The 113819-nt window shown below is 69.4% G+C and carries 104 protein-coding genes (2 of these 104 only partly in view); 57 read left to right on the plus strand and 47 right to left on the minus strand.

Annotation, left to right across the window (positions count from 1 at the left end; all coding sequences use genetic code 11):
* Nucleotides 1–286, plus strand: partial view of an ATP-binding cassette domain-containing protein gene (locus ACIRVH_RS09645; protein WP_403950190.1) — the final stretch only. The gene continues 698 nt to the left of window position 1, outside the view; only the last 286 of its 984 coding nucleotides appear in the window; its start codon lies off the left edge, out of view; its stop codon occupies nucleotides 284–286.
* On the plus strand, nucleotides 283–1140 hold the full coding sequence (locus ACIRVH_RS09650; protein WP_403950192.1) for an ABC transporter permease: 858 nt from the start codon (nucleotides 283–285) through the stop codon (nucleotides 1138–1140). Before ACIRVH_RS09645 ends, ACIRVH_RS09650 begins: the two co-directional genes overlap by 4 nt.
* 69 nt (nucleotides 1141–1209) lie before the next feature.
* Here the strand turns inward: ACIRVH_RS09650 and greA are convergent, their stop codons facing one another.
* Complete coding sequence (greA, locus tag ACIRVH_RS09655) at nucleotides 1210–1710, minus strand: transcription elongation factor GreA (RefSeq protein WP_403950195.1); 501 nt, start codon at nucleotides 1708–1710, stop codon at nucleotides 1210–1212.
* 171 nt (nucleotides 1711–1881) lie between these two features.
* The gene (locus tag ACIRVH_RS09660) at nucleotides 1882–2280 is read right to left on the minus strand and encodes a DUF4307 domain-containing protein (protein WP_403950197.1); all 399 of its coding nucleotides are present in this window, start codon (nucleotides 2278–2280) and stop codon (nucleotides 1882–1884) included.
* A 153-nt stretch (nucleotides 2281–2433) separates the two neighbouring features.
* Here ACIRVH_RS09660 and mca point away from each other — a divergent pair, with 153 nt between their 5' ends.
* A complete protein-coding gene (gene mca / locus ACIRVH_RS09665) occupies nucleotides 2434–3315 on the plus strand; it encodes a mycothiol conjugate amidase Mca (RefSeq protein WP_403950199.1) in 882 nt (293 codons plus the stop codon).
* On the plus strand, nucleotides 3308–3541 hold the full coding sequence (locus tag ACIRVH_RS09670) for a hypothetical protein (protein ID WP_403950200.1): 234 nt from the start codon (nucleotides 3308–3310) through the stop codon (nucleotides 3539–3541). The genes mca and ACIRVH_RS09670 overlap by 8 nt, the downstream gene beginning before the upstream one ends.
* Before the next feature lie 4 nt (nucleotides 3542–3545).
* On the opposite strand, the gene ACIRVH_RS09675 is transcribed toward ACIRVH_RS09670, so the two are convergent.
* Together ACIRVH_RS09675 and ACIRVH_RS09680 are read right to left on the minus strand one after the other, a co-directional pair.
* On the minus strand, nucleotides 3546–6749 hold the full coding sequence (locus ACIRVH_RS09675; protein ID WP_403950203.1) for a tetratricopeptide repeat protein: 3204 nt from the start codon (nucleotides 6747–6749) through the stop codon (nucleotides 3546–3548).
* 76 nt (nucleotides 6750–6825) lie between these two features.
* Nucleotides 6826–7284 (minus strand): hypothetical protein, encoded by a 459-nt coding sequence (locus ACIRVH_RS09680; RefSeq protein ID WP_403950206.1) that lies wholly within the window; start codon nucleotides 7282–7284, stop codon nucleotides 6826–6828.
* 284 nt (nucleotides 7285–7568) lie between these two features.
* Here ACIRVH_RS09680 and ACIRVH_RS09685 point away from each other — a divergent pair, with 284 nt between their 5' ends.
* From ACIRVH_RS09685 to ACIRVH_RS09720, 8 genes are all read left to right on the plus strand, one after another.
* A complete protein-coding gene (locus ACIRVH_RS09685) occupies nucleotides 7569–9197 on the plus strand; it encodes an IS200/IS605 family accessory protein TnpB-related protein (RefSeq protein WP_403950207.1) in 1629 nt (542 codons plus the stop codon).
* A gap of 19 nt (nucleotides 9198–9216) precedes the next feature.
* A complete protein-coding gene (locus ACIRVH_RS09690) occupies nucleotides 9217–9867 on the plus strand; it encodes an ArsR/SmtB family transcription factor (protein WP_403950209.1) in 651 nt (216 codons plus the stop codon).
* Between the two features lie 63 nt (nucleotides 9868–9930).
* Nucleotides 9931–10596, plus strand: coding sequence for a hypothetical protein (locus ACIRVH_RS09695; RefSeq protein ID WP_403950212.1), 666 nt, complete (start codon nucleotides 9931–9933; stop codon nucleotides 10594–10596).
* 30 nt (nucleotides 10597–10626) lie between these two features.
* Complete coding sequence (locus ACIRVH_RS09700) at nucleotides 10627–12687, plus strand: thioredoxin domain-containing protein (protein ID WP_403950214.1); 2061 nt, start codon at nucleotides 10627–10629, stop codon at nucleotides 12685–12687.
* Between the two features lie 216 nt (nucleotides 12688–12903).
* Nucleotides 12904–14172, plus strand: coding sequence for a glycosyltransferase (locus ACIRVH_RS09705; protein WP_403950216.1), 1269 nt, complete (start codon nucleotides 12904–12906; stop codon nucleotides 14170–14172).
* A complete protein-coding gene (locus ACIRVH_RS09710) occupies nucleotides 14169–15821 on the plus strand; it encodes an ArnT family glycosyltransferase (protein ID WP_403950219.1) in 1653 nt (550 codons plus the stop codon). Before ACIRVH_RS09705 ends, ACIRVH_RS09710 begins: the two co-directional genes overlap by 4 nt.
* Nucleotides 15818–16999 carry a glycosyltransferase gene (locus tag ACIRVH_RS09715; RefSeq protein WP_403950222.1) on the plus strand — a complete coding sequence of 394 codons (1182 nt, stop codon included), beginning with the start codon at nucleotides 15818–15820 and terminating at the stop codon, nucleotides 16997–16999. Before ACIRVH_RS09710 ends, ACIRVH_RS09715 begins: the two co-directional genes overlap by 4 nt.
* Nucleotides 16996–19398, plus strand: a complete 2403-nt coding sequence (locus tag ACIRVH_RS09720; RefSeq protein ID WP_403950225.1) for a galactose oxidase-like domain-containing protein — start codon at nucleotides 16996–16998, stop codon at nucleotides 19396–19398. The genes ACIRVH_RS09715 and ACIRVH_RS09720 overlap by 4 nt, the downstream gene beginning before the upstream one ends.
* Here ACIRVH_RS09720 and ACIRVH_RS09725 read toward each other — a convergent pair.
* The 4 genes from ACIRVH_RS09725 to ACIRVH_RS09740 all read right to left on the minus strand — a co-directional run bounded on the left by ACIRVH_RS09725 (nucleotide 19395) and on the right by ACIRVH_RS09740 (nucleotide 23183).
* A complete protein-coding gene (locus tag ACIRVH_RS09725) occupies nucleotides 19395–20117 on the minus strand; it encodes a Mut7-C RNAse domain-containing protein (protein WP_403950226.1) in 723 nt (240 codons plus the stop codon). The genes ACIRVH_RS09720 and ACIRVH_RS09725 overlap by 4 nt on opposite strands.
* A 33-nt stretch (nucleotides 20118–20150) precedes the next feature.
* Nucleotides 20151–20792 carry a TetR/AcrR family transcriptional regulator gene (locus tag ACIRVH_RS09730; protein WP_403950228.1) on the minus strand — a complete coding sequence of 214 codons (642 nt, stop codon included), beginning with the start codon at nucleotides 20790–20792 and terminating at the stop codon, nucleotides 20151–20153.
* A complete protein-coding gene (locus tag ACIRVH_RS09735; protein ID WP_403950231.1) occupies nucleotides 20789–22357 on the minus strand; it encodes an MFS transporter in 1569 nt (522 codons plus the stop codon). Before ACIRVH_RS09735 ends, ACIRVH_RS09730 begins: the two co-directional genes overlap by 4 nt.
* Nucleotides 22358–22469: 112 nt before the next feature.
* Complete coding sequence (locus ACIRVH_RS09740; protein WP_403950234.1) at nucleotides 22470–23183, minus strand: hemolysin III family protein; 714 nt, start codon at nucleotides 23181–23183, stop codon at nucleotides 22470–22472.
* A 281-nt stretch (nucleotides 23184–23464) separates the two neighbouring features.
* Between ACIRVH_RS09740 and ACIRVH_RS09745 the strand changes: the two genes are divergently transcribed.
* On the plus strand, nucleotides 23465–25288 hold the full coding sequence (locus ACIRVH_RS09745) for a phosphoenolpyruvate carboxykinase (GTP) (RefSeq protein ID WP_403950236.1): 1824 nt from the start codon (nucleotides 23465–23467) through the stop codon (nucleotides 25286–25288).
* A gap of 135 nt (nucleotides 25289–25423) precedes the next feature.
* Here ACIRVH_RS09745 and ACIRVH_RS09750 read toward each other — a convergent pair whose 3' ends face one another.
* Complete coding sequence (locus tag ACIRVH_RS09750) at nucleotides 25424–26215, minus strand: DUF6445 family protein (RefSeq protein ID WP_403950238.1); 792 nt, start codon at nucleotides 26213–26215, stop codon at nucleotides 25424–25426.
* 100 nt (nucleotides 26216–26315) lie between these two features.
* Between ACIRVH_RS09750 and rfbA the strand changes: the two genes are divergently transcribed.
* Complete coding sequence (gene rfbA / locus ACIRVH_RS09755) at nucleotides 26316–27215, plus strand: glucose-1-phosphate thymidylyltransferase RfbA (protein ID WP_403950241.1); 900 nt, start codon at nucleotides 26316–26318, stop codon at nucleotides 27213–27215.
* Between the two features lie 302 nt (nucleotides 27216–27517).
* Complete coding sequence (locus ACIRVH_RS09760; RefSeq protein WP_403950244.1) at nucleotides 27518–28054, plus strand: hypothetical protein; 537 nt, start codon at nucleotides 27518–27520, stop codon at nucleotides 28052–28054.
* A 184-nt stretch (nucleotides 28055–28238) separates the two neighbouring features.
* Here the strand turns inward: ACIRVH_RS09760 and ACIRVH_RS09765 are convergent, their stop codons facing one another.
* On the minus strand, nucleotides 28239–29513 hold the full coding sequence (locus tag ACIRVH_RS09765; RefSeq protein WP_403950245.1) for a glycosyltransferase: 1275 nt from the start codon (nucleotides 29511–29513) through the stop codon (nucleotides 28239–28241).
* Between the two features lie 234 nt (nucleotides 29514–29747).
* On the opposite strand from ACIRVH_RS09765, the gene ACIRVH_RS09770 reads away from it, so the two are divergent.
* Both ACIRVH_RS09770 and ACIRVH_RS09775 read left to right on the plus strand, forming a co-directional pair.
* Nucleotides 29748–30866 (plus strand): glycosyltransferase, encoded by a 1119-nt coding sequence (locus ACIRVH_RS09770; protein ID WP_403950248.1) that lies wholly within the window; start codon nucleotides 29748–29750, stop codon nucleotides 30864–30866.
* A gap of 123 nt (nucleotides 30867–30989) precedes the next feature.
* Complete coding sequence (locus ACIRVH_RS09775) at nucleotides 30990–32720, plus strand: Ig-like domain repeat protein (protein WP_403950249.1); 1731 nt, start codon at nucleotides 30990–30992, stop codon at nucleotides 32718–32720.
* Nucleotide 32721: 1 nt separating this feature from the next.
* On the opposite strand, the gene ACIRVH_RS09780 is transcribed toward ACIRVH_RS09775, so the two are convergent.
* The 7 genes from ACIRVH_RS09780 to ACIRVH_RS09810 form a co-directional block, all read right to left on the minus strand.
* Nucleotides 32722–33336: a hypothetical protein gene (locus tag ACIRVH_RS09780; protein ID WP_403950252.1), complete on the minus strand. Its 615-nt coding sequence runs from the start codon at nucleotides 33334–33336 to the stop codon at nucleotides 32722–32724.
* Nucleotides 33323–34867, minus strand: a complete 1545-nt coding sequence (locus ACIRVH_RS09785; protein WP_403950254.1) for a substrate-binding domain-containing protein — start codon at nucleotides 34865–34867, stop codon at nucleotides 33323–33325. Before ACIRVH_RS09785 ends, ACIRVH_RS09780 begins: the two co-directional genes overlap by 14 nt.
* Nucleotides 34864–36033, minus strand: a complete 1170-nt coding sequence (locus ACIRVH_RS09790) for a toxic anion resistance protein (protein ID WP_403950257.1) — start codon at nucleotides 36031–36033, stop codon at nucleotides 34864–34866. Before ACIRVH_RS09790 ends, ACIRVH_RS09785 begins: the two co-directional genes overlap by 4 nt.
* 15 nt (nucleotides 36034–36048) lie before the next feature.
* Entirely contained in the window at nucleotides 36049–37125 is a 1077-nt protein-coding gene (locus tag ACIRVH_RS09795) for a hypothetical protein (RefSeq protein WP_403950259.1), read from the minus strand.
* A 287-nt stretch (nucleotides 37126–37412) separates the two neighbouring features.
* Entirely contained in the window at nucleotides 37413–37832 is a 420-nt protein-coding gene (locus ACIRVH_RS09800) for a hypothetical protein (protein WP_403950261.1), read from the minus strand.
* A 98-nt stretch (nucleotides 37833–37930) separates the two neighbouring features.
* Nucleotides 37931–39142, minus strand: a complete 1212-nt coding sequence (locus ACIRVH_RS09805; RefSeq protein ID WP_403950263.1) for a pyridoxal phosphate-dependent aminotransferase — start codon at nucleotides 39140–39142, stop codon at nucleotides 37931–37933.
* A 90-nt stretch (nucleotides 39143–39232) separates the two neighbouring features.
* Complete coding sequence (locus tag ACIRVH_RS09810) at nucleotides 39233–40435, minus strand: RNA-guided endonuclease InsQ/TnpB family protein (protein ID WP_403950266.1); 1203 nt, start codon at nucleotides 40433–40435, stop codon at nucleotides 39233–39235.
* A gap of 301 nt (nucleotides 40436–40736) precedes the next feature.
* On the opposite strand from ACIRVH_RS09810, the gene ACIRVH_RS09815 reads away from it, so the two are divergent.
* Nucleotides 40737–41408, plus strand: coding sequence for a hypothetical protein (locus ACIRVH_RS09815; protein WP_403950268.1), 672 nt, complete (start codon nucleotides 40737–40739; stop codon nucleotides 41406–41408).
* 130 nt (nucleotides 41409–41538) lie between these two features.
* On the plus strand, nucleotides 41539–42372 hold the full coding sequence (locus ACIRVH_RS09820; protein ID WP_403950270.1) for a serine protease: 834 nt from the start codon (nucleotides 41539–41541) through the stop codon (nucleotides 42370–42372).
* Between the two features lie 18 nt (nucleotides 42373–42390).
* Here the strand turns inward: ACIRVH_RS09820 and ACIRVH_RS09825 are convergent, their stop codons facing one another.
* Nucleotides 42391–44001, minus strand: a complete 1611-nt coding sequence (locus ACIRVH_RS09825) for an amidohydrolase family protein (RefSeq protein WP_403950273.1) — start codon at nucleotides 43999–44001, stop codon at nucleotides 42391–42393.
* 16 nt (nucleotides 44002–44017) lie between these two features.
* Nucleotides 44018–45295: an alanine racemase gene (locus ACIRVH_RS09830; protein ID WP_403950275.1), complete on the minus strand. Its 1278-nt coding sequence runs from the start codon at nucleotides 45293–45295 to the stop codon at nucleotides 44018–44020.
* A gap of 123 nt (nucleotides 45296–45418) precedes the next feature.
* Between ACIRVH_RS09830 and ACIRVH_RS09835 the strand changes: the two genes are divergently transcribed.
* The 4 genes from ACIRVH_RS09835 to ACIRVH_RS09850 all read left to right on the plus strand — a co-directional run bounded on the left by ACIRVH_RS09835 (nucleotide 45419) and on the right by ACIRVH_RS09850 (nucleotide 48863).
* Entirely contained in the window at nucleotides 45419–46567 is a 1149-nt protein-coding gene (locus ACIRVH_RS09835; RefSeq protein WP_403950277.1) for a sugar kinase, read from the plus strand.
* A complete protein-coding gene (locus ACIRVH_RS09840; RefSeq protein ID WP_094215252.1) occupies nucleotides 46564–47328 on the plus strand; it encodes an IclR family transcriptional regulator in 765 nt (254 codons plus the stop codon). The genes ACIRVH_RS09835 and ACIRVH_RS09840 overlap by 4 nt, the downstream gene beginning before the upstream one ends.
* Complete coding sequence (locus ACIRVH_RS09845) at nucleotides 47325–47735, plus strand: RidA family protein (RefSeq protein WP_403950280.1); 411 nt, start codon at nucleotides 47325–47327, stop codon at nucleotides 47733–47735. The genes ACIRVH_RS09840 and ACIRVH_RS09845 overlap by 4 nt, the downstream gene beginning before the upstream one ends.
* Before the next feature lie 630 nt (nucleotides 47736–48365).
* A complete protein-coding gene (locus tag ACIRVH_RS09850) occupies nucleotides 48366–48863 on the plus strand; it encodes a hypothetical protein (RefSeq protein WP_403950282.1) in 498 nt (165 codons plus the stop codon).
* Here the strand turns inward: ACIRVH_RS09850 and ACIRVH_RS09855 are convergent.
* Together ACIRVH_RS09855 and ACIRVH_RS09860 are read right to left on the minus strand one after the other, a co-directional pair.
* Nucleotides 48860–50203, minus strand: coding sequence for a M14 family metallopeptidase (locus ACIRVH_RS09855; RefSeq protein WP_403950284.1), 1344 nt, complete (start codon nucleotides 50201–50203; stop codon nucleotides 48860–48862). The two genes, ACIRVH_RS09850 and ACIRVH_RS09855, sit on opposite strands and share 4 nt — an antisense overlap.
* Before the next feature lie 210 nt (nucleotides 50204–50413).
* On the minus strand, nucleotides 50414–51694 hold the full coding sequence (locus tag ACIRVH_RS09860) for a DUF1266 domain-containing protein (RefSeq protein ID WP_403950286.1): 1281 nt from the start codon (nucleotides 51692–51694) through the stop codon (nucleotides 50414–50416).
* Nucleotides 51695–51933: 239 nt separating this feature from the next.
* Between ACIRVH_RS09860 and ACIRVH_RS09865 the strand changes: the two genes are divergently transcribed.
* A complete protein-coding gene (locus ACIRVH_RS09865) occupies nucleotides 51934–52353 on the plus strand; it encodes a hypothetical protein (RefSeq protein WP_403950288.1) in 420 nt (139 codons plus the stop codon).
* A gap of 49 nt (nucleotides 52354–52402) precedes the next feature.
* Here the strand turns inward: ACIRVH_RS09865 and ACIRVH_RS09870 are convergent, their stop codons facing one another.
* Both ACIRVH_RS09870 and ACIRVH_RS09875 read right to left on the minus strand, forming a co-directional pair.
* Nucleotides 52403–52600 carry a DUF397 domain-containing protein gene (locus ACIRVH_RS09870; protein WP_403950291.1) on the minus strand — a complete coding sequence of 66 codons (198 nt, stop codon included), beginning with the start codon at nucleotides 52598–52600 and terminating at the stop codon, nucleotides 52403–52405.
* 2 nt (nucleotides 52601–52602) lie between these two features.
* Nucleotides 52603–53454, minus strand: a complete 852-nt coding sequence (locus ACIRVH_RS09875; RefSeq protein ID WP_403950293.1) for a helix-turn-helix domain-containing protein — start codon at nucleotides 53452–53454, stop codon at nucleotides 52603–52605.
* Between the two features lie 203 nt (nucleotides 53455–53657).
* Here ACIRVH_RS09875 and ACIRVH_RS09880 point away from each other — a divergent pair, with 203 nt between their 5' ends.
* Both ACIRVH_RS09880 and ACIRVH_RS09885 read left to right on the plus strand, forming a co-directional pair.
* Nucleotides 53658–54065: an ATP-binding protein gene (locus tag ACIRVH_RS09880; RefSeq protein ID WP_403950295.1), complete on the plus strand. Its 408-nt coding sequence runs from the start codon at nucleotides 53658–53660 to the stop codon at nucleotides 54063–54065.
* Between the two features lie 33 nt (nucleotides 54066–54098).
* Entirely contained in the window at nucleotides 54099–54995 is an 897-nt protein-coding gene (locus tag ACIRVH_RS09885) for a hypothetical protein (protein WP_403950298.1), read from the plus strand.
* Between the two features lie 534 nt (nucleotides 54996–55529).
* Here ACIRVH_RS09885 and ACIRVH_RS09890 read toward each other — a convergent pair.
* The 6 genes from ACIRVH_RS09890 to ACIRVH_RS09915 all read right to left on the minus strand — a co-directional run bounded on the left by ACIRVH_RS09890 (nucleotide 55530) and on the right by ACIRVH_RS09915 (nucleotide 66796).
* Entirely contained in the window at nucleotides 55530–58397 is a 2868-nt protein-coding gene (locus tag ACIRVH_RS09890; protein WP_403950300.1) for an AfsR/SARP family transcriptional regulator, read from the minus strand.
* A 290-nt stretch (nucleotides 58398–58687) separates the two neighbouring features.
* Complete coding sequence (locus ACIRVH_RS09895) at nucleotides 58688–59065, minus strand: hypothetical protein (protein WP_403950303.1); 378 nt, start codon at nucleotides 59063–59065, stop codon at nucleotides 58688–58690.
* Entirely contained in the window at nucleotides 59065–63756 is a 4692-nt protein-coding gene (locus ACIRVH_RS09900; RefSeq protein WP_403950305.1) for a putative T7SS-secreted protein, read from the minus strand. Before ACIRVH_RS09900 ends, ACIRVH_RS09895 begins: the two co-directional genes overlap by 1 nt.
* Entirely contained in the window at nucleotides 63756–64433 is a 678-nt protein-coding gene (locus ACIRVH_RS09905; protein ID WP_403950307.1) for a hypothetical protein, read from the minus strand. The genes ACIRVH_RS09900 and ACIRVH_RS09905 overlap by 1 nt, the downstream gene beginning before the upstream one ends.
* Entirely contained in the window at nucleotides 64430–64801 is a 372-nt protein-coding gene (locus tag ACIRVH_RS09910) for an SseB family protein (RefSeq protein WP_403950310.1), read from the minus strand. Before ACIRVH_RS09910 ends, ACIRVH_RS09905 begins: the two co-directional genes overlap by 4 nt.
* 300 nt (nucleotides 64802–65101) lie before the next feature.
* On the minus strand, nucleotides 65102–66796 hold the full coding sequence (locus ACIRVH_RS09915; RefSeq protein ID WP_403950312.1) for a chitinase: 1695 nt from the start codon (nucleotides 66794–66796) through the stop codon (nucleotides 65102–65104).
* 352 nt (nucleotides 66797–67148) lie between these two features.
* Between ACIRVH_RS09915 and ACIRVH_RS09920 the strand changes: the two genes are divergently transcribed.
* The 14 genes from ACIRVH_RS09920 to ACIRVH_RS09985 all read left to right on the plus strand — a co-directional run bounded on the left by ACIRVH_RS09920 (nucleotide 67149) and on the right by ACIRVH_RS09985 (nucleotide 78267).
* A complete protein-coding gene (locus ACIRVH_RS09920) occupies nucleotides 67149–67991 on the plus strand; it encodes a hypothetical protein (protein WP_403950313.1) in 843 nt (280 codons plus the stop codon).
* A gap of 60 nt (nucleotides 67992–68051) precedes the next feature.
* Nucleotides 68052–68756: a Flp pilus assembly protein CpaB gene (gene cpaB / locus ACIRVH_RS09925; protein ID WP_403950316.1), complete on the plus strand. Its 705-nt coding sequence runs from the start codon at nucleotides 68052–68054 to the stop codon at nucleotides 68754–68756.
* Between the two features lie 12 nt (nucleotides 68757–68768).
* Nucleotides 68769–70001 (plus strand): CpaE family protein, encoded by a 1233-nt coding sequence (locus ACIRVH_RS09930; protein WP_403950320.1) that lies wholly within the window; start codon nucleotides 68769–68771, stop codon nucleotides 69999–70001.
* A 3-nt stretch (nucleotides 70002–70004) separates the two neighbouring features.
* Complete coding sequence (locus tag ACIRVH_RS09935) at nucleotides 70005–70388, plus strand: TadE family protein (protein WP_403950322.1); 384 nt, start codon at nucleotides 70005–70007, stop codon at nucleotides 70386–70388.
* Between the two features lies 1 nt (nucleotide 70389).
* Nucleotides 70390–70749 (plus strand): TadE/TadG family type IV pilus assembly protein, encoded by a 360-nt coding sequence (locus ACIRVH_RS09940; RefSeq protein WP_403950324.1) that lies wholly within the window; start codon nucleotides 70390–70392, stop codon nucleotides 70747–70749.
* A gap of 18 nt (nucleotides 70750–70767) precedes the next feature.
* Nucleotides 70768–72105 (plus strand): CpaF family protein, encoded by a 1338-nt coding sequence (locus tag ACIRVH_RS09945; protein ID WP_403950327.1) that lies wholly within the window; start codon nucleotides 70768–70770, stop codon nucleotides 72103–72105.
* Between the two features lie 4 nt (nucleotides 72106–72109).
* On the plus strand, nucleotides 72110–73054 hold the full coding sequence (locus ACIRVH_RS09950) for a type II secretion system F family protein (protein ID WP_403950330.1): 945 nt from the start codon (nucleotides 72110–72112) through the stop codon (nucleotides 73052–73054).
* A 13-nt stretch (nucleotides 73055–73067) separates the two neighbouring features.
* The gene (locus ACIRVH_RS09955; protein WP_403950332.1) at nucleotides 73068–73955 is read left to right on the plus strand and encodes a DUF5936 domain-containing protein; all 888 of its coding nucleotides are present in this window, start codon (nucleotides 73068–73070) and stop codon (nucleotides 73953–73955) included.
* A 7-nt stretch (nucleotides 73956–73962) separates the two neighbouring features.
* Nucleotides 73963–75390: a sensor histidine kinase gene (locus ACIRVH_RS09960; RefSeq protein WP_403950333.1), complete on the plus strand. Its 1428-nt coding sequence runs from the start codon at nucleotides 73963–73965 to the stop codon at nucleotides 75388–75390.
* A gap of 13 nt (nucleotides 75391–75403) precedes the next feature.
* Nucleotides 75404–76162: a response regulator gene (locus ACIRVH_RS09965; RefSeq protein ID WP_403950335.1), complete on the plus strand. Its 759-nt coding sequence runs from the start codon at nucleotides 75404–75406 to the stop codon at nucleotides 76160–76162.
* 98 nt (nucleotides 76163–76260) lie between these two features.
* Nucleotides 76261–76458: a hypothetical protein gene (locus ACIRVH_RS09970; protein WP_336111947.1), complete on the plus strand. Its 198-nt coding sequence runs from the start codon at nucleotides 76261–76263 to the stop codon at nucleotides 76456–76458.
* A complete protein-coding gene (locus tag ACIRVH_RS09975) occupies nucleotides 76458–77042 on the plus strand; it encodes a pilus assembly protein TadG-related protein (protein WP_403950973.1) in 585 nt (194 codons plus the stop codon). Before ACIRVH_RS09970 ends, ACIRVH_RS09975 begins: the two co-directional genes overlap by 1 nt.
* Before the next feature lie 21 nt (nucleotides 77043–77063).
* Nucleotides 77064–77648 carry a hypothetical protein gene (locus ACIRVH_RS09980; protein WP_403950338.1) on the plus strand — a complete coding sequence of 195 codons (585 nt, stop codon included), beginning with the start codon at nucleotides 77064–77066 and terminating at the stop codon, nucleotides 77646–77648.
* 7 nt (nucleotides 77649–77655) lie between these two features.
* Nucleotides 77656–78267: an OmpA family protein gene (locus ACIRVH_RS09985; RefSeq protein ID WP_403950340.1), complete on the plus strand. Its 612-nt coding sequence runs from the start codon at nucleotides 77656–77658 to the stop codon at nucleotides 78265–78267.
* Nucleotides 78268–78272: 5 nt separating this feature from the next.
* On the opposite strand, the gene ACIRVH_RS09990 is transcribed toward ACIRVH_RS09985, so the two are convergent.
* Together ACIRVH_RS09990 and ACIRVH_RS09995 are read right to left on the minus strand one after the other, a co-directional pair.
* Nucleotides 78273–78680 (minus strand): DUF3224 domain-containing protein, encoded by a 408-nt coding sequence (locus ACIRVH_RS09990; RefSeq protein WP_403950342.1) that lies wholly within the window; start codon nucleotides 78678–78680, stop codon nucleotides 78273–78275.
* Nucleotides 78681–78752: 72 nt separating this feature from the next.
* Entirely contained in the window at nucleotides 78753–79133 is a 381-nt protein-coding gene (locus ACIRVH_RS09995) for a DUF192 domain-containing protein (protein ID WP_403950344.1), read from the minus strand.
* A gap of 121 nt (nucleotides 79134–79254) precedes the next feature.
* Here ACIRVH_RS09995 and ACIRVH_RS10000 point away from each other — a divergent pair, with 121 nt between their 5' ends.
* Together ACIRVH_RS10000 and ACIRVH_RS10005 are read left to right on the plus strand one after the other, a co-directional pair.
* Nucleotides 79255–80127, plus strand: a complete 873-nt coding sequence (locus ACIRVH_RS10000; RefSeq protein WP_403950346.1) for an LLM class flavin-dependent oxidoreductase — start codon at nucleotides 79255–79257, stop codon at nucleotides 80125–80127.
* 55 nt (nucleotides 80128–80182) lie between these two features.
* Nucleotides 80183–80668 (plus strand): GNAT family N-acetyltransferase, encoded by a 486-nt coding sequence (locus ACIRVH_RS10005; RefSeq protein ID WP_403950347.1) that lies wholly within the window; start codon nucleotides 80183–80185, stop codon nucleotides 80666–80668.
* 43 nt (nucleotides 80669–80711) lie between these two features.
* Here ACIRVH_RS10005 and ACIRVH_RS10010 read toward each other — a convergent pair whose 3' ends face one another.
* Nucleotides 80712–81224: a DinB family protein gene (locus ACIRVH_RS10010; RefSeq protein WP_403950349.1), complete on the minus strand. Its 513-nt coding sequence runs from the start codon at nucleotides 81222–81224 to the stop codon at nucleotides 80712–80714.
* Nucleotides 81225–81276: 52 nt separating this feature from the next.
* Here ACIRVH_RS10010 and ACIRVH_RS10015 point away from each other — a divergent pair, with 52 nt between their 5' ends.
* The 5 genes from ACIRVH_RS10015 to ACIRVH_RS10035 all read left to right on the plus strand — a co-directional run bounded on the left by ACIRVH_RS10015 (nucleotide 81277) and on the right by ACIRVH_RS10035 (nucleotide 87841).
* Complete coding sequence (locus tag ACIRVH_RS10015; protein WP_403950352.1) at nucleotides 81277–82062, plus strand: class I SAM-dependent methyltransferase; 786 nt, start codon at nucleotides 81277–81279, stop codon at nucleotides 82060–82062.
* 723 nt (nucleotides 82063–82785) lie between these two features.
* On the plus strand, nucleotides 82786–83559 hold the full coding sequence (locus ACIRVH_RS10020) for an isoprenyl transferase (RefSeq protein WP_403950354.1): 774 nt from the start codon (nucleotides 82786–82788) through the stop codon (nucleotides 83557–83559).
* A gap of 373 nt (nucleotides 83560–83932) precedes the next feature.
* Nucleotides 83933–85258: a PhoH family protein gene (locus ACIRVH_RS10025; protein WP_403950356.1), complete on the plus strand. Its 1326-nt coding sequence runs from the start codon at nucleotides 83933–83935 to the stop codon at nucleotides 85256–85258.
* A gap of 406 nt (nucleotides 85259–85664) precedes the next feature.
* Nucleotides 85665–86357, plus strand: a complete 693-nt coding sequence (locus ACIRVH_RS10030; RefSeq protein ID WP_403950358.1) for a transglycosylase SLT domain-containing protein — start codon at nucleotides 85665–85667, stop codon at nucleotides 86355–86357.
* A 131-nt stretch (nucleotides 86358–86488) separates the two neighbouring features.
* Entirely contained in the window at nucleotides 86489–87841 is a 1353-nt protein-coding gene (locus ACIRVH_RS10035) for an AI-2E family transporter (RefSeq protein WP_403950974.1), read from the plus strand.
* A 27-nt stretch (nucleotides 87842–87868) separates the two neighbouring features.
* Here the strand turns inward: ACIRVH_RS10035 and ACIRVH_RS10040 are convergent, their stop codons facing one another.
* Nucleotides 87869–88402, minus strand: a complete 534-nt coding sequence (locus tag ACIRVH_RS10040; protein ID WP_403950360.1) for an alkyl hydroperoxide reductase — start codon at nucleotides 88400–88402, stop codon at nucleotides 87869–87871.
* A 3-nt stretch (nucleotides 88403–88405) separates the two neighbouring features.
* Entirely contained in the window at nucleotides 88406–88960 is a 555-nt protein-coding gene (locus tag ACIRVH_RS10045) for a peroxiredoxin (protein ID WP_403950362.1), read from the minus strand.
* A gap of 136 nt (nucleotides 88961–89096) precedes the next feature.
* Between ACIRVH_RS10045 and ACIRVH_RS10050 the strand changes: the two genes are divergently transcribed.
* The 4 genes from ACIRVH_RS10050 (at nucleotide 89097) to ACIRVH_RS10065 (ending at nucleotide 92014) form a co-directional block, all read left to right on the plus strand.
* Nucleotides 89097–90050 carry a LysR substrate-binding domain-containing protein gene (locus tag ACIRVH_RS10050; RefSeq protein WP_403950364.1) on the plus strand — a complete coding sequence of 318 codons (954 nt, stop codon included), beginning with the start codon at nucleotides 89097–89099 and terminating at the stop codon, nucleotides 90048–90050.
* Nucleotides 90051–90239: 189 nt separating this feature from the next.
* The gene (locus ACIRVH_RS10055; protein WP_403950367.1) at nucleotides 90240–91133 is read left to right on the plus strand and encodes a MarR family transcriptional regulator; all 894 of its coding nucleotides are present in this window, start codon (nucleotides 90240–90242) and stop codon (nucleotides 91131–91133) included.
* 61 nt (nucleotides 91134–91194) lie between these two features.
* Nucleotides 91195–91581 carry a roadblock/LC7 domain-containing protein gene (locus tag ACIRVH_RS10060; protein WP_403950369.1) on the plus strand — a complete coding sequence of 129 codons (387 nt, stop codon included), beginning with the start codon at nucleotides 91195–91197 and terminating at the stop codon, nucleotides 91579–91581.
* Between the two features lie 4 nt (nucleotides 91582–91585).
* A complete protein-coding gene (locus tag ACIRVH_RS10065) occupies nucleotides 91586–92014 on the plus strand; it encodes a hypothetical protein (RefSeq protein WP_403950372.1) in 429 nt (142 codons plus the stop codon).
* Between the two features lie 52 nt (nucleotides 92015–92066).
* Here the strand turns inward: ACIRVH_RS10065 and ACIRVH_RS10070 are convergent, their stop codons facing one another.
* Genes ACIRVH_RS10070 through ACIRVH_RS10080 form a run of 3 tightly spaced genes read right to left on the minus strand, consistent with a single transcriptional unit; the run spans nucleotide 92067 to nucleotide 95625 of the window.
* Nucleotides 92067–94418, minus strand: a complete 2352-nt coding sequence (locus ACIRVH_RS10070; protein WP_403950375.1) for an ABC transporter permease — start codon at nucleotides 94416–94418, stop codon at nucleotides 92067–92069.
* Nucleotides 94415–95104 carry an ABC transporter ATP-binding protein gene (locus ACIRVH_RS10075; protein ID WP_403950378.1) on the minus strand — a complete coding sequence of 230 codons (690 nt, stop codon included), beginning with the start codon at nucleotides 95102–95104 and terminating at the stop codon, nucleotides 94415–94417. The genes ACIRVH_RS10070 and ACIRVH_RS10075 overlap by 4 nt, the downstream gene beginning before the upstream one ends.
* Nucleotides 95101–95625: a PadR family transcriptional regulator gene (locus tag ACIRVH_RS10080; protein ID WP_403950381.1), complete on the minus strand. Its 525-nt coding sequence runs from the start codon at nucleotides 95623–95625 to the stop codon at nucleotides 95101–95103. Before ACIRVH_RS10080 ends, ACIRVH_RS10075 begins: the two co-directional genes overlap by 4 nt.
* Nucleotides 95626–95992: 367 nt before the next feature.
* On the opposite strand from ACIRVH_RS10080, the gene ACIRVH_RS10085 reads away from it, so the two are divergent.
* A complete protein-coding gene (locus ACIRVH_RS10085; RefSeq protein WP_403950383.1) occupies nucleotides 95993–98311 on the plus strand; it encodes a transglycosylase domain-containing protein in 2319 nt (772 codons plus the stop codon).
* Nucleotides 98312–98363: 52 nt separating this feature from the next.
* Here the strand turns inward: ACIRVH_RS10085 and ACIRVH_RS10090 are convergent, their stop codons facing one another.
* The 3 genes from ACIRVH_RS10090 to ACIRVH_RS10100 form a co-directional block, all read right to left on the minus strand.
* Nucleotides 98364–100502 (minus strand): SpoIIE family protein phosphatase, encoded by a 2139-nt coding sequence (locus ACIRVH_RS10090; RefSeq protein ID WP_403950387.1) that lies wholly within the window; start codon nucleotides 100500–100502, stop codon nucleotides 98364–98366.
* 289 nt (nucleotides 100503–100791) lie between these two features.
* The gene (locus ACIRVH_RS10095) at nucleotides 100792–101481 is read right to left on the minus strand and encodes a DUF402 domain-containing protein (RefSeq protein WP_403950388.1); all 690 of its coding nucleotides are present in this window, start codon (nucleotides 101479–101481) and stop codon (nucleotides 100792–100794) included.
* Nucleotides 101482–101553: 72 nt separating this feature from the next.
* Nucleotides 101554–102939: a class II fumarate hydratase gene (locus tag ACIRVH_RS10100; protein ID WP_403950390.1), complete on the minus strand. Its 1386-nt coding sequence runs from the start codon at nucleotides 102937–102939 to the stop codon at nucleotides 101554–101556.
* Nucleotides 102940–103157: 218 nt separating this feature from the next.
* Between ACIRVH_RS10100 and ACIRVH_RS10105 the strand changes: the two genes are divergently transcribed.
* From ACIRVH_RS10105 to ACIRVH_RS10115, 3 genes are all read left to right on the plus strand, one after another.
* Nucleotides 103158–103523: a hypothetical protein gene (locus ACIRVH_RS10105; protein ID WP_403950392.1), complete on the plus strand. Its 366-nt coding sequence runs from the start codon at nucleotides 103158–103160 to the stop codon at nucleotides 103521–103523.
* Nucleotides 103524–103701: 178 nt separating this feature from the next.
* Nucleotides 103702–105234: a recombinase family protein gene (locus ACIRVH_RS10110; protein ID WP_403950977.1), complete on the plus strand. Its 1533-nt coding sequence runs from the start codon at nucleotides 103702–103704 to the stop codon at nucleotides 105232–105234.
* Nucleotides 105235–105448: 214 nt separating this feature from the next.
* The gene (locus ACIRVH_RS10115) at nucleotides 105449–105886 is read left to right on the plus strand and encodes a hypothetical protein (protein ID WP_403950394.1); all 438 of its coding nucleotides are present in this window, start codon (nucleotides 105449–105451) and stop codon (nucleotides 105884–105886) included.
* Between the two features lie 255 nt (nucleotides 105887–106141).
* Here the strand turns inward: ACIRVH_RS10115 and ACIRVH_RS10120 are convergent, their stop codons facing one another.
* Together ACIRVH_RS10120 and ACIRVH_RS10125 are read right to left on the minus strand one after the other, a co-directional pair.
* Entirely contained in the window at nucleotides 106142–106726 is a 585-nt protein-coding gene (locus ACIRVH_RS10120; protein ID WP_403950397.1) for a hypothetical protein, read from the minus strand.
* A 295-nt stretch (nucleotides 106727–107021) separates the two neighbouring features.
* Nucleotides 107022–107666, minus strand: coding sequence for a class I SAM-dependent DNA methyltransferase (locus ACIRVH_RS10125; protein WP_403950399.1), 645 nt, complete (start codon nucleotides 107664–107666; stop codon nucleotides 107022–107024).
* A 334-nt stretch (nucleotides 107667–108000) separates the two neighbouring features.
* Here ACIRVH_RS10125 and ACIRVH_RS10130 point away from each other — a divergent pair, with 334 nt between their 5' ends.
* Complete coding sequence (locus ACIRVH_RS10130; RefSeq protein ID WP_393839646.1) at nucleotides 108001–108579, plus strand: recombinase family protein; 579 nt, start codon at nucleotides 108001–108003, stop codon at nucleotides 108577–108579.
* Nucleotides 108580–108904: 325 nt separating this feature from the next.
* On the opposite strand, the gene ACIRVH_RS10135 is transcribed toward ACIRVH_RS10130, so the two are convergent.
* The 5 genes from ACIRVH_RS10135 to ACIRVH_RS10155 form a co-directional block, all read right to left on the minus strand.
* On the minus strand, nucleotides 108905–109114 hold the full coding sequence (locus ACIRVH_RS10135; protein ID WP_403950402.1) for a DUF397 domain-containing protein: 210 nt from the start codon (nucleotides 109112–109114) through the stop codon (nucleotides 108905–108907).
* Nucleotides 109115–109864: 750 nt separating this feature from the next.
* The gene (locus tag ACIRVH_RS10140) at nucleotides 109865–110713 is read right to left on the minus strand and encodes a helix-turn-helix domain-containing protein (RefSeq protein WP_403950404.1); all 849 of its coding nucleotides are present in this window, start codon (nucleotides 110711–110713) and stop codon (nucleotides 109865–109867) included.
* Nucleotides 110714–110728: 15 nt separating this feature from the next.
* Nucleotides 110729–111253 carry a DUF6879 family protein gene (locus ACIRVH_RS10145; RefSeq protein ID WP_362437865.1) on the minus strand — a complete coding sequence of 175 codons (525 nt, stop codon included), beginning with the start codon at nucleotides 111251–111253 and terminating at the stop codon, nucleotides 110729–110731.
* Complete coding sequence (locus ACIRVH_RS10150) at nucleotides 111225–111467, minus strand: hypothetical protein (RefSeq protein WP_362437867.1); 243 nt, start codon at nucleotides 111465–111467, stop codon at nucleotides 111225–111227. Before ACIRVH_RS10150 ends, ACIRVH_RS10145 begins: the two co-directional genes overlap by 29 nt.
* A gap of 155 nt (nucleotides 111468–111622) precedes the next feature.
* Complete coding sequence (locus ACIRVH_RS10155) at nucleotides 111623–113296, minus strand: fumarate hydratase (protein ID WP_403950407.1); 1674 nt, start codon at nucleotides 113294–113296, stop codon at nucleotides 111623–111625.
* Between the two features lie 168 nt (nucleotides 113297–113464).
* On the opposite strand from ACIRVH_RS10155, the gene ACIRVH_RS10160 reads away from it, so the two are divergent.
* Nucleotides 113465–113819, plus strand: the 5' portion of a protein-coding gene (locus ACIRVH_RS10160; protein WP_403950410.1) for a DUF1707 domain-containing protein. Its footprint extends 347 nt past the window's final position; the window shows 355 of its 702 coding nt (coding positions 1–355); it begins with the start codon at nucleotides 113465–113467; its stop codon lies off the right edge, out of view.

Raw genomic sequence — 113819 nt, forward strand, 5'->3', positions numbered from 1 at the left:
CGTGGTGCACGAGCGCGAGCACATCCGCAGCGCCCTCGAGGTCCTGCGGGGCTTCGGCAAGGGCGAGACCACGGTCGAGGAGCACACCCGCAAGCTCACCGTCCCCGTCACCGGCGGCGCCAAGCTGCTCGCCGAGGTCATCCGGGAACTGGACACCCGCGGGATCGAGATGGACGACATAGGCCTGCGCCGCCCCACCCTCGACGACGTCTTCCTGTCCCTGACCGGACACGTGGCCGAGCACACCGACCAGGACGAGACGAACGGCAAGGAGGCCGTGAAGTGAGTGCCGTCACCGATGCCGTGCGTGTCGCGGCTCCCGGAAACCCCATCGGCCGGTCCCTGCGTGACTCGCTGATCGTCGCCAAGCGCAACCTGATCCGGATGTCCCGGATCCCCGAAATGGTGATCTTCGGGCTGATCCAGCCCATCATGTTCGTGGTGCTGTTCACCTACGTGTTCGGCGGCTCCATGAAGATCGACGGCAGCACCAGCGCGATCGACTACAAGAACTTCCTGATGGCCGGCATCTTCGCGCAGACCGTCACCTTCGCCACCGCCAGCTCCGGTGCCGGCATAGCCGACGACATGCACAAGGGCCTCATCGACCGCTTCCGCTCCCTGCCCATGGCACGCGGCGCGGTGCTCACCGGCCGCACCCTCGCCGACCTGGTCCAGACGGCCCTCACCCTGCTGGTCCTGGCCGTCGTCGCGCTGCTGGTGGGCTGGCGGGTCGGGACCTATCACGACACCGACGCCGGCCGGGTCCTCGCGGCCTTCGGCCTGCTGCTCCTGCTCGGGTACGCGTTCACCTGGATCGGTGCCCTGATCGGCCTCACCGTCCGCACCCCGGAGGCGGCCACCTCCGGCGGACTGATCTGGCTCTTCCCGGTGACCTTCATCTCGAACGCGTTCGTCGACACCAGCAACATGACCCCGTGGCTGCGCCACATCGCGGAGTGGAACCCGTTCAGCGCCACCGTCCAGGCGGCCCGGGTGCTGTTCGGCAGCCCCGGCCAGTCCGACTCGACGGCCTGGCCCATGCAGCACCCGGTCTGGGCCTCGCTGCTCTACTCGGTGCTGATCATCGTCATCTTCCGCACCCTGGCCGTCCGCAAGTACCGCTCGGCGACCGCCTGACGACATGGCTGCGCCCCCGGTGTCCCGCGGACGCCGGGGGCGCGAGGCGAAGCAGTGGGTGGTGGGGGATCAGCCCGAGTACGGGTCGGCCTTCAGGATCCGCACCGAGGCCTTCTTGCCGTTCGGCAGCTCGTACTCCGCGTCCTCGCCGACCTTGTGGCCGATCACGCCGGCACCCAGCGGGGACTGCGGCGAGTACGTCTCGATGTCGGCGCTCGCGTACTCGCGGGAGGCGAGCAGGAACGTCATCGTGTCGTCCTCGTCACCGTCGAAGGCGATCGTGACGACCATGCCGGGCGCGACGGCACCGTCCGCGGAGGCCGGAGCCTCGCCCACCTGGGCGTTCTCCAGAAGCTGGGTCAGCTGGCGCACACGCAGCTCCTGCTTGCCCTGCTCCTCCTTGGCGGCGTGGTACCCGCCGTTCTCGCGCAGGTCGCCCTCCTCGCGCGCGGCCGCGATCTTGGCGGCGATCTCCGTGCGCGCAGGACCAGTAAGGTACTCAAGCTCGACCGTGAGCTTGTTGTACGCCTCCTGGGTCAGCCAGGTGACGTTCTCGCTGGTCTGGGTCACAGGGTGCTCCTCGTCGGTACTGGGAATACAAAGCATCGCCCTACCCAGAAGAATGTTCCTTCTTGGATGGGCGAAACCACGAGCCTAACAATTCAATGGCGGAAGGGGGAGGACATAAGCCATCAGAATCTCATCAATGCAGCTCAGGGCGTATGCATTGCGAGTGAAGGATCAGCCGGCGTGGCAGCCGAGCAACTCGGCCGTCGTCCCCTTGGCCGTCGTACGGAGCGTGACGACCTTGTCGATGCGCGTGGCCGAACCCGTGAAGCGGAAGTCCGCCCGGCCCACCTCGGCACCGTCCGCCGACTGGGAGCGCAGGGTGCAGTAGCCGTCGGCACCGGAGTCCTTGTGGACCTCCAGATGCACCTTGACCGCGTCGTCCGAGGCCTGGAAGGTGATCACCTGGGCGCTGATCTCGTTCTCCGCGACGTAGTGGTAGGCGAAGTAGCCGACCAGCGCGAGCAGGGCCGCGCCCAGCACCGCACCGGCGATCTTGAGCTTGCGGTCGGCACGCTCGTCCGAGGAACGGCCGTAGCGGCCCTCGGGCAGCCGCGCGCTCGCCGTGCTCATGATCGTCCTCTCCGCGGAATTATTCGCCCCCCGATTCGGTCACTATAGAAGCCTCCCGCCCGCCGCCCGACCGCCACCCCTGAACGACGTCCCTCCGGGACGGCCCCGAATGATGCCCCAAGACGCGGGGCGCCGACATACGAGGATCGAGTCTTGACTGACCAGCTGCGACTGATGGCCGTGCACGCGCACCCCGACGACGAGTCGAGCAAGGGCGCGGCGACCATGGCGAAGTACGTGTCCGAGGGGGTGGACGTGCTGGTGGTGACCTGCACGGGCGGAGAGCGCGGGTCCATCCTCAATCCCAAGCTGCAGGGCGACAAGTACATCGAGGAGCACATCCACGAGGTACGCAAGAAGGAGATGGACGAGGCCCGCGAGATCCTCGGGATCAAGCAGGAGTGGCTCGGCTTCGTCGACTCGGGCCTGCCCGAGGGCGACCCGCTGCCCCCGCTGCCCGAGGGCTGTTTCGCCCTGGAGGACATCGACAAGGCGGCCGGAGAGCTCGTCCGGAAGATCCGCTCGTTCCGCCCGCAGGTGGTCACCACCTACGACGAGAACGGCGGCTACCCGCACCCCGACCACATCATGACCCACAAGATCTCGATGGTGGCGTTCGAGGGCGCGTCGGACACCGAGAAGTACCCCGAGAGCGAGTACGGCCCGGCCTACCAGCCGTTCAAGCTCTACTACAACCAGGGCTTCAACCGCCCCCGCACCGAGGCCCTGCACCAGGCGATGCTCGACCGCGGTCTGGACTCGCCCTACGGGGAGTGGCTCAAGCGCTGGAAGGAGTTCGAGCGCACCGAGCGCACGCTGACCACGCACATCCCGTGCGCGGACTTCTTCGAGATCCGCGACAAGGCGCTGATCGCCCACGCCACGCAGATCGACCCCGACGGCGGCTGGTTCAAGGTGCCGATGGAGCTGCAGAAGGCGGTCTGGCCGACCGAGGAGTACGAGCTGTCGAAGTCGCTCGTCGACACCTCCCTCCCCGAGGACGACCTCTTCGCGGGCATCCGCGACAATGCCTGACATGAGCGCAAGCCTGGCACTGACGCATCTCGTCCCCCTCGCCAAGGAGGTCGACGAGAACAAGGTCACCCCCGGCGTCCTCGGCTTCATCGTCTTCGCGGTGATGGCCCTGGCCGTGTGGGGTCTGATGAAGTCCATGAACAAGCACATGCAGAAGGTCGCCTTCATGGAGCCCCCGGACGCCGGGGCCCAGAAGACGGCCGACTCCACGGAACAGCGGGACTGACCGCTCAGCGCCCGGCCGGAACCGCCACTCCCATCACCTCCCGGGCGTGGCGGTCCGGCGTCATGCGCAGCCGCCAGGCCTGCCAGCCCGCCTCCAGGCTCACGCCCCGCTCCAGCAGCAGCGCGTAGGCCGGCACCCACTCGGCGAGCTTCTCGTCCCGCAGCGGATGCGTGGCGCGGGCCAGCTGCGCCAGCTCCTCCTGGGCGACGGCCGTACCCACGTCCACCCCGCCCGGCGCCGCGTACGGCAGCAGGGTGCAGCGCAGGAAGCGGGCCCAGTCCTCGCCGCGCAGGTCGCCGTAGGACGTGAACAGGGTCAGCGCCTCGTCGCACAGGGCCAGCGCCTGCGGGATCCGGGCGTTGCCCGCGTCCACCACCGCCAGCTCCAGACAGGTCCAGGCCTCGCCGTGGGCGACGCCGATCCGCTGGAAGTCGGCGCGGGCGTCCACGAGCAGCTGGCGGGCGAAGCCCGAGTTGCGCAGCGAGCCGGTCTGCGCGGCCCGCTGGTCCCGGGTGGCCCGGGCCGAGTGGTGCCGAGCACAGGCCAGGCCGTACACGTCGCGCATCCGGGAGAACATCTGCCGGGAACGTTCGAGATCGCGGACCGCCTGGTCCAGCTCGCCCGTCTCCTCCAGGGCCTGGCCGAGGTAGTACAGCGTCCAGGCCTCGCCGCGCGCGTCCTCGTTGTCCCGGTGCCTGGCCGCCGCCTGGCGCAGCCCCTCCACGGCGGGGGACGCGTCGCCGTCGACCAGCCGCGCCCGGGCCAGCTGCGTCAGCGCCCAGGCCTCGCCGCGTGCGTCGTGCGTACGGCCGTACCGCTCCAGGGCGGCCCGCAGCTCCGTCTCCGCGCGCGGCACGTCACCCATCCGCAGGGCCAGCTGGCCGAGCTGGAAGTGGGCCCAGGCCTCGCCGTGCAGGGAGCCGCCCTCGCGGTGCAGGACCAGGGAGCGGGTGAGCAGGTCCAGGGCTTGAGACAGCCGGGCGCGGTCGCGCTGGACCGCCGCCAGCGCGTGCATCGTCCACGCCCGGTCCGTCGCCAGCTCCTCGGCCGCCTGCAGATCGAGGGCCTCCTGGAGCTTGCCGGCCGCCTCCGTGAGGTTGCCCTGGTGGTGCAGGGTGATCCCGAGGGAGCACAGGGCGCGGGCGGCGCCCGCGTCGTGGTGCGCCTCCCGGTAGAGGTCCACGACCGAGGCGAGCGTGGTGCGTGCCTTGTCCAGTTCGCCCAGATGACGGGCCGCGATACCCGTGCGCCACTGCACGGAACGCACCAGCAGTCCCTCGTCGACGGCCTGGGCCAGCTCGCTGATCTCGCCCAGCCGGTACAGGTCCCCGCGCAGCAGACAGTAGTCGCACAGGGCGCCGAGCAGGTTCAGCACGGCCGCCTGGTTCACGCCCTCCGCGTGCCGCAGGGCCGCCGTGATGAAGCTGGACTCGTCGTCCAGCCAGCGCAGCGCCTCGTCCAGCGAGGTGAAGCCGTGCGGGCCGAACCGGTCCGAGCGCGTCGACATGTTGCCGTCGACCAGCCGCAGCACCGAGTCGGCCAGCTCCGCGTAGTTCACGATCAGCCGCTCCTGCGCGGCCGTGCGCTCGGCCGGGTCCTCCTCGTCCAGCAGCCGGGCCTGCGCGAAGGCGCGCACCAGGTCGTGCAGCCGGTAGCGGCTGCCGCGCACATGGTCGATCAGACCGGCCCGGGCGAGCGCGGCCAGATGACGGGTCGCCTCCGGCTCGTCGGTGGCCAGCAGGGCGGCGGCCGCCGCCGCGCCCAGCGAGGCCCGGCCGGCCAGCGCCAGCCGCCTCAGCAGCCGGCGCGCCGTCTCCGACTGGTCGGTGTAGCGCAGCCACAGCACCCGCTCCACCGGCTCCACCGGGCCGTACGCGCCGAGGTCCGTGGCCAGCTGCCGCGGTGAGCGCGGGCCCAGCGACGAGCCCGCGACGCGCAGCGCCAGCGGCAGGCTCCCGCACAACTGCCGGATCCGGTCGGTGGATTCGGCGTCGTACGGCCCCGACACGTCCTGCGCGGCCGCGCCCAGCAGCTCCTCGGCGCCCGCCGCGTCCAGCGCCGCCACGGGCAGATGGTGCACCCAGGCCACCAGGTCCGCGGGCAGCTCCAGCGCGGTGCGAGCGGTGACCAGGACCAGGCTGTCGGAGTGCTCCGGCACCAGCGCGCGCACCTGCTCCGGGTCCGAGGCGTCGTCCAGCACGATCGTCACCGGCAGGCCGTTCAGATGCCGGTGGTACAGCTCGCCGAGCCGCTTGACCTGCTGGTCGGGGGAGGAGCGCTCACGGAACAGCAGCTGCTCGCGGGGAGCGCCGAGCCGGTTGAGCAGGTGCAGCAGGGCGTCCCGGGTGGGCAGCGGCGGCTCCTCCCGGCTGCCGCCGCGCAGGTCCACGACGACCGCGCCACGGAAGTGGTCCCTGAGGTCGTGCGCCGCCCGGACCGCGAGCGTCGTACGGCCCGAGCCTGGCTCTCCGTGCAGCACGACCACCGTCGGCCGGGTCTCGGTGGCCGCCCGGGCCGACTGCGCCCACTGCCTGATCCGCGCCAGCTCCTGCCGACGCCCCGCGAACGGCCCGTCTGGCTCCGGCAGTTGACCGAACGACTGCTCCAACACCGTACGCCTGCGGGCCGCCGCGCTCTTGTCCGCGCCGCGCAGCGCCGGGCCGCCCGGCTTCTTCGGACCCATGGAGGTGCTGAGCACCCGCTGCTGGTCGAGGAACGGGCGGATGCCGCGCACCTCCAGCGCGGTCAGCCACTGCAGCCGCAGCTGCTCCGGGCCGCCGGGCTGGCCGGCCGCGCCCGCGCGGTGGTGGGCGGCGGGCAGATGGGACCCGGCCACCTTCACCACGGTCGCCGCGGCCCCCACCACACCCACGGCGACGCCCGCGCCGACGGCCGTACCCGTGCCGGTACCGAGGGACAGGTCGGCGACGGCCGCGGCCACCGCGGCAACACCCGCCACCAGCAGGGCCGTTCCGGCGCCCTCGCGTGCGTACCGCTGGCCGAAGGTGAGGCGGCCGGCGTCGGCCTCGTCGAGCGCGCGCGTGTAGGTCTCGTACTCCTCGGCGGCGGTCTGCGCCATGGCGTCCAGCGCACCGCGTCCCCGCGACAGGAGCAGCTGCGCGTCGGTCCGTCCGCCGGAGCGCCGCACCTCCTCCTCCACGGCCCGGCCCAGCAGCCGCTCGGCCTCCGCCCGGTGGCTGTCCCGCATGTCCCGTCCCCCTCCGGTGGCAACTCCTTTGCCTACGAGTGTCCTTCGGGGGCGGCGGGAACGCGAGGGGCTGAGATCAGGGGGCAGGTGAGGGTTTCGTGGTGGTAACTCCCTTGTGTGCCGCCGACTTCTGCTGCGCGGCCGACTTCTGCGGCTCCGACAACGCCATGGCCACGCACGCCCCAGCCAGCGCCGTCTCCACCACCGCACACCCGAGAGCCATCACCAGGTCGCCGCCCGACCGGGACGTCGTCACGTCGAACCACGCGTCCAGCACTGCCGTCGCCGCCGTCGCCGCGGCCGTGAGGCGGGCCCGGGGGTCAGCGCGCAGGCCCAGCAAGGCCGTTGCGGCGCAGCCCGTCGCCATGAGGACGTCGAGGCCGATCCAGGCCAGCGACCAGTGCCGTACCTCCGTGCTGCCCGGCAGGGTCAGGGCGAGCACCACCATCCACGGCACGAGCAGAACGGCCCCCGTCCCGAGCAGGATCAGCTTCCACTTCTTGAGTGGCCCCTTGATCGTCTTCAGCGTCCTCATCGCGACCCCCGTTTCGACGTCTCCTGCCCCAACCGTAGATCGCAGAGAAATCTCTGCAAAGAAAAATCGGCAGATATCAGGGACGGCTCAGGGTTCTCAGGGTTCGGAGCTGCTGCCGGTTGACAGGGCTTGAGTGTGTTGTGGCGTGTATGAGTGAGTGCCGCGGCTGCCGGTCCGCACGGTATCGATGGGGAATGGGAGTTCTTGCATCGAATATGTGACCTTTACGGGAGGTGCTCGTTGGAAGGGTGACGAGCTCCTCGGCACAGGACAGGGGGTGGGGCATGGGTGTGCTGCGCGAGCCTGCGGTGCCGTTCGTTGCTCTCGGCCCGTCCGGTGTTGCCGTCCGTGCCCGGCTCAAGCGCCTGACGCCCGGTGACGAGGAGGTGCTCAGGCTGGTCGGTGAGCACTTGAGCACCCTGGCTGGACGGGATCTGCGGGCCCGCTGTGCTGCCGGTCTGGAGCACGACACGGACGCGTGGGCGGAGCGCAAGCGGGCCCTGACCGAGAAGTCCTCCTCGCGCTGGGCCGGGTCGATCACGAGGGCCACGCACGATCAGTGGGCGCTGGCTCGGCGTGCCCAGTCGGCGCACGTCCAGAGTCTTGAGGCGGGTGTGGGCGTGATCGCGCACCGGTTGTCGCTGCCGGTGGGGGAGCCGGGGATCAAGCGGGCGCCGGGCGGGTACCGCACCCGTCAGGAGTGGCATGCCAAGTCCCGACGGCTGCATGTGCTTGCCGACCGTCTGGAGTGCGAGCGGGCAGAGCGGGAGGCCGGTCGGGTACGTGTGGTGCGGGGTGGGAAGCGGCTGCTGAACACCCGGCACCACCTCGAAGCAGCCGCGCTGAGTGAGGATGCCTGGCGCCTCCGGTGGGAAGCCTCGCGGCGGTTTCTCCAGGCGGACGGGGAGTCGGGCAAGCGGTTCGGGAACGAGACGATCCGCGTCACGCCGGACGGTGAGGTCAGCATCAAGCTCCCCGCCCCGCTGGCAAACTTGGCCAACAGTCATAACGGCCGGTATGTGCTCGCTTGCCGTGTCGTCTTCCATCATCGGGGTCAGGAATGGGCCGACCGGACCGCCGCGAACCGGGCGGTGGCGTACCGCATCCACGAGGACGTACAGCGCGGCCGCTGGTATCTGACCGCCTCCTGGCAGATTCCACCGGTCAAGACCGTGCCCCTGGTCCAGGCGCGCGCGGGCGGACTGGTGGGCGTCGACACCAACGCCGACCACCTGGCCGCATGGAGGCTCGACGTCCACGGAAATCCGGTCGGCAAGCCGCACCGGTTCGACTACGACCTGTCCGGTACCGCTAAGCATCGGGACGCGCAGGTACGGCAGGCCCTGATTCGCCTCCTGCACTGGGCCAGGCACCACGGCCTCGCCATCGCCATCGAAGACCTGGACTTCCAGGCGGAGAAGACGCGGGAGAAGCATGGGCGCCGCAAGCGGTTCCGCGCGCTCATCTCCGGCATGCCTGTAGCCAGGTTGCGGGCGCGACTGGTGAGCATGGCCGCCGAACTCGGCATCACCGTCGTTGCGGTCGATCCCGCCTACACCTCCAAGTGGGGCGCCCAGCACTGGCAGAAGCCCCTCACCAGTAAAACCAGGAAGATCGCTCGCCACGACGCGGCAGCCGTGGCGATCGGAAGGCGCGCCCTGGGACACCCGATCCGGCGACGGACGGCACCGCCCCGCACCCACCAGAGCGATGGATGCGGGCATCGGACCGTCCAGGCCCGACCGGGCACCCCGGGGTGTGAGGAAACCCGCCCCCGTATCCCCGGACCACGGACTCGATCCGTGCGCGCCGGATACGGCGAGAAAGCGGGGGACCAGTGTGCCCAGCACCGTTCGGGGCACACGGCTGAGCATGAGTCCTGGCAACAGGACTCACTCCCGCTCAGTCTTTAGGAACGGTTACGGTGGCCGCATGACCGACGGCATGCCCGAGATGACCAGCCTTGAGCGCACCGCTCTCTACAAGTCCCTGGGCAACCCGCTGCGCCGCCGGATCCTCGACTACCTCGGCCGGCACGGCGAGGCGAACTCCACCGTCCTGGCCCGCGAACTCGGCGAGAGCTCCGGCACCACCAGCTACCACCTGCGCAAACTCGCCGAGCAGCGACTCATCGAGGAGATCCCGGAGAAGTCCGGCGGGCGCGAGCGCTGGTGGCGGGCGCTGCCCTTCAGCCACACCACACCCGACCCGGCCACGATGTCCCCGGAGGAGTACGCGGCCGCGGAACAGCTCGCCCACCTCAAGATCGAGGTCGACACCGCCCTCTTCCGCCGCGCCCACCAGGAGTACCGGGGTCCGGAGGGATGGGCGCAGGTCCAGCGGAACGGCACCTGGATGACCAGGGACGAACTCCTCGCCTTCATGAGGGAGTACCACGCCCTGCTGGACCGCCACGGCCACTCCCGCGAGACCGCCCCCGACGGGGCACGCCCGGTCAGTATGCGGTTCTACGCCGTCCCGGAAGCCGTTCCGGAAGCCTTCCCGGAGGCTGTCCCGGAAGCCCTCCCCGAAGCAGCTTCGGGCGCCGTCGAAGCCCGCAACACATCACCTGTGGACGGGTGATGCGCCCGTCCACAGGTGTGGCTATCGTGATCGCGGACATCGAAGGGTCAGACGGGGGAGCGCATGTCTGCGGACAACGGTTCGTTCACGGGTCCGCCGCCGGGACCACAGCAGTCGAACCAGCCTCGCTGGGCCTGGTGGGTCGTCGGGATCGTCATCCCGCTGGTGGGAATCATCGTCACGGTCATGGCGAGCCGACCGGGCTCGTCGGACGACAACGGCGCGCAGTCGGCGCCGACGCAGTCGTCCGCCGCGGCGGGCTCCACCGATCAGCAGCAGTCCGGCCAGGACCAGTCCGGCCAGGCGCAGCCGTCGGCCGCCAAGAGCGCCGAAACGGTGCGCGCGGTGTTCGGACCGAAGGACGTGGGTGCCGACACGACCAACGCCGGGTCGTACATCGACCTGGACACGCCCCAGCCACTCGTGTCGCCGACCCGCATCAACGGCGGGGACATCATTTTCTCGGCGTCCATCGGTGATCCGAACCTGTTCGTGCCGGAGTCCGCTTCCAACCTGGCTCCGCTGCCCCGCTCCGGCGCCGCCCCGACGGCCGCGGAGTGCGCCGACAGCGTGGACAGCAACGGCACCTACACGGCGAACGTGAAGCGGGGCGACCGTTTCTGCCTGCTCACCGACGGAGGCCGGGTCGCCTACCTCCGCGTCGTCACCGCGCCGAGCACGGGCACCGGAAAGCTCAACATCACCGTGTGGAACACGCCTGACGCCTGATGTTCGGGGTACTGCGGCAGGATGGACCCCATGCCGAACCGACTGGCCCATGAGACGTCCCCCTACCTCCTCCAGCACGCGGACAACCCGGTGGACTGGTGGCCCTGGTCGGCCGAGGCCTTCGAAGCCGCCCGCGAGACGAACAGACCCGTCCTCCTGAGCGTCGGCTACAGCAGTTGCCACTGGTGCCATGTCATGGCTCACGAGTCCTTCGAGGACCAGGCCACGGCCGACTACCTCAACGAGCACTTCGTCAGCGTCAAGGTCGACCGCGAGGAGCGTCCGGACGTCGACGCCGTCTACATGGAGGCCGTCCAGGCGGCCACCGGCCAGGGTGGCTGGCCCATGACCGTGTTCCTCACCCCGGACGCCGAGCCCTTCTACTTCGGCACCTACTTCCCGCCCGCGCCCCGGCACGGCATGCCCTCCTTCCGGCAGGTGCTGGAGGGCGTCCGGCAGGCCTGGGACGACCGGCGCGACGAGGTCGGCGAGGTCGCCGGGAAGATCGTGCGCGATCTCGCGCAGCGGGAGATCGGCTATCAGACCGACCGGGTTCCCGGCGAGCCGGACCTCGCCCAGGCCCTCCTCGGGCTCACCCGCGAGTACGACCCGCAGCGCGGCGGATTCGGCGGTGCGCCGAAGTTCCCGCCGTCCATGGTCCTGGAGTTCCTGCTGCGCCACCATGCCCGCACCGGCGCCGAAGGCGCCCTGCAGATGGCCCAGGACACCTGCGAGCGGATGGCCCGGGGCGGGATCTACGACCAGCTCGGCGGCGGCTTCGCCCGCTACTCCGTCGACCGCGACTGGACCGTGCCGCACTTCGAGAAGATGCTGTACGACAACGCCCTGCTGTGCCGCGTGTACGCGCATCTGTGGCGGGCCACAGCCCGCGGCGGAGCCGCTGATGGACACAGCGACCTCGCGCGCCGTGTCGCGCTGGAGACCGCCGACTTCATGGTGCGTGAACTGCGCACCGGCGAGGGCGGGTTCGCATCGGCGCTCGACGCGGACAGCGACGACGGGAGCGGGCGGCACGTCGAGGGCGCGTACTACGTGTGGACCCCCGAGCAGCTGCGGGACGCCCTCGGCGACGAGGACGCCGAGTCGGCCGCCCAGTACTTCGGGGTGACCGAGGAAGGCACCTTCGAGCACGGGCAGTCGGTCCTCCAACTCCCGCAGACGGAGGGTGTCTTCGAGGCCGGGAAGATCGCGTCGGTCAAGGAGCGCCTGCTGGCGAAGCGCGCGCAGCGGCCCGCACCAGGACGCGACGACAAGGTCGTCGCCGCCTGGAACGGGCTGGTGATCGCCGCGCTCGCCGAGACCGGCGCCTACTTCGAGCGGCCCGACCTCGTCGAGGCCGCCGTCTCCGCCGCCGACCTCCTCGTGCGCGTGCATCTCGACGAGCACGCGCGGCTCGCCCGGACCAGCAAGGACGGACGGGTGGGCCCGAACGCGGGCGTGCTGGAGGACTACGCGGACGTCGCCGAAGGCTTCCTCGCGCTCGCGTCCGTGACCGGCGAGGGGGTCTGGCTGGACTTCGCCGGGCTGCTCCTCGACCATGTGCTGGCCCGCTTCACCGACCCCGGCAGCGGTGCCCTCTACGACACCGCCTCCGACGCCGAGCGGTTGATCCGCCGGCCCCAGGACCCCACCGACAACGCCACCCCGTCCGGCTGGACCGCGGCGGCCGGCGCCCTGCTGAGCTATGCGGCCCACACCGGCTCGGAGCCCCATCGGGCCGCCGCGGAAAGGGCGTTGGGTGTGGTGAAGACGCTCGGTCCGCGCGTGCCGCGGTTCATCGGGTGGGGACTGGCCGCCGCGGAAGGGCTGCTCGACGGACCCCGGGAGGTCGCGGTCGTCGGGCCGTCCCTCGCCGACGAGCGGACGACCGCCCTGCACCGTACGGCACTTCTCGGCACCGCGCCGGGCGCCGTCGTCGCCGTCGGGACTCCGGACAGTGACGAGTTCCCCCTGCTCACCGACCGTCCGCTCGTGGGCGGTGAACCGGCCGCGTACATCTGCCGTAACTTCACTTGTGACGTCCCGACGACGGATCCGGAGCGGCTGGGGGCGGCGCTGAACACCCGCTGACCCGCCAGAAGGCGCGGGAGGGCGGGTCAGGCGAACTGTCCAAATGTGAGCAGGTGTTCGGATAGATCCCGCTACCCCCAACACCGTTCCGAAACACGTTATTTATCGGAACAGCTCCCGCGCTTCACAGATCCCCCCTAGTCTCTCCGCATTGGTGCGACAGGTGTGAATGACTGTTGCGCGCACAGGGGGTTTTGGGGATCTGGGGGGATCTTTTTGCTGACGTCTGTCTTTATTGCTGCCGTTTCACTTGCTCTGTTTTGGATGGCCGCCTTCACCCTGTGGTGGCAGATGCACGCGTGGCGCACGCCCGAGGTGCTCGCCTCCACCCGATTCAGCAGACCGGACGGGGAAGAGCACCTGTCCTTCTCGCTGCTCCTGCCGGCCCGGCACGAGCAGGCCGTGCTCGACCACACCATCCAGCGGCTGCTGGAGTCCACGCACACCGACTTCGAGATCATCGTGATCGTCGGGCACGACGACCCGGAGACCACCGAGGTGGCCCGGGCGGCGGCCGAGCGCGACCGGCGTGTCCGTGTCGTCGTCGACACGCACGAGAAGAAGAACAAGCCCAAGGCCATGAACACGGCGCTGCCGCACTGCCGCGGTGACGTCGTCGGGGTCTTCGACGCCGAGGACCAGGTCCACCCGGAGCTGCTCGCCCACGTCGACCACGCGTTCCGGACCACGGAGGCGGACGTCGTCCAGGGCGGCGTCCAGCTCATCAACTTCCACTCCAACTGGTACAGCCTGCGCAACTGCCTGGAGTACTTCTTCTGGTTCCGCTCCCGGCTGCACCTGCACGCGCAGAAGGGGTTCATCCCGCTCGGCGGCAACACCGTCTTCGTACGGACCGACGTCCTCAGGGAAGCGGACGGCTGGGACCCCAACTGCCTCGCCGAGGACTGCGACCTGGGGGTTCGCCTGTCCAGCGTCGGCAAGAAGGTCGTCGTCGCCTACGACTCCGACATGGTCACCCGTGAGGAGACCCCCGGCTCGCTGATGTCGCTGCTGAAGCAGCGCACCCGCTGGAACCAGGGCTTCCTGCAGGTCTACCGGAAGCAGGACTGGAAGCAACTGCCCGCTCTGCGTCAGCGGTTGCTCGCCCGGTACACGCTGATGACGCCGTTCCTGCAGGCCTTCTCCGGTGTGATCATCCCGGTGAACGCGGCCGTCGCGCTCTTCCTCGACGTGCCCGTCGGGGTCGCCTTCCTCACCTTCCTGCCGCTGGTCACCGCCGCCGTCACCTTCGTCTTCGAGGTGGTCGGACTGCACGACTTCGGCAAGCAGTACGGGCTCCGGGTCCGCTTCGTCCACTACGTGAAGCTCGTCGTGGGTGGCCCCTTCTACCAGGTCCTCCTCGCCGGAGCCGCGATCCGCGCCGTGTGGCGCGAGCACCGCGGCCGGAACGACTGGGAGTTGACCACGCACGTCGGCGCGCACCTCACCGCGGCCGAGCCGATCCGAGAGGACGTTCCTGCGTGACCTCCACTCTTCCCGCGGTGACCACTCCGACGGTCCCCGCGCAGCGCAAGCCTGCGCCTGATGAGCGTTCGACCAGCCGAACAAGCCCGCCGGAGCGACTCCGCGCCTCCCGCTCCGACCTGCTGCTGTGCGGTCTTCTGCTCGTGGCGATCCTCGTCGTCCAGGGCTGGAACATCGCCGACTATCCGACCCTCAGCGACGACGAGGGCACCTACCTCGCCCAGGCCTGGGCCGTCCAGCAGGGCAAGGGCCTGGCCCACTACACCTACTGGTACGACCACCCGCCGCTCGGCTGGCTCCAGATAGCCCTGCTCACCTGGATACCCTCGGCGATCAGCCCCGGCTCGATGACCGTCGGCTCCATGCGGATCGCCATGCTGGTGATCAGCGGCATCAGCGCGGTGCTGGTCTACGTCCTCGGCCGCAGGCTCTCCCTGCCCCGCTGGGCCGCCGGGCTCGGCATGGCCCTCTTCGGGCTCTCCCCGCTGGCCGTCGTGCTCCAGCGCGAGATCTTCCTCGACAACATCGCCGTGATGTGGCTGCTGCTGGCGTTCTGCCTGGCCGCCTCGCCCAGCAGGCACCTGTGGCACCACTTCGGTGCGGGCCTCGCGGCCGCCGCGGGCGTGCTCACCAAGGAGACGATGCTCGTCGTCCTGCCCGCCCTGTTCGTCACCATGTGGCGGCACAGCCACCGCGACACCCGCAAGTTCGCCCTCACCGGAGCCGTCACCGCCTGCGCCCTGATCGGCTTCTCCTACCCGCTCTTCGCCCTGCTGAAGGGCGAGCTGTTCCCGGGCAGCGGGCACGTCTCGCTCTGGGACGGCATCAAGTACCAGATGTCCAGGCCCGGTTCGGGCTTCATCCTGGACACCTCCTCCGGCTCCTACGGCGTCCTGCACTCCTGGCTGTACTACGACCGGGTGCTGCCCCTCGGCGGCCTCGCCGGAGCCCTGCTGCTGATCGTCACCTGGCGCTGGTCGGTGACCGCCCGTGCCCTCGCCGGACCGGCCCTGACCGTGGCGATCCTGGCCGCCGTGGCGCTGCGCCCGGGCGGCTATCTGCCCGCCATGTACATCATCGGCGCGCTGCCCTTCCTCGCCCTGGTCCTGGCCGGCGGCGCCGCCTCCGTCACCCACGCGGTCGTGCGCCGTCGGCGCGCCGACGGCGAGAACCGGTACGTCACCGGCGGCCGGTACGCGCTGGCCGCCGTGCTGGCCCTCGCCGCCGGCGTCTTCGTGGTACCGCACTGGTACGACGGCGACCGCACCGCCCTCACCGCGGACGCCAACAGGCCCTACCGGCAGGCCTCCGCCTGGCTCAGCACCAAGGTCGAGCACCCGAAGGCCACCCGGGTCCTGGTCGACGACGCCCTCTGGCTGGACCTCGTGCACGCCGGGTACCGGCCCGGGCTCGGCGCGATCTGGTTCTACAAGGCCGACCTCGACCCGGCCGTCACCAAGACCATGCCGCACGGCTGGCGGGACATCGACTACGTCGTCGCCTCGCCGACCGTCCGCCGCGACGCCAAGGACCTGCCCAACGTCAAGGCCGCCATCCAGCACTCCGAGCCGGTCGCCACCTTCGGCACCGGACCCGACCGCATCGAGATCCGGCAGATCCGGACGGCAGCCGCGGGAGGCGCGCGATGAGCAGCCACGAGTACGCGGTTCCCGCCGAGGGCCTGGACGCGGCGGAAGTCGCCGAGCCCGGTGCCGTCACCATCGTCGTACCGACCTTCAACGAGTCCGCGAACATACGGCAGTTGCTGCACCGGATCACCGAGTCGGTGCCCGCGCGGCTGCCCTGCGAAGTCGTCTTCGTGGACGACTCCACCGACGACACCCCCGAGGTGATCCGCGCTGCGGCGCAGGACTGCCCGTTCCCGGTGGCCGTGCTGCACCGCGAGGAGCCGGTCGGCGGGCTCGGCGGTGCGGTGGTCGAGGGGCTGAAGGCGGCGTCCTCGGACTGGATCGTCGTCATGGACGGCGACTGCCAGCATCCCCCCTCCCTCGTGCCGGAGCTGGTGGCCACCGGCGAGCGGACGAACGCCGGGCTCGTCGTCGCCTCCCGGTACATCAAGGGCGGCAGCCGGGCCGGACTCGCCGGCAGCTACCGGGTGGCCGTCTCGCGCGGTGCGACCTGGCTGACCAAGGCGCTGTTCCCGCGCCGCCTGCACGGCATCAGCGACCCGATGAGCGGCTTCTTCGCCATCCGGCGCAGCGCGGTCACCGCCGACGTGCTCAAGCCGCTCGGCTACAAGATCCTCCTGGAGCTGGCCGTACGCAGCCGCCCCCGGCAGGTCGCCGAGGTGCCGTTCGTCTTCCAGGACCGGTTCGCGGGCGAGTCCAAGTCGACCGCGCAGGAGGGCTTCCGCTTCCTGCGCCACCTGCTCGGGCTGCGCACCGCCTCGCCGGTCGCCCGCATGGTGGGCTTCGGACTGATCGGGGCGAGCGGCTTCGTGCCGAACCTGGTCGGACTGTGGGCGCTGACCGTGCTCGGCCTGCACTACGTCCCCGCCGAGATCCTCGCCAACCAGCTCGGCGTCGCCTGGAACTTCCTGCTCATCGAGCAGCTGCTGTTCCGCGACCGGCGCGCGCACCGCCGCTGGTGGGACCGGCTCGGCCGGTTCGCACTGCTCGCCAACGCGGACCTGGTGCTGCGCATCCCGCTGATCGCGCTGCTCGTCGACCGGTTCGGGATGGGTGCGCTGTCCGCCACCGCGCTCGCACTGGTGACGACGTTCGTCCTGCGCTTCGTCGGGACCGAAGCGCTGGTCTATCTCCCGCGCCGGCGGGGGGACCGTACAACCCCAAGGAGAGCCGTGTGAACAAACACCGCAGACGGACCGCGCTGGTCGGGGTGGGGGCCCTGACCGCCGGTCTGCTCCTCACCTCGCCACAGAGCGCCGTGGCCGCCAACCTGGTCAAGAACCCGGGCTTCGAGACCGCCGGCACGGACGACATGCCGTACTGCTGGGAGAAGTCCGGCTGGGGCGACAACGACTTCAGCTTCCAGACCACGTCCGACGCGCACTCCGGTGCCAAGGCCATGAAGGTCACGCTGACCCGCCGGGTGGACGGCGACCGCAAGGCGCTGATCACCGAGTCCACCGCGTGCGCGCCGGTGGTGACCGTCGGCAAGCAGTACGACCTCGGGCTCTGGTACAAGACCACCACGCCCGACGCCAACGTCACCCTGTTCCGGCACGACAGCACCGCCGGCTGGCAGTACTGGACCGACCTCAAGACGCTGGACATGGCGTCGAGCTGGACCCGGGCCACGGTCCGCACGCCGGGGGTCCCGGCCGGCACCGACCGCATCACCTGGGGGGTGTCGGTCTACGGCACCGGTTCGGCGACCACCGACGACTACACCATGGACCAGGTCCCGGACACGGTCCCGCCTCCGTCGTGCACGGCCACGAAGCAGATCTGCGCCAACGGAAGCTGGTCCGTGCTGCCGACGCAGAACCCGGTCCGCTCCATGCACTCCGTCGTCCTCAACAACGGCAAGGTGCTGCTGATCGCCGGCTCCGGCAACAGCGAGGAGAACTTCAACGCGGGCACCTTCACCTCGGCGGTGTACGACCCGGCGGGCGGCACCTACAAGGTCATCCCGACGCCCAAGGACATGTTCTGCGCGGGCCATGTGCAGCTCCAGGACGGGCGGGTCCTCGTCATGAGCGGCAACAAGGCCTACCCGGTGCCCGGCGGGCACGGGTACGAGGGCTTCAAGGACTCGTACATCTTCGACCCGCAGACCGAGACCTACAGCAAGACCAACGACCTCAACGACGGCCACTGGTACCCGTCGGCGACCGAGCTGGGCAACGGTGACGTCATCTCCTTCGGCGGTCTGCGCGAGGACTCCAGCGGATCGGTGACCGCGGAGCGCTGGTCGGACAAGGACCAGCAGTGGCTGCCGCTGTGGAAGGTCAACCAGACCTGGTCGTACTGGGGTCTGTACCCGTCGATGGTCCTCATGCAGGACGGCCGCCTCTTCTACACGGGCAGCCATGTCTTCGGCAACAACATCCCCGGCACCGGCTCGGCGGTCTACGACTACGACGCCAACACGGTCACCCAGATCCCGGGGCTGCAGAACAAGGACGAGCGGGACCAGTCGGCGAGCGTGCTGCTGCCCCCGGCGCAGGACCAGAAGGTCCTCACCATCGGCGGCGGCAACATCGACTCCAACCCCGACGCCAACCGCCTCACCGACCTGATCGACCTCAAGCAGGCGAACCCGTCGTACGTCGCCGGCCCGCCGATCCCGCAGGGCGCGGTGGACCTCGGCAACGGAAAGGTCGCCGAGACGGGCAATCAGGGCAAGATGTACGTCTCCGCTGTCCTGCTGCCCGACGGCAAGGTGCTGGAGACGGGCGGCGCCCTGCACAACCGGGCCAATCCGGTGTACGAGTCCTCGATCTACGACCCGGCCACCAACCGGTTCGAGGCTGTCGCCGCCGACCCCGAGTCCCGCGGCTACCACTCCTCCGCGTTCCTGCTGCCCGACGGCCGGGTGATGTCCACCGGTGACAACCCGGGCAACGGCACCTGGAACCACAACGTGTCGATCTACACCCCGCCCTACCTCTACAAGGGCACCCGCCCGACGATCACCTCGGTGATCAACCAGGAGTGGAAGTACGGCGACACCCAGCGGATCACGGTCGACCGGCCCATCGCCAAGGCCGAGCTGATCCGCCCGGCCGCGGTCACCCACTCCTCCGACCCGAACCAGCGCTTCGTCGACCTGCCGCTGTCCGTCGACGGCAACAATGTCGACCTGAACGTGACGAGCAACCCCAACCTGGCCCCGCCCGGCTGGTACATGCTCTTCGCGGTGGACGCCAACGGGGTGCCGTCGGTGGCCAGGTGGGTGCATCTGCAGGGGCCGGCCGCGCTCAGCGCCTCGGCCGCCTCCCCGCACGTCCACTCCTTCGCCGACTCGCTGTCGGGCAAGGTCTCCGGGCCGGGCAGGAAGCGGACGTCGCAGAAGATCAGCCCGACGATCTCCGGCTGCGACCGGCACTACGGCTCGGTCAACGTGTGCGTACCGACGGTCTTCCCGCCCCAGGTGAAGAAGACGACCGCCGCCCGCTGCACCTGGCTGAAGCAGAACCACTACGGCCGCCTCGAGGTCAACGGCGGTGACGACCCGCTGGGTCTCGACCGCAACAGGGACGGCGTGGCCTGCGGGAAGGGAGACACCCGCAGGGCCTAGCCCCGGTCGGCGAGGGCGCGCTCAACGATGGCTTCCAGCTGGTCGTGGTGCGCGCCCTTCCAGTAGGCGCGGCCGCATTCCGTGCACTGGGCGAAGACGTCGTACGAGCGCTGCGTGCCGCCCTTGAGACGGTCGGCCAGTTCTTCCTTGGTGGCCTCTTTCAGCAGGCCGTTGCAGGCGGTGCAGCGGGTCCAGGGGCGGAGGTCCGGGGCGAAGCGGTCGAGGACGTCCTGCAGCTGGTCGTCGGGGCGGGTGCTGTAGATGTACGCCCCGGCCCACAGCTCGCGGCGGCGCAGCAGGCCCCGGTCGCGGCTGAGCATGACCCGCTTCTCCGCGGCCGAGCGGGAGGCCAGCGCCGGGTCGCCGATGTCGGTCGACTCGTACGCCGTGTCCACGCCGAGCAGCCGCAGCCGGCGGGCGAGGGTGCCGAGGTGGACGTCGAGGAGGAAGCGGAGAGGGGCGCCGGGGACCTGCTGGGGGCGTTGCACGGCGCGGACCGAGACGCGCTCGTCCGCCGCCGGGATGTGCGACGGCGGCACCTCGCGGCCGTCCACCACCAGGGCGCCGACCTCCGTCAGCGGGATCCCGAGGGACTCCACCACATGGCCGAGGGTCGAGACGCCGTCCGTGCCCAGGGCGGTGGCGCCCACCCGCCGCACGGGCGGCACGAACAGGTGCAGGGCGGAGGCGACTTCGACGTGGATCTCGGGTCCGTTCACATCGTCAGGATGGCACGGGGCCGGGCCGGGACCTCAGGGTTTTTCGGTGGGAAGGCCGTGTTCGAGGACGTTCAGGGTGCGGTCGACGAGGCTCTCGAAGTCGTCCCGCTGGCCGTGCTCGGCCCAGTACATGGACGTCTCCATCAGGCCGCCGATCAGCGACATGGCGTAGACCCGCACCTCCAGGCTCTCCGGATCGCGGCCGGTGCGCTCGCCGATGGCCTGGCAGAGCATGTGGCCGGTCACCGACATGCTCTCCATCATGCGCGAGCGCACCGCGGGGACCTGGACCATCAGGTGCGTCCGCAGCTGCAGGATCCGCTGGTCCTCGTCGACGGCCAGCCGGACGGCCCGCCGCAGCACGTGGCGGATGGTGTCCGCCCAGGGTTCCTCGGCGGGCCGCTGCCTGATCTCCTCCAGGATGAACGGGTCGTACTCGTCCGTGAGGACGATGTCCTCCTTGGTGGGGAAGTAGCGGAAGACGGTCGACGGCGACACCTCCGCCCGGTCGGCGATCTGGTCGATCGTCGTGGCGTCGTACCCCTGCTCCTCGACCAGGGCGTACGTCGCCGCACGGATCGCCTCACGGGTCTTGATCTTCTTGCGTTCGCGCAGACCGAGGCGGGGGCGGTCGGCGGCGGAGGCGGGGGAGTGAGCGGCCGTCATGCCCGTCATTGTCCGGCATCTCCCGCGGGGGCGGCCACGGCCGGGACCTGCTCGCGTTCCGTGCGCCGCGCGGCCGGGGTGTTCGGCAGGAACGCCGCCGCCAGCAGCGCGGAGACCAGGGCGGCACCGCCGCACACCAGCAGGACCACGCCCATGCCGTGGACGTACGCGCCGTTCGCGGAGGCGGCGAGGTGGGCGGAGCCCGTCTTCTCGGCGATCAGATGCGCGGCGACCACCGAGTCCCCGGCCGTGTGGGCCGCCGGTGCGGGCAGGCCGGTCACATCGAGCCGGTCGCGGAAGACGTTGGCCAGCAGGCTGCCGAGCAGGGCGATGCCGATCGCGGAGCCGACCTGGCGCAGGGTCATCAGCAGTCCGGAGCCGCTGCCGGCCCGGTCGCGGGGCAGGGTCGCGAGGGCGCCGGTCATGGACGGTACGAGCGCGCAGCCGAAGCCGAGTCCGGCGATGGTGAGCCACAGGGCGGTGAAGCCGTAGCCCGAGTCGGCCGTCGTACGGCTGCCGAGCAGGGCGGCGAAGGCCAGTACCACCAGGCCGGCGCTGACCGTGGCGCGCGACCCGAAGCGGACGGCGAGCGGGGGAGCGAGCTTCGCGGAGACGGACAGGCCGAGGACCATCGGCAGCATCCGGACGCCGGTGCCGAGGGTGTCGTTGCCGAGGACGGCCTGGAGATAGGGCGGCAGCACGAACATCAGCCCGGACAGCACGAACATCACCAGGGTCGCGGCGACGGTGTTGAGCAGGAAGCCGCGCTGGGCGAGCAGGGTCATGTCCAGCATCGGGCGCCGGACCCGGCGCGAGCGCAGCACCAGTCCGGTGACCAGGACCGCGGCTCCCGCGAACACGGCGAGGATCAGCGGGTCGCCCCAGCCGCGGTCGGGGGCCTCGATGATCGCGTAGATGAGGGCGCCGAGCCCGGCGGTGGTGAACACGGTGGAGAGGGCGTCGACCACGGGGGAGGCCGGATCGCGGGTCTCGGGCAGCAGCAGGACGCAGGCGAGGATGCCGAGCGCGACCATCGGGATGTTGATCAGGAAGACCGAGCCCCACCAGAAGTGGTCGAGCAGCCAGCCGCCGATGATCGGGCCCAGCGGCAGGCCCAGCGCCGAGCCGGTGGAGACGAGGCCGAGGGCCTTGCCCTGCTCGTCGGGCGTGAACAGGGACGGCAGCACGGACATCGCCAGCGGCGTGATCAGCGCGGCGCCGACGCCCATGACGGTGCGGGCGGCGATCACCCAGTTCACGTCCCCGGCCAGGGCACCCATGAGGGAGCCGGCCAGGAAGATCCCGAGTCCGGTGATCAGCATCCGCCGCCGTCCGAACCGGTCACCGAGCAGTCCGGCCGGGAGCATCAGCGCGGCGAACACGACGACGTACGCGTCCGCCATCCACTGCTGCTGGCCGGTGGTGGCGCCGAGCTGCTGCGCCATGGTCGGCAACGCCACGTTGAGGATCGTCATGTCGAAGCCGAGCGTGAGCATGCTCGCGACCAGAGCCCCGAGGGCCCACCAGCGGCGGGGGTCGTGCCGCGTCTCATCGGTCTGGGTGACAGCAACCATGAAATGAGAGTAACCCTCAAAAGATGGTGGTCGTCAATAGGGCTGCTCTGTCAGGGCATGAAAAACGGCCACGGCGGGTGCGCCGTGGCCGGAGAGAGGCTGCTCGAAAGGGTTACGAGTGCTGGTACGCCACCAGCGAGATGCCCACGTAGTGGACGACGAACGCGGCGAGGGTGAAGGAGTGGAAGACCTCGTGGAAGCCGAACCAGCGCGGTGAGGGGTTCGGGCGCTTGATGCCGTAGATCACGCCGCCCGCGCTGTAGAGGAGGCCGCCGACGATCACCAGGACCAGGACGGCGATGCCACCGGTGCGCATGAAGTCGGGCAGGAAGAAGACGGCCGCCCAGCCCATCGCGATGTAGCAGGGGGTGTAGAGCCAGCGTGGGGCGCCGACCCAGAAGACGCGGAAGACGATGCCCGCGGCGGCCGCGGCCCAGATGCCCCACAGCAGCCACTGGCCCTTGGCGCTGGGCAGCAGCAGCATGGTCAGCGGGGTGTAGGTGCCCGCGATGATCAGGAAGATGTTGGCGTGGTCGAGGCGGCGCAGGACGCCGTCCATCCGGGGGCTCCAGTTGCCCCGGTGGTACAGGGCGCTGACGCCGAAGAGCAGGCATGCCGTCAGGACGTAGATCCCGCAGGCGATGCGGCCTCTGGTGGAGTCGGCGAGGGCGGTGAGCACCAGCCCCGCGATGAGTACGGCCGGGAACATGCCGAGGTGCAGCCAGCCGCGGAGCCTGGGCTTGACCGGATGCGGCAAAGAGAGCGCGGTGGGACCGTGGCCGGCGGCCGGCGAGTCCGTGGGCGCGTCGGGGACGGGCGCAGTCATGCGGGGCATGGTACCTACGGAGCCGTAAGTCGCGTGTCAGCGCGCCCTCGTGAGTGGCCGTAACGCAAAAAGTCCTTCCGTTGAACTCCACGTGCACGCAAAGAATCACGGAAACCGTGGGATTCCTCACGTTGCTCACCTGTGATGCCCTCTGGACAGATGGGCACTAGAATCGGATGATCAAATGAGTGCGGTCGGCACCGGATGAGCAGCTACGAAGCGTCCGGGTCGCAGCCCCCACGGGGCGATAAGACAAAAAAATCCCTCAATTAGGAGCAATCGTGGCGCGCGACATCGCGGCTCCCACCGTCATCCCCACCAACCACCAGGAACTGATCTCGTGGGTCAACGAGATCGTCGAACTGACCCAGCCGGACAACGTGGTCTGGTGTGACGGATCCGAGGCCGAGTACGAGCGCCTCAGCGAGGAGCTCGTCGGCAAGGGGACTTTCAAGAAGCTCGACCCGATCAAGCGCCCGCACTCCTACTACGCTGCCTCCGACCCGACCGACGTCGCGCGCGTCGAGGACCGGACCTTCATCTGCTCGGAGAAGGAGGAGGACGCCGGCCCGACCAACCACTGGAAGGCCCCCGCCGAGATGCGGGAGATCTTCGCCGGTGAGAAGGGCCTGTTCCGCGGCTCGATGAAGGGCCGGACGATGTACGTCGTCCCGTTCTGCATGGGCCCCCTCGGCTCCCCGCTGTCCGCGATCGGCGTGGAGATCACCGACTCCGCCTACGTCGCCGTTTCCATGCGCACGATGACGCGTATGGGCCAGGCCGTCCTGGACGAGCTGGGCGACAGCGGCTTCTTCGTCAAGGCCGTCCACTCGCTCGGCGCCCCGCTGGCGGCCGGCGAGGCGGACGTCCCGTGGCCCTGCAACCAGACCAAGTACATCTCCCACTTCCCGGAGAGCCGCGAGATCTGGTCGTACGGCTCCGGCTACGGCGGCAACGCGCTGCTCGGCAAGAAGTGCTACGCCCTGCGCATCGCCTCCGTCATGGCCCGTGACGAGGGCTGGCTGGCCGAGCACATGCTGATCCTCAAGCTCACCCCGCCGCAGGGCGAGTCCAAGTACGTCGCCGCCGCCTTCCCGAGCGCGTGCGGCAAGACCAACCTCGCCATGCTGGAGCCCACGATCTCCGGCTGGACCGTGGAGACCATCGGCGACGACATCGCCTGGATGCGGTTCGGCGAGGACGGCCAGCTGTACGCGATCAACCCCGAGGCCGGTTTCTTCGGCGTCGCGCCCGGCACCGGTGAGCACACCAACGCCAACGCGATGAAGACGCTGTGGGGCAACGCGGTCTTCACGAACGTCGCGCTCACCGACGACGGCGACGTCTGGTGGGAGGGCATGACCGAGGAGTCCCCGGCCCACCTGACCGACTGGAAGGGCAACGACTGGACGCCGGCGTCCGAGACCCCGGCCGCCCACCCGAACGCCCGCTTCACCGTCCCGGCCTCCCAGTGCCCGATCATCGCGCCGGAGTGGGAGGACCCGAAGGGTGTGCCGATCTCGGCGATCCTCTTCGGCGGCCGCCGCGCCACCGCGGTGCCGCTGGTGACGGAGTCCTTCGACTGGAACCACGGCGTCTTCCTCGGCGCCAACGTGGCCTCCGAGAAGACCGCCGCGGCCGAGGGCAAGGTCGGCGAGCTGCGCCGCGACCCGTTCGCGATGCTGCCGTTCTGCGGCTACAACATGGGCGACTACATGGCCCACTGGGTCGACGTGGCCAAGGACAAGGACCAGTCCAAGCTGCCGAAGATCTACTACGTCAACTGGTTCCGGAAGAACGACGAGGGCAAGTTCGTCTGGCCGGGCTTCGGTGAGAACAGCCGCGTCCTGAAGTGGATCGTGGAGCGCCTGAACGGCAAGGCCGAGGGCGTCGAGACCCCGATCGGCGTCCTGCCGACCCGGGAGGCGCTGGACACGAACGGCCTGGAGCTGGCCGAGTCCGACCTGGACTTCCTGCTCACGGTCGACAAGGAGATCTGGCGCGAGGAGGCGGCCCTCGTCCCCGAGCACCTCAACACCTTCGGCGACCACACGCCGAAGGAGCTGTGGGACCAGTACCGCGCGCTGGTCGAGCGCCTGGGCTGAGACCCGCCGACAAGACTCCACGGCCGGTTGGGATGCCCTGACCAGCGATCGTCACGGCCGGCCGTGGTGACAACCCGAGCCGGGGCCCCGCACAACGGCGTGCGGGGCCCCGGCCTTCGTGGATTACGGCATCCCTCAGACGCTGATGTCGAAGAAGAACAGCTGCACCAGGCGGTGGGTGCCGTGCTCCCCGGCGAAATGCTCGTACGACGTGGCCGAGTGCATCAGCTTCGCGTCCCAGATCACCAGCCGGTTGTACTGGCCGGAGATCGACTCGACCAGCTCCCAGTTGTCCTCGTGCTGGATGTTGTACGGGTCGTAGACGACCGAGCGCGCCGTCTCGACGGCCTCGGGGCTGCCGAGGCGCGCCCTCTCCCTCGGGTGGTCGGGCGCGCGCCGGCAGCCGTGGGTCCGGTCGCGCCAGAAGCTGGTGCCGGCACCGGCAGGCGGGTCCGGGTTCAGATAGATCGCAGCGGCGTAGCTCTGCGAGTCGTGGTGCCAGACCAGCGGGTCGTCGTGCGCGGTCTGCTGGAAGACGCCGTTCGCGTTGTGGCCGAGCCATTCGGTGACCGGGGTGCCGAGCAGCCGCGAGAACTCCTCGCGCAGGCCGGGCCAGAGGAAGCGGTGGTCACTGCGCAGACCTTTGAAGTACGCCAGATCGGTGTGGTACTTGGCGTTGAGCGCGATCCTGCGCACCTCGTCCGGGTCGTCGAGGAAGTCGTCCACGGAGAGCAGGTGCGGTGCGGTGGGGGTGAACAGCCGCTTTGCGGCGGGCTTGCGCCGCGCGGCCACGAGGATGTCGGCGGGGACCATCATCGGCAGCTCCGCCGGACCGCTGGAGATCAGATAGCCGCCGTCACCGCGGTCCTCCAGCACGACGGCCACCTCACCGCCGAAGTTGACCTGCTCTCCCGGGTTGAACGCCATGGCCGGACTTCCTTCGCCGTACGCTGATTGACGCTCGAAGATTACGCGTGCACCGGGCCTGTTTCGCGGTATTCGTGGGCAATTAATCTATGGTGCCGTCATGCGTGGACTTCTGTTGGCCGGAGGCACCGGTTCGAGGCTGTGGCCGTTGACCCGCTCGGTGTCGAAGCAATTGCTGCCCGTCTTCGACAAGCCCATGGTTTATTACCCGCTTTCCACACTGGTGATGGCGGGCGTCCGGGAGATTCTGGTCATCACCACTCCCGAAGACCAGTGCCACTTCCGCCGGTTGCTGGGGGACGGCGGTCAACTCGGTCTGCGCCTCGAATATCTGGCGCAGGAGCGCCCCGAGGGAATTGCTCAGGCTCTGGTGCTGGGCGCCGACTTCATCGGCGACGAGTCGGTCGCCCTGATTCTGGGCGACAACATCTTTCACGGGAGCGGCCTCGGCACCCGACTGGCCCGCCATGACGATCTGGTCGGCGGGAGGGTGTTCGCCTACCCGGTCGCCAACCCTTCGGCGTACGGGGTGGTGGAGTTCGACGACCGGGGCCGAGCCCTGTCCATCGAGGAGAAGCCGTCCCGGCCGAGGTCCCGGTACGCCGTGCCCGGACTGTACTTCTACGACAACCACGCCGTGGACATCGCCTGCGGCCTGCGGCCCAGCGCCAGGGGCGAGCTGGAGATCACCGACCTCAACCGTGTGTACCTGGAGGCCGGGGCGCTGCATGTCACCCGGCTGGACCGGGGAACCGCGTGGCTCGACACCGGAACCTTCACCGCCATGGTGCAGGCCTCGGAGTTCGTACGGGTGATCGAGGAGCGGCAGGGCTTCAAGATCGGCTGCATTGAGGAGGCGGCCTGGCGGGCCGGTCTGATCGACGACGACCGGCTCCGGGAACTGGCCCAGCCGCTGCTCGGGAGCGGATACGGGCACTATCTGCTCGGGCTGCTGGAGGACGCACGGCAGCTCGTCGTGCCGCAGAGAAGCCGGTTCTAGAGCATCTCGTGCCACGAGAACGTTGTTCATTCTTCCGCCCGATGACGCAGAATCGTTTCTGCGATGCATTTGGGGCCGCATGGGTGATCTCGCCCGGGGTGGCGGGTGGGCCGTATCCATTTCATATGCCGATCGCTTAAGAATGGATTTGTTCGTCGCCATAGGCGACGCGATCCGCATGCGTATGCATCGCACCGAGTGTGCGCGCTCGCGGTTTGACTCCCTCCCAGTTCTTGAGGAAGGTTCTCTTGAGTCGTAGAAATATGCGAATTTCAAACCTGAGGTCCGCCACGCTGGTGACGGTGGGTGCTCTCGGGGTGGTGTTCAACGTCGCGCCGAACGCGGCGGCCATCGCCGACGCGATCCACAGGTCCAGCACCGCCGGTGCTGTTCCCTACACGGTCCCCGGCCTGCACGGTGGCGACAACGGCAAGGGTGGCGACCGGGGCCCTCAGGGTCACCAGGGCAAGCCTGGTAAGCCGGGCAAGCCTGGTAAGCCGGGCCCGCAGGGTGCGCAGGGTGCGCAGGGCTTCCAGGGTGACCGGGGCCCGCGGGGCTACCAGGGCTTCCAGGGCTTCCAGGGCGCGCAGGGTGCGACCGGTTCGTTCAGTCGCACCTACATCAAGACTGCTCACATCGACTCGGGCACTGTTGTGGCAGTCAACTGTGACACCGGTGACTTCGCCACCGGCGGTGGATTCAATGCGGGCAACGGATCCCCCGGCTCGAGCACACCGATCGGTGCCGTGGGTAGCCAGGCCACTGGGTGGCAGGCAACCAAGACCGGCACGGGAACCCCGCTCGACGTCTACGTGATCTGCGTCGATCAAACGCCGTAACTCCCACGCAAATGGCGGTTCTCTGCCGTCCGTCCGTTCGTTTCGTCCGGACGTGGGCGATGGTGCCCCCGGGGCTGCGGCCTCGCGGGCACCATCGGCATTCAGAACCCGGTGTCGAATGCCGGGCAGTGAGAAGCGTGGAGAACTATGCGGCAGTCCCGCGGGGCGCCACCGCGGCACCGGCCTAGACCAGCAGCGGACCGCCGCACCGCGCGGCGCCTTCCTTCATCGCGATGAGGTTCGCGACCACGTACGAGATGTCGTTCTGCGAGTGCCACTCGGTCGGATAGCAGGTGACCAGCCGTGAGCTCTGGAACCTCGCCTCGATCTCCGGCACGAAGGCGCGGTACTGGTTGTCCGTGTAGTACCAGAACGAGTTCTCGTTGTAGTAGGCGACATGCGTCGGGTCCTGGTAGGCGCCGCGGCCGTCGGAGCTGGGCGTCATGCTCAGGAGCATGCCGCCGGGAGCCAGCAGCCGGTACAGCTCGTTGATCAGCGGCACCTTCGCTGGCACATGCTCCAGGAAGTCCACCGCCCGCATCAGGCCGACCGAGTTGTCGGGCAGGTCGAGCTGCCCGGGCAGGGTGGCGACGATGTCGACGCCCGTACCGGGGTACTGGTCCACGCCCACATAGCCGGGCGGCTTGCGGTGGGCCGCGCCGAGGTCCAGCGCGAGCAGTCCCCGCCGACCGGTCCAGGCCAGGGCGTTGGCCTCGATGTACCGGTCGTACAGGGCGACCGTCTCGCGCTGGATCTGCGCGTTGATCTCCGGGTCGCGCTGGGTGTTCTCGGGGTGCATCCGCTGGAGGTACAGGCAGCGGTCGACGTGGTGGAAGTCGCCGATGTGGAACAGGCGGCACATCAGGTCCTGGTCGTCCAGGACCGTACGGGCGGGGTCGTACCCGCCGGCCTGTTCGTAGGACTTCCTGCGGAACGCCCGTACATGGTTGGGCGCGTACCAGATGTAGGCGACATTGTGCGGCGTCGGCGCCATGGCCTGCGACTGGAGCAGCCTGCGGCCGTCGACGCGCACCTCGTTGTAGTGCCAGCCGTGGGCCTCGTTGAAGCGGGAGTCGTCCCGCTTGCCGTCCTCGGTGATCTGCGCGGTGTTGCTGTAGGCGAAGACGACCTCGGGATGCGCGTCGAACGCCTTGCCGAGCTCCGCCAGGCACGCCTTCGCCAGCAGGTCGTCGTGGTCGAGCTCCACGAGGATCTCGCCGCGCGCCAGTTCACAGGCCCGGCGCTTCGCCGCTCCGACCCCCTGGACGTCGTCCGCGATCTCCACCCGCACCCGCTCGTCGGGTCGTTCCGGCCGCCATCGGGCGCCGTTGTTGAGCAGGACGATCCACTCCCAGTCCGCACAGGTCTGCGCCTGCAGGGTCGCCAGACAGTCGTCGAGGAAGCGGGGCCGGTGGCTGGGGGTGAAGACCGAGAACCTCGGTGTCGCCGTCGACGTCATCTGCTGCTCCCTGCATGGCTCTGGATGGGTGCGAACTTGTTCGGAGGGTCCTTGGCGCCGATCCTGCCGAATTCCCTTCGGCAAAACCGAATCGGCCTCTCGGGCGGGGATGCAATCCACTCGAATGCACGAGTCGGAAACGGATGGTGTCGGGCCAGCCTCTTTGCATGGCGCAGAGGGGCCGGATACGGTCACGCATCGCCTTTGCGCCGCAGCCGAGTTGGAATGGGACCCGTGAAGTCAACGATCTGTCTGAACATGATCGTCAAGGACGAAGCCCCGGTGATCCGGCGTTGCCTGGAATCCGTACGGACCTTGATCGACAGATGGGTCATCGTGGACACCGGATCCACCGACGGCACGCAGGACATCATCCGCGACGTCTACGGCGACCTGCCCGGCGAACTGTACGAACGGCCCTGGAAGGGGTTCGACGGCAGCCGCACCGAGGCGATCGAACTCGCCCGCGGCACCGCGGACTACCTGCTCTTCATGGACGCCGACGACGTGATGGACGTACCGCCCGGCGCTCGGCTGCCGGGGCTGACTCTCGACGCCTACCGGGTCGGCATCAGGAGCGGGTCCTACAAGTACCGGCGCCGCGCCCTGGTCTCGACCCGGTTGCCGTGGCGGTACGTCGGCGTCCTGCACGAGTACCTCGAATGCGGTTCGCGGCACACCATCGGGATGCTGGAAGGCGCCACGATCGTCGTCGTGGGCGGCGGGGGACGGGGCAGGGGAAAAAGCGCGCGGGACAAGTACCTGGCAGACGCCGAGATTCTCCAGCAGGGCCTGATCGAGGAGCCCGACAATGCGCGCTATGTGTTCTACCTCGCTCAGAGCTGGCGCAGCGCCGGTGAGTTGGAAAAGGCGCTCGAAACCTACGACCGCCGGGCGGGTATGGGCGGCGGGGACGAGGAGGTCTTCTGCTCCCGCCAGTTCGCCGCGCAGATCGCCGAAAGGCTGGGACGAGAGCCGACCGAGGTGATGGACCGCTTTCTCGGCGCACACAGGAGCCGCCCCACGCGCGCCGAGGCGCTCGGTGAACTCGCCCGCTGGTGCCGTCTCCACGGGCAGCGCTGGCCGCTCGCCCACCTGTTCGCGCGCCAGGCGGTGCAGTTGCCGTATCCGAGCGGCGACCATCTGTTCGTCGAATCCGCCTGGTACGAGTGGCGGGCACTCGACGAACTCGCGGTGTCCGCCTACTGGGTCGGGGAGCACGAGGAGGCGAAACGGTGCTGTGAACGCCTGCTCGCGGGGGACGCACTGCCCGCCGACGAGCGCGACCGGGTGACACGGAACCTGGAGGTCGCACATCGCGAGCTCGGCTCGAAGGAGCTTGCAGGAGCCTGAGCCAGGGCGCCCGGTCCCACGCGCGCCCTCCTTGCCCACGGGATCTTCACACCTGTTTCATGGGCTCTACAGGCGTCTCACCGGCACCGGTGAGGTGCCCAACCAAGCCTGTGGGGGGCACAGTTGAATACTGCACACCGATCCAGACGTCTCGCGGCGACGCTGCTCACCGCCGTACTCGCCGGGACCGGACTGACCGTCGCCGCCGCGCCCGCGGCACAGGCGGCGGCCTCGGACGCCGTGGCCAAGCTGCCGATCTCGACGTACTCGGGCCTGGCGGTCGACTCGGTGCACCAGCGCGTCTACATCGCCGACCAGCACGAGGGCCAGAGCGACGGCACCGTGCTGGTCTACAACTTCGAGGGACAGAAGGTCACCTCGCTCCAGCACCCGAACTCGGTCTCGGGCCTGGCGCTCGGCGACGACTCCACGACGCTGTACGTCGGTGAGCGCGGCCGGGTCGTCACCTACGACACCGGCACGCTCCAGCAGAACGGCGCGTACGGCGCCGCCTACGACACCTGCGGCCGCCAACTCGCCTTCGCCGGCGGCACGGTGTGGAGCACCGACGCGTACACCTTCCAGAGCTACCAGTGCGCCACGGCCTCGACGAGCCTCGACACGCTCACCGCCGGCACGGTCTCGCGGACCGGCTGGAACGACGTCGGCCGGCTCCAGCTGGCCCCGGGCGCCCGTGGGCAGAACCGTCTCCTCATGGGGCAGCCCAAGGAGAGCGGCGCCGCGGACCCGTTCCTCGCCTCGTTCGACGTCAGCGGCACCACCCCGGTGCGGGACGCCTCCCGCCGGTTCGCGGGCACCGACGGCAAGGGCGCCCTCGACCTGAAGGACATGGCGGCGAGCGCGGACGGCGGCAAGGTCGCCGTGGCCGATGCCGCCGCAGGCACCAGACTGCTGAACGCCGGCGACCTGTCGGACGCGCCGAACCAGTACCCGGCGCTGCCCGACGGTGCCAAGGCCACCGCGGTCGCCTTCAGCGGCGACGGGAAGTACGTCGCCCGTGGCGCCGAGGCCACCGGCAGCACCCCCGACCTGCTGGTGCAGAGCGCCGACCCGACCGACGCCACGCCGCCGCTGGAGTTCGCCTTCGAGGGCAGCCTCGACGGTGCCTCGGTCACCCCGCGGGGCCTGGCCTGGTCCCAGGACGGTGCGCGCCTCTTCGCGATCACCCAGAGCGCCGGCGGCACGGAGTACTGGCTGCACGTCATCCAGCCGCCCGCCGTCCAGTACGACACCCGGATCACCGGCGACCTCACCCACAGCCCCGCCCAGGCGGTCGTGGGCGAACCGCTGGCCGTGCGCGGCCGGCTGGAGTGGGACGGGCCCACGCCGGCCCAGCCGCTCAAGGTGACCGCCGTGCGCAAGGACGCGACCGGCACCCACCAGCTCGGCACCGCGACCGTCAAGGACGACGGCACCTTCGCCGTCCTCGACGAACCCGACCTGGTCGGTGCGGCCACGTACACCGTGTCCTTCCTCGGCGACCTGACCCACCGCCCCGCCACCGACGTCACCCACACCGTGACCGTCGGCAAGGCGCCCAGCTCGATCGCCCTCACCGCCCCGGCCGAGGCCACGACGAGCGGCGGTGTCCACATCACCGGTACGTTCACCGCACAGGGCAAGGCCCTCCCCGAGCGGGCCACGCTCACCGTGAAGCGCACGGACCGCCTCGGCACGGGCACCCTGTCGTCGGTGACCGTCGCCGCCGACGGCACGTTCACCATCGACGACCTGCCGCGCACCCGGCGCGAGGCGACCTACACGGTCAGCTGGCCGGGTGACGATCTGCACGAGGGAACGACAGCGTCGGCGACGGTGTTCGTCAGGCGCTGAGTCAGCCGTTCCCCGTCCCGCCCCGGCCCTCCAGGTACCGGGTGTGGGTCTCCTGGCGGCGGGCCTCCGCGTCACGCAGGCCCGCCGCTAGCCGCTCGGCCTCCTCGCGCAGCAGGGAGAGCTGCAGTTCGAGGTGGAGCTCGGGCGGCGCGGTGCCCGGCGTCAGCCGGGTCCACCAGCGGGTGCGGACGAACGCGTCGACGGCCTCGGGGATGTCCTGCCGCACCGCCCGGGAGACGGCGTGCACGCCCTCGGGGTCCTGGGCGAGTGCCTCGGCGACCCAGCCCGGCTCCAGCAGCGCGGTCAGCAGGTCGGCCAGCTCGGCGAGCCGGGCGGCGGGGGTGGGCGGCAGGTCGACGTCGGAGAGATAGCCGCTGAGCTTCGCGAAGTCCTCACGCACCGCGTCGAGCTGGGCCGACGGGTCCGGGAAGGCGGGCGGGGCCGGCCGCTCCGGCGGGGCGATCAGCGCGCCCGCGCCGTAGAGCCCGGCCACCACGACGGGCCAGTACGGGCCCGCGACCCCGGTGAAGGTCAGCACCAGGCCGACCAGGCCCAGGGCGCCGCCGGTGAGGTTCTTGCGGGACTCGAGACAGCCGAGGACCTTACTGGTAGCCACGGATCTCCTCGAAGGCGCCGTCCAGCGAGCCGTTCCGGGCGTCGAAGAGGCGGCCGCCGGTCAGGTCGGCGATGTGGGCCAGCTCGGAGCGGTCGGAGTCGCCGAAGAGGATCGGGAAGACGGGGGTGTCCCGCCGGGTGCCGGTGAGCCGGCGGTAGAAGCCGTCGAAGTCCCCCGCCTCGGCGCCGGTGGTGTTCTCGCCGTCGGTCATCAGCACGATCGAGGTGAACGTGTCACGGTCGGCACCGAGATGGTCGTACGCCTTCTCCAGCGAGGTGTAGATCGCGGTGTTGCCGTCGGCTTCGAGTGCGTCGGTGTCCCTGCGGATGGCGTCCAGGCCGGCCTTCGGGTCCTTGGGGTCCACCACGTGGGTCCGCACGTTCTTCACGTCCGAGCCGAACGGCATCAGCGTGACCTCCTCGCGGTCACGGAAGTCGCCGGTCAGGCCGGTGAGCGCCTTCTTCAACGCGTCCAGCCGGCCGCCCTCCATCGAGCCCGAGGTGTCGAGGACGTACACGGTGCGCGAGGGGCGGCGCAGCTCGTTCTCGTAGGAGTCGAGGAGCCCGTCGGCGACGGAACGGCTGCCGGGGAACGGCAGTTCGTGCCGCCGGCTGGTGTCCAGACCGGCGGCGGGCGGCACGGAGGCGACGACCGGACGGCGGCGGGTGGTGTCGGTGATCAGCTTCTGCACGGCGTCGGTGCGCAGGTCCTGTGTCACCTTGCGGACGTCCTCACGGGTGCGGGCGTCGGTCCCGGAGAGCGAGGAGAACGGGTAGTCGGCGGTGACGACACCGTCCTTGGGGCGGATCACGGTCAGGCCCGGGATGCCCTTGAGGACGGACTCGTAGTTGAGCAGGGCGTCCACGGTGCCCCGCCGCTTGTACGCCGTCGCCAGCCAGCCGGACGAACCCGACGTCAGCTTCTGGCCCTTGAAGAACTCCTTCAGCCTCGGCGTGGCCTTGGCCACGTCCGCGTCCGTGAGCGCCGACTGGGCTCCGGAGAGCGCGGACGCCACCGAGATCAGCGTGGAGAAACCGGAGTTGGAGCGGGCCGGGTCCGTCATGCCGTAGGTCAGCCTGCCGTCCTGGACGGCCTGCTCGATCTGCGACCAGGTGACCTGCTCGGGCTTCCAGCCGAGGGCCTGCGCGGTGGCCGTCCGCACGCCGATCGCGACCGGGCTCGACATGATCGGCGTCTCGGAGAGCACCTTCTTCGCCGCGTCCGGGCGCAGCCGCAGGTAGTCGTCCGAGGACAGCCACAGCGCGTCGTACGCCCCGTCCGCCCTGCCCTTGGCAAGCAGGTCGATGGCGTCCAGGGTGCCCATGTAGGTGGGGCGGACGGTGACGCCGGTGTCCTTGCGGACGCGGTCGAAGACGGCGGTCATGTCGCTGAGCTCGCTGGAGGCGAGGACCCGGAGGGTGCCGGGTTTCGGGGCGGTGGAGTCGTCCTGGTGCTCCTCGCTCGTGCAGCCGGTCAGGAGCGCGGCGGTCGTGGCGAGCAGGGCCAGGAGGCCCGAGGTCCGTCTGGTCATGCGAGTCCACCCTCCAGCGCGCCCTGCGACCGGCTGCGCTCCAGGTACGCGCTCGCGCCCTGCAGTTCGTCCGTCAGTGACTGGACGGTGGCGGCCATCGCCTCGGTGGCCTGCACCTTGTAGGTGTCGATGGCGTCGAGGGTGCGGTAGATCTGCTGGAACGCCGAGCGCAGCGTCTCCGCACCGACGGCCGGGTCGGCGGCGATGCGCTGGATCTCGCCGCTCTGCGTGCTGAGCATGTCGGCGTTGGCCCGGATGAGGTCCTCGGTGGTGCCGCGCAGCGCGTTGACCTGCTCGACGACCTTCTTCTGGCTGTCGAGGGCGGAGGCCAGCATCACGGAGATGCGCAGCGCCGACACGGTGGTGGTGGCCGCCCGGTCGACGCCCTTGATCAGTTCGTCGTTGTTGCGGCGCACGACGTCCATGGCGAGGTAGCCCTGCGCGCACACCGCGAGCTGGGTGAGCAGGTCCTGGTGCTTCTGCCGGACCGGGAAGAGGACGTCGGCGCGCAGGCTGTCGGCCTGCTGGGGATCGGTGACCTGGGCGATGTGTCCCTCGACGGCGGTGTCCAGGGCCTCGGTGAGGACGACGTACTCCTGGAGCTTGCCCATGGTCTCCCACAGCCGGACCCGCTCGGTCTGCAACGCGGCGTTGTCCCGGCGCAGTTCGTCCTGCCCGCCGCGCAGCGAACCGACGATCCTGTTCAACGTGCCCTGGGCGGAGGCGTACTTGGCGACGTGGTCGCGCAGCTTGTTGCCGCCGGGCAGCCTGGAGAGGAACCTGCGGCCCTTGTTCGCCGGCAGGTCGCGCGGGTCCAGGTCCTCGACGACCCGGCGGAGTTCCACCAGCGAGCCGGCGACCTTCGTCTGGGCGTCCCCGCCCTTGTCGGGCAGGCTGCGCACGGTCCGCTCCAGCATGCGGTTGGACTGCGCGGCGGCGGTGCGCATGTCGCCTGCGCCGAGGGCGGTGATCTCGCCGACCTTGCCGGCGAACTCGGGCGAGCGGGCGTCGAGCGAGGCGAGCCCCTCGACGTAGGCGGCGGCCTTGCGCGCCATGTCGGTGCGCACACCGTCCTCGACGGGCACCAGCCCACCGGCCTTGTCCCGCGGCACGGGCGTGACGGCCTCGGGCGGTGTGAGTGTGAACTCGTTGTCGTTACCGGTCATGTGACGATCCCCCCGTCATCCGCGCGCCCGGCGGGCCATCTCGTGCAGCACCGCGGAGGTGGGCACGGGCGCCTGCCGGACGCCGGTCAGCTTCTGGTTCAGATAGGCGGCGCGGTCCGCGGTGGCCGCGACGAACTCGGCGGCGTCGCCCTGCGGCCGGAAGCCGTGCCGTACGGCGAGCCCCCGCAGGGTCGGGTCGGTGCTGAGGAGTTCCCCGAGCGCGCGGCCGTTCGCGTCGAGCGGTACGACGGTGTGGTCGCTGTTGACCGTGGTGTCCGGGTAGAGCACCACGAGGTCGTCCACGGTGTGCTGCTCCGCGAGCAGCGAGGCGACCTGCGACTCGTACCCGAGCACCAGCGGGTTCCCGGCGCCGCTGATGAAGTCCCGGAACACCGCGTCCGTGCTGGACTGCTGGGCACCCTGGACGCTGATCAGCTGGTGCAGCAGGGGTGCGGTGCGGTCGATGTCGGCCTTGTTCGCGGTCACCTTGCCGCCGTTCGCGACGTAGGAGGCGGCGGCGAGGTACAGCGCGCCCGAGTTGGAGGACTCGGGGTCGGTGCTCGCGATGTACAGCGTGCCGGTCAGCTCCCCGTGACCGGCGGCGCCCTTGAGCTGCTGCCAGGTCCGGTTGTGCCGGGCCGCGTCCAGGTAGGCGGCCATCTTCAGCGTGCCCCGGTTCTTCCCGTCGAGCGTGGCGAGGCCGTTTGCCGCCAGCACGTCGGCGGCACTGCGGTGGGCCACGACCACGAGGGGCGAGTAGAACGGCCGGGGCAGCGGCTCCTGCACGTGGTGCTTGGCGGCCAGCTGGTCGGCGGGTGCCTGGCTGGACGGGAAGGCGAAGTCGTACCCCTTCAGGTCCAGGCCCTCCATGGCCCAGGACCCCGACGCCTCCGTCTTCACGGTGTAGCCCTTGGCGGCGAGGGCCTTCACCACGTCGGGATCGGCGAAGAAGTCGGCCTTCTCCGATCCGATCACTCCTCGCACGGTCTTCGTTGCCGTGCCCTTGTCCTCTCCATGCCGGCCCGCGACGACGGCGGCCACCACGCCACCGATCAGCAGAACCGCGAGGACGATTCCCGCGATACGTCTCACGCCGGGGACTGTGCTCGCGGAACCCAACATTCCCCGCTGCGGGCGGTGAACGGGGGGTGACATACCGGCCCCGGCACTGCAACGCCCCCCAGGGGCGCAGGGCTGTGTCGATTTGCGGCTCCGCCGCGTGGGCGCGAGCAATCAAGAACAGCCCGCAGCCGCACGACAGCACGAGCCCCTACGGCGAAACGCACCACGGCTCAAGCCGACGCAGTGTATGGCTCCCGGTCCGCGCGTCGCTGCGGTGCACGCGGACCGGGGCCGATCGGGGGACCCCTGAGGCGGGGTCAGTGGGCCGTGCTGAGTTCCTTCGGGCCGGCCAGGGCGGCGGCGTGCGCGTCCATGCGCTCGGCTGCGAGGATCGCCGCGGCGGTGTCCGCCCGGGAGGCGGCGACCACGAGGGCGCGGCCGGCCAGGGCGTGTGCGCGCTGGTGAAGGGCGGCGGGGTCACCGGCCGCGGCGGGTGTCGCGCGGAGCGGCGTACGTCCTCCCCGCAGTCGGCCGACCTCGCCGGCGAGGCGTTCCGCCGCCGCGTCCAGATCGGTCGAGGGGGTCAGGGCGCGCAGGTCGTCGGTGACGGCGAGCAGCGCGGAGAGGTGTCCGGCCAGCTGGATGTCCAGCTCCTCCTCGCGCGACCGGTGCGGGAAGTCGGAAGGGGTGCCGGCCATCGTGCTGTGGACCGACTTGGTGCGGATCGGTTCGTACATGGGGATGGCCTCCTGTGCTCTGACAGGAAACCATCCTAGCTTGGATTTCGTCTAAAGTTGAGTCGTGTCACGGACTGCGGTCCGCCGGTCTCCGTCCGCTACGGCTGGCCGTATCCGTCCAGGAAGTTCCCGATCCGGGTCACCGCGTCCCGGAGATCACCGGCGGTCGGCAGGGTCACCACGCGGAAGTGATCGGGCTCGGGCCAGTTGAAGCCGGTGCCCTGGACGACCATGATCTTCTCCTGGCGAAGCAGGTCCAGCACCATCCGCCGGTCGTCCTTGATCTTGAAGACCTTGGGGTCGAGGCGTGGGAAGAGATACAGCGCGCCCTTGGGCCGTACGCAGGTCACGCCCGGGATCTGGGTGAGCAGCTCGTAGGCGACGTCCAGCTGTTCCTTCAGTCGGCCGCCCGGCAGCACCAGGTCGTTGATCGACTGGCGCCCGCTGAGCGCGGCGACCACACCGTGCTGGCCCGGCATGTTGGCGCACAGCCGCATGTTGGCCAGGATCGTCAGGCCCTCGATGTAGGAGTCGGCGTGCGCGCGGGGGCCGGAGATCGACATCCAGCCGACGCGGTAGCCGGCCACTCGGTACGCCTTGGACATGCCGTTGAAGGTGAGGGTGAGCAGATCGGGGGCGACCTTGGCGGTCGGTGTGTGCGTGGCGCCGTCGTAGAGGATCTTGTCGTAGATCTCGTCGGAGCAGACCAGCAGGTTGTGCCGGCGGGCGATGTCCGTCAGTCCCTTGAGCACGGCCTCGTCGTAGACCGCGCCCGTGGGGTTGTTCGGGTTGATGATGACGATCGCCTTGGTGCGGTCGGTGACCTTGCGCTCGACGTCGGCGAGGTCGGGCATCCAGTCCGACTGCTCGTCGCAGCGGTAGTGCACCGCCGTACCGCCGGACAGGGAGACGGCCGCCGTCCACAGGGGGTAGTCGGGGGCCGGTACGAGGACCTCGTCGCCGTCGTCCAGCAGGCCCTGCATCGCCATCACGATCAGCTCGGAGACGCCGTTGCCGATGTAGACGTGCTCGACGTCGGTCTCGATGCCGAGGGTCTGGTTGTGCATGACGACCGCCCGGCGCGCGGCCAGCAGGCCCTTGGCGTCGCCGTAGCCGTGCGCGGTGGAGACGTTGCGGAGGATGTCCTCGAGGATCTCCGGCGGGCACTCGAAGCCGAAGGCGGCCGGGTTGCCGGTGTTGAGCTTCATGATGCGGTGACCTGCCGCCTCCAGGCGCATCGCCTCCTCGAGAACCGGGCCCCGGATCTCGTAACAGACGTTGGCGAGCTTGGTCGACTGGATCACCTGCATGGTAGGCAGCTTACGGCCCCGGTAACGTCCCATGGGCCGTGTTTTCCACCACTTGACTGCTCCCGTCCCTGGTGGGAGGGGATTCCTGGCTCAGGCCGCCTCCTGGAGCGGCGCTCCAGGAGGTCTTACGCCCTCGACACCAGCCGGGGCCAGACCAGCCCGGACGAGCATCACATGTGCGGAGTTCTTGTCCCTTGGGGAGACGGCTCCGCACGCGGTGCAGGTGTATGTACGTTTCGACAGCGGAAGTGCGTGCTTGGCTCTCGCTCCGCAGCGCCCGCAGTCCATGGTGGTGTGCGCGGCATGCACCAGACGCAGGTCCCGCCCGTGCTTGCGGCCCATCTCGATCAGGGCCTTCTTCGTGGCGCCGATGGCGGCGTCCGCCGCCTTACGCGCCATCGACGTTTTGGCGAGGAATTTCGGGCGGAAGTCCTCCACCGCGATGGCGTCATGGTCGCGCATGACCTTCTTCGCCCACTTGCGTGCAGCATCCTGCCGTTGGCGGGCGATCTTCTGGTAGGTCTTGGCCCGCCACTTCTTCGCCTCCTGGTAGCCCTTCGACGCAGCCTGTCCCTTTTTTGGCTTGCGGCGGGCCATCATTCGGTCGTACCGGGAAAGCTTGTGCTTGGCCTTCTTACCGTGCTCGGGGTGGGGCAGGTCGTGGGCGTCGCTGGTGGTGGTCGCGATCTCCTTCACGCCCCAGTCCACGCCGAGCGCCCGGCCGGTCTGCGGCAGCGGCTCGACCTGAACGGGGACCACGAACGAGGCGTACCAGTCGCCGACGCTGTCCCGGTACACCCGTACCGATGAAGGCTCGGCGGGCAGCTCCCGGGACCACACCACGGTGAGCGCGATCCCGCCCGCCAGATAGAGCCGCCCGTCCCTGAGTCGGAAGCCGTTCCGCGTGTAGTTCAGACTGGGACCGACCTTGTGCTTCCTCTTGTAGCCCGGCATCCCTGCCCGTTGTCGGACGGGCAGCCGATCCTTGATGTCCTTGAGCGCCTTCGCGCGGGACTTACCGAAGTCGCGAATCAGCTGCTGCTGGGGCACGCTGGCCCCCTGGGCCAGCCAAGGGGTGATGGCACGGGCCTGGGTAAGCATCCGGTCCAGCCGCGCCGGGCCACACTCTTCCCCGTCGGTGTGGGCCTTCTTCGATTGGGCGACGCACTCGTTCCACACCCACCGGCATCGCCCCCACTCCACCAGCAGCGCCTCACGGGCGGTGGACGAAGCCCGCAGCCGGTACGTGTACCGCGCGTGACCTGTGCCATGGGACTCCCGTACCGCCGCCACGCCGTCACCCCCGCCCTCACGCTCGTGCCTGCCCCCGCACCGGCCTCCACCGTCAGACCGTACGTACGACGCCCAAACGCCTGCACCATCATCCAGTTGCTATCACCTCAATCGGCGAGTCAGGGCACGTGTGTTCGCTTTTCTCGGCTCCGTCGTGTGGGCCCTGCGGGCCAACCGCGCCCAGGGCGGATCGGCACGCCGCAGTGCGTTCCCTCCGCGAGGCTTGGTGAGGCGGGTTGTTTTGGTCTGTTATCGCCGGTAGCTGTCTCAGGAGTCACACACGTCTCTACAATTCCCGCCCATGGCCACCGATCGTGAGCACGGGGCGGAGACGAACGGCGCGCACGGAGCGGGCGGCGAGCCGGGGGTGCCGCCGAACGTGTACCACCCGCATGCCGCACCGACCCCGTCGTACGAGGAGTACACCGATCCTGCCGCCGCCCACGGCTGGCAGAACGCCTACGACGAGACCCGTGAGCTGCCCCCGGTGCCCGCGCTGGACGACCCCGCCGGGCCGCCTCCTCTCATACCGGGCGGCGGCCGGGCCGATCTCCGGCGCCGGAGGAAGCAGGGCGGCCGTCGCCGGGTGGCCGTCGCGGGGGTCCTCGGGGCGGCCGGTGTCGTCGCCGTGATCGCCGGTCTGACGGGCGGCTCGGGTTCCCCGGCCGGACAGCAGCCCGCGAAGGGTGGCCGTGTCTCCTCGGACGACTCCGCGACCACGCGGAAGGGCAGCGGCACGCCGAGCGCCACGGACACCGCCGGCAGCCCGGGCGGGACCTCGCCGTCCCCCACCCCCACGTCCACCGCCTCCTCGGCGCGCACGGCCACCTCTCCGGCCGCGCAGACCTCCGCCGCGCCCACGCCGACGACGGCGCCCCCGTCGGCGACCGCGACGACGACCGCGCCCAGTGGCCGGGGGCATGGCCGGGGTACCGGCAAGAAGCCCAGATGGTCCCAGGATTCCCAGGGTTGACGCTCCGTCGGTAAAACAGTTCGCATACAACTCCTTGCTCAGGCATGCCTCTCTCATGAGAATGCTCATGACAAGACAGTGGGCGGCCGGAAGATCTCCGGTCGCTTATGTCTGCAGAGGGGACCCCCACATGAACAAGCCTCTCCTGGCCGCGCTGTCCGCCCTGGCGATCGCCGGGCTCGGCGCGACCCCCGCCGTCGCCGCGCCTCAGGCCAAGACGGCAAAGGCGGTGACCGTCACCTACGCCGGCACCGTCTCGCTCAGCAACTGCTCCGGTTCCGTCATCCGCTTCCCGAACTCCGCGGACAGCGACCCGGCGCTCGTGATGACCAACGGCCACTGCCTGGAGACCGGCTTCCCGGACCCGGGCGAGGTCATCACCGGCCAGTCCTCCAGCCGCAGCTTCGGTCTCCTGAGCGCCTCCGGCAGCCGGATCGGCACACTCCGCGCCAACCAGGTCGTCTACTCGACCATGACGGACACGGACGTCACGATCTACCGGCTGACCACCACCTACGCGGCGATCAAGAGCTCGTACGGCATCAGCCCGCTCACCGTGCAGAACACGCACCCGACCACCGGCACCGCCATCAAGGTCGTCTCCGGCTACTGGAAGCGGACCTACAGCTGCAACGTGGACGGGTTCGTGTACCGGCTGAAGGAGGGTGGCTGGACCTGGAAGGACTCGATGCGCTACACCTCCGCCTGCAACACCATCGGCGGCACCTCCGGCTCCCCGGTGATCGACACGGCCACCGGCAACGTCGTCGCCGTCAACAACACGGGCAACGAGGACGGCGAGAGCTGCACCGAGAACAACCCGTGCGAGGTGGACGAGAGCGGCAACGTGACCGTCCGCAAGGGCATCAACTACGCCGAGGAGACCTACCAGATCCCGGCCTGCTTCACGACCGGCAACAAGCTCAACCTGAGCGCCTCCGGCTGCACCCTGCCCAAGCCGTAGTCCCACCGGGCCGGGCGGTCACACCGGTGTACGGCGCACCGCCCGGCCCGCCAGTACGTCCGTCCGCCGGCCGTCCTCGATGACGAACCTGCCGTCGACCAGGACGTACGGGATCCCGGTCGGGAGCGTGCGGGGCTCGGCGAAGGTGGCGCCGGGCGACACCGTCCGCGGGTCGAAGAGCACCAGGTCGGCCCGGTATCCCTCGCGCACCAGCCCGCGGTCCGGCAGTCGCAGCCGGGCCGCGGGCCGCGCCGTGAGGTGCCCGACGCACTCCTCCAGCGTCAGCACGCCCGACTCCCGGACGTAGTGGCCGAGATAGCGGGGGAAGGTGCCGTAGGCCCGCGGGTGCGGCTTGGCGCCCCGCAGGATGCCGTCCGAGCCGCCGGTGTGGGCGCGGTGCCGCATGATCGTGCGGACGTTCTCCTCGTCGCCGACGTGCTGCAGGATCGTCGTACCGAGCCGGTCGTGTACCAGCAGACGGCGCGCGGTCGTCCAGGGGCTCTCGCCGCGCAGGTCCGCCGACTCCCGGACCGTACGGCCGACATGGTCCGCCAGGGCCGGTGCGGTCACACCGGAGATCTCGATCGTCTCCCACTCCACGGGCACGCCGTGGCAGCCGTCCGCGCCGGTCACCTCCAGGTCGTGCCGGATCCGCGCGGCCGTCGCCGGGTCGGCGAGCCGGGCCAGGACCGACTCCGGGCCGCCCTCGCCCGCCCAGCTCGGCAGCAGCGCGGCCAGGGTGGTCGAGCCGGGGGTGTAGGGATAGCTGTCCAGCGTGATGTCCGCGCCGGAGTCGAGCGCCTCGTCGAGCAGGGCCAGCAGTTCGGGCGCCCGGCCCTTGTTCACGCCGAAGTTCATCGTCGCGTGGGCCAGATGCAGCGGGCAGCCCGCCGCCCGGGCCAGCGCCACCATCTCGGCGTAGGCCTCCAGGGCGCCGGCGCCGTAGGACCGGTGGTGCGGGCAGTAGTAGCCGCCGTACTCCGCCACCACCCGGCACAGCTCGGTCAGTTCGGCGTCCTCGGCATACATCCCCGGCGTGTACGTGAGCCCCGAGGACAGGCCGACCGCGCCCTGCTCCAGCCCCTCCGCCACCAGGTGCCGCATCCGGTCCAGCTCCGCGGGCGTGGCCGGGCGGTCCTCCCAGCCGACGGCGAGCGCGCGGACCGTGCCCTGCGGGACGAGATAGGCGGCGTTGACGGCGATGCCCCGGTCCAGCCGGTCGAGATACTCGCCGACCGTCCGCCAGTCCATGTCGAGGTCGTCGCCGTACCCGTTCCAGCCGGTGATCGCCCGCCGGACCTCCTCCAGCGTGCGGTCGTCCACGGGCGCGTACGAAAGACCGTCCTGGCCGACGACTTCGAGTGTGACCCCCTGCGCGGCCTTCGCACTGTGGTCGGGGTCGCGCAGCAGGGCCAGGTCGGAGTGGGCGTGCATGTCGATGAAGCCGGGGGAGAGGACGAGCCCCTCCGCGTCCAGCTCACGTCGCGCCCGGGGCCGCTGACAGCCCGCCGCCGCGGCCTCCTTGACGATCGAGACGATCCGGCCGCCGTCGACCACGACATCGGCGCGGTAGGAGTCCGCACCGCTGCCGTCGACGACGTCCGCGTCACGGATGACGAGGTCCTCCACGGCACTCCCCGGTTCTCTAGAAGAACGTACGGATGAAGTCGACGACCGTCCCGTCCGCCTCGGCCACCGGGATCAGCTGCCACTTGTCGAACGACGTGCAGGGGTGGGACAGGCCGAAGCCGATCCAGTCGCCCACCTCGACGTCCGCCTCGGCGCCGGTGCCCAGCCAGAGGTGCTGGTCGGACAGGGCGGTCACCTCGATGCCGGTCGCCGGGTGCTCGGTGCCGTCCCGGCGCACCACGTGGGCCACCGGGTGGTCGAGGTCGTAGGCGGCGTCGCGCTTGCCCGCGTTGACGAAGGCCTGCTCGGGGGAGGGACGGGAGACGACCTGCGCCCACAGCCGGAACGCGGGCTCCAGGGCGCCCTCCTCGGGCACCCGGTTGAACGGGGTGAGCCTGCTGTAGTGCACGTCGTCGTGCGAGACGTACGCACCCGACCGGAGCAACTTCAGTACGGGCAGGGAGAGTTCGGGGATGGCGGCGAAGACGTCGGCGACCGCGTCGAACCACTCGCTGCCGCCCGCGCTCACCACGATCTCCTCGGCCCCGGCGAACCGCCCGGCCTTGTCGAACTCCGCCGCCAGCGCGACCATCCGGCCCAGCCAGGCCCGCACCGGCTCGGGAGCGGCGCCGGGCACCTGGGCCTCGTAGCCCGCCACGCCCACCAGCCGCAGCGTCTCCACACCCGCCACCGCGTCCGCGACCGCCCGTGCGTCCGCCTCCGTGCGCACACCGGTACGGGCACCCTCGCCCGCGCCCAGCTCCACCACGACGTCCACCGGGCGGGCCGCGCCGCGCAGGGCCGCGTCCATCAGCTCGACCCCGCGCACGGAGTCGACGTAGCAGACGAAACGGAAGTCGGGGTCGGCCGCCAGGTCGGCGGCGATCCGGCGCAGGGCCGCCGGGTCGACCAGCTCGTTGGCCAGGAAGATCCGCTCGATCCCGAACGCCCGGGCCACCCACACCTGGTGCGGCACCGCGAGGGTGATGCCCCACGCCCCGTGCTCGATCTGACGCCGGAAGAGCTGGGGTGCCATGGACGTCTTGCCGTGCGGGGCGAAGGCGAGGCCGTGCCGGGCGGCGTACGTCTCCATGAGCCGCAGGTTGTGCTCCAGGCGCTCGGCGGAGAGCGCGAGCACCGGGGTGGTGAAGCCGTCGGTGAAGAGGTTGCGGCGCTGGGTGGCCAGCTCGGCGACGGTCAGGCCCACGGCGTCCGGCGGGAGGCCCTTGAAGCGGTGGTCGACCCGTTCCTCCGCGAGGCGGGCGAGTGCTTCGGTACCGGCTTCCTGGGCCATGAGACCTCCCCAATCTGGTGCGTTGCACTCTCTGCAACATTCATTGCGTATGTCGCTCACTGCTGTCTAACATCTCGGCCACGCGGGGTCAACGGACTCCCATACCGAGGAGCTACGACGATCGTGACCGCCACCGGAGCCCGCAACGCCCCCGACATTGTGGACGTCGTGGCGCTCGGCGAGTCCATGGTCACCTTCCTCCCCACCCGCCCGGGCCGCCTCGCCGACGTCCCCGCCTTCGAGCGCGGGATCGGCGGAGCCGAGTCCAACGTGGCCTGCGCACTGGCGGCCTCAGGCCACTCCACGCGGTGGGTGAGCCGGGTGGGCGCGGACGGGTTCGGGGACCACCTGGTCGAGACGATCGGGGCGTACGGCGTAGACGTCGCCCACGTCCGCCGGGACACGGAGCGCCCGACCGGCCTGTACTTCCGCACGGCGGGGGACCGGGCGACGGACGAGCACGAGGTGGCGTACTACCGGACGGGGTCGGCGGCTTCCGCGATGACCGTGGACGACGTCGACGTGGAGGCGGTGCGGGCGGGGCGGGTGCTGCACCTCTCGGGGATCACGGCGGCGCTGTCGGAGGGGTGCCTGGAACTGGTGCGCGAGCTGCTGAAGCCCGACGAGGGGCGGCCCTTGGTCTCCTTCGACGTGAACCACCGGCCCGGACTGTGGCGGGACGCCGATGACGCCCGGGTGTTGCTGGAGCTGGCGCGCGCGTCCGACATCGTGTTCGTGGGACACGACGAGGCGCGCCAGGCCTGGGGGCTGCACGGTGGCCGGGCCATTGTGGAGGCGCTGCCCGAGCCGGAGATCGTGGTCGTGAAGCAGGGCAGGGCTGGAGCGGTCGCGTTCGACAGGAACACCGACGCAATGGAGGACGCCGACGGTACGGCGACCCTCGTCCGGGCACCGCGGGTCGATGTGGTCGCCCATGTCGGTGCCGGAGACGCCTTCGCCGCCGGATTCCTCTCAGGCACCCTCCGTGGACTTCCGATGCGCGACCGCCTCCGGCACGGCCACCTCATGGCGGCAGCCGCCCTCACCGCCCCCGGCGACCTCGCCGCCCCTCCCACCCGCCGCCCGACCACCGCCCCTCAAGGAGCCTCCCCCAGAGCCGAACGCCTGGGGGCACCCCCATCGCGGCGCCCCTCCTGGATGAGCCACGCCGACCGCCTCGCCGCCCTGGACGACGACGCATGGGGGAGACTTCGACTCGGCCCCGGCTGGACGCAAGCCGACGAGGCCCCGGAGGAGGCGAACACCCCATGAGTCAGACCGTCGACCGCGCCCTGAGCATCCTGCCGCTGCTCGCCGAGGGCCCCGCCGACCTCGGGCAGGTCGCCGACCGGCTCGGCGTCCACAAGTCCACCGCGCTGCGCCTCCTGCGCACCCTGCACGAGCACGGCCTGGTCTACCGCCAGTCCGACCAGCGCTACCGCCTCGGCGCCCGCCTCTTCGCCCTCGCCCAGGAGGCGATGGAGAACCTCGACATCCGCGAGATCGCCCACCCCCACCTCGTCCGCCTCAACGAGCGGTGCGGCCACACCGTGCACCTCGCCGTGTACGAGGAGAACGAGGTGCTGTACATCGACAAGGTCGAGAGCCGCTACCCGGTCCGCATGTACTCGCGGATCGGCAAGCCCGTCGCCATCACGGTCGCCGCCGTCGCCAAACTGCTCCTCGCCGACCTGCCCGAACCCGAGCGCCGCGCCCTCGCGGACAAGCTCGACTATCCCCTGTACACGGCCCGGTCCACCCCCAACGCCACCGCGTTCCTACGGGAGTTGGAGCAGGTGCGCGAACAGGGCTGGGCCACCGACCTCGGCGGCCACGAGGAGTCCATCAACTGTGTCGCTGCCCCCGTCCGCGGTGCCGACGGCCGGGTGGTCGCCGCGATGTCGGTGTCCGCGCCGAACGTCGTCGTCACCGCCGAGGAACTCCTCACCCTGCTGCCGCAGGTGCGTCGTACCGCGGACGCGATCAGCGGCGAGTACTCCGGAAGAACGCCAGTGAAGGGCACCCCCGAATGACCGAGAAGATCGCGCTCACCCCGAAGACCCACACCACCCCGCCCGCGAAGTTCTCCCACGGCGTGAAGAAGGGCAACATCCTCCAGGTCGCCGGCCAGGTCGGCTTCCTGCCCGCCGAGGAGGGCAGGCCCCCGACACCGGCCGGTCCCACCCTGCGCGAGCAGACCCTGCAGACCCTCGCCAACGTCAAGGCGATCCTCGAAGAGGGCGGCGCGAGCTGGGACGACGTGATGATGATCCGCGTCTATCTGACGGACACGAGCCACTTCGCCGAGATGAACGAGATGTACGACCGCTATTTCGAGGAGCAAGGTCTCACGCAAGCTCCGCCTGCTCGTACGACGGTGTACGTCGGTCTCCCCGAAGGGCTGTTGGTCGAGATCGATGGCCTGGCGGTCCTCGACTGATTGATCGGAACTCGAACCCGTGACCTTTTCATGTTCGGCGGCCACCGCGGGCCTGGTTCCGTTGATCTGATCAAAGGAACCGACGGGGGAGGGGGCATGGGCGAGAAGGTGATGCGACGCCGTGGTTGCCGTGCACGTCTTGCCCTGACGGCTGCCCAAGTGGGCCCGCTCGACCAGCAGGCGCATGCCGCGAGGGCGCTGCGGAACCTTTTCGTTGGGCGCGTGCCAACATCGACTGGCTGGCAGTGCTTCCAGCGCAAGCAGCGCAGGCGGTTCTGAAGACATACCGCCAGGCCTGGGAGAACTGCTGGGAAGGCAGGGGCGAGCCGCCGACACACAAGTCCCGTCGTCGTTCGGTACTGGCGGTTGACATTCCGCAGGGGCGGGATGTCCATGTAGCCACTTCGCCCAGGTACGTCCGCTCAGCGTCAGCAACCCCGAGCAGATCGAGGAGATCCGCGCCTGGGGCCGCGAGCGCGCGGTACCGGCGGGCCGGGCGGCGGTGACGCCGGTGCCGGGCGACGGGGGCCGTACCCGAAGGATCGTCTTCATGGACGAGTGACCAGGGTGAATCCGTGAGTCGGGTGGTCCGACTGGTTCCGGCACAGGAATGTCGTCCATACTGCCGCCGTGGAGCAGCGCATAGGATCGAGCAGCAAGCCCGTCGAGGGCGCCGGATTCGACCCGGCCTTCATCCCCGGGCTCACCGCGCCGGCGGCGAAGTCGGAGCAGGAGCAGGAGCCGCAGGCGGCGGCACCGGAGCCTGCCGAGGAGCCGGAGCAGGAGCCGGAGGCCCCGGAGGCCGAGGCGCCGGCAGAGCCGGAGGACGAGGAGGAGGCGCCCGCGGACGGCCCCGTCTTCGAGGCCTCCGACCGCCGCGCCAAGTTCGTCGCCGACCACCGCGGAGTCCGGCTCAGCCTGGACGAGGAGAAGTGCGAGTTCCGCTGGGACGAGATCGCCGCGGTCGAGACGGAGTCCCCCCGCTTCGGCAAGCGTTTCACCATCACGGTGCACACCCCTGACCGCCGCTGGTTCCCGATCGAGATCGAGGCGACGGCCAGGGCGCGCTTCAAGGAGTGGGAGGGCCGGCTGGACGCGGTCCTCGACGCCTACTTCGAAGAGGCCTAGCTGCAGTACTGGGCGGCCTTCCCGATCGCCCGGTACATGCAGTCCGCGTTCTCCAGCAGCTGCAGGACCGCGTCCTTGTTCCGGGACGTCTCCCGCTCGATGACCTCGTCGGGCGGGTAGAACCCACCCCCGGAACTGGACGTCGGGTACATCTCGAAGGTGTAGTCGAAGATCTTGTGGACGCCCCACAGGTAGTCGTCGATCGACCCGTCGGTGATGTACAGATCGCTCGACTGTTCCGGCGTGTACCCGTTGCTCGCGGCCATCTTCTGCCCCACGGCCTTGAACGCGGCGGCGTCATCGGCGGTCATCCCGGTCGCCGTGTCCGAGTAGGTGTACCCGAACGGCCACAGCACCAGCTCGCTGTAGGTGTGGAAGTCGATACCGGCCTTGATCTGCTGCTTGCCGCCGACGACCCGGCTGCGCACGAAGTCGGAGACGACCTTCACCTCGGGCGCGGACTCGGCCGCGGAACCGCGGTAGGTCTCGGACGACTTCGAGCCCGACGAGCCGCCGCAGCAGCCCCACTTGTAGTCCCAGTTCCGGTTGAGGTCGGTCCCGACGTACGACGACCCCGAGTTGGGCTGCCGGTTCTTCCGCCACGACCGGTACGACCCGGTGGCGATGTCGTACTCGCCGCCGTCCGGGTTCAGATCGGGGACGATCCAGATCTCCCGGCTGTTGATCAGGTTCGTGATCCGCGAGTCGCTCCCGTACCCGGCGCCGAACTCGCGCAGCAGGTACAGGGCCATCTCCACGGTCAGATGCTCACGCGCGTGCTGGTGGAAGGTGAACAGCACCTCCGGCTCGTCCTCGTCCGTCCCCACGTTGTCGCTCACCTTGATGGCGACGATGTCCCGTCCCTGGTACGACTTCCCGATCACCCGCTTGCTCATGATGTTCGGGTAGGCGGCGAGCCGCTGGTCGATCTCGGCGTTCATCTCGGCGTAGTTGTGGTACTTCGAGTCGGCGCTGGGGAAGTCGTAGAGCCGGAGTCCGGACCGCTGGGGTGCCGCCCCCAACGGACTGACGTCGTACCCGAGCTTCCGCAGCCTGCCGATCTGCTCGGCCCGCCCGGACACGACGACGGTCTCCTCGTCGGCCTCGTCGACGGTGACGCCGGCCTGCTGAATGGCCGTACGGGTCACGGGGTTGGTGCTCTGGTGGATCTCGTACTGCCGGATGTCGTCACCGGACGGCACGGCCTTGCGGACGCCGTCGGCGGTGGCGTGCGTGGCGCCGGCCGACACGGGGGCGGCGAGGGCGAGGGCCAGCAGTGCGCCGAGTGCGGCGGTACGCCTGCCGCCGCGCGCGCCGGAGCCGCGGATGCGAAGTCGCATGAACTCTCCTTGGGTCTCCAGGGATTCCGGGGTCGCCGGAAGTGGGGAGTGGAGCTGGGGGGTGCGTCAGTGCGACGTGCCTATTGCTGTGAGGCCGCTGTGCGGGGGTTGGCGCTCATGGTGAAGTGTTGGCATGATCAGGTCAAGTGCATGTCAAGGTGACTACGACCGGAAATGCGTCGGAGTCACGAGAATTGACGCAGACTCCACTCACCGGAAGGAAACGGTGAGCCAGGGACTGCCGGGGTCGGACATCAGAACCTGGTGCACATCGACCATGTCCGTGTACCACTTGCCGAACTCCTCGTCGTCGAAGTGCAGGCAGCGCCCGAGGATGTACCCGGCGGCGAAGTCCTGCCAGGACTTGTACGACCGCGCGGCGGCCCGCCCGGCCTCGATGACGGCGGACTCGGCCTCCGGTAGCGAGCAGTACCGGGCCCCGAGCCCCCAGCGAGCCATGCCCGAGGCCCGCCCGAAGTTCCAGGCGTCCACGGAACTGACGAACCGGTTATCGTCGAGGATGCCGTCGGCCCGGAAACGCGCCTCGTAGCGGGTGATGCGCCCCACGAGAGCCTGTATGCCCTTGATGCGGGCCTCGATCTCCTCCTCCGGGACGGTGGGCGTGGTGGTGACCCCGTCCGGGGTGATGACGGTCTCGCCGCCCGCTCGGGCGCGCAGCACCCGGGCGACCGCGTCGCGCCAGTAGGCGGTCTCGACGTGCCCGCCGAAGTCACGCGCGATGGTCCGGCGCAGCCCGAGCGCGAACTCCCAGACAGGATTGCCACCGTCAGGGTCGAGCAGAGCGCGCTGCTGAACCCGCCACTCCTCACGGCTGGTGACACCCCACCACTCCCGAAGCGACCGGCGTTCCGACGGATAGCCGTCGCCGTGATACGCCATGGCGTTCCAGGCCAGCCCGTCGCGCACGATGAGCAGCGCACCGCAGGCCAGCCCGCGCGCGACAGGCCCCTCGAGCGGTCCTCCGAGCCGAAGCGTGAGCACCCTGGCCCGATTCAGCGGAGCGTCGGTCCGATCGCTGTGCTGCGCCCACACGGCGGAGTGCGGCGGCGCGGAGGGCAGAAACGCCTCGCACGGGCTGCCCGGATTGACCACGATCATGGCCGGATCGCTGGGCGCCCACACCTGGGCGAACCATCCGAGACTCTGCCAGTCGAGCACCCGATGCGGGTCCGGCACGGGCAGCATGCCCTCCGTGTACACGGCCCAGACCCGGCCACCGGCGACCCGGGGATCGTGCCCGAAGACGGGAACGGTCCTGCCCGGCTGGGCATCCGCCCCGTCACGCCGTATCTCGAAGTACAGCCGACTGTCCGCGAGGGTGTCGAAGTAGGCCGCCCAGTCCTCGCGCGCCTTGGCCTCGAAGAGGGCCTGCTCGATGCGCGTCGGCGGAGTCCAGGCGGGCGGAGCCGGCGGAGTCGAGGGTGGCGGTGTCGCAGGCCCGAACCCTGCGGGTGGCGGACCGAACGACATGTCGTGCCCTTTTCAACTTATGGCCGTCTGAGGCGACTTGACTTGCATGGTCATGCTATGGGATGCGAGGGCGGCAGCCGCGGTGGGACGGCGTGTCGGTGCGAGGTGTTCGTCGACAAGTGGCCCAGGTCATGTCGCTTTACCGCGACCTGACTCTTTGTTTGCCCGTCTTGGAGTGGAGGGGGGTGGGCCCCGCCGCTCCCCACGGGAGCCTCAACCAGTTTTCGAGGAGTCTCGACGTGATCAACCGGAGAATTGTGGCCTGCTCGGCTCTGCTGGCCGCCTGTCTGCTCACCACGGCCTGCACCGGTGAGCCGGCAACCAAGGGGTCGGCGATCCCGGAGAAGTTCCCCGCGACGGGCGACCGCGCCGAGATGAAGGCGAACGCCAAGGCCCTCCGCGACTACGCCAAGACCCACAGCCTCTCCAAGGCCACGGGGGAAGCCGAACGCATCCAGTCCCGCGACGCCGACGGCGGCCACGTCCTCATCTCGACGAACATCGGCGCCGTGGACGAGGCGATGACCCGGGCACAGCAGGTCGCGGACGCCTACCGTGACTACGCGGGTGGGGCGGGGAAGCCCGCCAAGGCCGGCTCGGTGACGGTGTACAACGCGTTCGGGGACCCGCTTGTGACGCAGCGGCTGGGCAAGAAGTAGGAACTCCGACGCCTGGTCTCCCGGTCTCAGGCGAAGAGGCATCCTCGGCCTACAGTGCAGGGTCCGCCCTCTTCAGAGCTTCTATGAAGGGGGTGAAGGCTCCGGGTGGGAAGGTGAGGGTTGCTCTGGCCGGGGTCTTGGAATCGCGGATGGCTATGTGGGCGTGCAGGTCTGCGACTTCGACGCAGGCATCGCCCTGGCCGCCACCGGAGAAGGAGGACTTCTTCCAGGTGTCGGGAATCGGCATGCTCACAGCTCCTTCGACAGCCGGTGAATGAAGTCACGCGAATGATCGGGGTCGAGTGACACTGCCCCCACCCTACGGAAGAGCGTTCGATATCGGTTGAGCTGGGCTTCGGCATCGATGAACACCGGTCCGCTGGGGCCGTCGCGGACGACGGTGTCCAGCTTCGGGACGGGGCCACTCGCGTACACCATCGCACTTCCGGCTCCACCGAAGTCGTCCAGGTCGAAGGGGACTACACGCACGGTGACGTGCTCGGCCTCGGAGAGTTCCAGGACCCGGGCGAGCTGAGCCCGTGCTGTGGATCGGTCGCCGACCCTGATGCGCAGCGCAGCCTCGTGGATCACCGCCTCGTACGGCACCGGGTCCGGGCGCTCGATGATGACCCTGCGCTTCATCCGGTGATCAACCCACCGCTCGACATCGCTCTGCGGGAATTCCTGGTTCACGTAGGCGAAGAGGGAGCGAGCGTAATCCGCGGTTTGGAGAAGGCCTGGAACGTGCAGGAACTCCACGTCCCATCGGCAGCAGGCGTGATGCTCCAGCTCGGGCAGGTCCATGAACGGTGTAGGTAGCTGGCCTCGATACTCCTCCCACCAGCCCTGCGTCCGGTCGGTGGCGATCGCTGCCAAGCCGTCAACGAACTCTGCGTCCGTGCAAGCGTAGTTGGCCACCATGCGCCGCAGACGCTGCTCGCTCACGCCTGAGGTGCCGACCTCGATCTGGCTGATCTGAACGGAGTTCACGCCGAGCAGAGCCGCTGCCTCACGAGAACTGAGGCCCGCAGCCTCGCGGAGCCTGCGCAGTTCCACGGCCAGCCGCATCTGACGCGCTGTGGGCTCGCGCTTGGTCCCCATCGGTAGCTCCCTGGTTCAACGCGCCTGTCTGTGCACCTCGTTCGGGTGTCAGATTACGGGATCACCTTGCTCTCCCTTATTTATAAGGTCTACCGTCGGTGACGCGACGCACACGCTGCGGAAGTGCACTGTTCCGTCCTGTCATGACGGGTGCGGCAATGCCACTGTGCGCGAATTCCTCTTCCTCTGAACGGAGTTGACGCATGCCTGAATCCTGGGACTACACCCTCTACATCCCGAACGACGTCAGAGCCGTGACCGTCTGTCGCCGCACCCTGCGTCTGATCCTGACGATGCACGGCCTGATCGGGGTCGTGGACACGGCGGAACTCCTCGCGGCGGAGTTGGTCTCGAACGCCGTACGCCACACGAAGGGGCCGGCTGCGCTCCGGGTTCGTCGCTCACCGGAGGGGGTGGTGTGGATCGGGGCGTGGGACACGGACCCGGGTCCGCCGGAGCCGCCGCGGCCGTTGGAGCAGGTCGCGGAGTTGGTGGAGGAGGGGCGGGGGTTGGCGCTGGTCAGGGCGTGTGCGGACTTCTGGGGCTGGCAGCCGTCGGCGAGGTTCGGGAACCGGGGGAAGCTCGTGTGGTGCGAACTTGCGGCGGCCTAGCTCGTTGATCACGTCAGACGGAAAGGAGAGCTGATGGTCGGCTCGTCGCATGAGGCGCTGCACCGCATCTTCCAGAAAGACCCCGCGCTGCTGACCCGGGCGTTACAGAGCGTGCTGCACGTCCCGTTCCCCGAACCTCACGAGATCGCGGCGCTGAACGTGGACCTCACCGAGATCGAACCGGTCGAGCGCCGGGTGGACACGCTGCTGCGGGCGGAGACGGACGAAGGCACGTACCTCCTCGTGGTCGAATCGCAGGGAAAGGTGGACGACCGCAAGCGGGGCAGCTGGCCCTACTACCTCTCCTACCTCTACGAGAAGTACCGCTGTGAGCCCGTGCTGATCGTGATCACGCAGAGCAGTGCGACGGCGCGGTGGGCGTCGCGCCCGATCCGGCTCGGTTTCCCGGGCTGGGACTCCTTGACGGTACGTCCGCTGGTGCTGGGCCCGGACAACGTGCCGGTGATCACGAGTGAACGGCAGGCGGAACGGGACGTCCCCCTTGCAGTGCTCTCGGCCATGACACACGGGCGCGGCCCGCAGGCTCCGGCCATACTGGAGTCCCTGGCCTCCGCTCTGCGGACGATCGACCCTGACAGCGCCGCGGTCTTCGTGCAGTTCGTCGACTCATGCCTGGCCGATCCCCAGGCGAAGCAGATGTGGAGGGACCTGATGACGGCGATCCAGTACTTCTGGCGACACCCGCTGGCCGAGCAGGTACGCGAGGAAGGTCGAGAACAAGGCCTGGAGCAAGGTCGGGCCGAGGCCAAGGCCGAGATGATCCTTCACATCCTGGAGTGGCGCGGCATCCCGGTACCCGACGCCGTCCGCGACCGAGTGAGCGCCTGCACGGAACTGGACCAACTGGAGGTCTGGGCCCAGCGAGCCGTGCATGCCAAGGACGCGGCGGAGCTGTTCGCCGAGGACTGAGTGGGCGGGGCTGTGGTGGGGCCGCCCGCTTCTTGGCCAGTGTCGTGCTTCCGCGAGCCGGGTCAAGGGCGCTCCCGCTCCGCGTCCGCGTCGCCTCCGGCGATCGGCCTGGTGGCCGACCCTTGACACGGCTCGCTCCAGCACGGGGAAGAAGCGAGCGGGCGGCCCGGGGTAACTGGGCGGCTAGGCTCTGTCAGCCCCTGGAGTGGGCTGCGTTCGCACCGTTGGTCGGGGGAGCGCAGCCGCGCTGTGGCGGCACGCCGGGCGGGTACAGCGGGTGCCGGCCTGTGGGTGGGGCCGGTCACTGCCCCGTTCGTCACAGGAGCCCAGCTCGCCCCGCTCAGATGGAGTGTGGAGCAGTTGGGCCAGAGGGTCTGGGCAAAGGGCAGGTCAGAAGGCTGACTGGCTCTTCGGGTGGACCAGATCTGCCACTCGTTGCGGCAGTCCTCGTGCAGTTCGTCGACTCGCGCCTGGCCGACCCGCAGGCGAAGCAGATGTGAGCCGAAGGCCCTGTCGTGATCGGGCTCCGGGCTCTCACGTCGGCGCGCCGGTCGTGCAGGCCCGTTCCAGTGCCGCGATGCCGTCCAGGCTCTCCTGGACGCGTTGCGGCAGGGTGTGGGCCCGCGCGAGGTCGAGGCATGCGTGCCAGCAGTGGCGGGCGGCCTCCCACTCCCCGAAGTGATGGTGGGCCCGGGCGGTTACCGCCAGGCAGTCCGCCTCGCCGCCGTGATCGCCCAGCTGACGGCGTATGGCCATGGCTTCGTCCAGGGCCGCGAAGGCCTCGTCACGCAGGCCCAGGTTCTGCAGCACGGAACCGTAGTTCGTCAGAGCGGTGGCGAGTGATGTGGGTCGTGCCTGCTTCCGCAGCAGCGGGATGCGCCTACGGTGCTGCTCCGCGGCACCGCTGAAGTCCCCGGCCAACTGGAGCGCGTCGGCGATCCTGCCGAGTACGAGTGCCTTGCTGCCGGGGTTGTCCGTCCTGCCGTACAGCTCCTGCGAGCGCAACGCGTACACCAGGGCTTCTTCCGCCCGGCCGGCCTGAGTGTGGAGCGCCGCCATGTTGCCCAGGATCGAGGCCATGGCGGTGATGTCTCCGGCCCGCTCGAAGAGGTCCAGGGAGATCTCCAGGTCTTCCAGGCACTCGTCGTTGCGATAGGCCATGCCGTGCGCGACGGCGAGCCGGCGGTACAGCCAGGCCTGTCCCACGGTGTCGTCACGTTCCACGGCGATGGCCAGGGCGGCCTGGAGGCAGGTGTCCCACTCGCCGGTCCACCAGTACGTGTCCGCGTACCCGAACAGGCCGACGGCGAGGCGCCAGGCCACGTCGGAGCGGCCGAGGGAACCGGCCCGGCCGATCGCCTGCCGGATCGCGGGCAGCTCCCGTACGTACCACCGCAGCGCCTGCTGAGCATCCTCGAAGTCCGGAACGGGTTCGGCCGGCTGCTCGTCCAGCGGGGGAGGCGGCTGGGTTTCGCCGACGGTCACCCTCGATGCCTTCTCCACCGCAGCCACGTACCAGGACAGCAGCCGGAGCGAGGCGTCCGCCCGCTCCCACTGGGCCTCCTCCGCCGAGGCTCGTTCGGCGGCGTACTCGCCGAGAAGATCGTGGAAGGCGTACCGGTCGGGCGTCGGGCTCTGCACGAGGTGGACGTCGGCCAGGAGGTCCAGCAGGCGGGCGGCCTCCCGCACCGGGAGGCCGAGCAGCGCCGCCGCCGCATGCGGTGTCAGCTGATGCTCGGGCCACAGCCCCAGCAGGCGGAAGGCTCGGGCGGCCGCCCGCTCCTCGGGCTTGTCGCTGTCGCGCATGACGACGTAGCTCATGGCGAACGTCGCGTGGACGTCGAGACCGCCGACGCTGAGTTCCCGCAGACGGTCGGCGCTGGACGACAACTGCCGCGCGAGCAGGGCGAGCGGCCACGCCGGCCGGGAGGCCAGCCTGCCACCCACGACGCGCAACGCCAGCGGCAGCCCGCCGCACACAGCCAGGATGTCGGCGGCGGCTGCCGGCTCTTCCAGCACACGCTCGCCTCCGCAGAGCGCGGCCAGAAGCACCTTCTGGGCGTCGTTATCAAGGGGCGACAGCGGCACGAGCGTGGCATCCGGCAGGTCTGTGAGGGTGTGGCGGCTGGTGATCACCACAGCGCAACTGCCGCTGCCGGGGAGCAGCGGCGTGACGTGAGCGGCATCCCGCGCGTTGTCGAGCACCAGCAGCATCCGGCGCTCCGCCATGACCGTACGGAAGAGCGCCGCGCAGTCGTCCGTGTCGTCGGGCAGGGATTCCGTGTGCACTCCGAGATCCGACAGGAACCGTGCGAGCAGATCGCGGGGGCTGCGCTCCCGGCCCGGGCTGAAGCCGCGCAGGTCGGCGTACAGCTGGCCGTCCGGGAAGTCCTCGTGCAGCCGGTGCGCGACATGGACGGCCAGGGCCGTCTTGCCGATGCCGCCCATTCCGGAGACGACGACCGGTCGAGGGCCGTGGCCGAGCGGCTGCCTCCCGGCGTCGGCGCCCGGGCGGAGCAGTGCTGTGAGAGTGGCGATCTCCCTGTCCCGGCCGGTGAAATAGCCGACGTCCGCGGGAAGTTGGCGCAACGGCCGACGCTCGGGTCCGGAGACGGCGTCGGCCGCGGGTGTCGGCACAACGGCGGTGCCCTCGTCGGTGAGCACGTCCTGGTGTGTCGCCCGGACGGCGGCGGACGGCTCGACTCCCAGCTCCTCCACCAGGTTCCGGCGCAGCCGTACGTACACCTGCAGTGCTTCCGCCTGCCGGTTCGAGCGATGCAGGGCGAGCATCAGCTGGCGGTGGAAGGCCTCGCGCAGCGGATGTTCGGAGGCGAGCGTCGTCAGCTGTGGGACCAGTTCGTGGTGCCTGCCGAGAGCGAGAGCGGCCTCGCAACCCCACTCCAGCACCTGGAGCCGGGTTTCGAGAAGCTGCTGGACCAGCCGGGCCTGCGGCTCGGCGTCCGCGAAACCGGGCATGTCAGCCAGCGGCTGCCCGCGCCACAGGGCCGTGGCGTCGGTGCTCCGGCTTGCCGCCGTGGCCCAGTCCTGCTGCAGGTACGCCCGGCGGGCGGCGCTCACATGGGCCTCGAAGACGTCGACATCGAGCTCCCCGTCGCCGACGTGCAACCGGTATCCGGGCGGCTCCGCCGTCAGCCGCTGCGGATCGTCGCCGAAAGACGCCAACTGCCGACGCAGCCGAGTCACATGGTTGGCAAGGGAGGCGTCGGCGGTCGCCGGTGGATTCGGCCCCCACAGAGCCTCTTTCAGGCCGTCCTTCGAGATGGTCCGATTGCGGTGGAGCAGGAGCGCGGCCAGCAGAACGCGGACCTTGCCGCTTCCTAGTGGCCGCTCCTGTGTCCCGTCATGGACCACCAGCGGACCGAGTAGCCCGAACGTCGGCATCACGTCCCCCCTCACACCTCGTCACATGCTAAACAGCGCCCGCCCTTTCCAGCTGATCGGCGCCCCGGGCGCTGTTGTCTTGGCATCAAACAGTGCCTGCTCGATCTTCGTCGGCGGCGTCCAGGCATGTGGTGCAGGAGGCCGGAAACCTGCGGGTAGCGGACCAGACGGCATTTATTTCCCATCTTAAGAGAGGGCTGATCGGCGGGCGCAAGATGTGCGCTCCAATGAGCGATACGGCGCCTTCTGCGGGGCTGAACATCGTGACGCGGAGACCGTCGGTGTGGGAATTATCTCGGCTGCTCCGAGGTCAAGATTTTCCACTTCTCAGACTCGTAGACGTCTCGGGCTCCCGGGGCGCGATCATAAAAGGCCTCCCAGAAGCCGGGCTGCGCCCACGGCTCTGGGCAAAGAGAAAACGAGCCGCTTTCAAGTTGAAAGTAGCGCCAGGAGGGCGGGATGAAAGAAGAGGTCACTTCAAAGGCGCTGCTATCGAAGAGTGCAGGATCCTCCCCTTCAATGAATTCAATTCGAAACAATGTAGTCTTGTCGTGTGGTGCGAATACTTCGAGAACTGCGTAATCCAGGCCCTCCCTGAGGGCATCGATGCCCTGCAGATTCCCGATCCCCGCAGCTTGCTGAGCAATGAATCGAACGCGCACTTCCATTACCTCCTGTTCATTACGACCTTGTAGTCGTAGTTCAATATTCTACCCGTCGCGGGGTTGTAATAGTAGTGCACTTGGAAATCGCCATATGGCGATTGATGTGTTCTCGTGGAGTATTTTCCCCAATTGCTAAGATTGCTTCCATCGGACACCATGAGCTCGCGAACCTCCTTATTGCCGAGTTTCTCGCCGGGAATGACGAGCCGCGACTCCGCGATGGCCTCGGGGGTTAGCCATCCGCTCTCATTGAATATGGAGTTCGCCGATTCGAACCGCAGGTCATGCGCTAGTTGCTGCCTTTCCGCTGACCCTGCTATGAAGTTTTCGTTGGCATCCTTTCCTGCCTTTGCTATTTTGTCGGGGCATTCATCAGGAGCGAGCCCCAAGTGATCTGTCGAGACCCTGGGGTTGTGGACGTACGTGGCGGGGTTGGGGGCGGGGGCGAGTCCAAGGGGGTCGGGGCTGACGTACCGGGCGGTTTCGGGGTCGTAGTGGCGGAAGTAGTTGTAGTGGAGGCCCGTTTCGGGGTCGTAGTACTGGCCAGGGAAGCGTAGGGGGGTGTAGGCGGTGCTGTTGGCGGACCATGCTGTCGTTCCCCACAGGGTGCTGCGGGTGCGCCAGGCGATGTCGCCGTGTTCGTCGAGGAGTTCGCTGGGGGTGCCGACGAGGTCGGTGACGATGGCGAAGAAGCGGGAGTCGATCTCGTTCTGGGGTGCGTCGGCCGCGGTGATGCGCTCGGTTTGGGCCAGGGGGCACAGGCCCTGATGGTCCCAGGTGAGGGTGACTGGGTTGGGGAGGTCGGGGGACGTCGTGGTCTGTTCGCAGAGGGTGGTGCCGTCCCAGGTGAAGTCGACACGCTCGACCAACGTTTCGCCGTCCGCAGCGAGGCGGAATTTCGCTGTGCGGCGGCCCAGGGGGTCGTACGTGTAGCGCCAGCGGGTGTCGTCTGGTGTCGTTACCGATGTCAGGCGGTCCTCGGAGTCCCATTCGTAGCGCCAGGTGTCCGGCTTGCGGGACAGGCGGGTCTTCTGGCGGAGGACGATACGGCCCAGGGCGTCGTGTTCGTAGCGGACTTGGCCAGCGCGGGTGACGCGCGTGCCGGTGTACTCGCGGATGCCCACCGCTTTCTGACCCGGGTGGTTCGTGGGCCACGATGCCTGCGTCTGGTTGCCAGCCTCGTCGTACACGTACCGCTCCGTCCAGCCCGCCGCATGTACCGCCGTCACTCGGCCTGCGGCGTCCAGGTCGAAGTGGCGGGGGCCGGTGAGCTGGTCGTCGATGCCGATCAGGTTGCCGTCGGCTCGGTAGGTGTACGCCCGGTGTTGGACGGCGCGGCCGTCAGCACCCGTCAGTGACTGGTTCGTCAGCCGGCCCAGCGCATCGAAGGTGTGCTCCAGGGTGATCGTTCCGCCGATGTGGCGGGACAGCTCGCGGCCTGCCTCGTCGTAGGTGAAGTCGATGGCGCGCCCCGAGGCCACCATGCCGGTGCGGCGGCCCGCGGCATCGTACGACCAGGTTGTCGTGGCCCCGGTGGGGGTCGTGCGGCCTGTGCGGCGGCCCAGCGCGTCGTACGTGTAGCTCAGCGTGCGGCCGTTGACCGTTTCCGAGTGCAGGCGGCCGTAGCGGTCACGTAGAAGCGTGAGCGTCGTGCCGTCCGGGCCGGTCGCCTGGGCGAGCCGGTCCGTGAAGTCGTAGGCGTAGGTCGTGATCTGGTCGGCCGCGTCCTTGCGGGTTATCTGGCCGAGTTCGTTCCGTTCGAAGGTCATCACCTCGCCGAGAACGTTTCTGCGTGAGGTGAGGCGGCCTGCCGCGTCGTGCGTGTAGGTGAGGGTGCGGTCGTCGAAGTCCGTTTCCGTCGCCAGGCGGCCTGCCGCGTCGTATTCGTACGTCCAGGTCAGGCCCTGCGGGCTGGTGACCTTCGTCAGGCGTAGTTCGCTGTCGTGGTCGAACTCGTAGCGGACGCCGTCCGGGCCCGTGCGTGCCGTCAGCAGGTCGAAGTGGGTGTACTCGAAGCGGGAGACGCCGCCTATGGCGTCGGTGTGGCTGGTGCAGTTGCCCTCGCCGTCATACGTCCAGGTCTCCGTTGTGCCGTCTGGGGCTGTGCGGCGAGCCAGGTGGCCCTCGAGGGTCCACGACAGGTGGGAGGCGGCGCCAGTGGGATCCGTGATCGCGGTTGTGCGGCCGAAGGCGTCCCGCTCGTAGCGGGTGGTCGCGCCGAGCGGGTTCGTCACCACCAGAGGAAGGCCGGAGCGGTCGCAGATCGCGGTCGTGGTGTTGCCGAGTGGATCGGTCACGGAAGTCAGGTGGCCCGCCTCCGTGTAGGTGAAGCGGGTCGTCTGGCCCGCCGGGTCTGTGATCGAGGTGCGGTTGCCGCGTTCGTCGTACGTCTGGCGCACGACTGTGCCGTCTGGGTTGACCAACTTCACCGGTAGGCCGAGGTCGTTGTACTCCGCTCTCGCCTCGCGCCCGTCCGGGCGTACGACCGACGTCAGGTTGCCCTGGTCGTCATAGCGGAAGGTCGTCGTGTGGCCCAGCGGGTCCGTCTCGGAGAGCAGACGGTTGTAGCGGTCGCGGCTGTATCGAGTCGTTGCGCCGAGCGGGTCGGTCTCGGCTACCACCTGTAGGGCGTCATTGATCAAGTAGCGCCAGCTGTGACTCTCGCCTGTCGTGGCCGTCGTGGTCCGCAGACCGGTCGTCGGGTCGGGCTTCTCGTAGGACAGACGCATGGTCATGTGGCCTGCGGGGCCACCCTGGGCTATGCACCGGTCCTTGTCGTCGTACTCGTAGGCATAGCTGCGGTCGTTCGTGTCCGTCCACGAGGTGATCCGGCCGGCTTCGTCGTAGGTGAAGCGGAGCGGCAGGCCGGAGGAGTTGACGACCTCGGTGAGGTTGCCGTCCGTGTAGCCGTAGCGCTTCAGTTCCTCGCCGGTGGCAGCCATGCGGAGCGCCGTTATTCGGCCGGAATCCGTCGTGATGCGGATGCCTTGGCCGCTGCTGGAGACCACCGCCAGCGGGGTGCCCTCCTCGTCGTACTCGAACGTGATCCAGTTGCCGTTGCGGTCGTCTATCTGTTCCAGCACCGCCAGACTTTCGCCGCGGTCGGCGAAGTGCCACGTACGGAGAGACTGCGGGTCCGCGACCGTGTAGCCGCCGTCCACCCGGTCCAGGGGCCAGCGGGGGCCGTGGCTGGGGAGGGTGGGCAGGCCCGGAGCCGGGTGGGGGTACGCCAGGAGCAGGCCGTCCTCCGTGACGAAGACGATTCCCTCGGTGTCGATCTCCAGGCGCTGGTCCAGGGTGGAGGACCAGGACGGGCCAAACCAGTGGCCCAGGTGGTAGCCGGACTCCACTCGCCGCTTGAGGATCAGGGGCAGTACCCCGGGCAGGGTGACGTCGGTCTGCGGCAGGAACATCTTGCCGGAGGCCACGTCGACCGGGTCGCCGCATTCCTTTACGCAGTGCTTCTGGCGCGAGGATTCGTCCGGGTGCTCGTTCACCTCGTCCCGAGCGGTTCCCTTGCCCGTCTTCTCAAGCCCTGCCGCTCCCTCGCGCTCGCCCCCCGCCGCCATCCTCTCCCCAGCCGTAGCCCGAACCCCGTTCGCCTCCACCCCCAGTCCGCCGGTCAGAAGCGCTTGGGCAGCGAATCGTCCCCCGAACTCGGACGGATCCTTGATGAAGTCGCCCAGGTTCTGCTTCAGCGTCTGCTCCGGATGCGTGACGCCGGAGACGAGGCCGGCCAGGGTCATCGCCTGGTGCTGGAGGGCCTCGGCGGGGTGGGTCAGGTTGTACGGGCTCAGTGGGTTGGCGTTGAGGGCCGTGCTCACCAGACCCGTGCCCGCCTTGATGGCGCCGCCCCCGAAGTGGACGGCCTCCGTGTTGAAGGCGTCGAAGCCATCGGCCGCGTCCACCTTGAGCTGGGTCAGCGGAGGGGGTTCGGCGGGGGCGTGCGCGAGGGCCGTGTCGACGGCCTTGGCGGCGGTGTCGGCAGCGGTGTTGCGCTGTTTGCGGGCCTCGTTCAGGATCTCGTCGGCCCGTTTGAGGTCTGCGGCACCGGGGTCATCGAAATCGCCGGGGGCCGGGCCGGGGTCCTTGTCACCCGAAGCGACAGCGGTCTTGTAGGCGTCGGAGCGTTTCTCGTACGCCGCCTTCGCCTTTTCGGAGGTCTCCTTGCCTGCCTTGTACAGGTCGATCGCGTCTTTGGCCTGCTTCTGTGCCCAGGTGACTGTCTCCGCGTACGTCTCCAGGGCCGCAGCGGCCTTCTGACAGGCGTCCGCAGCGTGCAGCCATTTCACCGGGTGCATCGCGAACTTCTTGCGAAACGCTTCGGCCGCCTCGCCCTGCCACTGCGAGGAGTCCAGCTTCCGCATGCCCTGGCCGACGTTGTCGAAGGCCTTGTGGAAGTCCTTCAGGTGTTTGGCGGTGGCCTGGATGTCCGCTGCGTTGCCGTGGACCAGGTCCTTCGGGTCGTCACTCTCGCCGAGCTGCTTCTCGCCCGGAGTGGCGCCCAGGGCGGACGCGGCCCCATCGCCCCAGTTTTCGACCTTGTCCGCCCAGCCGTGGGCACCGGCCTTGTCCAGGCCCTCACCGACGAGGTCGGTGCCTTTGTCGATGCCCTCACCGACGAACTTCTTGCCGGAGTCGACGACGTGCCCGGCACCGCTGATGAGGTCGTTGGTCAGGTCACCGAGCCCCATCAGCCGGCACCCCCGTTCTGCTGCTGGTTGTGCTGCTCAGCGGCCCGGGCACGTTCCTCGGGGGACGGGCCCCACGTGTCGTCGAGCATGCGGTTGTAGTCGTCGCTGTTCCCGGTCGCCCGGTTGATGTCGTCCATGGTCACGCCCGGCGGCAGCCCCAGCGATCCGGTCATCGCGTCGCGGCCGGCGTCCTTGAGGCTCTGCTTGCTGTGCTGCCACGCCTCGTCGAAGGACTTCTCGCTGTAGTCGGGGTGGGTCAGGGCGTCGGCGCTGTTCCGGCGCAGCTGGTCCCAGCTCATCTTCTCGACGTCGTCCTCGGACGCGTACGGGTTGCCCACCAGCGAGTTGTAGCCGACCTTCAGCGCGCCGCCGACGTACTGGTCCGTCTCGTGCAGCGTGCCCGCCGACAGACCCACGTTCTCCGCGAAGGTGTTGCCCTCCACCACCAGGGCGCGCACACCCCACTCCCAACGCTCGCAGAAGGACTTGAACTTCGAGGTGAGGTTCTCGTGGCCCAGTTGGAGTCCGGACAGTTCAAGGTTCGAGAAGCCCCGGCCTGCGCCCGCGAGGCTGTCGACGCCCAGCTCCTTGAGTTCCGTGAGCGTCTGGGTGATGCCCTTCGCTATCTCGTCCAGCCCGGCAGCCCTGATGTCCTTGCCGCCCTCGCCCCCGCTCACCGCGGTGCCTCCTCATTCCTCACGTCGACGGCTGCCGCGTCCGGCACGATCCCCGCGACCGGCGGGAACAGCACCCCTTCAGCCCCACTGGCTGCGTCCAGGGCGACCCCGCACGGCACCCCGACGGCCGGGACCCCCGCGTCCAGCAACCTGGCGCCCAGCACCCGCTGGTACGCCCACTCCCGCTCCTCTTCACCCCTCGCGATCGCGAACCGGGCCAGCGCCGACTCGTTCGAGAAGGCCAGGATCCAGCGGATGCCGCCGTAGTCGGTGGTCAGTGGGGTCTCGTCCGCATCGACGGGTAGCAGTACTGCCGTACGGCGGAACTCGCCCAGTACGGCTGCGAACTCACGGCGCCTGCGCGCCACGTCATCTACCTCGGAGGAAGCAGGAGCCGAAGGAGATGCGTCCGCATCGGCCGGCTCCGCATACTCCGCCAGCCGTGATCTGCGTATCGGCCCCGTCGAGTCGGCGCCACCCCCGTGATCAGCCATGCCCGGGATCATCACATCGGTACGTTGCCGGAAGCAACGCGGTACTCGGCCCGGTGAAGGGCCTTTGGCCGAATGTGTCCGCCGACAGAGACCCGCATACGACGACGCCCGGACCCCACACCAGGGCCCGGGCGTTCTCACGCCGAGAAGTCGGAGAGGCTCAAGAACCTGCCGCTACGGCATCCCGTGCACATGCGCCCCCACCGAGTTCGACCACGCATTCCCCGAAGCCGCGTCCCAGTTCGTCGACCAGGTCATCGCGCCCCGCAGGTCCGGGTACGTCTTCGACGGCTTGAAGGTGCCGCAGCCCGTGCCCTTGGCGAGGCAGTCCAGGGCGTTGTTCACGACGGAGGGCGACACGTACCCGCTGCCCGCCGCGCTCGTGGAGGCCGGGAGGCCGAGGCCTACCTGGGACGGGGACAGGCCGCCCTCCAGCTGGATGCAGGCGAGGGCCGTCAGGAAGTCCACCGAGCCCTGGCTGTAGACCTTGCCGTCGCAGCCCAGCATGGAACCGCTGTTGTAGTACTGCATGTTGACGACGGTCAGGATGTCCTTCACATTCAACGCCGTCTGGAAGTAGGAGTTCGACGTCGACTGCATGTCGATCGTCTGCGGGGCCATCGTGATGATCAGGGACGAGCCCGCCTTCGACGACAGGGAGCGCAGCGCCTGCGTCATGTACGTCGCGTTCAGGCCGTTCTCCAGGTCGATGTCGACGCCGTCGAAGCCGTACGTCTGCATCAGGGAGTAGACGGAGTTCGCGAAGTTCGTCGCAGACGTCGAGTCGTTGATCGACACCGTGCCGTTCTGGCCGCCGATGGAGACGATGACCTTCTTGCCGGCCGCCTGCTTGGCCTTGATGTCCGCCTTGAACTGGTCGACGGTGTAGCCGCCGAGGCCGGCCGAGTCCAGGCTGAACGACACCGCGCCCGGTGTCGAGGTCGCGTCCGCGAAGGCCACCGCGATGATGTCGTAGGAGGACGGGACGTCGGACAGCTTCTGGACCGTCGCGCCGTTGTTGAAGTTCTGCCAGTAGCCCGTCACGGCGTGCTTGGGCAGGTTCCCGCCGCCTCCGCCGCTGCTGCCGGAGGTCGTCGTTCCCGTCACCGCCGTCGACTTCGCCGACTCACCGGCCGAGTTCGTCGCCGTGACCTGGAAGGAGTAGGACGTCGACGCCGACAGGCCGGTCACCGTCGCCGACGTGCCCGTCACCGCCGTCACCTTCGTGCCGCCCCGGTAGACGTTGTAGCCCGTCGCGCCCGACACCGCGGACCAGGACAGCGCCACCGAGGAGGAGGTCGTACCGGAGACCGAGAGGCCGGAAGGGGTGGACGGAACGGTCGGGGCCGGGTCGCCGCCGCCTCCGCCGTCGGGGCCGTAGACCGAGACGTCGTCCGCGTAGTACGCGGCCTGGCCGTACCAGCCGTGCGTGTACACCGTGACCGACGTCGTCGACGCGCCGGTCGTGAACGTCGTCGACAACTGCTTCCACGACGACGAATCCGGCGTCCATGTCGACACGTCCGTCGTGCCCGTGCCGGTCACGCCCAGGTAGGAGTAGCCGCCCTGCACCCATGCGCTGAGCGTGTAGGTCGAGTTGGGTTTCACCGCCACCGACTGGGTGCACTGGGCGTTGTCCATCCCGGCCGGGGTCGCCTTCAGGGCCGACGAGCCGCCGTGGACCGGGGACGAGACCGTCGTGCCGCTGCCCGCCGTGCACGTCCAGTTGGTCGGGCCCGACTCGAAGCCGGCGTTCTTGACGTTGTTGACGTCCGCTGCGGACGCGGGAGTTGCGGCGAGGCCCGCCAGCGAGAGGGCGAGGGCGGTGGCGGAGGACCACATCGCGATCCGTCCTCTGCGTCTGGGCATGCCTGGTGCGCGGTCCACTGGGGCCTCCGGTGGGGGAGTCTGCGGGGAGAGGGGTGAGGGACGGTGGCCACCGTTGGCCTACAAGTTGGTCCAGACCAATTCCACTGTCAAGAGGTCCAGACCAAAACCATCTCCGCCGCCAAGAAGTTCATACGCTCAACCTGTCCGGTTTTGACGGGACTTGTGCCCAGAGAGTTCCACACGAGCTACACAAACGCTGTTCTCCGGTCATTGGGGCGTGGATACAGTGCTCAGGTAGTCACGCAATGAAGTCGTCCTGGCGCATTGGAGTTACACCGGTGGGCCGAAGGGTGTGAAGAGCGGGGAGCTGCGCGTGCCAACTGTCATTGCCGTGACCAGTGCCGACATGGCACTGCCGGCGCAGGACGAACGGACCATGCCCGCTGCCGTGCTGCGCGACCTCGACCAGCGCCCGCTGGATCACGCCCTCACCGAACTCCACGCCCTGATCGAGCAGTACGGGTATGTCGTGGTCGTCTGCTCCCAGGCTGCTCCGGAGTCGGTGGTGCGACGGCTGTACACCCTGCGGTCGTTGCTGGAGAGCGATCGCATCGCCTTCTTCCGGCCCGAGCTGCCCCCGCTCGGCATCGCCGTCCTGGCCCGGCAGTTGCGGCAGCTTGCTTCGTGTGATCTCAGCCCTGGTGTGCTGGCCTCCGCCGGGCGGCTGCTCACTCATTACATCCACGCCGGTGCCGTTCTCGGGTCGGTCGCCCGGCTCGACCGGGTGCCCGTGGGGCTGAAAGCGCACGCCAAGTCGTGGGTGCCGGGCAGTCAGTTCGCCGTCGTCGCTCATCCCGAGCCGCAGCTCGTCAAGGTCGCCCCGGGCGCCACGCTCAAGGGGCCCGAGTTCAGCACGTGGATGCTCGTCGCCAAGGGGCAGCTCCAGACGGACTGGGTCGCCGGGCTCGCCGAGGCGTGGGGTCCGCACGGGCTGCGGGAGACGCCGTTGCCCGCCGAGTCCTCGCGGTGGTGGGGGACGGGGCGGATGGTCGAGTTCTGCAGCTATCTCGCCGATCTGTCGGTCCTGTATCAGCTGGTGACCTCGGTACGGCAGTCCAGCTGTCACTGGTGCGGCCTCGACGTCATCGGCGACCTGTGTGTGTTCTGCTCCGCCACCCCGCCCGTGTACGAGCCTCCCGCGCCCCGTGCTCTGGAGCAACGAACGCCCGCCTGACCCGCACGGACGTCACTCACATCCCGATCGACCGATTCCCCCAATGAGGTTGCACGGTTCATGAACTCCCGTCAGCGCCGCGGCGTGATACTCCTGATCCTCTCGGTCCTGTGCGCTCTCGGCGCGTTCGCCGGTGTGCTCTCCGTCGTCGACGACGTCCAGTCCAAGGTCGGGCCCGAGGTCAGCGCCTATCGGGTCAGGTCCGACGTGCAGCCGTACACCGCGCTGAACACGGGCCAGTTCGAGAAGATCAAGATGCCCAAGCGGTGGCTGTCCGGCAACGCCGTCACCGACCTCCGGCAGATCCAGGGCAAGATCGCCGTCACTACCCTGCGCGCCGGCTCCCTGCTGCAGACCGACATGATCGTCGACCAGCCCGCCCTCCAGCCCGGTCAGCAGGAGGTCGCCATCATGATCGACGCGGCGACCGGTGTCGCCGGCAAGATCACCCCGGGGTCGCGGGTCAACGTGTACGCCACCTTCGAGGGAAAGAAGGAGGGCGACCCGGACCAGTCGAAGATCATCGTCACCAACGCCCGGGTCCTCGACGTCGGCCAGATCACCGCCCTCGACCCCGACCGCGACAAGAACCAGCAGCCCACCGAGGCCGTCCCCATCACCTTCGCGCTGTCCACCCTCGACGCCCAGCGGATCACCTACGCCGAGTCCTTCGCCCAGCGGGTCCGGCTCGCACTGGTGGCACCCGGCAGCGAGACCAGCGTCCCGGACAAGGACCGCACCTACGAACTCGCGACGGACAAGTGAGAGGCGGCCCGCATGCCCACCAGGATCCTCCCGGCCGGCGCGGACCCGGACGCCGTCCGCTCCCTCACCACGCTGCTCAGCCAGCTCCCCGACGCCGAACCGCAGCCGCCCGTCGGTGACTCCACCCAGCTGGTCGACACCCTCGCCCGCCTCGCCGCCGAGTCGGTGGACGAACTGCCCGAGGTCGTCGTCGTACATGAGCGGATCGGCCCGGTTCCGGCCCTGGAGCTGATCCGTGAGGTCGCCCTGCGCTTCCCGGCCGTCGGCGTCATCCTCGTCACCACCGACGCGAGCCCCGGCCTGTTCGCCGCCGCGATGGATTCCGGAGCCCGCGGCCTGGTCGCGCTCCCGCTGTCGTACGAGGAACTCGCCAGCCGCGTCCAGGCCGTCGCCCAGTGGTCCACCGGCGTACGACGCCATCTCGGCCACGGCGCCGACGTGTTCGGCGGGGCCGGCGGCACGGTCGTCACGGTCAGCGGCGCCAAGGGAGGCGTCGGCACGACCCTGGCCGCGATCCAGCTCGCGCTCGCCGCCCAGGCCTCCGGCTGGTCCACCGCCCTGGTCGACCTCGACCTGCAGACCGGCGACATCGCCTCCTACCTGGACGTCCAGTTCCGCCGCTCGGTCGTGGACCTCGCCGCCATCAGCGACATCTCCCCGCGCGTCCTCGCCGACGCCGTCTTCCGCCACGACACCGGCCTCGCCCTGCTCCTCGCCCCCGGCGAGGGCGAGCGCGGCGAGGAGGTCACCGACCGGGCCGCCCGCCAGATCGTGAGCGCCCTGCGCTCCCGGTACGAGGTCGTCGTGGTGGACTGCGGGGCCCAGCTCGGCGCGGCGAACGCGGCCGCGGTGGAGTCGGCCGACACCGCCCTGCTGGTGACCACCCCGGACGTGGTCGCCGTACGCGCCGCCAAGCGGACCGTGCGCATGTGGGACCGGCTGCAGATCCGCAAGGCCGAGGAGACGACTGTCGTCGTCAACCGGCACACCCGGAGTACGGAGATCCAGCCCGCGCTGGTGCAGCGGATCACTGGTACGGCGGTGGCGCGTACCGCCGTGCCCGCCAACTTCAAGGAGCTGCAGGGGGTCGTGGACGCGGGGCGCCTGCACGAACTCGACGGCAGAAGCACGGTGAAACAGGCCCTGTGGGCCCTCGCCGGCGAGCTGGGCCTGGCGAAGGCACCCGAGGGGTCCCATCGCGGGAGCGGCCGGGGGGCGGTCGGCTTCCGGCGGCGGAAGGAGTGAGGCGTGCGCAGACGGCCGGGAGGGGACCGGGGACAGGTCAGCATCGAGTTCCTCGGGATGACTCCGCTGATCATCCTGACGCTGGTGCTCATGTGGCAGTGCGTGCTCGTGGGGTACGCGTACACGCTCGCGGGGAATGCTGCGGACGAGGGCGTACGGGCGGGGACGGCGGCGCCTCGGGGCGAGCGGTTCGGCGCGTGTGAGCAAGCCGCGCTGAAGCATCTGTCGGGGGCGTGGCGAGGGGGTGCCAGGGTGGAGCAGTGCGGGGGGACCGGTTACGTGACGGCCGACGTGGCGCTGAAGGTCCCCGTCCTCTTCCCCGGCTCGATCGACTTCCCCGTCACGGTGCACGGACACGCCGGTGCCGTGGAGGAGGTGAAGCGCTGAGATGCCTCCGGTATCCGGGATGTCGCGCCGTCGCCGCCGCGATGCGGGGCAGGTCGCCATCGAGTACCTCGGGTTCGTTCCGGTCCTGCTGATCGTCGGGCTGGCCGGCATCCAGATCGGGGCCGTCGCCTACGCCGCCGAGCAGGCCGGTACGGCGGCCCGGGCGGGAGCGCGGGCCGCGTCGCTGCGGCAGGACGCGCAGCAGGCGTGTGCCGAGGCGGTCAGCGGCGGGATCACGGTGCGCTGCTCGTCCGCCGAAGGGGGCGACTCGGTCACCGTCACCGCCACCGTCCACATCCCCCAGGTCGTCTGGGACTTCGGCGACGCCCACAAGACCGCCACCATGCCGCTCGACCACTGAACGAGGAGTTGCCGACCCATGAGTCTGCGGGCACGCATCAACTCCCCCGAGGAGCAAGGCAGCCGGGGCGAGGACGGGCACCTGGTCGCCTCCTACCGGGCCAAGCTGCTGGAGGAGATCGACCTCGCCGAGATGGGCTCGCTGGCCGCCGCCGAGCGCAGGGCGCGGCTGGAACGGGTGCTCGGGCACATCATCAGCCGCGAGGGCCCGGTGCTGTCGACGGTCGAACGCTCCCAGCTGATCCGCCGGGTGGTGGACGAGGCCCTCGGCCTCGGCATCCTGGAGCCGCTGCTGGAGGACGCGTCGATCACCGAGATCATGGTGAACGGGCCGGACGCGATCTTCGTGGAGCGCGGCGGCCGGGTCGAGCAGCTGCCGCTCCGCTTCGCCTCGGCGGACCAGCTGATGCAGACCATCGAGCGGATCGTGTCCACGGTCAACCGCCGGGTCGACGAGTCGAACCCGATGGTGGACGCCCGCCTCCCCTCCGGCGAGCGCGTCAACGTCATCATCCCGCCGCTGTCGCTGACCGGCCCCACCCTCACCATCCGCCGCTTCCCGCGCTCCTTCACCCTGCAGGAGCTGATCGGCTTCGGCTCACTCGACGAGCACATGGTGTACCTGCTGGCGGGGCTGGTGCAGGCGAAGTTCAACATCATCGTCTCCGGGGCGACCGGCACCGGCAAGACGACCCTGCTCAACGCACTCTCCGGACTGATCCCGGCACACGAGCGCATCATCACCATCGAGGACTCGGCCGAACTCCAGCTCCAGCAGACCCATGTGGTCCGGCTGGAGTCACGGCCGCCGAACGTCGAGGGCAAGGGGCAGGTCACCATCCGTGACCTGGTCCGCAACTCGCTGCGCATGCGGCCCGACCGGATCGTCGTCGGTGAGGTCCGCGGCGGCGAGTCCCTCGACATGCTCCAGGCCATGTCCACCGGCCACGACGGCTCCCTCGCCACGGTCCACGCCAACAGCGCCGAGGACGCGCTCACCCGGCTGCAGACCCTCGCCTCCATGTCCGACGTCGAGGTCCCCTTCGTGGCCCTGCACGACCAGATCAACAGCGCCGTCGACGTCCTCGTCCAGCTCACCCGGTTCGCCGACGGCGCCCGCCGCATCACCGAGATCGCCCTGCTCGACAGCCACGGCGGCGAGCCGTACCGGCTGGCGTCGGTGGCCCGCTTCCACGCCCGGCCCATGACGCCCGACGGCCGGGTGTACGGCGCCTTCGAGTACTTCCCGCTGCCACGCCGTACCGCCGACCGGCTCTTCATGGCGGGCCAGCCCATCCCGCAGGCCTTCGGTGTCGCCCACTCCGCGGACCAGCTCGCCACCCGAGAAGCCAGGTAGGACCATGGAACTCCACACCCTCGTCCAGCTCACCACCGGTGTCGCGCTGCTGACCTGCGTCCTGGCCGTCGTCGGAGTGCACACCTACGCGGCCGGCCGGGCCCAGCGCGCCGAGCTGGTGCAGCGGTTGTCGTCCACCGGTCAGGCACCGGCGACCGGCCGCAGGCGCCGCTTCCGCAACCTCGACCGCCGTCTGCGCCGTACGGCACTGGGCCGCAAGCTGGAGCTGCGGCTGGCGGCCACCGGTCTGGACGTCACCCCGGGCGAGTTCTTCGCCTACATGCTCGCCGCGGTCGCCGCGCTCTGGCTGATCGGCCAGGCCACCCTGGCCCCCTTCTTCGGCCCGCTCGCCGGTCTGCTCGGCATCTGGGCGGCGGTCCAGTTCCTCAACTGGCAGCGTCAGAAACGCATCGAGCGCTTCATCAACCAACTCCCCGAACTGGCCCGCATCCTGGCCAACGCCACCCAGGCCGGCCTCGCCCTGCGCACCGCGATCGGCATGGCCGCCGAGGAGCTGGAGGCGCCGGCCGGCGAGGAACTCACCAAGGTGTCCAGCCAGTTGGCGATCGGCCACTCCCTGGACGACGCCCTCGGTGAACTGGCCGAACGTCTCCCCTCCCGCGAGCTGGTCGTGCTCGTGACGACGCTGGTCCTCTCCAACCGTGCGGGTGGTCAGGTGGTCTCGGCCCTCCGGAACCTGACCGAGACGCTGGAGGAACGCAAGGAGACCCGGCGCGAGATCCGCACCCAGCTCTCCCAGGTGACCATGACGTCGTACGCCGTCCCCGTCCTCGGCGTCGGCGCCCTGTTCCTGATGAACGGGGTCAAGGACGGTGCCCTGGAGCGGATGACCGGCTCACCGGTCGGCCAGGCCTGCGTGATCATCGCCTTCGCGATGTATGCCGTCGGCTTCGTCCTCATCCGCCGTATGAGCCGGATCGACGTGTGAGGGGCCTGATCTGATGGGATTCCTGTTCGCACTCCTCATGGGTCTCGGTGTCTGGGGCGTCTTCGCCGGCATCCGGATGTACCGCGCGGACGCCCGACTTCCCGGTGACCTGGCGCTCGCCCTGGAGGTCGGCGCCACTCGCACCGGCGCGGTGGGCTCCGTCATCGACCGCATGGGCATGCGCTACGCCCCGGCGGTGCTGCGCCTGATGGGCCCCCGCCTGGTCGCCAAGTACCGTCGCAAGATCGACCTGGCGGGCAACCCCGGCGGCCTGACCATCGACCGCTACGCCGCCCGCCGCGCGGTGTACGGCGCCCTCGGCGCCGTCGGCTTCCTGGTGTTCCTGCTGCGGGGCCAGTGGTTCGTGGCCCTCCTCCTGCTGCTCTTCGGCGCGTTCTGGACGGAGGTCGGCATCTGGTCGGCGATCCGCGTCCGCAAGGACGTGATCGAACGGACGCTGCCGGACTTCCTGGACGTGCTGGCGGTGGTGGTCAGCGCCGGACTGGGCTTCCGCCAGGCCCTGGACCGGGTGGCGTCACGCTACGAGGGCCCATGGGCGGACGAACTCCGCATCACGCTGCGCCAGATGGACCTCGGCATGAGCCGCCGCCAGGCCTTCGCGGAACTGCGCCGCCGCAACGACTCGGAGCAGGTGGCCATGTTCGTCACCGCGCTCCAGCAGGGCGAGGAACTGGGCGCCCCGATCGTCGACACGCTCGTCTCCCTCGCCAAGGACATGCGCCGCACGGACGCCCAGAACGCCCGCCGCAAGGCCGCCCGTGCGGTCCCGAAGGCCACGTTGATGATCACCACGTTCATGGTCCCGGCGACGATGCTCCTGCTGGGCGCGGGCCTGCTGCTGGGCTCCGGCGTGGACTTCGGCTCGCTCACGGGGAAGTGAGCGGCGGGTGACGACGATGGGAGCGACAGGGCGGCCGGGCAGGCGCCCGACCCTCCGGGGGCTGGGGAGGGGGCGGCGGGCGTGGTTCGAGCGCGGCCGCCCGAAAGGGCCGTCGGCACTGTCCCGCGTGTCCTGGGCATCCCGGAGGTCCCGGACGTCGGGCGCGGAGGCTCCCGTACCCGAACCCTCCGAGAAGATCCAGGTACGGGCCCTGCAGGCGATGTGCCGCCAGGTCTTCGGATTCCGGCTGGCGATGATCGTCGTGGCCGCCCCCGCGGCCCTGCTCAACGCGGCCCCGGGCCTGGGCGTCCGGCTGGTCGGGGCGGCCGTGGTCGTCACCTTCATGGTGTCGTACGTCCTCTTCCGCGACTGGGAGCGCTTCGGCCCCCTCCTCCTGCGCCACCCCAGCCTGCTCGCGGCCGACACCCTGATCGGGTCCCTCCTCCTGATCTCGGCGGGCCCGGACACCACCCTCGCCTACGTCAGCGTGTGCACCCCGCTGCTGGCGGGCCTGGTCTACAGCTGGCGGGGCGCGGCCTGCTTCGCCTCCCTGCAGTCGCTGATCCTGCTCCTGGTCCACGCCACCCTGAAGTCCGACGGCCGGACAGCCGTGGCCGAGTCCCTCCTCCTGCCCGGTCTGTGCGTCATCGCCGGTGCGATGGGCTCGACCCTGCGCAACCTGATGCTCCGCTTCGGTGCGGCCACCCTGGCCCTCACGGCGGTCCAGGCCCGCCTGGCGGCGACGGAGGCGGTGCACGCGGAACGGGCCCGGCTGGCCCGCGAGATGCACGACTCGGTGGCCAAGACCCTGTACGGCGTAGCCCTGGCGGCCGACGGCCTGGCGACGACGGCGTCGGCGGAGGCCCCCGACCCGGCCCGCATCCGGCAGCAGGCGGACCTGGTGTCCCGCTCGGCACGCAGGGCGGCGGCGGAGTCGAGGGAACTGCTGGAGGACCTGCGTCGGGAGGAGACGCCGGCTGCGGCGAGGCCGACGGACCTGTGGACGGAACTGAGCGTACGCACGGCGGACTTCACGACCCGTACGGGCACACCGGTGTCCTGCCGGCAGCTGAACGGAATCCCCGTTCCCCCCGTCCCCCCGCCCGTTGCCCGCGATCTCCTCGCCATCGCCACGGAGGCGCTGGAGAACATCCATCGCCACGCGTCGGCGACCCGGGTGGACCTGACCGTGGGGGTCGACGGTGACCTGCTCCGCCTGACGATCCACGACGACGGGAGCGGCCTGCCCCCCGGCACCACCCTCGAACAGCTGCGCCACTCGGGCCACTTCGGGCTGCTGGGCATGGTCGAGCGCGCGGCCTCGGCAGGGGCTCGGATCCGTATCGGGCGGGGGGAGCACGAACGGGGTACGGAGGTTCGGGTGGAACTGCCGCTGCGCGTCCTCGCCGTCGATCTTTCATCCCGGGAAACCTGAGAGGAGGCACCCGATGCAGCACCGGAACCCGCCGGGCCCGGCCTTCCCGGCACCCACTGCCACGGCCCCCCTGCGCCTCGTGGTGGCCGACGACAACCCCGTGATCCGCGCCGGCCTCACCGTCCTTCTCTCCGACCGCGAGGACACCACGGTGGTGGCGGAGGCGGCGGACGGCCGCGAGGCGTACGAGGCGGCACTGCGACACCGCCCCGACGTGATCCTCCTCGACGTCCGCATGCCCGGCGTCGACGGAATCTCGGCGTTGCCCCACCTGGTCCGGCTGGCTCCCGTCATGATGCTCACCTACAGCCACGAGACGGAGACCGTGCAGGAGGCTTTGCGGCTGGGGGCGGGGGGATATCTGGTGCACGGGGAGTTCACGGCGGAGCAGCTGGTGAGGGCGGTGCGGGATGTGCGGGAGGGGCGGCCGCACGTGACACCGGGGGCGGCGAAGGCGTTACTGACTCATCTTCAGGCAAGTGCACCTGCACACGCGGAACCTGAACTCTCAACTCTTCTCGGCCAGATTCCACCTCAAAAGCTTTCGCACATGCAATCCGATGTGGGACAGTCATTTCGGTCGCGGTTCCAGCTGAGTGCCAGGGAGGCGGAGATCATGGACCTCATCGCGTCCGGCATGACCAACCAGCAGATCGCCGCGACCTGCTTCATCAGCGAGAAGACGGTCAAGAACCACATCAACCGCATCTTCGCCAAGCTCCACAGCACGAGCCGGTCGCAGGCGGCCGCGAAGTGGTTGGGGGTGGCGTGAGGTGGATTGGGTCCGGGGTTGGGTCCGAGGACCCTCTCGCGGGTGCTGTGTCCCCGCATACGTTTTCCGGATCGGAGGCGAGCCCGAAGGGGACCACCATGAGCAACTGGTTCAACACCACCGTCGCGTATCTGCAGGCCCGAGTTGCTCGCAGCGACAAGGGGCAGACCGCGGTGGAGTACCTCGGCATCATCGCGGTGGTCGTGGCGATCGTGCTGGCGATCACGGGTACGAGCATCGGTCAGACGATCTTCGATGCGATCAGGAACAAGATCGCCGAAGTCACCGGCGGCTGATTCCTCCACGCCGCGACGCAGGGCAGGCCTTCCCCATCTACATCACGGTGGTGGCAGGCCTGCTCTTTCTTGCGTTGGCCTACCTCGCCGTCGGCCAGGCCGCGGTCAACCGGGGCGGTGCCCAGACCGCCGCTGATGCTGCTGCGCTCGCCGCCGCGCAGAACCGGCGCGACCAACTCACGGCGAAATGGGTGGAGGACATCCTCGACCCGACCAAGTGGCAGGACGACTTCGACGGCAAGGTGCCGCTCGGACCGTCGTGCTGGCGCGCCGATCAACTCGCGGCGCAGAACGACGCCCAGGCCCAGTGCGACTCGCCGGAGCCACTCACCTTCACGGTCACGGCCAGGACCGACAAGTCCGTCGGAAAATCCGTCGTTCCCGGGTCCGAGAACTTCCACTCGACGGCGTCCGCCCGAGCCGTGATCGAACCCCTCTGCAAGTTCGAACTCCCCGGCGAGGACGCGGGGCACAACGCGCTGCCCCAACTCACTTGCAAGGACCGGGACTGGGATCTGAACCCGGACGACCTCACCGACCTCCCGGGGCCCGAGGATCTTTTCGACGTCCACCTGGCTGACTGACGTAAAGAAGGAAGCAGAGTCATGAGCATTCGGGTCACAGGGAAGGCCACCAGGGGGATGGTCGCGCTGACTGTCGTGGCTGGTCTGGCCCTCGGCGTGGCCGGCTGCGGTGGCGGCGGTGGCGATGACGCCAAGAAGCCGGACCACACGGCGTCCGCCTCCGCGTCCGGTGGAGGGAACCCGAGTACCCAAGAGGGGCAGTCGGACAGTCCGTTGGCCGAACTGAAGGGCTCGGACGGCCTGCTTCTCCAGATCACCTCCGTGCAACGTGATTCCGGTGGCTTCGTCACGGTGAACGGCACCATGAAGAACGACGGGGGCAAGGAGCTGCTCATCCCGTCCGCCCTCAGCGGCAATGAAACAGAGATCACCAAGAACGGCCCGTCCCTGGGCGGAGCCACCCTCGTCGACTCCAAGGGCAAGAAGCGCTACTACGTACTGCGCGACACAGAGGGCCGTCCGCTCACGACAACCGGGCTGGGATCGCTCAAGGGGGGTCAGTCGCTGCAAGTCTTCATGCAGTTCCCTTCCCCGCCGGCGGACACCACCGAGGTGACCCTGCAACTGCCCACCTTCTCCTCCGCCACCATCAAGATCTCCGGGTGAGGCTGAAGTGACCAGCACTCGTCTCGCCCTCGTCCTGACTGCCACCTTTCTCCTCGCCGCCACCCCGGCACACGCCGATGACACGGACCCGAGCCAGCCCCCGGACACCGAACCCTCCGCCACCGCCCCCGTGAAGATCGACCCCACCGACCCCGACCTCAAGCTCCCCGAGGGGGCCACCCTCGCTCAGCCCAAGGTGCTGGACATCAAGTCGGTCGTGGAAGATCAGAGCGGGGACGAGCGCCGTGAGGACACCAACGCGGACGTGACGTTCGCCCTCCAGGCTGAGGTGCTGTTCAGCAAGGACAGCGCCAAGCTCGGCGGGGAGGCCAAGGCCCGCATCGCGACGATCGCCGAGGAGATCAAGAAGCAGAACGCGACCCAGGTCCGCGTCTTCGGCTTCACCGACAACCTCGGTTCCTCGGCCCACGGCGACATCCTGTCCAAGCAGCGCGCCAACGCCGTGCAGGCGGTCCTGGACCAGGACCTGAACAGCCCGGACATCACCTTCGACGTGCGCGGCTACGGCGAGCAGTACCCGATCGCCGACAACTCGACGGAGGAGGGCCGGAAGAAGAACCGACGGGTGGAGGTCTCCTTCCCGCGCACGCAGCAGTGAGCCGCCTACTCACCCACCTCGTAGTCGAACCAGATCCGATGGGTGCCGTCCGCGTCGATCGCCATGCCCCCGGCCCCTCGGATCCCGGCCAGCGCCCCCGTCCCGCTCCCCGGCACGATCACGAAGAACTCGGACTCGCGGCCTTCCCCCAGGGTCGTCGCCGAGTGGGCGAAGTTGAAGGAACCGGCCGAGCCGTGGAGGGATCCCTCGAAGGACTCCATGGCGACGTAGGTACCGGTGGCCGTGGCCTGGTCGTACGCGGCGGTGAACAGCGTGGCCGACACCCCGCCGACCTCACCCTCGTACTGCTTGCGCATCGTGGCCACCCCGACGGGCACCGCCGTCTCGACCACCGGCCCGGCGACCTGAGCCGGGGTGAACTCCGCAACCTTGAACGTCCCAGATGCTCGCATGCCCGGATGCTATGCCGCCCCACTGACAACGGCCCCGACCACTGACAACGGCCACGTGCGGACGACCGGCCGTCAGGACACACCGTCCTCCGCCTCGACGTCGACCACCGTCCCCACCGTCAGCCCCCATCCGGCCATCGCCCCCGCCTCCGCCTCCAGCACATGCCGCGCCCGCAGCCTCGGTCTGCCGAGTCGGCCGGGCTTCATGGTGCGTACGGCGATGACCCGCAGTCGGCGATCGAGATGGGCGACGTCGATCGCCATCCGCATCCGGAAGGTGTGCACCCCGCTGCCCGGCGACAGCAGCATCGCCCCGTCGACCGAGTCCCGGCCCAGCAGCCCCTTCGTCCGGGCGCGGTACGAGGCCGCGATCTCCAGGGGGAGTGGGATCGAGGTTCCGTCCGTCCGCCGCACGACCAGCTTGCCCCGCCCGTCCCGCCATCGCCGCCCCATGCCCGGCCCCCTCCGCCCGCCCTCACCCGGTCGAGGCGACCGTACCGCTCACCACCCACCGGTGACCCGCCGCGCGCGTGATCGCGTTTGCGTGCCCCCGGTCGATGGCTAGGAAAGCCCCATGACTGGAATCGGTGCGGTATTCCGACCCCAACTTCCCCCCGAGCGGCTCCGCGCGGTGGCCCGCCTCGCGGACGCCACAGGGCTCGAAGAACTCTGGTTGTGGGAGGACTGTTTCCGGGAGGGCGGGATCTCCACGGCCGCCGCCGCTCTCGCCTGGACCGAGCGGGTGCGGGTGAGCGTAGGGCTGCTGCCCGTGCCGCTCAGGAACGTGGCCGTCACCGCCATGGAGGCCGCGTCACTGGAGCGCATGTTCCCGGGCCGGGCCGTCCTGACCGTGGGACACGGTGTGCAGGACTGGATGGGGCAGGTCGGCGCGCGGGCCGCCTCGCCCCTCACCCTGCTGGGTGAGCATCTCGACGCCCTGCGCGCCCTGTTGCGCGGGGAGCGGCTCAGCGTGAGCGGACGGTACGTCCGGCTGGACGACGTCGGCCTCGACTGGCCGCCGGAGCAGCCGGTCGACGTGCTGGCCGGCGCCACCGGAGTCCGTACGCTCCACCTCTCCGGCGCCAAGGCCGACGGCACCCTGCTCACCGCCTCCACCTCGCCGGAGGGCGTGCGGGAGGCCCGGCGGATCATCGACGAGGGGCGGCGGGAGGCGGGGCGTACGGAGCCGCACCGGGTCGTCGTCTATCTGCTGGCCGCCACCGGAGCCGACGCCGCAGCCCGGCTGCGTGCCGAACTCGCCGCCGAGGGGCTGGAGTCGGTCCCCGAACTCGGGGTCGCGGGGGACGCGGGTGCCGTGGCCAAGGCGGTGCAGCGGCTGGCCGAGGCCGGTGCCGACACCGTCGTCCTGCAGCCGACGGGGGACGAGCCCGACCCGGAGGGCTTCGTGCGCTTCGTCGCGGAGGAGGTCCGGCCCCTGGTGCCGTAGCGGAGGCCGCGTAGGGCGCGGGGCGTTGTCAGTGGCGGCTGCCACACTGCCACGCATGACCGGCGAACACAGCGATGTGCGGCTGCGGGACGTGACGGACGGCGACCTCCACGTCTTCCACGCCTACGAGCAGGACCCGGAAGCCGTCCGGCGGTCGAGGTTCACCCCCCGGCCGCGGGACGCCTTCCTCGGACACTGGCGGGAGCGCGTGCTCGGCGATCCCGACTGCCTCGTGCGGACGGTCACCGTCGACGGCGAGGTGGCCGGGCACATCGTCTCTTGGACGGTGGACGGGCAGCGGTACGTCGGCTACTGGCTGGGGCGGCCGTACTGGGCCCGTGGTGCCGGCACCCGCGCCCTCGGTCTCTTCCTGGAACTGGAGCGGGTGCGACCCCTGTACGCCGACCCGTTCTCCGGCAACACCGCCTCCGTCCGCCTGCTGGAGAAGCACGGCTTCGCACGCGTCGGCACGGCCCGGCACGGGGAGGACGAGCACGTTCTGCTGGTGCTCGGCGGCCGCGCCCCCGAGGAACGCGGGTGACGGCCCCGACGCCCGGCCACGGGCGTCGGGGCACTCCCGGTTCCTAGGCCCCGGTGACCGGGCGGTGGTCGCCCGTCGCCCCGTCGATCAGCTCGCGCAGGATGTCCATGTGGCCGGCGTGCCGGGCCGTCTCCTCGATCATGTGGACGAGGGTCCAGCGCAGGGAGACGGTGACGTCGCGCCAGGCGGGGCGGCCCGGAGCGTCCAGGGGCAGCTCGGTGATGGTGCGGTCGGCGGCGGCGCGGGCGCGGCCGTAGAAGGCGACGATCTGCTCCGTCGTCTCACCGGGCGCCACGCTCATGTCCTCGTCCTTGTACGGGTCGAACCACAGGGGTTCCCCCTCATGCCCGAACGTCTCCACGAGCCAGCCGTACTCCACCGACGCCAGATGCTTGACCAGGCCGAGCAGGGTCGTCCCGGTCGGTGTCATCGGCCGGCGCAGCTGCTCGTCGTCCAGGCCGCTCAGCTTCCAGAGCACGGCGTCCCGGTGCCGGTTCAGGCTCGCGTGCAGGATGTCCTTCTCACCGGCGGTGTGGCCGGCTGCAGAGGTCGTCATGTCCGCGGAAATTAGCAGGCCCGACCGACAACGCCCTGCGACCATGGCGTTCATGACAGAGAACCGCTCCTTTGAACGGCTGGTGGCCGAGGGCGTCGCCGTGCCCACCGAGGGATGGGACTTCTCGTGGTTCGAGGGGCGGGCCACCGAGGCGCGGCCGTCCTGGGGGTACGCGCCGTCGGCGGGGGAGCGGCTGGCCCGGGCCGAAGCCGCGCTGGACATCCAGACCGGGGGCGGTGAGGTGCTCGACTTCGCCCTGGGCCGGGTGGGTGAGGCCGGGCCGGTGCTCGTCGCGGCCACGGAGGGCTGGCCGCCGAACGTCGCCAAGGCCACCGCCCTGCTGCGGCCGCGCGGTGTCGTGGTCGTCGCCGCACCGGACGACGTGCCGCTGCCGTTCGCCGACGAGGCCTTCGACCTGGTGCTCAGCCGGCACCCGGTGCGGCCGGACTGGGCGGAGATCGCCCGGGTGCTGCGGCCCGGCGGTACGTACTTCGCCCAGCACGTCGGGCCCAGCAGTGTGTTCGAGCTGGTCGAGTACTTCCTCGGGCGTCAGCCGGACGAGGTGCGCGGCGGCCGTGATCCCGAGCGGGAGCGGACGGACGCGGAGGCGGCGGGGCTGGAGGTCGTGGACCTGCGGGCGGAGCGGCTGCGGATGGAGTTCCATGACATCGCCGCCGTCGTGCACTTCCTGCGCAAGGTCGTCTGGATGGTCCCCGGCTTCACCGTCGAGCCGTACGAGCCCCAACTGCGCTCCCTGCACGAGCGGATCGAGAAGGAGGGGCCGTTCGTGGCGCACAGCTCCCGCCAACTCTTCGACGTCCGGAAGCCGACCCTCTGACGAACCGGACCAATCGGGCATTTCGCCGTTCAGTTCACTCGCAGTTCTCTCACGGTTTCCACATCGTTATCGGCGGCGGTTCACATCCGTCCCAGCCGTCACGTAAGTTCAGACCAAGGTAATTCGCGTGAGCAAAGCTGCGCGGGCGGCACCGCGCAGTGGAGGGGGCTGCGCGGTGCTGCGATACCGCGCCGAACGCGTACCGGAACCGTCAAGTCACCGTTCGCTGCCCGGGTAGCCCGTCGGAGGGACCCTCGGACAACTCGCCGAACCATCCCCAAGGCGCCCCAAAACCTCTTGATCACTCCATATGGGCCCCGATCCCCTGCGATTCCGCTGTGAATCGGCCATGAAATGCCCCTGAATCCATCGTTCCGCGTGCACCGGGGCGTCGTCGGGCGATTTCGGAGCGTAGTTGTATCGCGTCGATGCACACACCATCCCTTACGAAGGGTTATGGTGGAAACCCCCCCTCGGGCCGGTCCGTCTCCCCCCCACGGACCGGCCCGTTTTTTCTTGGGGAACTCCCGGAACTTCGGAACAAGGGACGGGCGTCCCAGCCCGAGGGGCGCGGGGCTGTGCCGACAGACGGCTCCGCCGCGTGGGCGCGAGAAGCCCCCACCGGCCCGCACGAACCCCACCCTCGAACCCCCAAACCCCGAGCCCGAACCAAGCCGAAAGCAAGGGGTACGCTCAGAACCCGCCCAACCCCCGGAGGGTCCCGTGAACGTGCGCGACACGCTGCGCAGCCTGCTCGTCAGGCTCTACGCACGCCGGGTGGAAGGTCACCTGGACCACGACCAGGTGCCGAAGCACATCGGCGTCATCATGGACGGCAACCGCCGCTGGGCGAAGGCCGCCGGCTCCACCACGGTCCACGGCCACCGCGCCGGTGCCGAGAAGATCGAGGAGTTCCTCGGCTGGTGCAGCGAGACCGACGTCGGGGTCGTCACCCTGTGGCTGCTGTCCACGGACAACTTCGACCGCCCGCAGGATGAGCTGGGTCCCCTCCTCGGCATCATCGAGGACGTCGTCCGCACCCTCGCCGCCGACGGCCGGTGGCGGGTGCACCACGTCGGCACCCTCGACCTGCTGCCGTCCGGGATGCAGCGCACCCTCAAGGAGGCCGAGGAGACCACGGCCCACGTCGACGGGATAGTGGTCAACGTCGCCATCGGCTACGGCGGCCGCCAGGAGATCGCCGATGCCGTGCGCTCCATGCTCCTCGACGCCCGGGACAAGGGTGTGTCGATGGAGGACCTCGCCGAGTCCGTCGACATCGACATGATCGGCCGTCATCTCTACACCGGCGCCCAGCCCGACCCGGACCTGGTGATCCGCACCAGCGGCGAGCAGCGGCTGTCCGGATTCATGCTGTGGCAGACCGCGCATTCCGAGTACTACTTCTGCGAGGTCTTCTGGCCCGCCTTCCGCAAGGTCGACTTCCTGCGGGCGCTGCGCGACTACGCGGCACGTCACCGCCGTTACGGCGGCTGAGCCGCCTCGAACACTCCGCCCGTCACCACTGCGGCGGGTTGTTCGGTTCACCCCGGTTGGGGCGCAAGTAACAAGGAGTTCACCAGGGCGCTGTTGGCCGCTTTTGCATGGGGGTGCATGTTCGAGGGCATAAGCCAAGCAGGTCGACGCCCGAACCACGGGTGTCGGATCTCAGCGGGCGGCACGGGGCCGTCCGCCCGGGAGGCCCTTTGCACCAGCCCGACCGTGCGGTCACTGCACGGAAGCAGCCGCGGAGGTCCGGTGTCCGGCCCGCCGTTCGCGGGGGCCAGGGACCGGTCGCAATGCTCCCTCCCTCCCGGCCCGGCTTCCACTTCGTCGCTCCCCGACCTCATCCGAGGGGGTACGTCCTTCCGTGGTGACCAGCACAAAGCGCCACAAGTCAGACCGGCGCACGTATGTTCTCGACACCAGCGTTCTGCTGGCCGACCCGAACGCCCTGACCCGCTTCGACGAGCACGAGGTCGTGCTCCCCATCGTCGTGGTCACGGAGCTGGAGGCCAAGCGGCACCATCCCGAGCTCGGGTACTTCGCCCGTCAGGCCCTGCGCCTGCTGGACGACTACCGGGTCAAGCATGGTCGCCTCGACGCCCCCATCCCGATCGGGGAGCTGGGCGGAACGATCCGTGTCGAGCTCAACCACTCGGACCCCAGCGTGCTGCCCACCGGCTACCGCCTGGGGGACAACGACTCCCGCATCCTCGCGGTGGCCCGGAACCTGCAGGCCGAGGGGTACGACGTCACCGTCGTGTCGAAGGACCTGCCGCTCAGGATCAAGGCCTCCTCCGTCGGTCTGCTGGCCGAGGAGTACCGCGCCGAACTCGCCATCACGGAGAACTCCGGCTGGACCGGAATGTCCGAACTGACGCTCTCCGGCGAGCAGGTGGACATCCTCTTCGAGGAAGGCCACCTGTACGTCCCGGAGGTCTCCGACCTCCCCGTGCACACCGGCCTGACCATCCAGTCCGAGCGCGGCAAGGCGCTCGGCCGGATCTCCGCCGAGGGCAACGTCCGTCTGGTGCGCGGCGACCGGGAGGCGTTCGGCATCAAGGGCCGCAGCGCCGAGCAGCGCATCGCGCTCGACCTGCTGCTCGACCCGGACGTCGGCATCGTCTCGATGGGCGGCCGGGCCGGCACCGGCAAGTCGGCGCTCGCGTTGTGCGCGGGTCTGGAGGCGGTCCTGGAGCGCCGTCAGCACCAGAAGGTGATGGTCTTCCGGCCGCTGTACGCGGTGGGCGGGCAGGAGCTGGGCTATCTGCCGGGCTCCGAGGCGGAGAAGATGAGCCCCTGGGCACAGGCCGTCTTCGACACGCTCTCCGCGGTCACCAGCCGTGAGGTCATCGAGGAGGTCACCGCGCGCGGGATGCTGGAGGTCCTGCCCCTGACCCACATCCGGGGCCGCTCCCTGCACGACGCGTTCGTGATCGTCGACGAGGCGCAGTCGCTGGAACGGAACGTCCTGCTGACCGTTCTGTCCCGAATCGGCGCGAATTCGCGGGTCGTTCTCACCCACGACGTGGCACAGCGGGACAATCTGCGCGTAGGCCGCTACGACGGTGTGGTCGCCGTCGTGGAGAAGCTGAAGGGGCATCCCCTCTTCGCGCACGTCACGTTGACGCGTTCCGAGAGGTCCCAGATTGCGGCGCTTGTGACCGAAATGCTGGAGGACGGTCACATCTGACGTACATATGACGTACGCCTGTTGGCGCCGTCCGGCAAAGGTCAAGAGCCTAGCCGGGCGGCGCCTTCGCGTGTGGGGGTTTCCTGAAATCCCTGGGGGCAAACGAGGTGTGAGCTTTCACACGCAACTCAGAATTGCCACCCGGTGTCGGGTTACGGCAGAGTCTCACTCCTGTCAGGCCCCGCATACGACACACCTGTACCCCCAGCGGTACGGCACCACAGAAGCACCACCTTCAACTCCATAGAGTCGTCGTATGCCGCCCGAGCATCATGCGGCGCTCCCCTCGCGGGAGTTGCCCACCGGGCCCGCGCCTCCCGTGACCCCGCAGTTGGGAGGCCAGTGCCAAGGGGCACGATTGCGTCCGCCAGGGTCACCGAAGCGGGCGATGCTGGAAGGAAACCGTGTGAGCCGGATTTCGGTCCGGGGATTCGCAGTGGCATCGGCCACCGCGGTCACCGCCGTCGGAAGCGTTGTCGGCGTTGCCTCGGGCAGCACCGCGCAGCCCAACGACGCCGAGGCGACGGCAGCCGACACCACGCTCCTCGCGGACATACCCGCGGGTCAGCAGGCCCAGGTGCAGACCGCGTCCCTGACGCAGCAGGCCGACTCGCAGGCCATCGCCGCGGACGTGAGTGCCAAGAAGGACGCCGAAGCAGCTGCCCGCAAGGCCGCCGCCGAGACCGCGGTCGCCAAGAAGGCTGCCGCCGAGAAGGCGGAGAAGGAAGCCAAGGCCCGCGCGGAGGCGAAGAAGGCGACCACCCGGTCGACCCGCGACTCCTCCAGCTTCCCCGTGCAGAGCAACTACACCGTCGCGCAGATCCAGGCGATGGCGCGGCAGATGGTCGCGAGCGGCCAGTTCCAGTGCTTCAGCAACATCGTGGACCACGAGTCCAGCTGGAACTACCACGCGACCAACGCCTCCTCCGGTGCCTACGGTCTCTTCCAGGCCCTGCCCGCCGGCAAGTACGCGTCCGCCGGCGCCGACTGGCAGACCAACCCGGCCACGCAGATCAAGTGGGGCCTCAACTACATGAACAGCCGGTACGGCAGCCCCTGTGAGGCCTGGTCGTTCTGGCAGGCCAACCACTGGTACTAGGCCGCCCGGCTCTGGCTCAACCCTGCGCAGCCCCTCCCCGTCCTAGGGGGAGGGGCTTTCGCCCTGTACGGTCGTACCCGAACGACTCCAGGGGGGAGTGGTGGCGGGGACGCGGGGGAAGAGGGCGGATGATGTCGCGAGTGCCAGGGTGGCTCGGTCGGCTCGGTGCCGGACTGACCGAGATGAGCGAGCGGCTGGACGAGCGCCGCGCCGAGGTGGAGCAGGACACCGCCCCCGAACCCGCCCTCGCCGAGCGGCCCGCCGACCCGGTGGTGCCCGCACCCCGGCCCGCCGTTCCGTCCGGCCCCCGACCCGACCCCGCCCAGGCCGTGCCCTGGGGTGTGCGCGTCGCGGCCGAGGCCGGCTGGCGGCTGCTGGTCCTGGCCGGCACCGTGTGGGTCCTCATGCGGGTCATCAGCGCCGTACAACTGGTGGTCTTCGCCTTCGTCATCGCTCTGCTGATCACCGCCCTGCTCCAGCCGACGGTCGCCCGGCTCAGGCGCCGCGGGGTGCCGCGCGGTCCGGCCACCGCGATGACCGCCATCCTCGGCTTCGTCGTCATGGGCCTGATGGGCTGGTTCGTGACCTGGCAGGTCATGGAGAACATCGACACGCTCTCCACCCAGATCCAGAGCGGCATCGACGACCTGCGCAACTGGCTGTTGAAGAGCCCCTTCCACGTCACCGACAAGCAGATCAACCAGATCGCCAAGAACCTCCGCGAGGCGATCGGCGCCAACGCCGACCAGATAACGTCCGCCGGTCTGGAGGGCGTTCAGGTCATCGTCGAGGCCCTGACCGGCATCCTGCTGGTCTTCTTCTCGACGCTGTTCCTGCTCTACGACGGCGAGCGCATCTGGCAGTGGTTCCTCAAGCTGGTGCCCGCCGCCGCCCGCCCGGGCGTGGCCGGCGCCGGCCCGCGCGCCTGGCGCACCCTGACGGCCTACGTCCGCGGCACGGTCCTGGTGGCTCTCATCGACGCCATCTTCATCGGCATCGGCATCTACTTCCTGAACGTGCCGATGGCCGTCCCGCTGGCCGTCTTCATCTTCCTGTTCTCGTTCATCCCGCTCGTGGGCGCCGTCGCCTCCGGCGCGCTGGCGGTGATCGTGGCGCTGGTGACGCAGGGTGTCTTCGCGGCCGTCATGACCCTCGCCGTGGTCCTCGCCGTCCAGCAGATCGAGGGCCACGTCCTGCAGCCGTTCATCCTCGGCCGCGCGGTCCGTGTCCATCCGCTCGCGGTGGTCCTCACGGTGGCGACCGGCGGCATGGTGGCGGGCATCGGCGGCGCTGTGGTGGCCGTACCGCTGGTGGCGGTGACGAACACGGTGGTGGGTTATCTGCGGCAGTACTCGCAGGAGGCTCAGCTTCAGTCAGCCCGTCCGGCGTTTGAGGACGAGGCCGTTGAGGCCGATGGCGGGTCCGGGGTCACACCCGTCGGCAACGGCGCGCAACACGCGGAAGACCCCGCCCACGAGATGTGAGCGGGGTCCCGGGAAGCCACGGCCGGACTACTCGGAGAGAATCGCCTCCGCGTCCAGCGTGACACCGACCGCCTGAATCACCGAGGCGATCTTGAACGCCTCCTGGACGACCTCACGGTCGACCCCGGCCTTGCGCAGCACCTGCTCGTGCGAGTCCAGGCACAGCCCGCAGCCGTTGATCGCGGAGACCGCGAACGACCACAGCTCGAAGTCGACCTTCTCCACGCCCGGGTTGCCGATGACGTTCATCCGCAGGCCCGCGCGCAGGGTGCCGTACTCGTGGTCCGACAGCAGGTGACGCGTCCGGTAGAAGACGTTGTTCATCGCCATGATCGCGGCCGCGGACTTGGCCGCGGTGTACGCCTCGGGCGTGAGGTTCGCCTTCGCCTCGGGCTCCAGCTCGCGCAGGACGATGGGGGAACGGGAGGCGATGGCGGTCGCCAGCACCGTGCCCCACAGCTGCTGCGCGGGCAGGTCGGAGTTGCCGATGACCGAGCCCAGGTTGAGCTTCAGGTCCTTGGCGTAGTCCGGGACGCGGGACTTCAGTGAGTCGAGCGACATGGGTCACTCACCGGCCAGCAGCGCGCCCGGGTCGAGCGTCTCGTCGCCCTTGCTCCAGTTGCACGGGCACAGCTCGTCGGTCTGCAGGGCGTCCAGGACCCGCAGGACCTCCTTGGGGTTACGGCCGACGGAGCCGGCGGTCACCATGGAGAACTGGATCTCGTTGTTCTGGTCGACGATGAAGACGGCGCGCTTGGCGAAGCCGTCCTCGCCCTCGATGCCGAGGTCGCGCATGAGCTCGTGCTTCGAGTCGGCCATCATCGGGAACGGCAGGTCGCGCAGGTCGTCGTGGTCCTTGCGCCAGGCGTGGTGGACGAACTCGGAGTCACCGGAGAAGCCGAGGACCTGGGCGTCGCGGTCGGCGAACTCGTCGTTCAGCTTGCCGAACGCGGCGATCTCGGTCGGGCACACGAAGGTGAAGTCCTTGGGCCAGGCGAAAACGATCTTCCACTTGCCCTCGTAGGTCTTGTGGTTGATCGACTCGAACTCCTTGCCCTTCTCCAGCGAGACGCAGGCGGTCAGTTCGAACTCGGGGAACTTGTCACCGACAGTGAGCACTAGCTCTCCTTGCAGCGAAGAAAAGCCCCTTTTGAGGGCGTTTTCTCGTATGGGTTGGACGCCGTTGATGGTGGCACAGGGTGCATTGATTAGTGAAATAGCTACACTCGGTCTTGTTGATCGGAGGTAGTTATCAGTGACCATCAGTAACGGCAAACGGAGGCAGCCGAGCCTCGCACAGCTGCGTGCCTTCGCCGCCGTGGCCGAGCATCTGCACTTCCGGGACGCGGCGGCCGCCATCGGGATGAGCCAGCCCGCCCTGTCCGGCGCGGTCTCGGCGCTGGAGGACACCCTGGGCGTGACCCTCCTCGAGCGTACGACCCGCAAGGTGCTGCTCTCGCCCGCCGGTGAGCGGCTGGCCGTACGGGCGAAGGCGGTGCTGGACGAGGTCGGGGCGCTGCTGGAGGAGGCCGAGGCGGTCCGGGCGCCGTTCACCGGAGTGCTGCGGCTCGGGGTGATCCCGACCGTCGCGCCGTACCTGCTGCCCGCCGTGCTGCGGCTGGTGCACGAGCGGTACCCGCAGCTCGACCTCCAGGTGCACGAGGAGCAGACCGCGAACCTCATCGACGGCCTGAACTCCGGCCGGCTCGACCTGCTGTTGCTGGCCGTCCCCCTCGGTGTGCCGGGGGTCGTGGAACTCCCGCTGTTCGACGAGGACTTCGTGCTCGTCACCCCGCTGGACCACTGGCTCGGCGGCCGCGAGGGGATCCCGCGCGAGGCACTGAAGGAACTCAACCTGCTGCTCCTGGACGAGGGTCACTGCCTGCGCGACCAGGCCCTGGACATCTGCCGGGAGGCGGGGCGGGAGGACGCTCCGGTCACCACCACGGCCGCCGGGCTCTCCACCCTGGTCCAGCTCGTCGCGGGCGGGCTCGGCTGCACCCTGCTCCCGCGCACCGCCCTCAAGCTGGAGACCACCCGCAGCAGCCAGCTGCTCACGGGCTCCTTCGCGGAGCCCGCCCCGAGCCGTCGTATCGCCCTCGCCATGCGCACCGGCGCGGCCCGCGGCGCGGAGTACGAGGAGCTGGCGACCGCCCTGCGCGAGGTCCTGGGTCCGCTGCCCGTACGGGTGTGGGACGGCGGCGTCTGAGGGCCGGGCACCCCTGCACGGGAATCGATCAAATGAGCTTCCGGTAAAGCGCGTCGGACGGCATCAACCGTCAACTTCCGCCAGCTCGGGACAGGTCGGAAAGGCCTGACTGAAATATGCCTACGAACTGATACACATACCCCCTCAGTGCGACGCGTCACGCGTCTGTGCGAAGAGCCGAGGGGAGTGATGTCGGACGTGCGGGACGCCCTGGGCCGTGTCGGCTACGACCGGCTGGCGCACGCCCTCACGACCTGCGGGCACGCGGAGTTCACCGGAGAGCTGCGGGTGTCCGGCCGTCCCGGCGGCACCTTCCACCTGCGGGACGGACTCGTGGTGGCGGCCGAGAGTCCCGGCGCCCCCGGCCCCGAAGTGCTGCTGCTGCGCACCGACCGCATCGACGCCGAGCGGTGGGCCGAGCTGGTACGGGAGTCCGACGGAGCGCGCTGGCCGGCCGCGGCGCTGGTCGCCCGCGGCTACGCCGGGGCCGCTCAGCTCAGGGTGGTGTGCGTGATGGCGCTCCACGACGCCGCGTTCGCCATCGTCGCGGGCCGGGTGGACGGCTGCGAACGCATCGTCGGCACCGAACCGCACGCCCCCGTCACCGTCGGCGAGACCCCGGCCCGGCTGGTGCAGGACGCGGCCCGAAAACTCGCCGCCCTCGCCACCCTGCCGTTCCCGGTCGGACCCGACCGGGAACGCCCGCTGCCCGCCGCACCGACGGGCCGCCCGCTCACCGGGCTGCAACAGGAGCTGCTCGCCCACGCCGACGGCCGCCGCACCGCACGTGACCTGGCCTTCTGTGTCGGCCGGGGCGTCTACACCGTCACGGTGGAGGTCGCTCGGATGCTCGCCGAGGGGTTCCTGGAATGCGCCGGCGCGCCCGCGGAGATCCCGGTCCGGCTCCACCCGGAGGTACAGGTCGTACGGCACCGCGACCCACCGCCGGAGCCACCCCCCGTGCCCACCGTCCTGCCGCGCCGCGAGCCCGGCGCCAGCGGCATCACCGAAGCCCTCGCCCCGCCCAAGAACGGGACGAGCTGGAAAGGGTTCTTCCGGCTGCGGCACACAACCGCCGAGTGAGAGAGGCGGACAGCCCGCCGCGACGGCTGAACCCGATCGAAGAACAAGGGAGTTCCACCAGATGAATCGTGAAGCGCTGGCGCTGGAGATGCGCGGGCTTCGGGAACAGGTGACAGGCATCACCGACACCGCCGTCGCGGCCGCCGACGGACTGCTCATCGCGTCCGACACCGCCGAGTCGATAGACCCGGAGGGTCTCGCGGCCCTCGCCGCGGCCGGCCTCGGCCTCGCCCGCCGTACCACCCAGGCCACCTCGCGCGGGGTGCTGCGGCAGACGGTGGCCTACGGCAGCCACGGATGTGCCGCGTTCTACGCCGTCGGCGACACGGCGCTGATGGTCGTGCTCGGTGACGAGGGACTCGACCTGGAGAGCCTGCACCAGGCGACCCGGCCGGCCCTCGACCGCATCGGCACGATCCTCACCGAGAAGACCACCGAAGGAGTGTGAAGGGATGGCGACGAAGCGTATGACTCCGGGTTTCTCCGACCAGGTGATGAGTCTGGTCAAGACGCTGCGTTCGAACGCGCCCGACTGCGTGGCGGCCGGCGTGGTCGACATGTCCACCGGCATGCTGTTGTCGTACGAGACCGTGGACAACCACCCGCCCGAGGTCCTGGACCTGCTGGCCGGGGCCACCCTCGACCTGTTCCAGGGGCGTACGGTCGTGATGATCGAGGACATCTTCAAGGAGCGCCGCGGGGTCTCCGACGACAGCCACTTCTTCCAGGAGATCCTCGTCAACAGCGACAACCTCACCCACCTGTTCGTCAGGATGAACGAGCAGCAGGACGTCGTCGCGGTCGTCGTCTGCCGTAAGTCGGTGAACGTCGGCATGCTGCTGGCCCAGGCGCGCAGGGTGGTGCGCGAGCACAGCCTGTGAGGAACCGGACATGGGCCCCTCCCGGCGGGGAAGGGCCCATGCGGTGGGCCTGCTACTCGGTGCGCAGGCCGTCCGGGCGCATCAGCCGCCACAGCGGCGGCAGGCTCAGCAGGGTGACCACGAGGACGACCGTCGCGCCGATGCCGGTCATCGTCAGCACGCTCGCCCAGTCGACGGCCACCGTCGCGCCCACCATCTTCAGCAGCACCGCGCCCAGCGTCAGCCCCACGGTCGAGGCGAGCAGCAGGCCGAGCGCGATCGGGATCGTCGTCTGCCACAGCACCGACAGGCTCAGGGTGCGCCGCCGGGTGCCGAAGGCGATCAGCGCCGACAGCAGCTTCTTGCGCTCGCGCAGCTGCTCCAGCTGGGACACCAGCAGGCTCGCGCCGATCAGCGCCAGCACGCAGGTGGCACCGACGAGCAGGCCGGTCCGGATGGAGGTGAACTTCGTGGACTTCTCGGTGGACGCCCACACGATCGTGTCCGCCAGCGGGTCGATCCGGGCCGCCGTGTTGCGGACGTACTCGTGCACGTCCGGCACCGACTCGTCCAGGGACAGGTACACCTGACCGCTGACCAGCCCGGCCATCCGGTGCGGCACGGCGGCGGGGGTCATCAGGAAGCCGCTGTCCGTGTTGTCGTTCGGGCCCTTGGTCGCGCGGACCTGCTTCAGGCCGCTCGGCACGGACCAGACGAAGTCCCGGCCCTTGTAGAAGCCGTTGCCCGTGTCGAAGTAGAGCTTGCGGCCCGGCTCGGCGAGCTTGGCCGCGTCGGCGTCCATCCCCTTGTCGCCGCCCCGCGCCACGAAGACGTCCCCGTCGTGGCAGGACGTCAGCCGCGCCACGTCGCGCAGCGCGGCGCAGTCGCCGACGGTCACGCTCGTCGAGGTCTTCGGCCCGTTCTCGCCGTTCCAGCTCTGGTCGCCCACCGTGAGATCGCCGAGCGCGGTGGCCTTCCGTACGCCCTTGGTGGCGGCGAACTTGTCGGTGACCGAGAGGAAGGCGTCGCCCCGCGACATCTGGACCTGCATCTGCGTCCGCGTGACGTCCTGGCCGGTGACCTTGGTGTAGTCGCCCTCGACGCCCGCGAACAGCATCTGCAGGGCGACCGCCCCGGCCACCGCGACCGCGATGCCGTTCACCATGCGGGCCGCCGAGCCGCTGTTCAACTGCAGCCGTCGTACCGCCAGTTGCCAGGCGACATTGCCCGAGCCGAGCCGGACGACCACGGCCTCGACGACCCACGGCAGCAGCGCGGTCACGCCGACGAGCAGCAGCAGGACGCCGCCGATCACCAGGTACTGGTTGAACTCGCCGTTCGACCGGCCCTGGCCGATCATCGGGGCGAGCATCGCGAGGCCGCCCAGCGGCAGCAGCAGCCGCCACCACAGCCGGCGCCGCGAGGGCTTGGCCGTGCGGACCACGCCCAGCGGCTCGATGACCACCCCGCGCATCGCGAACAGCGTGACCAGCACCGCTGCCGCCGGGACGGTGACGGCGACCAGCAGGGCCAGCGCGGGCGTCGGGTTGAGATAGCTGGGGAACACGCTGATGTCCAGGATCTCGACCGTACCGGCGAGATGACGGCCCAGCAGGAAGAAGACGGTGCCGAAGACCAGTCCGACCAGGGAACCCGCGAGCGCCTCGCCCGCGGCGATCCGCCGGGTCATCCGGCTGTCGGAGCCGACCAGCCGCAGCGCGGCCAGCCTGCGGTCGCGCCGCTCGCCGCCGAACCGTACGGCCGCTGCGATGAACACGGCGACCGGCATCAGCAGCACCACGAACACGACCAGCACCAGCAGGATCAGCACGGGGTCCGTCTTGTCGGGCGGGCTCGGATGCGGATTCCCGAATGCGGTGATCCGGGCCGTCTGCCAGCCGTTGATGCGCGGTGCCAGGTTCTTCGCGCCGGCGTAGTAGGCGAGTTCGTGCGAGCCGATGAGCCCGGGCTCGCCGATGGTCCCGACCACCCGGTACGGCAGCCGGTCGCGCAGCAGCTTCCCGTCGGAGGAGTCGAGCAGCCGCTTCAGCGCCGGGGAGACGACCATGTCGCCCGGTGCCGGGTACTTGGCCAGGCCCGGTGCGAGCGGTGCCCGCGGCCCCTCGGGCTCCACCAGACGGCCGCGGATGTCGGACCCGTGGTAGTTCGAGTTGGCATCCGAGATCACCAGGGTGTCGGCGGCCTTCGGCTTGTGCTTCTGGTCGTAGGTGTAGTCCAGGCGGGCCTCGTCGCGCTCGTGCCGTACCGCCAGGGCGTTCGGTATGGCGGTCGTCAGCAGCAGCAGCGCGACGCCGAGCCCGACACCGACCGCCGTCAGCAGCACCCGGACCCAGCCCTCGCGCCCGCCGCTGACGGCGAACCGGCCCCCCATGGCCAGATCCCTGGACCACTGGCGAACGTTCATACAGCCCGCTCCATGTCCCGGGACTTCCCGTCGCGTACGACGATCTCGCGGTCGGAGTAGGCGGCCACCCGTGCCTCGTGCGTGACCAGCACCACGGCGGCGTTGGTCGAACGGGCCGCGTCGGTCAGCAGCTCCATCACGCGCTCGCCGTTGAGGGAGTCCAGCGCGCCGGTCGGCTCGTCGGCGAACAGCACCCGGGGCCCGGTGACCAGCGCCCGCGCCACCGCGACGCGCTGTCCCTGACCGCCGGAGACCTCACCGGGCCGCTTGTCCTTGAGGTTGTCGACCTCGAGGCGCTCCATCCAGCCCAGTGCCGCCTTCTCGGCCGCCTTGCGGGAGGTTCCGTTCAGCCGCAGCGGAAGCGCCACGTTCTCCACGCAGGTCAGCTCCGGGACGAGCTGCCCGAACTGGAAGACGAAGCCGAACTCGGACCGCCGGAGCGCACTGCGCTGGGCGTCGCTCATCGTCGCGAGCTCCTGCCCGTTGTACGTGATCGAGCCCGAGTCCGGCGGCACGATCCCCGCGAGGCAGTGCAGCAGCGTCGACTTGCCGGACCCGGAGGGGCCCATGATCGCGACGACCTCGCCGGGGTGGATGGAGAACCCGGCGCCGTCGAGCGCGACGGTCGGCCCGTACGCCTTGCGCAGGTCCTGGGCTATGAGCAGGGAACCGGGGGGAGGAGTCACTTGGCCACCTCCGCACTGAGCTTGTCGAGGCGCGCGGCGGTCAGCTCGAGCCAGCGCAGGTCCGCCTCCAGGTGGAACAGCGCGTGGTCGCAGATCAGCTGGTCCGCGAGGTCGCCCTTGCGCTTGCGGTCGGTCAGGATCCGCATGCTGCGCAGGTGCTCGGAGCGCTGGGTGTCGAGGACGTCGGCGGCGTTCCGGTGGGTCAGCAGCGCCAGGACGACCTTGGTGTAGAGGGTCGACTGGAGGTACTCCTCCGGCTTCTCCGGGGTCGCGAGCCACCGCTCGACGTCCGTGATGCCGGCGTCGGTGATGGCGTACCGCTTGCGCTCGGGCCCGCCGCCCGCCTCTATCCCGTCGACCTCCACGAGGCCGTTCTTCAGCAGGCGGGACATCGTCGAGTAGACCTGGCCGTAGTGCAGCGGCCGGTCTTGACCGAACTTCTCGTCGAAGGCCCGCTTCAGGTCGTAGCCGTGCCGGGGGCCGGACTCCAGGAGTCCTAGAAGGGTGTGACCGATGGACATGGCAGCACTCTACACACGGTGTATACGCACCATGTATACGCGGAGTGTGTAGATCATGGCGGGGGGTGTGCGAGGGGTGCGGTGATGCAGGTGGGGACCGATTGTCACTGTTCGGAAACAGGCGGCCGGTGCCGGCGCGCCGCCCCGGCGGCGGTGAGGATGGCCGACACGCCCAGGACGGCCTCTGGATGCGAGACGGTTCACACGTACGAGTGGGGAGCAACCTTTTGCACCCCGAATCCGTCGGTTTCTTTGGGGCGGGTGCTGATTGTCACGTCCGTAAAAGTACGGATCAGGCGCCCTTTGTCATATAGACGGGTGTTAGCTTTCGGAGCTGACCCCGAGAGGAAGCGGAGCGTACAGAGCCATGGGACGAGCGGAAGAGAGACGAGCGCGGCAGCGCGGCCACCGCGCGGCGCCCCAACGCCGCCGCTCCACCCCCGCGGCCGGTGCCAAGCCCGCCAAGGGCCGAATACGCCGGCTCTTCACCTGGAAGAAGATGCTCGGCACCTTCCTGGGCCTGTGCCTGCTGGGCATCGGCGGCTTCATCGTGCTGTACCTGGTCGTGGACGTCCCGGAGGGCAACGCCGCCGCCAGGCAGGAGAGCAACGTCTACAAGTACAGCGACGGCAAGGTCCTGGCCCGGGTGGGCGACGTGAACCGCGAGAGCGTGGAGCTGGCCAAGGTGCCCAAGGAGGTCCAGCACACCTTCGTCGCGGCGGAGAACAAGTCCTTCTACCACGACTCCGGAATCGACGCGAGGGGTCTGGCCCGAGGCCTGTTCAACACGGTGACCGGCCGAGGCACCCAGGGTGGCTCGACGATCACCCAGCAGTACGTGAAGAACTACTACCTCAACCAGGACCAGACGGTCACCCGCAAGCTCAGGGAGATGGTCATCTCCCTGAAGGTGGACCGCCGTATGACCAAGGACCAGATCCTCGCGGGCTACATCAACACCAGCTACTACGGCCGCAACGCCTACGGCATCCAGGCCGCGGCGCAGGCCTACTACCGCAAGGACGCGGCCGAACTGAGCGTCCAGCAGGGCGCCTACCTCGCCGCGCTGCTCCAGGCGCCGAGCCAGTACGACTGGGCGGCCGCGGGTCCCGTGGGCAAGAAGCTGGTCGAGGCACGCTGGAACTACGTCCTGGACAACATGGTCAAGCAGCACTGGCTCGACCCCGCCAAGCGGCAGGCCATGAACTTCAAGAAGGACGCGATCCCCAAGGACCCCAGGGGGACGCCCGGTGAAGAGGGCCAGAAGGGCTATCTGGTCCGGCTCGCCAACCAGCAGCTCGAACAGCAGCTCATGAAGCAGCAGGGGCTGACGCAGGCCCAGGCGGAGAACGCCGTCGTGGACCGCGGCTGGACCATCACCCTGAACATCGACAAGAAGAAGCAGGTCGCGCTGGAGAAGGCGGTCAAGTCCCAGCTGACCAGCAAGCTGAACGCGAAGAAGCGCAAGGTCGACGGCAACATCCAGGCCGGCGCCGTCTCGGTGAACCCCAAGAACGGCAAGATCGTCGCCCTGTACGGCGGTCAGGACTACTTCAAGCACTACTTCAACAACGCGACGCGCCGCGACTACCAGCCCGCCTCGACGTTCAAGCCGGTCATCCTCGCCGCCGCGCTGGAGAACAACGCCACCACGCAGACCGGCAGGCAGATCGCCGCGAACACCGTCTACGACGGCACCAGTGGCCGCCAGGTCGTCGACCACGGCAGCAAGGTCGGCTTCGGCCCGCCGAACGAGGACAAGGTCGACTACGGACCCATCACCGTCCAGAAGGCGATGAACCAGTCCGTCAACTCCGTCTTCGCCCAGATGGGTGTCGATGTGGGCATGACCAAGGTGATGGACACGGCCAAGCAGCTCGGCATGGACACCGACGGCATGCAGGCGGTGCCCGCGCAGACGCTGGGCTCGATGGGGGCCAGCCCGCTGGAGATGGCCGGCATCTACGCCACGTTCGACAACCATGGCTACAAGGTGACGCCGGGCATCCTCAAGTCGGCGGAGCAGAAGGGCCGTTCGGTCGACATCCCCAACCCGATCGGCAGCCAGGTCATCGACCGCACGGCCGCCGACACGGTGACCTCCGTGCTGACCGGCGTGGTCGACGACGGTACGGCCAAGAGGAACGTGGCGAACAACCCGCTGCGCAACGGCCAGCAGGTGGCGGGCAAGACCGGTACCTCGGACGAGAACAAGTCCGCCTGGTTCACCGGCTACACGCCCGACCTGGTCACCTCCGTCGGCCTGTTCGGCGAGGACAACAAGACCAAGGCCCACGTGTCCATGATGGGCGCCACCGGCCTGCTGCCGTCGCCCGGCCGGGTCAACGGCGGCACCTATCCCGCGCAGATCTGGGCGGCTTACACATTCGGTGTCACGGGCCAGGCCAAGTTCGACCTGAACACCACCCAGGGCGCGGCCGTCCAGCCGACGGACACGCCGACCTTCAGCCAGACCCCGTCCCAGACCCCGTCGAACACCCCGAGCAGTGCTCCGCCGACGTCCACGACCCCGTCCACGACGCCGACGCAGACACCGACCCAGACGCCCACCACCGGCGCCCCGACCACGGGGACCCCGACGACCGGGGTCCCGACCACCGGGACGCCGACGGGCGACCCCACGACCGATCCGCTCGACGAGGGCAACGGCGGGCTCGGCCAGTAGATCCGCGCACGGAAAGGGCGCCCGGGGACTCCCCGGGCGCCCTTCGCCGTCCTCAGGCCCGGTTCAGCTCGAACCAGACCACCTTGCCGGTGCTCAGCCGGGTCGCACCCCATCGCCGGGCCAGCCGGTTGACCAGGTACAGCCCGCGGCCGCCCTCGTCCGTGGCCCGGGCCTGGCGCAGCCGCGGCAGCTGCGGGACGTCGTCGCCGACCTCGCAGCGCAGCACGTCGGTGCGCAGCAGACGGAGCGTGACCGGCCGGGAGGCGTAGCGCACGGCGTTCGTGACCACCTCGCTGACCAGCAGCTCCACCGAATCCGTCAGCTCCTCCAGGTCCCAGCGGGCCAGCGCGCGGCGGGCCAGCCGACGGGCCTGGCCGGGCGCCGTCTCCTCCGGATCCAGGGACCAGTACGCCACGTCGCTCGGCGCGATCCCGTCGAAGCGGGCCGCGAGCAGCGCGATGTCGTCGTCCCGGTCGCCCGGGCCCAGCATGTCCAGCACCTCGTCGCACAGGGCCTCGAGGGGCGGCGGATGGTCCGGACCGGTCAACTGGGCGGTCGCGGCGAGCCGTTCGCGCAGTTGCTCTATGCCGGTCCACACGTCCCGCAGCCGGGACTCCACCAGGCCGTCGGTGTACAGCAGCAGCGTGGCCCCGGCCGGCGCGTCCAGCTCGACCGCCTCGAAGTCCACCCCGCCGACGCCGATCGGCGCGCCCGGCGGCACCCTGAGCACCTCCGCGCGGCCGCCCAGGTGCAGCAGAACGGGCGGCGGATGACCGGCGTTGGCGATGGTGATGCGGTGCGTGACCGGGTCGTAGACGGCGTACAGGCAGGTCGCCATGCGGTCGGTGCCCAGCCGCTGCGCCTGCTCGTCCAGGTGGTGCAGCACCTCCTGCGGGGGCAGGTCGAGCCCGGCCAGGGTCTGGGCCGTGGTGCGCAGCTGGCCCATGATCGCCGCCGACGTCATGGAGTGCCCCATGACGTCACCGACCACCAGCGCGACCCGGCTGCCGGGCAGCGGGATCGCGTCGTACCAGTCGCCGCCCACCCGGGCGGTCTCCGCGGCCGGCAGATAGCGCGAGGCCAGCCGCACCCCGGTCGGGCGGGGCAGGGTCTCGGGCAGCATGGTGCGCTGCAGCTCGTCGGCGATGTAGGCCTCCCGGCCGTACAGCACCGCCTTGTCGATGCCGAGCGCGCTGTGCGTGGCGAGCTGGGCGGCCACCAGCAGGTCGTCCGCCTCGAACGCCAGCCGCTCCGGACGGCGCAGGAACAGCGCCGCGCCGATCACCCGGCGCCGGCCGCGCAGGGGCGCGAGGATCGCGTGCTGTCCGCTCGGTACGACCGCCTCGCCGCCCTCGCCGAGCAACTCGGGCAGCGCGGCCCGGGCGGCGGGCGCGTCGGCGAACACCGGCCGCACCCCGCGCAGCACCTCGTTCAGGGCGCCGCCCGGGCGCACCTCGCACAGCTCGGTCGTCAGCGACGACAGCTCCGAGAGCGCCGACGACTCGGGCTCCGGCTCCGGGAACGGCGGGAGCAGCAGGCCCTCGGTGTCCCGTTCGTCCGGTATCCGGTCGGTGCGGCGCAGCCGCAGCACCACCGGGCCGGTGGGCCGCTCGTCACCGACCGGCAGCGGGTCGCGCAGATAGACCAGGATCGCGTCCGAGAACGTCGGCACGGTGGCGCGGCACAGCCCCATCACGATCTCGTCGAGATCGATGCCACGGGCGATCCGCCGGGTCGCCGCGCCCACGAACCTGAGCCGGTCCCCGTCGCGCCGCATCGGCATCGGCCGCCCCGGCGGCAGTCCCCGCCCGGTACGGCGCTCCTGGCCGCCCGGCGCCCGCTCCTCCTCGGCGCCCGGCTGCGGCGGAATGGCTTCCGGCGCGGGGCGCGGGCGGTGGTCCCCCACGCTCGAATCCCCTCGCGCGGGAGGTGCCCCCATCGGTTCCGCGGTGGCGGGCTGGGAGTGCTCCGGGCCGTTGACTGGGGGCTCCTTCCCCTTGTTCCCCTTGCCGCAGGGTGCGGTCGTCCCCGGGCCGGAGGGCGGTCCGTCCGCCCGGGCCTGGGCCGGTAAGGCCGAGGCGCCGTGCGGCTTCGGGGTACGCAAGAGCGCCCCGCGGGCCTCCGCGGGGTCGGCGCCCGGCTGGGGGCGCTCGTAGGAGATGGGGTGCTCCGTCACGCGTGTCGAATCCATCCGTCCGGGGCTGCGCGCCGGGCGCGCAGATGGTCCCGCCGAAATCCCGATACCCGGAATACGTGCCCCAGGAACGGAATTCCCGCGTGGTCAGAGGTTGTTCCTGTGCCGCCGAAGAACCCGCCCGGGCCAGGGCAGGCCCCGGTGGTGTTGCCCTCGTACCCCTTGCTCACGTCCTGCCGCCCCTCGGTGACGTCTGGTCAAGCCCGGCGCACGCTCCGGTAGTTACTGTCGCGCCCCCTTGCGGAGGACGATCCTACGGTTGTGGACCGGGGGCGCATCAAGGGTCTCATGAGGACACGTGCGCGGGCGTACGGTCCCAGTCCTCGGGGAGTGACGGTACCGCCCAGGAGGGGTCCGGGCGCCAGTGCTGCCAGCCGTCCGAGAACGGCGGGCCCCAGGCGCCGATCGCCTCCACCGCGTCCCGGCCGGCCGTCCGTACCCGTCCGGCGGTCGCCTCGTCCATCAGCCCGTCCCGCTGGGCCTGCGCGAACTCGTCCTCGTCGCGCCAGTGCCAACTGCGGTCCGGGTGCACCGAGATGTCCAGGAAGTAGTCCACGGAGTCCACGCCGCTCGTCCAACGAACCAGCGGCTGCTCCAGGTTGACGTACCAGTTCTTGAAGCGCCAGCCCGGATCCCAGAACAGCCAGACCGACCAGGGCTCGCCGGGCCGGGCCAGCTTCAGCACGCCCGTGCCGAACCACCGGTCCCGCTGCACCGAGCGCGGCTTGGTGTAGCGGGTCTCCAGCGGCTCCAGATGGACGGACGTGCCGTCGGCCAGCACCGGCTTGACGCACTCGGTGCCGGGTGCCAGCCACACCGCGAGCAGCTCCTCGTCGTCCCGGGCGACGGTGACGGGCCGCGCGATGTGGAAGTGCTCGCCGGCGTTCTCCCGGTACCGCCACAGGATCTGGGTCCCGGGGGTCCAGCGCGTCGCAGGTCCCGCCGCCACTCGTCTCACCGCTCCGTCGTCCGTCATGCACAGATATTAGGTGCCGCAGGCATACGACGCTGCGGCGGGCGTCACGGTTCAACGGGGCGGGGCCACTTGTTACGGGCGCGTCATCCGCAGGACATCCAGCGCCTCGTCCAGCTGCTCCAGGGTGAGGTCGCCGCGCTCCACGTACCCGCTCTCCAGCACGACCTCGCGGATGGTCTTCCGTTCGGCCAGGGACTTCTTGGCGACCTTCGCGGCCTCCTCGTAGCCGATGTACTTGTTCAACGGGGTCACCACGGAGGGTGACGACTCGGCGTACTCGCGGGCCCGTTCGCGGTCGGCGACGATGCCGTCGACGGTACGGTCGGCCAGCAGCCGCGCCACGCCCGCGAGCAGCCGCACGGATTCGAGGACGTTCTTCGCGATCACCGGGAGCATGACGTTCAGCTCGAAGTTCCCGGCGGCGCCGGCGGTGGCGATGGTCGCGTCGTTGCCGATCACCTGGGCCGCGACCATGAGCACGGCCTCTGGGATCACCGGGTTGACCTTGCCCGGCATGATCGAGGAGCCCGGCTGCAGGTCGGGCAGTCGGATCTCGGCGAGCCCGGTGCGCGGCCCGGACGCCATCCACCGCAGATCGTTGGCGATCTTCGTCAGCCCGACCGCGATGGTGCGCAGTTGCCCGCTGGTCTCCACGATCCCGTCCCGGGCGCCCTGTGCCTCGAAGTGGTCCCGGGCCTCGGTGAGCGGCAGCCCGGTGGCCCGCGCGACCTCCCTGATCACCGCGGCGGAGAACCCGGGCGGCGTGTTGATCCCGGTCCCGACGGCCGTGCCGCCCAGCGGCAGTTCGGCCAGCCGGGGCAGCGAGGCGCGCAGCCGCTCGACGCCGTACCGCACCTGGGCCGCGTACCCGCCGAACTCCTGCCCCAGCGTCACCGGCGTCGCGTCCATCAGATGCGTCCGCCCGGACTTCACGACGTCCGCGAACTCCTCGGACTTGCGGGTCAGGGAGGCGGCGAGGTGCTCCAGCGCCGGGATCAGGTCGTGGGTGACGGCGCCGGTGGCGGCGATGTGGAGGGACGACGGGAACACGTCGTTGGACGACTGCGAGGCGTTGACGTGGTCGTTCGGGTGCACGTCCCGGCCGAGCCGCTCGGTGGCGAGGGTGGCGATCACCTCGTTGGTGTTCATGTTGGACGAGGTCCCGGACCCGGTCTGGAACACGTCGACGGGGAAGTGCTCGTCCCACTTCCCGTCGGCGACCTCGGCGGCCGCCTCCTGGATCGCCTCCGCGACGTCCTTGTCCAGCACCCCCAGCTCGGCGTTCACCGTCGCCGCAGCCGCCTTGATCCGGGCCAGCGCCTCGATGTGCGCCCGTTCGATCCGCTGCCCGGAGACGGGGAAGTTCTCGACGGCACGCTGGGTCTGCGCCCGCCACTTGGCGTGGGCGGGGACCCGGACCTGGCCCATGGAGTCGTGCTCGATGCGGTATTCGCTCATGCCGGTGTCAGCGATCGGGGCGCGGCGGTTGTTCCGGACGGTGGGCCGCACGGGGCGACGGGGTGACGCCGGTCTGCTGCATTGGCACCACCGACGTCACCGGGTCGGGGGACTGCTCCACCGGCCGCCGGGCCAGACATCACGGATAAATGTGACTATCAGCCCAAGGTGACAGGGCGACTCCCCGCCGTCACCACGGCTGGCAGGAGGACCGATCGATGAACCTCACTCCGAAGCGCCTGCTCGGCGCCACCGCGGCGGTGTCCATAGCCGCGGCGACTCTGCTGGGCGCGGGTGCCGGCACCGCCGGCGCCGCCGGCAGGGCCTACTGCGACCGCGCGGAACGGCCTGTATGGAGCGGCGATCCCAGTCGCAACATGACCGGTCATGGCTGCGACATGCCGTCCAACGGGCGGCGCTGGTACACCGTCGAGGTCGACACCCTCGTGCAGCCCCTCCACAAGAGGGAGTATCGGAACGGACCGGTCGACCGGACCGTGACGCTGCACGACAGAACCGTCAGGTGCATGGGCTACACCACCAGCGGCGACACGGTGAACTGGTTCGGCTGCGTACCCCACTGACCCATGGACCGAGGTCGGTCCGGACCGGCCCGGCGCCGGGCGGCCGCTTCCCCGACGGGATGCGCCGGCCGCCCGGCCGGATCCGGCGGACGGGCCCCGTCCGCCGGTCAGGCCAGCGTGGACCCTCGTACGATCGCCGCCATGATCAAGCATCCGAGGGGTCCTGGGCGCTGTCCGCCTGTCCATCCTCAAGGACGACACCACCAGTCCCGAGAAGCAGCGGCAGGCCGTAGAGCACTGGACTGCTGGCCCCGCCGTGGACGGTCGCATTGCGGGCTGGGCGGAAGACCTGGACGTGTCCGGTGCGATGCACCCCTTCAAGCGACCGGGCCTCGGTCCCTGGTTCAACGAGCGGGCCGACGAGTGGGACGTGTTGGCCGTCTGGAAGCTCGACCGCCTCAGTAGGAAGGCGGGCCACTTCGGCGAGGTCTTCGAGTGGTGCCAGAAGCACGGGAAGTCCATCGTGTCCGTGACCGAGGGCATCGACATGTCCACCCCCATGGGCAAGATGTTCGCTCAGATCATCGCCGCCTTTGCCGAAGGCGAGTTGGACACCATTCGCGCCCGCGCGCTTTCTGGCTCGGCCGCCCGCAAGGCCAAGGGCGTTTGGATCGGTGGCGTCGAGCCGTACGGGTACCGCTTCGAAAGGCAGGAAGGCGGCGGAAAGAAGCTCGTTCAGGACCACACGTATGCGGAACTGTTCCGAGAGATTGTCGAGCGACTAAAGGGCGACTGGTCGTCGTACAAGATCGCACTTGATCTGAATAAGCGTGGCGTTCCCACTTGGCGGGATCATCTTCGAATCGTGAAGGGGGAAGATCCGAGGGGCGTTGCCTGGACTGCCAACGCGATTCGCGCCATAGCTATGAATCCCACGGTGGCCGGCATCTACACGTACAAGGGCGAGAACGTCGTAGACGAAAACGGCGAGAACGTTCGGATCACTGATGATCCGTTGATGGATTTTGCCGAGTGGTCAGAATTCGTGGCCGCCCTCAAGGGTGATCGTCCGGTTAGGCGGTCCACCCCTTCACGGTCGATGCTGGGCGGTGTGGCTGCCTGCCAGGGTTGCGGCGCCCGGATGTCGTCCAACAAGAAGACGAAGCCGAACGGCCGCGTGCATCACTACTACGCCTGCAACAACGTCAACACCGGAACGTGCTCAAACCCTGGCCGCATTCGCCGCGATGACCTAGACATGGCGGTTGGGACTTTCGTGAAGTTCACTCTCGGCCCGCTCCCGGTTATGGAGCGGGCCGGTAATTCGATCAGTCAGGCCAAGGTCGAGCTTGCCGAGGCCGAAGCGACGCTAGACCGACTGGAAGCCGATTACCTAGCTGGACGGTTCAAGACCGACGTTCAGGTTGAACGCTACTGGGGGCAACACGAATTCCAGTCGGCCAAGGTTGAACGCCTGAGGGAGGAAATCAAGACTGCCGAGGATGCCCCGGCCTGGAAGGAGACGGGTCGGACTTACTCCGAAGAGTGGACGACTAAGGATGACGAACAGAAGCGTGTGTTCCTGCAACGGCACGGCATAACTGTGACGGTGGGGGCCACGGAAGACGGGAGCCGACGAGTCGTCTGCAAGATGGCTGAGCTTGCCGAGATCGCCAAGGAAACCGGGCTTCAAGTTCCCGAGGGATACTGGTTGATCGAGCCGGAAGCGGAATACATTCTGCCGAAGCAGATGGCTTATAAGCGGAAGTAGGTAGGGCCGCCCACGCTCCCAACCCTTGCCCCCGTCGCGTGTAAACGCTTCGGGGGCCTTTCCATGCCCACGCTCGGCCCCCTGACCGTTTAAACGCTCTTCCTTGATTCCGCCACCCCTGGCGGGTTAAAACCTAGGCATAGAAGACCGCACAGCGGCCCCGGATAACCGGGGCCTTTTCTGTTCCCGCATCCCCCGAAAGGAAACCTGACCGATGACCTTTGCCGAACAGTACGCGGACGCTATCGCGGGGCGCAGAGTGAAGCTGCGAAAGCGCGGGTTCGCCCTTGCGGCCGAGGCGGCTCCCCCGACCGGGCAAGCCGCCCTGTGGTATGCCGACGCGGTTCTATGCGTGCCACGTAGCGGTCAGGCCGTGGCCCGGCAGATAGCCCGCCTCTGCGGCGACGAATCCGAGGTGACTGTTCCGTGGCGTTCGCTTGCCGATGCTGTCGGCGTACGCGACCGGGCCGGGAACCTTCGCCGCTATACCGAGCGTGGAGTGAAGGCCCTGATCGATGCCGGATGGCTCGAAGTCGAGACGGTTGGGAGCAAGCGCGGGGCGAAGACGACGTTCCGCCTCCTGGCGGGTGACCGTTCCTCGGAGTGCCTGGGCTGGATCGATGACCGGGAATGGTTCACCGAGGCTGCCTGAACGGCCCTCGGCGACTTATGGCCTTAGTAAGGCCCCCTCGGGGGCCGTTAGCTGCTGCGCTCCGCTGCGCAGCTATGCCCTGGCCGATCAAGGCCAGGGAACTTATGGCCTTAGACAGAAGCAGCGCCCCTCTAAGGGCGCTGCTCTATAGAAGCTTACTAGCGTTCGCGTCTCGCCCTGGCCGAGGAATGGAGGCCAGGCTTCATAGCAACCTAGAGGCACCCCGTGGAAGGTGCCTCTATCTGCGAGACAGAATTACTCAGCTTCAACGACGTCTGAGGACGAGTCGTCCTCGGCGTCGAGTAGGCCGCCGAAGTGACCAAACACCCAACCATCGACCATGGTTGGGTAAGCGTCTATCAGCATCCTCGGAAGAGAGTCTTTCGGCTCATCGAGGTGGAAGCACCATTGCGACACGACGTTGTCGCCCAAGGCTAGATCGGCTACAGCAGCGCGCAGCCGCGCTGCATGCTCCAAGATGTCGCCTTGACTCACGGCAGATATTGCGCCTACCGAGGCTCCTTCATGCGCAATGGAGTTGCGGGCTTTCCTCGCCCCATCGAGGGCGTCGAAGTCGGAGGTTCGCGAGCCGAGCGATGTGTTCGCTAGGTCTCGCAACGTTCCCCCGAGCATCTTGTCCGGGGGCAGACCATTGATCATCTCTTGCAGACCCAACACCGGGTCGGCTTGTGCAGCCTCGGCAAGGTTGGCCATCCGCAAGACGTACTGACACTTCGACTCGAAGGCATTGGCCAGATGCAACGCGCGACCAGCCGACAGGAAAAGCGCGTCCAACAACCGTGGCTCACGCGGCTTCAGATAGCTCAGCGACCAACCCATGCGATCCACGGTACTGACACCGTCAAGGGGATTTCGGCCGGCTGACGGGGAAGGCGCCGGTGTTCAGGTCGCGGAGGCTCCCACATGGCCCTGGCCACCGGAAAGAGCTGGGAAGGGGGGGCTGAAACTCTGAAGGCATCCTTCCGGGCACCCGCGCCCTTCCTTCCGAGCGCACGGCCGCACATTAACCCGAACTGGTGGGAATCTGCGCCTATGCTTAACGCATCGTAGCGACCCCTCCCGCGTATATCTGGATTGCGCTGTCCTATCGGTCGCAACCGGAACGCTGGCGGGGCTAGGACTGACGGCGCGCGAAAAGGACCGCCCCTGGAACACTCTCATCAAGGTCGAGCAGCATTTGGGCCTCGACCGTGAACCCAGCCTCGCTTAGCCAGGCCGCCACTTGGTCGGGTTGGCGGCGGTGGACGTAGACGTTCATCGGATAACCGCCGTAGCCCTGCGTCTTCAGCCTCGACTCGTCGCCGACGTGAAAGCCGAGCAGCAGTGGTCCGCTGGGACGCAACACCCGCCGGAAGTGGCCGAAGACCGTGGGGACGGCATCGTCGGGGACATGAATCAACGACCAAAAAGCGAGCAGGCCGACAACCGAAGCGTCGGAGAGGTCGAGGTCTGTCATCGAGCCCACCTCGAACCGCAGGCCGGGGTGGTCGCGCCGAGCTACGTCGATCATCACGGGTGAGAGGTCGATACCGAAAGCGTCCACAGCCAACTCATGCAGGTGAGCGGTGACGTGTCCAGGTCCGCAGCCCACGTCCGCCACCGGCCCGCCACCAGCGGCGTGCACCAAGTCGGCGAACAACGCCAGAGCCGCTCGAAGGTACGGTTCCCTGGCCAAAGCCTCGCGTATTCGGTCGGCATAGCTGACCGCGACCGTGTCGTAGGAAGTCCGGGTGTCTGCTAACCAGCGGTCCGCGTTCATGCCTCGACACAGTAGTCCAGTGATCAGGACGCCGTGCACAGCCAGCGCACCGCGTGATCATCGTTTCGATGCCGCAAGACACAGGCTGACGACCCAGATCAACTGGGATCAACAACGAACCAGACCAGGTCATCCGAGACGGAGGCCAGACTCCCCAAGAGGGAACATGCGCCCACGTCGCTCAGTGGGGGACCCGTAGATCCGTCTCGAAAACGGTGGTTAGTGGATCAGTGGGCGAAGGGGCCACTCTCGGGCCCCCGGTCGTTCCAAAAGTCATTCCAGAACCTTGCTCTGAAGCCTTGGGTTTCGGAATGGGTTTTGGAATGATCGGGGCATGGGGACGAACACCACCACCGGTCACCTGATCGGCTACAAGCGGGTCAGCACCAAGGCGCAGGATGCGCAGCTTCAGGCTGACGCTCTGGCTGAGGCCGGCTGTGCCCGAGTCTTCGAAGACAAGGCTTCGGGTAAGAACATTGACCGCGCGGGCCTCCTGGCCGCACTCGACTACATGCGCGAGGGTGACACGCTCGTCGTCTGGAAGCTGGACCGCCTTGGACGGTCCACGAAGGACGTGCTGACGATCGCCGAGGATCTGCACGCCCGAGGCATCGCCCTGCGCATCCTCACTGGCACTCTCGCCGGTAGCTACTCGCCGAAGGGTGAGGGGAAGTTCTTCTTCACGATGATGGTCGCCTTCGCCGAGCTTGAGCGAGACATGATCGTGGAGCGCACCCGTGCCGGTTTGGAAGCGGCCAAGGCTCAGGGCCGCACCGGTGGCAGGCCCAAGGCCATGACCGAGGACATGATCGCGGCGGCCAAGGCTCGCCGGGCCGCTGGTGAGTCTTACGGGGCGATCGCTAAGGCTCTCGGGGTCGGGCAGGCCACCGTTTACCGCCACCTCTCCGAGTAGGCGCAGCAGCGCCCAACAGGAACCCCCGCGCTCTCGGGCCGGGGGTTCCTTCGTTCCCTGTACGGCCATCGCTGCGACGCGGGGAAGCCCCGCCCATCTGCCACGGGGGAACGACAGACGGACGGGGCCGACAGCGGGCCCGCTCAGTGCTCGCGTGGCCGGACGGGGGCACGGGTGGCAGCGTTACGCCACCACCACAAGCCCCGGCAGGCAGGCGGTGAGAGCCAGAAGAACGCCCCGCACCGCGCGCACCACGGCAACCCGTTCTCGGGGTCCATGGGGCACTCGGCGTTACAGCGGGGGCACTTCGGCACGGGACCTACTCTCAGGCGCTCAGGTCGTACTCACCTGCCTTCACAGCGGCCGTCAGGTCGGACCACTGCGCGGCCGTCATGGTGACGATGGTCTCGGGCCGCTCGCTGTCCCGCAGCGCAACCACGCCAGGCACGTTCAGCGCCACCTCAGGGCAGTTGTTCACCCGTGCGTCACGGCATGCCGCCGTCTTGACGAACTCGAATTCGGGGACTCTGCTCATGCTGCCGTTCCCTTCTCCGAACAGCGGGGATACGGTCCCCGCGCTGTCGTACAACCCGCCCCGGCTGCTCGACCTGTCCACGGTTTCCACCAACCGGGGGCGGGAGTTCATAGGTTGTGCGTCGCGGCAAGCGTGATGATCAGGCCGCAGGCGAGCCAGGTAACGAACACGACGGCTGGCCAAGCTATGCGGCCAATGAATCGCCTCACCATCTCCAACCGTCGAGCTTCCCGCCCGCGCACTGCGGGCACCGAACCTTCTCCCGGTTGTTGCACGTCCAGCACCCCCCGAAGCCCGCACAGCCAGGGCACCAGACTTCGCGGTGACCGAAGCACGTACCGCAAATGGTCGCCATGGCGTTCAGCCACTCGATCATGCCGGGGGCCCTGCCCTCGTACCCAGTACGGCCTGCCCGCCGCTTCTTCGGGCGCTCCAAGGCTGTGGTCACGGTCGGCCCAAGCGGCTCTGCCGGTTGGCTTCCGCTACTCGCTCCCTCAGCGTCGGGCGGGGACTGCCGACGCCGGAATGCGGGGCCAGGTCTGCGCCTTCCGCGCTGTTCCCTAGCGGGTCGTCGGCATCTTTGAAGACCAGTAGCCGCCCGTCATCTCCGTGGTCTGCCACATCCCGGGCCAGTCGTGCTCTCGCTTCGCTCGCCATGGTCGCCCGCTCCTCGTAGCTGCGCTCCGTGGCCAACAAGCTAGGAACGGGCCACGGTTGGGCTCTACGAAGTTCTACGGAATTGCACGCGAGTTACCCGAGGGCCCCTATGGCATCGGTGATCAGGGTGCGCGCTGCGCCCCCGTAGACGGCAATCTCGGACAGCCGATCGAATGCCTCGGCGTACTGCCCGATCTCTGAGGGAGCAGTGACGTTGACAGCGGCAGTCAGTAGCTCCACCTGGGCCTGCTCGGTGTCGTAGATGCTGAACGTCTCCAGCGGCCACATGTGCCGTGAAGCCGTGAACGGCACGACTCCCAGGGATACCGCCGGAAGGGACATGATCGACAGCAGATGCCCGAGTTGCCCGGCCATGACTTCGGCGTCGCCCATGCGGTACCGCAAGACGGCTTCTTCAACGAGGATCGCGAAACGGTGGTCACCTTGGCGCAGCACGCGCGCCCGATCCATGCGGGCCGCGACGGCTTCGGCCACGTCGTTCGGGGACTGCCGGAAGTGGGTGATCTCGGAGAGCAGCGCCATAGCGTAGGCCGGGGTCTGGAGCAGCCCCGGCACAACGTTGGAACAGTAGATCCGGAAAGTCCGCGTGCGCTCGAAGAGCGGTACGTATGACTCTTGGAGTCGACGCAGTCCCGTGCGCTGTAGGCGTCGCCACTCGACATACATGGACTCAGCCGAGCGAGAAGCGGCGATCAGGTCGGCCGCTTGGCCGTCAGCTCCGCAGATACCGCACCATGCGCGGATATCAGCATCGGACGGTGACGTAACCGCGTTCTCCAGCCGACTCGCCTTGGAGGGGTGCCAGCCGGCCTGTAGGGCCACCTCCCGCGCGGTCAGCCCAGCGTCTAGGCGGACCTCCCGGAGACGTGCTGCGAGCGCCTCACGGGCAGCCTGGACGCTGGACGACGGGGAACGGGCCATTGGTGCTGTCGGGCCTCAGATCTTGTAGCGGTCGTGCGGAATGGCTCGGTCCCAGACGGCTTCGAACGCCGAGGCGCACAGCTTGACCACCTCGGGACGGTCGTCCACCTCGTCGCCGAGGTAGACACCTTCACCTGAGAAGTAGCCGAACCTCACCAACCGGTCATCGAAGCACCAGTAGTCGTTGCCCGGCAGGGCAAGGTCCGACGCGTTCCGGCGGGGAAGCCAACGGATCTGCTCACCAGCGGCGACGTTGGTAAACGTGCCGTCGTAGAGGTAGCGCGTGTACTCGCTCACGGGCTCCGAGACGATTCGGGCGCGACGGATGACCACGCCATGGGAGACGGTTTCCGACACCATGTCGAGCCACGGACGCCACCACGACGCACGGTCGTTCGGGTCGGGCCGATACCCGGCCTTCCACGCGGCCACGCGCGGAGCCTCGTCGGGGTCGTCGTAGAAGTCACGCATCTCCAGATGCACGGCGGACCGCTGACAGTTCGCCAGCAGCTCAGCGAACGGCGGTGCCGTCTGCGGCATCGCATGCCTCCCGGATGGCGGCAGCCATACGCATGGGCAGCCGGACGACGGTCTCACTGTCGGGGATGGGACCGGACTTCAGGCACTCGGCACGCGTGGCCTCGTCCACCGTCCAACCCTGCATCACGATCTCTTGCTTCTCCTCGTCAACCCACACGGTGGGGCAGTTCGCCCCATCCGTGTTCGGGTCCTTGGCGATGAACCGTAGCGACACAGCAGCCTCCCGGGCTAAGTGGGCTGCACGGACTTCTACGCAACGAACCCTCGCGACGCACGCGATGCGGCGTCAAGAGTGCGGTTTTGGCCAGGTCAGACGACAAGAGCCCCCGGCGGGTGCCGGGGGCTCCCTTCAGGCGTCGCTCCGCCGGGTCAGCCGAGGCCGGGACCCCGCACCGGGATGCTGGTGAACGTCGGCTGCTCAGGTTCCCGCGAAGTGAAGAAGTCGTTGCCCTTGTCGTCCACGACGATGAACGCCGGGAAGTCCTCGACCTCGATCTTCCAGACGGCCTCCATGCCCAGCTCCTCGTACTCGAGGACCTCGACCTTCTTGATGCAGTCCTGGGCGAGCCGGGCGGCCGGGCCGCCGATCGAGCCGAGGTAGAAGCCGCCGTGCGTGCCACACGCGTCGGTGACCTGCTTGCTGCGGTTGCCCTTGGCGAGCATCACCTTGGAGCCGCCCGCCGCCTGGAACTGCTCGACGTAGGAGTCCATGCGGCCGGCCGTGGTGGGGCCGAAGGAACCGGACGCGTAACCCTCGGGGGTCTTGGCCGGGCCCGCGTAGTAGACCGGGTGGTCCTTCAGGTACTGCGGCATCTCCTCGCCCGCGTCCAGGCGCTCCTTGATCTTGGCGTGCGCGATGTCGCGGGCCACGACCAGCGGGCCGGTCAGGGACAGCCGGGTCTTGACCGGGTACCTGGTCAGCTCGGCGAGGATCGTGTCCATCGGCTGGTTGAGGTCGATCTCGACCACGTCGGAGGACTCGTCGAGGTGGTCGTCCGTGGTCTCCGGCAGGAAGCGCGCCGGGTCCGTCTCCAGCTGCTCCAGGAACACGCCCTCGGCGGTGATCTTGGCGACGGCCTGGCGGTCGGCCGAGCAGGAGACGGCGATCGCGACCGGGCAGGAGGCGCCGTGGCGGGGCAGGCGGACCACCCGGACGTCGTGGCAGAAGTACTTGCCGCCGAACTGCGCGCCGATGCCGATCTTCTGCGTCAGCTCGAAGACCTTCTGCTCCAGCTCCTTGTCCCGGAAGCCGTGGCCCAGCTCCGAGCCCTCGGCCGGGATCTCGTCCAGGTAGTGCGCGGAGGCGTACTTCGCGGTCTTCAGCGCGTACTCGGCGCTCGTACCGCCGACGACGATCGCCAGGTGGTACGGCGGGCAGGCGGCCGTACCGAGCGAACGGATCTTCTCCTCCAGGAACTTCATCATGGAGGTCTCGTTCAGGACGGCCTTCGTCTCCTGGTACAGGAAGGACTTGTTGGCCGAGCCGCCGCCCTTCGCCATGAACAGGAACTTGTAGGCGCAGCCGTCGGTCGCGTACAGCTCGATCTGGGCCGGCAGGTTGGAGCCGGTGTTCTTCTCCTCCCACATGGTGAGCGGAGCCATCTGCGAGTAGCGCAGGTTCAGCTTGGTGTAGGCGTCGTAGATGCCGTGCGACAGGTGCTTCTCGTCCGCGCCTTCGGTGAGGACGTTCTGGCCGCGCTTGCCCATGACGATCGCCGTGCCGGTGTCCTGGCACATCGGGAGGACGCCCGCCGCCGCGATGTTCGCGTTCTTCAGCAGGTCGAGCGCGACGAACTTGTCGTTGCTCGACGCCTCCGGGTCGTCGATGATGCGGCGCAGCTGCGCCAGGTGGGCCGGGCGCAGGTAGTGCTGGATGTCGTGGACGGCCTCCGCGGCCAGCTTGCGCAGCGCCTCCGGCTCCACCTTGAGGAACGTCCGCCCGTCCGGTCCCTCGACGGTGGACACGCCCTCCGAGGTCACCAGCCGGTACGGGGTGGTGTCCTCGCCCTGGGGGAGCAGATCGGTGTACGCGAACTCAGGCATCTCAGCCCATTCCTCACTCTGACGGACGGCCGCCCGCCGACGCTGGCGGGCGTCACCAGCGTAGAACCTGCCACGGACACGGAACCTGTGAGGTAAGGCTCAGTTCCGGGACACGCGGGCGCCCCGGCCCCCTAGTCGCGATCTATCGCGTTTCGGTACGCTGCTGTCGTGGACCTTCAGAAGCACGCCCAGCCCCAGGACAGCGCGCCGCGCGTGTCCGAACTGCGCGCCTCGGACGCCGACCGTGACCGTGTCGCCGACATCCTCCGTGAGGCCCTGGCCGAGGGCCGGCTGACCGCGGACGAGCACGCCGAGCGCGTGGAGGGGGTGCTGCACGCCAAGACGGTCGGCGAGCTGGAGGTCTTCATCCGCGACCTCCCGGCCGCCCACCAGCAGCCTGCGCCCCCGGCCTACACGCCCGTCCCGCCGCGCCCCGCACCCGGCGCGATCCCCGCCGAGGCCGACGCCAACGTGGTGGCCGTCTTCAGCAGCGCGGTGCGCCGGGGCCGCTGGCGCGCGGGCC

This window comes from Streptomyces sp. NPDC101165 (assembly GCF_044768135.1).
GTDB lineage: Bacteria > Actinomycetota > Actinomycetes > Streptomycetales > Streptomycetaceae > Streptomyces.

Coding starts and splice junctions, on each gene's coding strand:
- ACIRVH_RS09660 (WP_403950197.1), bottom strand. CDS start 2,280: ATGAGCACGGCGAGCGCGCGGCTGCCCGAGGGCCGCTACGGCCGTTCC.
- ACIRVH_RS09670 (WP_403950200.1), top strand. CDS start 3,308: ATGCCTGACATGAGCGCAAGCCTGGCACTGACGCATCTCGTCCCCCTC.
- ACIRVH_RS09675 (WP_403950203.1), bottom strand. CDS start 6,749: ATGCGGGACAGCCACCGGGCGGAGGCCGAGCGGCTGCTGGGCCGGGCC.
- ACIRVH_RS09680 (WP_403950206.1), bottom strand. CDS start 7,284: ATGAGGACGCTGAAGACGATCAAGGGGCCACTCAAGAAGTGGAAGCTG.
- ACIRVH_RS09685 (WP_403950207.1), top strand. CDS start 7,569: ATGGGTGTGCTGCGCGAGCCTGCGGTGCCGTTCGTTGCTCTCGGCCCG.
- ACIRVH_RS09690 (WP_403950209.1), top strand. CDS start 9,217: ATGACCGACGGCATGCCCGAGATGACCAGCCTTGAGCGCACCGCTCTC.
- ACIRVH_RS09695 (WP_403950212.1), top strand. CDS start 9,931: ATGTCTGCGGACAACGGTTCGTTCACGGGTCCGCCGCCGGGACCACAG.
- ACIRVH_RS09700 (WP_403950214.1), top strand. CDS start 10,627: ATGCCGAACCGACTGGCCCATGAGACGTCCCCCTACCTCCTCCAGCAC.
- ACIRVH_RS09715 (WP_403950222.1), top strand. CDS start 15,818: ATGAGCAGCCACGAGTACGCGGTTCCCGCCGAGGGCCTGGACGCGGCG.
- ACIRVH_RS09730 (WP_403950228.1), bottom strand. CDS start 20,792: ATGACGGGCATGACGGCCGCTCACTCCCCCGCCTCCGCCGCCGACCGC.
- ACIRVH_RS09735 (WP_403950231.1), bottom strand. CDS start 22,357: ATGGTTGCTGTCACCCAGACCGATGAGACGCGGCACGACCCCCGCCGC.
- ACIRVH_RS09740 (WP_403950234.1), bottom strand. CDS start 23,183: ATGACTGCGCCCGTCCCCGACGCGCCCACGGACTCGCCGGCCGCCGGC.
- ACIRVH_RS09750 (WP_403950238.1), bottom strand. CDS start 26,215: ATGGCGTTCAACCCGGGAGAGCAGGTCAACTTCGGCGGTGAGGTGGCC.
- rfbA (WP_403950241.1), top strand. CDS start 26,316: ATGCGTGGACTTCTGTTGGCCGGAGGCACCGGTTCGAGGCTGTGGCCG.
- ACIRVH_RS09765 (WP_403950245.1), bottom strand. CDS start 29,513: ATGACGTCGACGGCGACACCGAGGTTCTCGGTCTTCACCCCCAGCCAC.
- ACIRVH_RS09785 (WP_403950254.1), bottom strand. CDS start 34,867: ATGACCAGACGGACCTCGGGCCTCCTGGCCCTGCTCGCCACGACCGCC.
- ACIRVH_RS09790 (WP_403950257.1), bottom strand. CDS start 36,033: ATGACCGGTAACGACAACGAGTTCACACTCACACCGCCCGAGGCCGTC.
- ACIRVH_RS09800 (WP_403950261.1), bottom strand. CDS start 37,832: ATGTACGAACCGATCCGCACCAAGTCGGTCCACAGCACGATGGCCGGC.
- ACIRVH_RS09805 (WP_403950263.1), bottom strand. CDS start 39,142: ATGCAGGTGATCCAGTCGACCAAGCTCGCCAACGTCTGTTACGAGATC.
- ACIRVH_RS09815 (WP_403950268.1), top strand. CDS start 40,737: ATGGCCACCGATCGTGAGCACGGGGCGGAGACGAACGGCGCGCACGGA.
- ACIRVH_RS09820 (WP_403950270.1), top strand. CDS start 41,539: ATGAACAAGCCTCTCCTGGCCGCGCTGTCCGCCCTGGCGATCGCCGGG.
- ACIRVH_RS09830 (WP_403950275.1), bottom strand. CDS start 45,295: ATGGCCCAGGAAGCCGGTACCGAAGCACTCGCCCGCCTCGCGGAGGAA.
- ACIRVH_RS09840 (WP_094215252.1), top strand. CDS start 46,564: ATGAGTCAGACCGTCGACCGCGCCCTGAGCATCCTGCCGCTGCTCGCC.
- ACIRVH_RS09845 (WP_403950280.1), top strand. CDS start 47,325: ATGACCGAGAAGATCGCGCTCACCCCGAAGACCCACACCACCCCGCCC.
- ACIRVH_RS09855 (WP_403950284.1), bottom strand. CDS start 50,203: ATGCGACTTCGCATCCGCGGCTCCGGCGCGCGCGGCGGCAGGCGTACC.
- ACIRVH_RS09860 (WP_403950286.1), bottom strand. CDS start 51,694: ATGTCGTTCGGTCCGCCACCCGCAGGGTTCGGGCCTGCGACACCGCCA.
- ACIRVH_RS09870 (WP_403950291.1), bottom strand. CDS start 52,600: ATGCCGATTCCCGACACCTGGAAGAAGTCCTCCTTCTCCGGTGGCGGC.
- ACIRVH_RS09875 (WP_403950293.1), bottom strand. CDS start 53,454: ATGGGGACCAAGCGCGAGCCCACAGCGCGTCAGATGCGGCTGGCCGTG.
- ACIRVH_RS09880 (WP_403950295.1), top strand. CDS start 53,658: ATGCCTGAATCCTGGGACTACACCCTCTACATCCCGAACGACGTCAGA.
- ACIRVH_RS09885 (WP_403950298.1), top strand. CDS start 54,099: ATGGTCGGCTCGTCGCATGAGGCGCTGCACCGCATCTTCCAGAAAGAC.
- ACIRVH_RS09890 (WP_403950300.1), bottom strand. CDS start 58,397: ATGCCGACGTTCGGGCTACTCGGTCCGCTGGTGGTCCATGACGGGACA.
- ACIRVH_RS09895 (WP_403950303.1), bottom strand. CDS start 59,065: ATGGAAGTGCGCGTTCGATTCATTGCTCAGCAAGCTGCGGGGATCGGG.
- ACIRVH_RS09900 (WP_403950305.1), bottom strand. CDS start 63,756: ATGGGGCTCGGTGACCTGACCAACGACCTCATCAGCGGTGCCGGGCAC.
- ACIRVH_RS09915 (WP_403950312.1), bottom strand. CDS start 66,796: ATGCCCAGACGCAGAGGACGGATCGCGATGTGGTCCTCCGCCACCGCC.
- cpaB (WP_403950316.1), top strand. CDS start 68,052: ATGAACTCCCGTCAGCGCCGCGGCGTGATACTCCTGATCCTCTCGGTC.
- ACIRVH_RS09930 (WP_403950320.1), top strand. CDS start 68,769: ATGCCCACCAGGATCCTCCCGGCCGGCGCGGACCCGGACGCCGTCCGC.
- ACIRVH_RS09940 (WP_403950324.1), top strand. CDS start 70,390: ATGCCTCCGGTATCCGGGATGTCGCGCCGTCGCCGCCGCGATGCGGGG.
- ACIRVH_RS09945 (WP_403950327.1), top strand. CDS start 70,768: ATGAGTCTGCGGGCACGCATCAACTCCCCCGAGGAGCAAGGCAGCCGG.
- ACIRVH_RS09950 (WP_403950330.1), top strand. CDS start 72,110: ATGGAACTCCACACCCTCGTCCAGCTCACCACCGGTGTCGCGCTGCTG.
- ACIRVH_RS09955 (WP_403950332.1), top strand. CDS start 73,068: ATGGGATTCCTGTTCGCACTCCTCATGGGTCTCGGTGTCTGGGGCGTC.
- ACIRVH_RS09965 (WP_403950335.1), top strand. CDS start 75,404: ATGCAGCACCGGAACCCGCCGGGCCCGGCCTTCCCGGCACCCACTGCC.
- ACIRVH_RS09970 (WP_336111947.1), top strand. CDS start 76,261: ATGAGCAACTGGTTCAACACCACCGTCGCGTATCTGCAGGCCCGAGTT.
- ACIRVH_RS09980 (WP_403950338.1), top strand. CDS start 77,064: ATGAGCATTCGGGTCACAGGGAAGGCCACCAGGGGGATGGTCGCGCTG.
- ACIRVH_RS09990 (WP_403950342.1), bottom strand. CDS start 78,680: ATGCGAGCATCTGGGACGTTCAAGGTTGCGGAGTTCACCCCGGCTCAG.
- ACIRVH_RS09995 (WP_403950344.1), bottom strand. CDS start 79,133: ATGGGGCGGCGATGGCGGGACGGGCGGGGCAAGCTGGTCGTGCGGCGG.
- ACIRVH_RS10000 (WP_403950346.1), top strand. CDS start 79,255: ATGACTGGAATCGGTGCGGTATTCCGACCCCAACTTCCCCCCGAGCGG.
- ACIRVH_RS10005 (WP_403950347.1), top strand. CDS start 80,183: ATGACCGGCGAACACAGCGATGTGCGGCTGCGGGACGTGACGGACGGC.
- ACIRVH_RS10010 (WP_403950349.1), bottom strand. CDS start 81,224: ATGACGACCTCTGCAGCCGGCCACACCGCCGGTGAGAAGGACATCCTG.
- ACIRVH_RS10015 (WP_403950352.1), top strand. CDS start 81,277: ATGACAGAGAACCGCTCCTTTGAACGGCTGGTGGCCGAGGGCGTCGCC.
- ACIRVH_RS10035 (WP_403950974.1), top strand. CDS start 86,489: ATGTCGCGAGTGCCAGGGTGGCTCGGTCGGCTCGGTGCCGGACTGACC.
- ACIRVH_RS10040 (WP_403950360.1), bottom strand. CDS start 88,402: ATGTCGCTCGACTCACTGAAGTCCCGCGTCCCGGACTACGCCAAGGAC.
- ACIRVH_RS10055 (WP_403950367.1), top strand. CDS start 90,240: ATGTCGGACGTGCGGGACGCCCTGGGCCGTGTCGGCTACGACCGGCTG.
- ACIRVH_RS10060 (WP_403950369.1), top strand. CDS start 91,195: ATGAATCGTGAAGCGCTGGCGCTGGAGATGCGCGGGCTTCGGGAACAG.
- ACIRVH_RS10065 (WP_403950372.1), top strand. CDS start 91,586: ATGGCGACGAAGCGTATGACTCCGGGTTTCTCCGACCAGGTGATGAGT.
- ACIRVH_RS10070 (WP_403950375.1), bottom strand. CDS start 94,418: ATGAACGTTCGCCAGTGGTCCAGGGATCTGGCCATGGGGGGCCGGTTC.
- ACIRVH_RS10080 (WP_403950381.1), bottom strand. CDS start 95,625: ATGTCCATCGGTCACACCCTTCTAGGACTCCTGGAGTCCGGCCCCCGG.
- ACIRVH_RS10085 (WP_403950383.1), top strand. CDS start 95,993: ATGGGACGAGCGGAAGAGAGACGAGCGCGGCAGCGCGGCCACCGCGCG.
- ACIRVH_RS10090 (WP_403950387.1), bottom strand. CDS start 100,502: ATGGATTCGACACGCGTGACGGAGCACCCCATCTCCTACGAGCGCCCC.
- ACIRVH_RS10095 (WP_403950388.1), bottom strand. CDS start 101,481: ATGACGGACGACGGAGCGGTGAGACGAGTGGCGGCGGGACCTGCGACG.
- ACIRVH_RS10100 (WP_403950390.1), bottom strand. CDS start 102,939: ATGAGCGAATACCGCATCGAGCACGACTCCATGGGCCAGGTCCGGGTC.
- ACIRVH_RS10105 (WP_403950392.1), top strand. CDS start 103,158: ATGAACCTCACTCCGAAGCGCCTGCTCGGCGCCACCGCGGCGGTGTCC.
- ACIRVH_RS10115 (WP_403950394.1), top strand. CDS start 105,449: ATGACCTTTGCCGAACAGTACGCGGACGCTATCGCGGGGCGCAGAGTG.
- ACIRVH_RS10120 (WP_403950397.1), bottom strand. CDS start 106,726: ATGGGTTGGTCGCTGAGCTATCTGAAGCCGCGTGAGCCACGGTTGTTG.
- ACIRVH_RS10125 (WP_403950399.1), bottom strand. CDS start 107,666: ATGAACGCGGACCGCTGGTTAGCAGACACCCGGACTTCCTACGACACG.
- ACIRVH_RS10130 (WP_393839646.1), top strand. CDS start 108,001: ATGGGGACGAACACCACCACCGGTCACCTGATCGGCTACAAGCGGGTC.
- ACIRVH_RS10135 (WP_403950402.1), bottom strand. CDS start 109,114: ATGAGCAGAGTCCCCGAATTCGAGTTCGTCAAGACGGCGGCATGCCGT.
- ACIRVH_RS10140 (WP_403950404.1), bottom strand. CDS start 110,713: ATGGCCCGTTCCCCGTCGTCCAGCGTCCAGGCTGCCCGTGAGGCGCTC.
- ACIRVH_RS10145 (WP_362437865.1), bottom strand. CDS start 111,253: ATGCCGCAGACGGCACCGCCGTTCGCTGAGCTGCTGGCGAACTGTCAG.
- ACIRVH_RS10155 (WP_403950407.1), bottom strand. CDS start 113,296: ATGCCTGAGTTCGCGTACACCGATCTGCTCCCCCAGGGCGAGGACACC.